General features: G+C 44.8%; 110 protein-coding genes and 3 riboswitches (2 of these 113 cut by a window edge). Of the genes, 23 read left to right on the plus strand and 87 right to left on the minus strand.

What is annotated here, in order from left to right; all coding sequences use genetic code 11:
• The 16 genes from OM416_RS03010 to OM416_RS03085 form a co-directional block, all read right to left on the minus strand.
• Positions 1-641 carry the beginning of a hemolysin family protein gene (locus OM416_RS03010; protein ID WP_264926875.1) on the minus strand. It extends 676 nt beyond the left edge of the window, so 641 of the gene's 1,317 nt are visible here — the first part of the coding sequence; its start codon is at positions 639-641; its stop codon lies beyond the left edge, outside the window.
• 414 nt (positions 642-1,055) lie between these two features.
• Positions 1,056-2,627: a sigma-70 family RNA polymerase sigma factor gene (locus OM416_RS03015; RefSeq protein WP_264926877.1), complete on the minus strand. Its 1,572-nt coding sequence runs from the start codon at positions 2,625-2,627 to the stop codon at positions 1,056-1,058.
• Positions 2,628-2,834: 207 nt separating this feature from the next.
• Positions 2,835-3,350, minus strand: coding sequence for a spore coat protein GerQ (gene gerQ / locus OM416_RS03020; protein WP_169480978.1), 516 nt, complete (start codon positions 3,348-3,350; stop codon positions 2,835-2,837).
• 18 nt (positions 3,351-3,368) lie between these two features.
• The gene (locus OM416_RS03025) at positions 3,369-3,791 is read right to left on the minus strand and encodes a cell wall hydrolase (RefSeq protein ID WP_062836075.1); all 423 of its coding nucleotides are present in this window, start codon (positions 3,789-3,791) and stop codon (positions 3,369-3,371) included.
• Positions 3,792-3,951: 160 nt separating this feature from the next.
• Positions 3,952-5,637, minus strand: coding sequence for a hypothetical protein (locus tag OM416_RS03030; RefSeq protein WP_264926879.1), 1,686 nt, complete (start codon positions 5,635-5,637; stop codon positions 3,952-3,954).
• Between the two features lie 204 nt (positions 5,638-5,841).
• Positions 5,842-6,591 (minus strand): glucose 1-dehydrogenase, encoded by a 750-nt coding sequence (locus tag OM416_RS03035; protein WP_264926881.1) that lies wholly within the window; start codon positions 6,589-6,591, stop codon positions 5,842-5,844.
• A gap of 147 nt (positions 6,592-6,738) precedes the next feature.
• The gene (locus tag OM416_RS03040) at positions 6,739-7,131 is read right to left on the minus strand and encodes a DUF2500 domain-containing protein (protein ID WP_264926883.1); all 393 of its coding nucleotides are present in this window, start codon (positions 7,129-7,131) and stop codon (positions 6,739-6,741) included.
• A 200-nt stretch (positions 7,132-7,331) separates the two neighbouring features.
• Positions 7,332-7,925 (minus strand): C39 family peptidase, encoded by a 594-nt coding sequence (locus tag OM416_RS03045; protein WP_264926885.1) that lies wholly within the window; start codon positions 7,923-7,925, stop codon positions 7,332-7,334.
• Positions 7,926-7,966: 41 nt separating this feature from the next.
• Positions 7,967-8,461, minus strand: a complete 495-nt coding sequence (locus tag OM416_RS03050) for an AAA family ATPase (protein WP_264926887.1) — start codon at positions 8,459-8,461, stop codon at positions 7,967-7,969.
• Between the two features lie 116 nt (positions 8,462-8,577).
• A complete protein-coding gene (locus tag OM416_RS03055; protein ID WP_264926889.1) occupies positions 8,578-9,000 on the minus strand; it encodes an NUDIX hydrolase in 423 nt (140 codons plus the stop codon).
• Between the two features lie 68 nt (positions 9,001-9,068).
• Positions 9,069-9,569: a hypothetical protein gene (locus tag OM416_RS03060; RefSeq protein WP_264926891.1), complete on the minus strand. Its 501-nt coding sequence runs from the start codon at positions 9,567-9,569 to the stop codon at positions 9,069-9,071.
• Between the two features lie 92 nt (positions 9,570-9,661).
• The gene (locus OM416_RS03065; RefSeq protein ID WP_076331603.1) at positions 9,662-10,087 is read right to left on the minus strand and encodes an NUDIX hydrolase; all 426 of its coding nucleotides are present in this window, start codon (positions 10,085-10,087) and stop codon (positions 9,662-9,664) included.
• A gap of 60 nt (positions 10,088-10,147) precedes the next feature.
• Positions 10,148-10,927, minus strand: coding sequence for a phosphotransferase (locus OM416_RS03070; protein WP_264926894.1), 780 nt, complete (start codon positions 10,925-10,927; stop codon positions 10,148-10,150).
• 21 nt (positions 10,928-10,948) lie between these two features.
• On the minus strand, positions 10,949-12,742 hold the full coding sequence (locus tag OM416_RS03075) for a serine hydrolase domain-containing protein (protein WP_264926896.1): 1,794 nt from the start codon (positions 12,740-12,742) through the stop codon (positions 10,949-10,951).
• 23 nt (positions 12,743-12,765) lie between these two features.
• Entirely contained in the window at positions 12,766-13,569 is an 804-nt protein-coding gene (locus tag OM416_RS03080) for a class I SAM-dependent methyltransferase (RefSeq protein WP_264926898.1), read from the minus strand.
• Between the two features lie 384 nt (positions 13,570-13,953).
• On the minus strand, positions 13,954-14,124 hold the full coding sequence (locus OM416_RS03085; RefSeq protein WP_264926900.1) for a hypothetical protein: 171 nt from the start codon (positions 14,122-14,124) through the stop codon (positions 13,954-13,956).
• Between the two features lie 363 nt (positions 14,125-14,487).
• Here OM416_RS03085 and OM416_RS03090 point away from each other — a divergent pair, with 363 nt between their 5' ends.
• The 4 genes from OM416_RS03090 (at position 14,488) to OM416_RS03105 (ending at position 18,099) form a co-directional block, all read left to right on the plus strand.
• On the plus strand, positions 14,488-14,931 hold the full coding sequence (locus OM416_RS03090) for a MarR family winged helix-turn-helix transcriptional regulator (protein WP_264926902.1): 444 nt from the start codon (positions 14,488-14,490) through the stop codon (positions 14,929-14,931).
• Positions 14,932-15,287: 356 nt separating this feature from the next.
• Positions 15,288-16,466, plus strand: a complete 1,179-nt coding sequence (locus tag OM416_RS03095; protein WP_145148322.1) for an MFS transporter — start codon at positions 15,288-15,290, stop codon at positions 16,464-16,466.
• Positions 16,467-16,512: 46 nt separating this feature from the next.
• Positions 16,513-17,640, plus strand: a complete 1,128-nt coding sequence (locus OM416_RS03100; RefSeq protein WP_264926905.1) for an NtaA/DmoA family FMN-dependent monooxygenase — start codon at positions 16,513-16,515, stop codon at positions 17,638-17,640.
• A gap of 120 nt (positions 17,641-17,760) precedes the next feature.
• Positions 17,761-18,099 (plus strand): tyrosine-type recombinase/integrase, encoded by a 339-nt coding sequence (locus OM416_RS03105; RefSeq protein ID WP_264926907.1) that lies wholly within the window; start codon positions 17,761-17,763, stop codon positions 18,097-18,099.
• An 83-nt stretch (positions 18,100-18,182) separates the two neighbouring features.
• Here OM416_RS03105 and OM416_RS03110 read toward each other — a convergent pair whose 3' ends face one another.
• The 4 genes from OM416_RS03110 to OM416_RS03125 all read right to left on the minus strand — a co-directional run bounded on the left by OM416_RS03110 (position 18,183) and on the right by OM416_RS03125 (position 21,090).
• Complete coding sequence (locus OM416_RS03110) at positions 18,183-19,067, minus strand: IS3 family transposase (RefSeq protein WP_264926909.1); 885 nt, start codon at positions 19,065-19,067, stop codon at positions 18,183-18,185.
• The gene (locus tag OM416_RS03115) at positions 19,016-19,333 is read right to left on the minus strand and encodes a transposase (RefSeq protein WP_264926911.1); all 318 of its coding nucleotides are present in this window, start codon (positions 19,331-19,333) and stop codon (positions 19,016-19,018) included. The genes OM416_RS03110 and OM416_RS03115 overlap by 52 nt, the downstream gene beginning before the upstream one ends.
• Positions 19,334-19,455: 122 nt before the next feature.
• On the minus strand, positions 19,456-19,665 hold the full coding sequence (locus OM416_RS03120) for a hypothetical protein (RefSeq protein ID WP_264926913.1): 210 nt from the start codon (positions 19,663-19,665) through the stop codon (positions 19,456-19,458).
• 147 nt (positions 19,666-19,812) lie between these two features.
• Positions 19,813-21,090 (minus strand): WD40/YVTN/BNR-like repeat-containing protein, encoded by a 1,278-nt coding sequence (locus OM416_RS03125; RefSeq protein ID WP_264926915.1) that lies wholly within the window; start codon positions 21,088-21,090, stop codon positions 19,813-19,815.
• Between the two features lie 335 nt (positions 21,091-21,425).
• Between OM416_RS03125 and OM416_RS03130 the strand changes: the two genes are divergently transcribed.
• Positions 21,426-22,355 (plus strand): L-lactate dehydrogenase, encoded by a 930-nt coding sequence (locus OM416_RS03130; RefSeq protein WP_036613729.1) that lies wholly within the window; start codon positions 21,426-21,428, stop codon positions 22,353-22,355.
• 294 nt (positions 22,356-22,649) lie between these two features.
• Here OM416_RS03130 and OM416_RS03135 read toward each other — a convergent pair whose 3' ends face one another.
• The 5 genes from OM416_RS03135 to OM416_RS03155 all read right to left on the minus strand — a co-directional run bounded on the left by OM416_RS03135 (position 22,650) and on the right by OM416_RS03155 (position 28,997).
• A complete protein-coding gene (locus OM416_RS03135; RefSeq protein ID WP_264926920.1) occupies positions 22,650-23,570 on the minus strand; it encodes a tyrosine-type recombinase/integrase in 921 nt (306 codons plus the stop codon).
• An 83-nt stretch (positions 23,571-23,653) separates the two neighbouring features.
• Positions 23,654-24,739: a hypothetical protein gene (locus OM416_RS03140; protein ID WP_264926922.1), complete on the minus strand. Its 1,086-nt coding sequence runs from the start codon at positions 24,737-24,739 to the stop codon at positions 23,654-23,656.
• Between the two features lie 260 nt (positions 24,740-24,999).
• Positions 25,000-26,436, minus strand: a complete 1,437-nt coding sequence (locus OM416_RS03145; RefSeq protein WP_264926924.1) for an amino acid permease — start codon at positions 26,434-26,436, stop codon at positions 25,000-25,002.
• 521 nt (positions 26,437-26,957) lie between these two features.
• Entirely contained in the window at positions 26,958-28,325 is a 1,368-nt protein-coding gene (locus OM416_RS03150; RefSeq protein WP_413775742.1) for an amidohydrolase family protein, read from the minus strand.
• Positions 28,326-28,445: 120 nt separating this feature from the next.
• Complete coding sequence (locus OM416_RS03155; RefSeq protein WP_264926928.1) at positions 28,446-28,997, minus strand: CGNR zinc finger domain-containing protein; 552 nt, start codon at positions 28,995-28,997, stop codon at positions 28,446-28,448.
• Between the two features lie 136 nt (positions 28,998-29,133).
• Between OM416_RS03155 and OM416_RS03160 the strand changes: the two genes are divergently transcribed.
• From OM416_RS03160 to OM416_RS03185, 6 genes are all read left to right on the plus strand, one after another.
• Positions 29,134-29,634: a DinB family protein gene (locus tag OM416_RS03160; RefSeq protein WP_264926930.1), complete on the plus strand. Its 501-nt coding sequence runs from the start codon at positions 29,134-29,136 to the stop codon at positions 29,632-29,634.
• A gap of 84 nt (positions 29,635-29,718) precedes the next feature.
• Positions 29,719-29,872, plus strand: a riboswitch (FMN riboswitch).
• Positions 29,873-30,016: 144 nt separating this feature from the next.
• On the plus strand, positions 30,017-30,997 hold the full coding sequence (locus OM416_RS03165) for a DMT family transporter (RefSeq protein WP_264926932.1): 981 nt from the start codon (positions 30,017-30,019) through the stop codon (positions 30,995-30,997).
• Positions 30,998-31,312: 315 nt separating this feature from the next.
• Entirely contained in the window at positions 31,313-32,809 is a 1,497-nt protein-coding gene (locus OM416_RS03170; RefSeq protein ID WP_264926934.1) for an amidase, read from the plus strand.
• Positions 32,810-32,939: 130 nt separating this feature from the next.
• Entirely contained in the window at positions 32,940-33,548 is a 609-nt protein-coding gene (locus tag OM416_RS03175) for an urea carboxylase-associated family protein (RefSeq protein WP_264926936.1), read from the plus strand.
• Between the two features lie 139 nt (positions 33,549-33,687).
• A complete protein-coding gene (locus tag OM416_RS03180; protein ID WP_062834846.1) occupies positions 33,688-34,314 on the plus strand; it encodes a LysE family translocator in 627 nt (208 codons plus the stop codon).
• 82 nt (positions 34,315-34,396) lie between these two features.
• A complete protein-coding gene (locus OM416_RS03185) occupies positions 34,397-35,158 on the plus strand; it encodes a YqcI/YcgG family protein (protein ID WP_264926939.1) in 762 nt (253 codons plus the stop codon).
• A gap of 56 nt (positions 35,159-35,214) precedes the next feature.
• Here the strand turns inward: OM416_RS03185 and OM416_RS03190 are convergent, their stop codons facing one another.
• The 4 genes from OM416_RS03190 to OM416_RS03205 all read right to left on the minus strand — a co-directional run bounded on the left by OM416_RS03190 (position 35,215) and on the right by OM416_RS03205 (position 39,518).
• Positions 35,215-36,561: an amino acid permease gene (locus tag OM416_RS03190; protein ID WP_264926940.1), complete on the minus strand. Its 1,347-nt coding sequence runs from the start codon at positions 36,559-36,561 to the stop codon at positions 35,215-35,217.
• A gap of 623 nt (positions 36,562-37,184) precedes the next feature.
• Complete coding sequence (locus OM416_RS03195; protein WP_264926942.1) at positions 37,185-38,078, minus strand: aldo/keto reductase; 894 nt, start codon at positions 38,076-38,078, stop codon at positions 37,185-37,187.
• A 125-nt stretch (positions 38,079-38,203) separates the two neighbouring features.
• Positions 38,204-38,977 (minus strand): SDR family NAD(P)-dependent oxidoreductase, encoded by a 774-nt coding sequence (locus OM416_RS03200; protein ID WP_264926944.1) that lies wholly within the window; start codon positions 38,975-38,977, stop codon positions 38,204-38,206.
• Positions 38,978-39,029: 52 nt separating this feature from the next.
• Positions 39,030-39,518, minus strand: a complete 489-nt coding sequence (locus OM416_RS03205) for a GNAT family N-acetyltransferase (protein ID WP_145148348.1) — start codon at positions 39,516-39,518, stop codon at positions 39,030-39,032.
• Between the two features lie 178 nt (positions 39,519-39,696).
• Between OM416_RS03205 and xerS the strand changes: the two genes are divergently transcribed.
• Entirely contained in the window at positions 39,697-40,803 is a 1,107-nt protein-coding gene (xerS, locus tag OM416_RS03210) for a tyrosine recombinase XerS (RefSeq protein WP_076210138.1), read from the plus strand.
• Between the two features lie 248 nt (positions 40,804-41,051).
• On the opposite strand, the gene mobB is transcribed toward xerS, so the two are convergent.
• Positions 41,052-41,576, minus strand: a complete 525-nt coding sequence (gene mobB, locus OM416_RS03215; protein WP_264926950.1) for a molybdopterin-guanine dinucleotide biosynthesis protein B — start codon at positions 41,574-41,576, stop codon at positions 41,052-41,054.
• A 12-nt stretch (positions 41,577-41,588) separates the two neighbouring features.
• On the minus strand, positions 41,589-42,857 hold the full coding sequence (glp, locus tag OM416_RS03220; RefSeq protein ID WP_264928786.1) for a gephyrin-like molybdotransferase Glp: 1,269 nt from the start codon (positions 42,855-42,857) through the stop codon (positions 41,589-41,591).
• Positions 42,858-43,030: 173 nt separating this feature from the next.
• Here glp and OM416_RS03225 point away from each other — a divergent pair, with 173 nt between their 5' ends.
• A complete protein-coding gene (locus tag OM416_RS03225) occupies positions 43,031-43,321 on the plus strand; it encodes an HNH endonuclease (RefSeq protein ID WP_264926951.1) in 291 nt (96 codons plus the stop codon).
• 112 nt (positions 43,322-43,433) lie between these two features.
• On the opposite strand, the gene OM416_RS03230 is transcribed toward OM416_RS03225, so the two are convergent.
• The 5 genes from OM416_RS03230 to OM416_RS03250 all read right to left on the minus strand — a co-directional run bounded on the left by OM416_RS03230 (position 43,434) and on the right by OM416_RS03250 (position 46,344).
• Positions 43,434-44,180 (minus strand): DUF4247 domain-containing protein, encoded by a 747-nt coding sequence (locus tag OM416_RS03230; RefSeq protein WP_264926953.1) that lies wholly within the window; start codon positions 44,178-44,180, stop codon positions 43,434-43,436.
• Positions 44,181-44,191: 11 nt separating this feature from the next.
• Positions 44,192-44,698: a DUF4178 domain-containing protein gene (locus OM416_RS03235; protein ID WP_264926955.1), complete on the minus strand. Its 507-nt coding sequence runs from the start codon at positions 44,696-44,698 to the stop codon at positions 44,192-44,194.
• A 23-nt stretch (positions 44,699-44,721) separates the two neighbouring features.
• The gene (locus OM416_RS03240) at positions 44,722-45,123 is read right to left on the minus strand and encodes a DUF350 domain-containing protein (protein ID WP_017688100.1); all 402 of its coding nucleotides are present in this window, start codon (positions 45,121-45,123) and stop codon (positions 44,722-44,724) included.
• 95 nt (positions 45,124-45,218) lie between these two features.
• Positions 45,219-45,890: a PspA/IM30 family protein gene (locus OM416_RS03245; RefSeq protein ID WP_076331579.1), complete on the minus strand. Its 672-nt coding sequence runs from the start codon at positions 45,888-45,890 to the stop codon at positions 45,219-45,221.
• 112 nt (positions 45,891-46,002) lie between these two features.
• The gene (locus tag OM416_RS03250) at positions 46,003-46,344 is read right to left on the minus strand and encodes a hypothetical protein (RefSeq protein WP_264926959.1); all 342 of its coding nucleotides are present in this window, start codon (positions 46,342-46,344) and stop codon (positions 46,003-46,005) included.
• A 153-nt stretch (positions 46,345-46,497) separates the two neighbouring features.
• On the opposite strand from OM416_RS03250, the gene OM416_RS03255 reads away from it, so the two are divergent.
• Positions 46,498-47,289, plus strand: coding sequence for a polysaccharide deacetylase family protein (locus tag OM416_RS03255; protein ID WP_264926961.1), 792 nt, complete (start codon positions 46,498-46,500; stop codon positions 47,287-47,289).
• Positions 47,290-47,393: 104 nt separating this feature from the next.
• On the opposite strand, the gene OM416_RS03260 is transcribed toward OM416_RS03255, so the two are convergent.
• From OM416_RS03260 to OM416_RS03270, 3 genes are all read right to left on the minus strand, one after another.
• On the minus strand, positions 47,394-48,068 hold the full coding sequence (locus OM416_RS03260; RefSeq protein WP_264926963.1) for a 3D domain-containing protein: 675 nt from the start codon (positions 48,066-48,068) through the stop codon (positions 47,394-47,396).
• 2 nt (positions 48,069-48,070) lie between these two features.
• A riboswitch (cyclic di-AMP (ydaO/yuaA leader) is annotated at positions 48,071-48,266 on the minus strand.
• A gap of 220 nt (positions 48,267-48,486) precedes the next feature.
• Complete coding sequence (locus OM416_RS03265) at positions 48,487-49,209, minus strand: amino acid ABC transporter ATP-binding protein (RefSeq protein WP_017688094.1); 723 nt, start codon at positions 49,207-49,209, stop codon at positions 48,487-48,489.
• Positions 49,196-50,659 (minus strand): ABC transporter permease subunit, encoded by a 1,464-nt coding sequence (locus OM416_RS03270; RefSeq protein WP_264926966.1) that lies wholly within the window; start codon positions 50,657-50,659, stop codon positions 49,196-49,198. The genes OM416_RS03265 and OM416_RS03270 overlap by 14 nt, the downstream gene beginning before the upstream one ends.
• A gap of 183 nt (positions 50,660-50,842) precedes the next feature.
• Between OM416_RS03270 and OM416_RS03275 the strand changes: the two genes are divergently transcribed.
• Both OM416_RS03275 and OM416_RS03280 read left to right on the plus strand, forming a co-directional pair.
• Complete coding sequence (locus tag OM416_RS03275) at positions 50,843-52,018, plus strand: M20 family metallopeptidase (protein ID WP_264926968.1); 1,176 nt, start codon at positions 50,843-50,845, stop codon at positions 52,016-52,018.
• Between the two features lie 239 nt (positions 52,019-52,257).
• Entirely contained in the window at positions 52,258-54,039 is a 1,782-nt protein-coding gene (locus OM416_RS03280) for an alpha-glycosidase (RefSeq protein WP_264926970.1), read from the plus strand.
• Positions 54,040-54,162: 123 nt separating this feature from the next.
• On the opposite strand, the gene glgA is transcribed toward OM416_RS03280, so the two are convergent.
• Positions 54,163-55,605: a glycogen synthase GlgA gene (gene glgA / locus OM416_RS03285; RefSeq protein ID WP_264926972.1), complete on the minus strand. Its 1,443-nt coding sequence runs from the start codon at positions 55,603-55,605 to the stop codon at positions 54,163-54,165.
• On the minus strand, positions 55,602-57,608 hold the full coding sequence (glgB, locus tag OM416_RS03290; RefSeq protein ID WP_264926974.1) for a 1,4-alpha-glucan branching protein GlgB: 2,007 nt from the start codon (positions 57,606-57,608) through the stop codon (positions 55,602-55,604). Before glgB ends, glgA begins: the two co-directional genes overlap by 4 nt.
• A gap of 193 nt (positions 57,609-57,801) precedes the next feature.
• On the opposite strand from glgB, the gene OM416_RS03295 reads away from it, so the two are divergent.
• The gene (locus OM416_RS03295; protein WP_319951886.1) at positions 57,802-59,028 is read left to right on the plus strand and encodes a glucose-1-phosphate adenylyltransferase; all 1,227 of its coding nucleotides are present in this window, start codon (positions 57,802-57,804) and stop codon (positions 59,026-59,028) included.
• Positions 59,029-59,156: 128 nt separating this feature from the next.
• Here the strand turns inward: OM416_RS03295 and OM416_RS03300 are convergent, their stop codons facing one another.
• From OM416_RS03300 to OM416_RS03320, 5 genes are all read right to left on the minus strand, one after another.
• Positions 59,157-60,656 carry a sensor histidine kinase gene (locus tag OM416_RS03300; protein WP_264926976.1) on the minus strand — a complete coding sequence of 500 codons (1,500 nt, stop codon included), beginning with the start codon at positions 60,654-60,656 and terminating at the stop codon, positions 59,157-59,159.
• Positions 60,653-61,351 (minus strand): response regulator transcription factor, encoded by a 699-nt coding sequence (locus tag OM416_RS03305; protein WP_017688086.1) that lies wholly within the window; start codon positions 61,349-61,351, stop codon positions 60,653-60,655. The genes OM416_RS03300 and OM416_RS03305 overlap by 4 nt, the downstream gene beginning before the upstream one ends.
• On the minus strand, positions 61,344-62,663 hold the full coding sequence (locus tag OM416_RS03310; protein ID WP_264926982.1) for a hypothetical protein: 1,320 nt from the start codon (positions 62,661-62,663) through the stop codon (positions 61,344-61,346). The genes OM416_RS03305 and OM416_RS03310 overlap by 8 nt, the downstream gene beginning before the upstream one ends.
• 22 nt (positions 62,664-62,685) lie before the next feature.
• Positions 62,686-63,411, minus strand: a complete 726-nt coding sequence (locus OM416_RS03315) for a phosphonate ABC transporter ATP-binding protein (protein WP_062834868.1) — start codon at positions 63,409-63,411, stop codon at positions 62,686-62,688.
• Between the two features lie 83 nt (positions 63,412-63,494).
• Positions 63,495-64,685, minus strand: coding sequence for an MFS transporter (locus tag OM416_RS03320; RefSeq protein ID WP_264926985.1), 1,191 nt, complete (start codon positions 64,683-64,685; stop codon positions 63,495-63,497).
• A 391-nt stretch (positions 64,686-65,076) separates the two neighbouring features.
• Between OM416_RS03320 and OM416_RS03325 the strand changes: the two genes are divergently transcribed.
• A complete protein-coding gene (locus tag OM416_RS03325; protein ID WP_264926987.1) occupies positions 65,077-65,997 on the plus strand; it encodes an ArsR/SmtB family transcription factor in 921 nt (306 codons plus the stop codon).
• Between the two features lie 49 nt (positions 65,998-66,046).
• The gene (locus tag OM416_RS03330) at positions 66,047-66,811 is read left to right on the plus strand and encodes an HAD family hydrolase (RefSeq protein WP_264926989.1); all 765 of its coding nucleotides are present in this window, start codon (positions 66,047-66,049) and stop codon (positions 66,809-66,811) included.
• Between the two features lie 29 nt (positions 66,812-66,840).
• Here the strand turns inward: OM416_RS03330 and OM416_RS03335 are convergent, their stop codons facing one another.
• The 9 genes from OM416_RS03335 to pdhA all read right to left on the minus strand — a co-directional run bounded on the left by OM416_RS03335 (position 66,841) and on the right by pdhA (position 79,078).
• The gene (locus OM416_RS03335; protein WP_264926991.1) at positions 66,841-69,180 is read right to left on the minus strand and encodes a type IA DNA topoisomerase; all 2,340 of its coding nucleotides are present in this window, start codon (positions 69,178-69,180) and stop codon (positions 66,841-66,843) included.
• A 125-nt stretch (positions 69,181-69,305) separates the two neighbouring features.
• On the minus strand, positions 69,306-69,797 hold the full coding sequence (locus OM416_RS03340; RefSeq protein WP_036613667.1) for a Fur family transcriptional regulator: 492 nt from the start codon (positions 69,795-69,797) through the stop codon (positions 69,306-69,308).
• A gap of 274 nt (positions 69,798-70,071) precedes the next feature.
• A complete protein-coding gene (locus tag OM416_RS03345) occupies positions 70,072-71,559 on the minus strand; it encodes a glutamate synthase subunit beta (protein WP_264926993.1) in 1,488 nt (495 codons plus the stop codon).
• A 615-nt stretch (positions 71,560-72,174) separates the two neighbouring features.
• Entirely contained in the window at positions 72,175-72,663 is a 489-nt protein-coding gene (locus tag OM416_RS03350) for a dihydrofolate reductase (protein WP_264926995.1), read from the minus strand.
• Positions 72,664-72,713: 50 nt separating this feature from the next.
• Positions 72,714-73,508, minus strand: a complete 795-nt coding sequence (thyA, locus tag OM416_RS03355) for a thymidylate synthase (RefSeq protein WP_264926997.1) — start codon at positions 73,506-73,508, stop codon at positions 72,714-72,716.
• A gap of 505 nt (positions 73,509-74,013) precedes the next feature.
• A complete protein-coding gene (gene lpdA, locus OM416_RS03360) occupies positions 74,014-75,429 on the minus strand; it encodes a dihydrolipoyl dehydrogenase (RefSeq protein WP_264926999.1) in 1,416 nt (471 codons plus the stop codon).
• 3 nt (positions 75,430-75,432) lie between these two features.
• Positions 75,433-76,755 (minus strand): dihydrolipoamide acetyltransferase family protein, encoded by a 1,323-nt coding sequence (locus OM416_RS03365; RefSeq protein WP_264927001.1) that lies wholly within the window; start codon positions 76,753-76,755, stop codon positions 75,433-75,435.
• A 176-nt stretch (positions 76,756-76,931) separates the two neighbouring features.
• On the minus strand, positions 76,932-77,909 hold the full coding sequence (locus tag OM416_RS03370; protein WP_017688073.1) for an alpha-ketoacid dehydrogenase subunit beta: 978 nt from the start codon (positions 77,907-77,909) through the stop codon (positions 76,932-76,934).
• Positions 77,910-78,010: 101 nt separating this feature from the next.
• Positions 78,011-79,078, minus strand: a complete 1,068-nt coding sequence (pdhA, locus tag OM416_RS03375) for a pyruvate dehydrogenase (acetyl-transferring) E1 component subunit alpha (RefSeq protein ID WP_264927003.1) — start codon at positions 79,076-79,078, stop codon at positions 78,011-78,013.
• A 256-nt stretch (positions 79,079-79,334) separates the two neighbouring features.
• Here pdhA and OM416_RS03380 point away from each other — a divergent pair, with 256 nt between their 5' ends.
• Positions 79,335-80,069 carry an alpha/beta hydrolase gene (locus tag OM416_RS03380; RefSeq protein WP_264927005.1) on the plus strand — a complete coding sequence of 245 codons (735 nt, stop codon included), beginning with the start codon at positions 79,335-79,337 and terminating at the stop codon, positions 80,067-80,069.
• Between the two features lie 163 nt (positions 80,070-80,232).
• Here OM416_RS03380 and OM416_RS03385 read toward each other — a convergent pair whose 3' ends face one another.
• Together OM416_RS03385 and OM416_RS03390 are read right to left on the minus strand one after the other, a co-directional pair.
• Complete coding sequence (locus OM416_RS03385) at positions 80,233-80,703, minus strand: low molecular weight protein-tyrosine-phosphatase (protein ID WP_264927007.1); 471 nt, start codon at positions 80,701-80,703, stop codon at positions 80,233-80,235.
• A 1-nt stretch (position 80,704) separates the two neighbouring features.
• The gene (locus tag OM416_RS03390; protein WP_264927009.1) at positions 80,705-81,406 is read right to left on the minus strand and encodes a trimeric intracellular cation channel family protein; all 702 of its coding nucleotides are present in this window, start codon (positions 81,404-81,406) and stop codon (positions 80,705-80,707) included.
• Between the two features lie 131 nt (positions 81,407-81,537).
• Between OM416_RS03390 and OM416_RS03395 the strand changes: the two genes are divergently transcribed.
• Positions 81,538-82,179 carry a thiamine diphosphokinase gene (locus tag OM416_RS03395; protein WP_264927011.1) on the plus strand — a complete coding sequence of 214 codons (642 nt, stop codon included), beginning with the start codon at positions 81,538-81,540 and terminating at the stop codon, positions 82,177-82,179.
• A gap of 295 nt (positions 82,180-82,474) precedes the next feature.
• Positions 82,475-82,975 carry a C40 family peptidase gene (locus OM416_RS03400; RefSeq protein WP_264927013.1) on the plus strand — a complete coding sequence of 167 codons (501 nt, stop codon included), beginning with the start codon at positions 82,475-82,477 and terminating at the stop codon, positions 82,973-82,975.
• A gap of 108 nt (positions 82,976-83,083) precedes the next feature.
• On the opposite strand, the gene OM416_RS03405 is transcribed toward OM416_RS03400, so the two are convergent.
• The 26 genes from OM416_RS03405 to metH form a co-directional block, all read right to left on the minus strand.
• Positions 83,084-83,788, minus strand: a complete 705-nt coding sequence (locus tag OM416_RS03405) for a response regulator transcription factor (protein ID WP_264927015.1) — start codon at positions 83,786-83,788, stop codon at positions 83,084-83,086.
• Between the two features lie 119 nt (positions 83,789-83,907).
• Entirely contained in the window at positions 83,908-84,960 is a 1,053-nt protein-coding gene (locus OM416_RS03410) for a ThiF family adenylyltransferase (RefSeq protein WP_264927017.1), read from the minus strand.
• Positions 84,957-85,724, minus strand: coding sequence for a thiazole synthase (locus tag OM416_RS03415; RefSeq protein ID WP_264928791.1), 768 nt, complete (start codon positions 85,722-85,724; stop codon positions 84,957-84,959). The genes OM416_RS03410 and OM416_RS03415 overlap by 4 nt, the downstream gene beginning before the upstream one ends.
• Before the next feature lie 2 nt (positions 85,725-85,726).
• A complete protein-coding gene (thiS, locus tag OM416_RS03420) occupies positions 85,727-85,930 on the minus strand; it encodes a sulfur carrier protein ThiS (RefSeq protein WP_062834883.1) in 204 nt (67 codons plus the stop codon).
• Positions 85,927-87,162 carry a glycine oxidase ThiO gene (gene thiO / locus OM416_RS03425; protein ID WP_264927019.1) on the minus strand — a complete coding sequence of 412 codons (1,236 nt, stop codon included), beginning with the start codon at positions 87,160-87,162 and terminating at the stop codon, positions 85,927-85,929. Before thiO ends, thiS begins: the two co-directional genes overlap by 4 nt.
• 14 nt (positions 87,163-87,176) lie before the next feature.
• Complete coding sequence (locus OM416_RS03430) at positions 87,177-87,839, minus strand: thiamine phosphate synthase (protein ID WP_264927021.1); 663 nt, start codon at positions 87,837-87,839, stop codon at positions 87,177-87,179.
• 228 nt (positions 87,840-88,067) lie between these two features.
• Positions 88,068-88,177, minus strand: a riboswitch (TPP riboswitch).
• Between the two features lie 75 nt (positions 88,178-88,252).
• On the minus strand, positions 88,253-89,803 hold the full coding sequence (locus tag OM416_RS03435; RefSeq protein WP_036613631.1) for an ABC-F family ATP-binding cassette domain-containing protein: 1,551 nt from the start codon (positions 89,801-89,803) through the stop codon (positions 88,253-88,255).
• A gap of 140 nt (positions 89,804-89,943) precedes the next feature.
• Positions 89,944-90,927 carry a hypothetical protein gene (locus OM416_RS03440; RefSeq protein ID WP_264927025.1) on the minus strand — a complete coding sequence of 328 codons (984 nt, stop codon included), beginning with the start codon at positions 90,925-90,927 and terminating at the stop codon, positions 89,944-89,946.
• Positions 90,914-91,465, minus strand: coding sequence for a hypothetical protein (locus OM416_RS03445; protein ID WP_264927027.1), 552 nt, complete (start codon positions 91,463-91,465; stop codon positions 90,914-90,916). Before OM416_RS03445 ends, OM416_RS03440 begins: the two co-directional genes overlap by 14 nt.
• A complete protein-coding gene (locus tag OM416_RS03450; protein WP_264927029.1) occupies positions 91,462-91,860 on the minus strand; it encodes a hypothetical protein in 399 nt (132 codons plus the stop codon). The genes OM416_RS03445 and OM416_RS03450 overlap by 4 nt, the downstream gene beginning before the upstream one ends.
• 16 nt (positions 91,861-91,876) lie before the next feature.
• The gene (locus tag OM416_RS03455; RefSeq protein WP_062834890.1) at positions 91,877-92,362 is read right to left on the minus strand and encodes a hypothetical protein; all 486 of its coding nucleotides are present in this window, start codon (positions 92,360-92,362) and stop codon (positions 91,877-91,879) included.
• Between the two features lie 62 nt (positions 92,363-92,424).
• Positions 92,425-94,491: a hypothetical protein gene (locus OM416_RS03460; protein WP_264927031.1), complete on the minus strand. Its 2,067-nt coding sequence runs from the start codon at positions 94,489-94,491 to the stop codon at positions 92,425-92,427.
• Positions 94,481-96,307, minus strand: coding sequence for an ATPase, T2SS/T4P/T4SS family (locus OM416_RS03465; protein ID WP_264927033.1), 1,827 nt, complete (start codon positions 96,305-96,307; stop codon positions 94,481-94,483). The genes OM416_RS03460 and OM416_RS03465 overlap by 11 nt, the downstream gene beginning before the upstream one ends.
• Before the next feature lie 7 nt (positions 96,308-96,314).
• Complete coding sequence (locus tag OM416_RS03470; RefSeq protein WP_264927035.1) at positions 96,315-97,145, minus strand: hypothetical protein; 831 nt, start codon at positions 97,143-97,145, stop codon at positions 96,315-96,317.
• Positions 97,142-97,855: a hypothetical protein gene (locus OM416_RS03475; RefSeq protein ID WP_169481043.1), complete on the minus strand. Its 714-nt coding sequence runs from the start codon at positions 97,853-97,855 to the stop codon at positions 97,142-97,144. Before OM416_RS03475 ends, OM416_RS03470 begins: the two co-directional genes overlap by 4 nt.
• Positions 97,856-97,932: 77 nt before the next feature.
• On the minus strand, positions 97,933-98,952 hold the full coding sequence (locus tag OM416_RS03480) for an SAF domain-containing protein (protein ID WP_264927038.1): 1,020 nt from the start codon (positions 98,950-98,952) through the stop codon (positions 97,933-97,935).
• A gap of 26 nt (positions 98,953-98,978) precedes the next feature.
• On the minus strand, positions 98,979-100,457 hold the full coding sequence (locus tag OM416_RS03485; protein ID WP_264927040.1) for a serine/threonine protein kinase: 1,479 nt from the start codon (positions 100,455-100,457) through the stop codon (positions 98,979-98,981).
• Positions 100,458-100,684: 227 nt separating this feature from the next.
• Positions 100,685-101,734, minus strand: a complete 1,050-nt coding sequence (locus tag OM416_RS03490) for an SAM-dependent methyltransferase (protein ID WP_264927042.1) — start codon at positions 101,732-101,734, stop codon at positions 100,685-100,687.
• A 6-nt stretch (positions 101,735-101,740) separates the two neighbouring features.
• Complete coding sequence (locus tag OM416_RS03495) at positions 101,741-102,514, minus strand: ABC transporter ATP-binding protein (protein WP_169481161.1); 774 nt, start codon at positions 102,512-102,514, stop codon at positions 101,741-101,743.
• 2 nt (positions 102,515-102,516) lie between these two features.
• Entirely contained in the window at positions 102,517-102,834 is a 318-nt protein-coding gene (locus tag OM416_RS03500) for a thioredoxin family protein (RefSeq protein WP_062834898.1), read from the minus strand.
• Positions 102,834-103,172 carry a cyclic-phosphate processing receiver domain-containing protein gene (locus tag OM416_RS03505; protein WP_017688046.1) on the minus strand — a complete coding sequence of 113 codons (339 nt, stop codon included), beginning with the start codon at positions 103,170-103,172 and terminating at the stop codon, positions 102,834-102,836. Before OM416_RS03505 ends, OM416_RS03500 begins: the two co-directional genes overlap by 1 nt.
• 19 nt (positions 103,173-103,191) lie before the next feature.
• Complete coding sequence (locus OM416_RS03510; protein ID WP_264928794.1) at positions 103,192-104,040, minus strand: deoxyribonuclease IV; 849 nt, start codon at positions 104,038-104,040, stop codon at positions 103,192-103,194.
• Complete coding sequence (locus tag OM416_RS03515; RefSeq protein ID WP_264928796.1) at positions 104,030-104,851, minus strand: Fpg/Nei family DNA glycosylase; 822 nt, start codon at positions 104,849-104,851, stop codon at positions 104,030-104,032. The genes OM416_RS03510 and OM416_RS03515 overlap by 11 nt, the downstream gene beginning before the upstream one ends.
• Positions 104,852-104,857: 6 nt before the next feature.
• Positions 104,858-105,667, minus strand: coding sequence for a TIGR01457 family HAD-type hydrolase (locus OM416_RS03520; protein ID WP_264927046.1), 810 nt, complete (start codon positions 105,665-105,667; stop codon positions 104,858-104,860).
• Between the two features lie 356 nt (positions 105,668-106,023).
• Entirely contained in the window at positions 106,024-106,962 is a 939-nt protein-coding gene (rnz, locus tag OM416_RS03525) for a ribonuclease Z (protein WP_264927048.1), read from the minus strand.
• A 76-nt stretch (positions 106,963-107,038) separates the two neighbouring features.
• Positions 107,039-110,479 (minus strand): methionine synthase, encoded by a 3,441-nt coding sequence (gene metH, locus OM416_RS03530; RefSeq protein WP_264927050.1) that lies wholly within the window; start codon positions 110,477-110,479, stop codon positions 107,039-107,041.
• 179 nt (positions 110,480-110,658) lie between these two features.
• Between metH and OM416_RS03535 the strand changes: the two genes are divergently transcribed.
• Positions 110,659-111,204: a cupin domain-containing protein gene (locus OM416_RS03535; RefSeq protein WP_145148423.1), complete on the plus strand. Its 546-nt coding sequence runs from the start codon at positions 110,659-110,661 to the stop codon at positions 111,202-111,204.
• Between the two features lie 96 nt (positions 111,205-111,300).
• Here OM416_RS03535 and OM416_RS03540 read toward each other — a convergent pair whose 3' ends face one another.
• The 4 genes from OM416_RS03540 to OM416_RS03555 all read right to left on the minus strand — a co-directional run.
• The gene (locus tag OM416_RS03540) at positions 111,301-111,975 is read right to left on the minus strand and encodes a GntR family transcriptional regulator (RefSeq protein ID WP_076331542.1); all 675 of its coding nucleotides are present in this window, start codon (positions 111,973-111,975) and stop codon (positions 111,301-111,303) included.
• 102 nt (positions 111,976-112,077) lie between these two features.
• The gene (locus OM416_RS03545; RefSeq protein ID WP_264927054.1) at positions 112,078-113,712 is read right to left on the minus strand and encodes an extracellular solute-binding protein; all 1,635 of its coding nucleotides are present in this window, start codon (positions 113,710-113,712) and stop codon (positions 112,078-112,080) included.
• A gap of 100 nt (positions 113,713-113,812) precedes the next feature.
• Entirely contained in the window at positions 113,813-114,685 is an 873-nt protein-coding gene (locus OM416_RS03550) for a carbohydrate ABC transporter permease (protein WP_036613592.1), read from the minus strand.
• A gap of 12 nt (positions 114,686-114,697) precedes the next feature.
• Positions 114,698-115,343 carry the 3' portion of an ABC transporter permease gene (locus OM416_RS03555; RefSeq protein WP_413775762.1) on the minus strand. 284 nt of this gene lie beyond the right edge of the window, so 646 of the gene's 930 nt are visible here — the last part of the coding sequence; its start codon lies beyond the right edge, outside the window; it ends in the stop codon at positions 114,698-114,700.

Consider the following 115,343-nt stretch of genomic DNA (forward strand, 5'->3'; position numbering starts at 1 on the left):
AATATATTATCAACAAGTGCTAATTCAGTGTTATCAATTAAACCGCTCTTATTGCTTTCTTTCATCAGAATACGTATTTCATCTTCGCTATGTGCGGAGTCCATCTCCGAAGCTGGTGCCATTCGGAACAGTCTCAACAAGCCGTTAGCCATACCGTTCAGTGCCCATATGAATGGATACATTAACTTATAGAAAAACGTTAGCAAGGCTGCAGACCACAGCGTGATCGTTTCAGATTTTCGGATCGCCATCGTTTTGGGAGCAAGTTCCCCCAGTACAATATGCAGAATCGTTATAATTACAAATGCAATGGCAATAGAGATTCCATGAACGTAGACTGGTCCCAGTCCAAATGCGGTAAACATGGGCTCTAACAGATGTGCAATTGCCGGTTCTCCCAACCATCCTAGTCCCAGTGAAGCCAGCGTTATACCTAATTGGCAAGCTGACAGATATGCATCCATATTACGCACAATATTGGAAGCATATATTGCATTTTTGTTTCCCGTTTCCACCAAAGCCTCAATCCGACTTCCACGAACTTTCACCATCGCAAATTCCGCCGACACAAAGAAACCATTCATCAATACAAGTAAACCAATTAATAATAAATTCAAAATACTCGGTAAGGGGTCACTCAAATTGTCATCCTATTCGCCGTCATTCTTCGGCAAATAGGTCCACCTCCTTCGAAAATGTAGGATATTAGCCATTCTGCCGTTCATATGCAATTTCAACTTCCCAATGCTTCCACCTCCACCCGGTTCTGTCGAATAACAAAGATATGCTTCTTTTATTATATAATTCTACACTACACAGTCAATCCGTGTCCTATGACAACGAAATGGCACAAACGCCTTATTTCTTTAACAAAAGTAGCGATTACGCTGTTTTTTTAACATTTCACAAACAATGATCTAACCAAACCAAAGAAAGTATCCTAGCTCATGCTTCGGCATGGCTGGATACTTTCTTTATTTAATACTTTTATATAGCATAGGAGTATCGGGCCAATGCCCGCTTCTCTGCATCCTCTGCTCTATTTCCTATGTCGACTAAATCTCCACTACGTTCTCAGAAGCGGGATTCCAGCGCCACTGTGCTTGTTCCCCGCTTTCGTTATGCAACCCACCAATCCAGAATTCATCCTGCTTAAGCAACGTCCAATCGACTTCCCCACTCAGCACCTGTATCCCGAGTTCCGTCAGCGACAGGACTGCGTCACCAAATTTTTCATCATGCTGCCTGAAATTAGGGAAAGTTGTTGCACCAGTCAACTGCAGCAGCGCATAAGGTCCTTCTGTCATCCGTTTCAGATGTGCCCAATATTCAAGATCACCCATCCCGACAATATGCAACTTGTCCCCTACCTCGCGAAACAAAGGATACGGACTCTCCACACCAGCTCTAATGGTCTCTAGTGTCGTCTGCTCAATAACTCCCAGACCGTTCGATACAGATGGCAGACGAGACAAGTGAGCTTTGAACGCAGCGTTCGCAAAGGGTAGCGCAGAAGTGTCTGCCTGCAAGTAATCCAGATGATGTCGGATATCAGGTGACGTATAGGCTTCCCAGAACTGTGCACCTGCTTGTAGCTCGTCCGTATCAATCACATGCCAACTGCCGGACAGACGTTCGATCTGCGTGGAGGTCAGTTGACCCAGTCCCCTAAAATGCTCGATCTCTGGATACGAGTCAATACAGAGCAGATTCAGCTTCGTATTCTGGAGTGCTTGTCCTTTGAAATAATGTAACAGGTACGATAACATCGTCTGATCATAGAGATCGTATTCGAACCACAGGACAATCTCCTTATATTGTTGAAACGAATGCAACTTGCGTTCAAGCTCCTTGATCTGCAAGTATTCCGTCTGTGGAATGCCCAACTGCTGCTCTAACACGAAGGCCCGATGTTTCCGCTCCTTCGCCTCTCCCATATCTTTGGCTACCGGTCCGAACGTGTACAATTCTCTCCATACGAGGATATCTCCCTCGATTCCACTTTCTCTTAAACGATTGGCAGCGTGATCTCCATTCATAATGTGTAACAATCCTTTTCCCCCTTCATACAAGTCACTGAACACCGAGACCAGATCCCTCACTGGCATAGAGCGCTTGAGTTTGGATCGGGCATCGAACAGTCTTTTCTTTAATGCAGGTACCTTGACCCCGAGGAAATCCGATATTTCCTTGAGTGAGTATCCTTCCAAATAAAACAGTTCAACAGCAATCCGCATCGATGACGGCAAAATTGCAATCGAATCACGCAGCGTACGATGCATTTCGTTTTGCACCGCTTGTTCTTCTGGATTATGCGACTGAACCTCTTCATGGAATACATGCTCCAGCTCCTGAACGGGAATCAGGGTATGCTGCTTGCGCCTTAGCCAGCGATAACACTGCCTTTCCACGATAACTTTGAACCACCCAGGAAAGGCCTCCGAATCCTCCAGCTTGGACAGATTGCCAAAGGCCTCAGTAAACGCCTCCTGTACGACATCTTCAGCCCAAAATGTATCTCCTAAACGATTGTAGGCAACAGCAAGAGCCATCCCGCGATATTGAGACATCAGTTGTGCGTAAGCTTCGGGTTCGCCCTTCATCGCTCCTTCAATCCATGACTTCAATGCTATGGACTCCCTTCATATAGGTATGTTTCTTGTTCTGTTCATATATAAGTGCCATGTTTTTATCAAAAGGTTACGTCTGACTCGATCATATAGTAATCATTTTGCACAAATTCTTATGTAAAAAGCTGTCCCGTCTGCGGATATCCACACTCAGGACAGCATGTAATTCAGTATGTGTTATTCAAACTGATGAGGCGCCAATGATCATCTGCTTGGAGCTTGTGGGTAGTTGCCTACCACGCCCGGATATTGATACAACAATGGCTCATCAAATGTAGCATAGTCGAAGTTGACCATCAACAGCATGATCCGTCTTCCTGTCTTCGGGTCGCTAATGATAATATGGTCACGGCCCGCTGCTTCAATGATACCTTGGAATATGCGAGCGTTCCATTCTTTGTTACCTTCGTATGTCATGTAGAACGTGCCGAATTTCCCGAGGTTCAGACGCAGAATATTTTCAATGTACGACTGCTCAAACTGTGGAGCCGTTGTCGTGATTACTGCACCCGTTGGTGTCATTGGGCTTCCACTGGATACGAGTGGGGGTACACTTGTGGAGCTTGGTGATACCATACCTGGTGTTACTGACATCGCAGGCATTCCGTTACCGATTTTGTAAGACGTACCTTGAACCTGAGAATTGGCTTGTTGACCTAACACGGAATTCGCTTGCTGACCCAATGTTTGAGTCGTTGGTTGATAAGGCTGATTAATCATGGTGATTCCTCCCAAAATTTAATATACTTCCGGACAGTCTTCGCCCGAAGGACTGAAGAAACAATGCGCTTTGAAACGTCCTGTATTTTGCTGGTTATACCATGTTTCCGGACACTCGCCCACAGGTCGGAAGAACCACAATGAATTGCTCGCTGGCCAGAATCGTTCTCCATTAATCACCCGCTGTGCCAGACGAATCTCGGACTGTCTCGCCCGTTGATAGAAATAACCCTTCTGGGTTGACTCGTAGCCACCAGGGTTCTGGAATACCATACGATTGATGTCGCGAATATCCTTAAAGTCCAGACAATCCACCAGCACCCGGTTCACACTTACATTGCCCACAAGCAACATACCCTGTTCGCCGTCACCTTCAGCCTCCGCCCTCATTAGCCTAGCCAATAGCTTGACGTCCTCTGAGTTGGCTTTAATAACAGCCATAGTCTGTTTCCTCCCTTGTTTCAGCTGTTCATCTCCGTACATCGTATTGTGCAGGAGCCCATTCGGTGACACGATTCCATCTTTTTTCCATAAAAAAAAGCCCGGAACCTCACCTAAGGTGAAGTCCCAAAGCCATTTATTTCTTATATTACTCGCCTGTTCAAGGCTTGGCTTCAATCCAGTAATCATAGGCATGTACAATATTGCCTTGGTATGCCTGATATTCGGCCAGCAGATCCGGAAGCTTGGCAAGTTGAAGCTCCATCTCCGCTGCCCCTTTCTCATAAAATGAAATATGAGGACCTTCGTGGTTCTCCTTCATTTCTACCGAAATCATCAACCTTTTTCCCAAACGATCGGCAATCTCCATCTCCTGACTCACCACAGCAGCAATGCCATTGGAACCTTCGGCCTTGTTACGGAAAGCCATCATCGACACATGATCAAGTGTACGGATCATAAACTCAGCCACAGATGTATCCTTTCCTGGTAACGCGAAGCTATCCAGCCATACAGCAAGATCGGCGCTTGTTTCGAGATCACTGTCCTTCTTCGTCTCTTCCTGGAAAAATGTAATGTTAGCAGCCCATTCGGTCAACAGGGTATCCCGACTATTCTCCCACTCTGGCAAGGTGTAAGGCTCGATATCCAAATGGATGCCTTCAAACTGTTCATCCGGCTCAGATTCAGCATTATAATTTTTCACATAATCAATTAAACGCTGTATCCGTGGACGATTCTCCTTTTTACCCCAGATCGGGTGTCCACCCATCGCATGGATTTCAATGCCCTGGGCCTTGGCCCGTTTCACAAAACTGCGGTAACTGGAATAGGGTTGATCCAGATCCAAACGGACATATAACCAATTAATATTCTGCTCTCTCGCGAATGCTAGAATGTGCTCCCCTCCGTCGTTCGTCACCTGAGAGGCCTCCCAGATATACGTTCCCCGAATCTCTGGCTGATTGGATGGAATCTCCGGTGATGGCAGTTCCGATGGCTCCAGTTGTCCCCAGTATACGATGTCATGTACAGCAGAACCGGCGTAGGAAGGATGTTCGCTGAATGCGGAGGCAACTTCTTCAATAACACTTTCCAGCTGCGCTGCCCCTTTACCGGCAAAGGTCGTGAACTCCTCGCCAGGCATAGGCTTGGTGTTCAACCCAACCGTGACGCTCGCATTGCTGGCATCCGCCCAGTTCAGTTCCTGTTCAATTAAGCGTATGATGCCATTGTTGCCTTGCGCGTTATCACGGTAAGCTAGTAAAGTGACATGATCCACTCGTTCAATAAACCAACGTGACAATGGTTCGTTATCCGCATCCTCAGAAGTTCTATTCCCTGTAACCGTGTACGAATCCAGCCAAAATGGCAGGTCAACATTCACATCAACTGCGCCATCCTGTTTCACTTGCTCAAATAACAGATTCATATTGGCCACCCAGGATTGAACCAATGGCTTGGCATCTTCTTTCCAGGCTGGTAACACGTAGGGCTTGATATCCAGATGTATGGCATCAAATTGCTGGTTGGACTCAGCAACCTTATTGTAGTCACTCACCCAGGATGCTAACCTGAGCATGGGGCCTTCACGGCCACTCACCGCCCAGGATGGATCTCCACCCAGCGCTTCAACCGCAATACCTGCACGGTTTGCTTTGGCTATAAACGTCTGGTATACCTCCTTGGACAGCGCCATGTCTACATTCACGTACAGCCTGTTTATCTTATGTTTAGCTGCGTTGGCCAGCAGCTCATCTCCGTTGCTAACAGACTGTGCCTGCCATACCCAGGCCGCCCGTATATCCGCGCCGTCTGCTTCAGCAGGTGACTCATTCCCTATCATTATCATCCCTCCGATCAGCAGTAACAGCCAAAATACCTTCCGGGATTGTTTCCCGAACATATACTCCCTCCATTCCTCTACTGTTGTAAAATCACATTTATTATAGCAACCGAGTTATTAAAAACAAATAAGCCCAAGTGCTTAACTTGGGCTTATCACTATTAAGTTGGGACACCGCAGAGCTTGCCTGGCTCGATCCCGGTTCTAGTCCTCATATATCATTTTTCGGGTCATGCCTCCATCAATAACGAGGTTGGTCCCTGTGACAAAGGTATTGCTTGGGTCAGATAAATATAGACAAGCACGGGAGATATCCGAAGGTACACCCACACGACCGGATGGATGCTGTTCATGATCCTCCTTTTTTAGTTTCTCCACGTCTCCTGTCTCAATCCATCCCGGACTGATACAATTGACCCGAATTTGGTCTTTGCCCAGTGAGACTGCCAGCGCATGCGTCAGAGCCACAATTGCCCCTTTGGAGGCAGCATAGGCTTCGGTATCCGGCTCAGACATCAGTGCACGGGTAGAAGCCATGTTGACAATGGCACCCCCGTTTTCGTTGTTTTTCATATGTTTGGCTGCTTCCCGACTCGCCAAAAAGCAACTTCTCACATTGGTATTGAGTACATCGTCCCATTCTTCCAGCGTTAACTCATAGGGTGATTTCCATTTTGCAAGTCCTGCATTATTCACTAGAACATCAATTTGCTTGAATTCCTCAACGGTGGTCCGAAAAAGATTCGTAATATCCTGCTCACTCCGAACATCACATTGAACAAAGATGGCTTCTCCGCCTTCATTACGAATGGAAGCTGCAGCTGCCGCACCTTCTGCTTCCTTGTGGTCGGCAAGTACGACTTTAGCCCCGGCGACCGCATAAGCCTCAGCCACACTGCGTCCTATTCCCTGAGCGGCACCGGTTACAACAACGACCTGATCTGTATATGACATATTCATTTCCTCCTCTATGGTAATGATCCTGCGATCATAATCTCATGAAGCCTCTCCTTATATAAAAACACGTTGGGCCTATTAAGAAACGCTTGTCCAGCAAATAATCAAAAAAAGCTCACGCCATCTTGGCGCAAGCTGATCGGTTTAACCACGTAGGCGTTCGGAATATAAGCGATTATATCGCTCGAAGCCTATGTAACGCGTTCCTTTGAACGAGAGCCGTCCTTCATCCCCCTCAGCGCACAAACCATACTCTTCGCCATTGACTTTGAATTCGAGCCGATCTCCACTCTCTACCTCAAAGGTGACGTAATATGAGGTTCGTGCTGTACTGCCTGGTTCGGATTGCGACTGACTCATCTTCATCCGTCTGCTGGTGATTCGTGAAGGTACGGTGAGCAGTGGCTCCGAGTTGTTGCGTCCCCACCTCCATACCTCTTTTCCCATCGACAGAAGAACTATACCTATAAGCAGAACAAATACAACCGGAAAGACGGTTCCAAACAAATCAAACATCCAGGATGATTCAATGCCCATGTCTCTCCCTCCGTTCATACAACTTAGGACAGCCGGAGTCTTGACCCGTCTCCTGTAATGTATATGCGGACGTACACAGAACTTGTTAACCCGATTAAATATTTGAACAAAAAATTAATGGAGATAAAAATTGGGGAGTTCTCTATAATTCCCCGTTCATCAATATAAGCCTCTTCCGCATTCCTGTCATGTCAACGCACTTAAATCTGCGCAGGATGTACGACGATATATGAGTTTTGACAAAAGGGCAACCATGACCTCCATAACGTATTGAGTTCACTTATGCTGATTTTTCGATTGTAATATGCTTCATCACAATTCATCTTGTGATCTAACGATTCGGCCAAGTAAAAATGCGTTTCATCATAGCCAATGACGGGAACAAAATGCAAATAACGTTGTTTTGGATGTACTCTAATAAATAAAATAACGGGCACCCCTTGGCTGATCTGCTTCTTCAACGTATTCACATTCCCACGTAAGTACATTGCCTCATATCCAAGCTTTCTGAAAAAAACAACGACCGCTTTGGGATATACCGTCCCATCCAGTAATTTGCGAGGATAGGTTTCATAGAGCTTTGTCCCGTTGGACTCCACCCCGAAATGTCTCAAGACGAACGCACTGGAAAATGCAGCGCATTCATAGTTTTTCTGAATATCCAATCGATTGGGAGATTGAATATGGCAAGTGCTTGGCACATTGACTTTGTACATGCGATCTTTCTTGGGAAAACTGAAATGAAGGGAGATCACCCAGAGAATAATCAACCAAAGTAATACATTGAGAAACAATTTGTGACCTCCTTCCCTTTATCCTGATGTCTTTTAGGTGTTTATTCCTCACACCAGTTTTTTAGAACCCATTCTTTGATCTGTTCAGCTACTCCCTCTGCTGTAAGTTCTGTCGTCTCAATTGTTTGCAGTGGTGGGTCAAATGCAGTTTTCGAATTTTGGAGTAGCCAATTTGCAAAATTTTTGTGATCTTCGATCGAATTCTCGTCCCACCCCCGTAATTTCAACCTCTTCTCACGTGTGACATCATTACAATGTAAATTCATATATAGAATCCGATCAAATCGATCTATGTAATCAGACGATGCAATGTTTTCCGGCACCATCGTTCCGCATAAAACAGTCCCTCGTCCACTTAGCGATATGTTATACGCAATCCTCAACCAATTCTCTTGGGCAATCTGCCAATCCACGTTATCGATGATATCCATATCAAAGACGTCAAATTCCGGGAGTAACTTGCGAACATGTGATGAGATCGTTGTTTTTCCTGTTCCACTTGCGCCTGTCACTATAAATAAAGGTAATTTGTTCATGTAAGTCCTCCAATAAATAAGTCAGTTTCTAACGTTTTTTCGCTTTGATCACAGTTGACAATCAGCTAAGATTAACTCACCCTGACAAAAGTCTGGAGATACCGCACTCCAGAACATCACTTGTTACCTTCGTTGAAATATGTAATCTCGTTGCCAGTAAGTAAGCTTTTAAAGCCGTTCTTGTAATAAGGCATAAGCTCATCTGCCTGTGCTATATCCAACCATGCTATCTCAGAAATTTCGTCCGGTCTTGATATCTCTTCTCTCCCTCCGACGATTTCGGCTCTGAATGTGATAAAAATGGCATGTTCCTTGATTTCTTCAAATTTACACTCATTGATTGCTACAATGCCATGAACTGTAACATCAAGTCCTGTTTCTTCATGGGCTTCCCGGATTGCTGCTTGTTCCCATGATTCATTGGGTTCAACAGCTCCGCCAGGCAGCGACCAGCTTGAACGCCCTACATTTCTTACTGCAAGCACTTTAGATTTGGATGAATTGGTTAGTAGTGAGTAAACTACATCAACTCGTTTCATTAATTTGAACTTCCTTTCTGGAATTGACCTTCAGATTTTTTTCGTTCATCATGACTACTTAGACCTGCCTAACTTATCAATTTTTTGTTATTTTCTATTGATTGTTCTTCTATATATTTCTTAATAATCATTTCTCCTTCAGTTGAATTCAAAAATTCTCTAATCTCATTCCTCCTTGTTTTTTTCAGTGAAGTAGATTCTTCTCTTTGAGTTTTAAATCCAATTAACATTATTGCTATGCCTAAGCTAATCAAAGTAAAAAAATCACTATAAGTATTCACGTCTTTAACAGAGATAGCGACCTTTATATTTGGCAACACTATGATAGCCATCACTGCACACCCAAGAAACAATGGGCGAAAGCTAAATAAAACCTTGCTTAGTTTCAAACTGTTAATTGCCATTATTCTTTTCATCACAAATTCCGTTAAGTCATATAGGATAAGAAAAAATGCTGCTATCGAAATGTATAACAACCACTTGCCAGTCACATTAATATAAGGAGTTAGTCTTAAGATTGATAAAATAATGAAGCTAACTCCGGCCACCTTAGTAAAGGTTGCATTCAATGTAATTCCCCCTATCGTAGTTTTGGTCCATTAAAAAATACTCACAAAATTTCCCGAAATATTTAGATGACAATACGATTCTAGCGAAGCTTTTAAATATTGTTTTTATCACTAAACTCAATACAAAAAGGTTGCATCTCAGGTTTTAAGCAATACTCTATTCTTTCTCTGAAATTTTTCCATTCGACTTTTAAAATGGCTTCTTCAATTGGAAAGAAACCTGATTCTAAACTCTCCGATGATATCGTTAATTCTCCTCCTATTGGTTTGGCTAGAAATAATGTGTTACATATTGAATTTTCGATATTTTGAAATATTCCACAGAATTTAATGATTTCAATGTCGATTCCGGATTCCTCTTTTGTCTCTCTGATCGCTGCTTGACTTAGGGATTCTCCTTCTTCCACTTGACCACCTGGCATTTCCCATCCTCTTCGGGGTCCTCTAATAAGTAATAATTCATTTTTGTCGTTAATCACGATTGCAGCGGCAGATACGATATGTTTTGGAGGGCTCATTTATTCGACTCCTTCTAAATGGATTGGATGTTCGCTTGAAGAGCATGATTTAAAGCCAAACTAAAAGAAGTTATATATCCCATCTTCAAAATAATTGTATTCTTCATCCGTTATTCTTAACTTTCCATAACCGTTATAAAATATTTCTCTATCTCTTTCATTATCAAAAGCATTATGTTTCGGTCTAATGGCTAATGCTACATCATATCTTGGATCGCCATACGCTGCTCCTGCCCAATCAATAACTCCAACAATATTGCAATCATTAACTAGCACATTATCTATAGTAAAATCTCCATGAATGAAAGTGTTATCTATTGGTTCCGGTCTTCCTTCTTTCAACTGTTGAAGTAGTTCTGCTGATCCGTCTACAGCAAAGTGAGTTAGATTATATTCTGCTTTACTAAGCATTGTATCTAGCCAAGGAGTGTCATTGTTCAATAATTCAACAGGACAAGAGGATTCATGTATTTTCTTTAAACAGAGCCCAAAGTTAAAAATCGCTTTTTCTTTACTTTGAAGATCAGGCATCATAGAGAGGAATTCTCTTAAACTTATTCCATCAATATAATCCATTAAAAGCCATCTCGATCTATCCTCAACATGAAATGAATATACCTTTGGAACAGGGAGTCCCGTATGGTAAAGGTATTGGAGCACCTTATATTCATCGGATAACCATTCATTATAAAGATCGTTTTCTGTCTTCTTGATGATGTACTTTTGATCAAACGTATCCAGTATAGCCACAGTAGAAGTATGACCTTGCTTAGGAAAAGTGATGTTCTGTACTTTCCCTATCTGTTTTATTATCTCAATTGGGAGATCCTGAATATTCATCGTTTCATCCTTTCTACCGCTCTAAAAGTACAAATCCCACCCCACAACAAAAGCAGCAAAGAGGAAAGCAGATATGCCAGACAAGATGTATACCGCCTTTTGCTTTTTACTGTAACTTCTCTTCAGTAGTTTGTAGAACATCAAGACAAGGTACGCCACAGCTAAAATCACATAAATCAGGTTCAAAATGAGATGTATGCGTAACGAAGAATAGGTGGAGAAGCCTAAGGCGCGCATGAACAATAGGATCGTATTCAAAATTAATGCCAGACTGGCAATATTAATGGCAATATGATACTTATCAAATCCTGTACCTGGTCTTTCCCAGTTTTTTAATTTGTATTTGGATAACCGAATAAAATAACCAATTGTAGCTCTCAAACTGAGTAGGATGGCTACTGCAAGAGCAATAAAAGATGCTTTGATCAAGTTTATCGTTAAGTTGGATACGGGCAAAAAGTCATTATAAGACATAGAGACCTTCTCAATAGTGCCATTACGCTCAACAACATTGGCAAAATTACTAAGGTCAAATGTGGTATATTTCTGCAGACTTAACATTGAATACGCCTTCGTAAAACCGGAAACGACCCGTCGCGCAGGCAGATAATATCCTCCACTCTCAGATTCAACTGAATTCGTGCTAAAACTACTTCCAAACACCTTCTGGACAAGACCAATGTTATAAGTCATTTCATTTGACTGGTTTGTCATGACCACGAACCCAAAATTAGACTTCGGGTCAAAAACAAATCTACTTGAAAATCCCGTCGTACTTCCAGCGTGTTCCAAAGCAGGCACCCAGTACTCTACTTCAAAGAAGCCATGCGCAATTCGAGGAGTAGAAGTTCCATCGTAATATAGACTTGTGGACAGCATCTCGTCTAACGTGTCCTTGTTCGCAAATAATAAATTGCTACGATCCACAGGCATCAAGGCTGCAAGGAATTTAGCTGCATCCTCTGCTGTGCCAATGGCGCCCCCAGCAGGGTATAAGCTTATGTATGCTCTGTTCTTAGGGATGAGTTTCAAATGGGTAGTGTACCCCTGAATCTCATTTCTTCTTTTCAAGACATTTAGATTATCATACTGTGACGGGTGAATCGAAGTGTCTTTCATGTTCAGCGGTTTAAATATATGTTCATTGACATATTTGTAAAAGGGTTGTCCGCTTTGCAATTCAACGATGTAAGCAGCCATAGCCGTTCCATAGTTTGAATAAGCAACGACACTCCCAGGTTTATCGATCTGCCTCGGCTCAAATTTTTGTAAAGCCTCACCTAATTCCACAATATCACTCTCGGATGAATACCATAAATCGATCAATCTATCCTCCCACCCTGCGTTATGATGCATAAGGTTCATTAGGGTAATGGGATCATCGTATTCAAGCTTCTTTAGGAATCCTTCCGGCAAATATTTCTGAATATCGGTATGCAAATCAAGCTTCCCCTGCTCGACAAGTTGCATCACACTCGTCCAGACCAATAGTTTAGAGGTTGAACCCCATTCAAAAACAGTAGAGGTATCCGCCTTTCTCTGTTGCTCAAAATCTGCGTATCCATAGGCCTTATTCACAATCGTCTCACCGTTCTTGATAGCTACAACCGAAACGGCAGCGGTGTTCTTCTGATTCGTAGCCACATATGAATCTATCGTTTCCTCTAGCGAAGACAAGGCAATTCTGGAGGGCGTAGTCTCCACATTTTCTACCTCAGCGTACACAGGTACTGAACATGTCACAATGATTAATGCGAGTACCAGAATACCAACGATTATTTTATTAAGAGCATGATATCTTCGATTAATTTGCATTGGCTACTCCCCTTATCTTTCTTCTATAGTTTTCGTGCTTTTATCACAAAGGTTACAGGGAGCATCTTTGCTTTATTGGCAAAATCATCATTTTGCAGTTGCATCAAGTCATCATCAGATTCCTCAATGAATTGCTCAATGACAAATCCTGCTTTTGCCAACGCATTCACATAGGTTGATAGTTTACGATCCGATAAGGCGAGCTTACTTTCGCCAAGAGTTACCGAGAACCAAGATTCATCAAAGTAACATTTTTTAAAAATAAGTCTATTCTCTTCTGCAGCAACACATTTGTGGATCGGGTGAGACCAACTGAAGATAAATACGCCATCCTTCTTAAGATAGGAAGCAATCTGGAGAAAAGTCCCTTCAAGATCCGTTGTCCAGCCGATCGCATAAATCGAATAAACGATGTCAAAATAATCCTTGGGTATGCCACATTCTTCTTCCATAGGTGAACAGATTAAGATCGCTGAAAGACCACACGACGTCAAAAGCTGTTGTGTCTTTTCAATTTGATTTTCTGATAGATCCGTCCCCCATAGTACACTCGCTTGACGTTCTCCCAAATACCGTAAGGATTGACCGCTTCCACAGCCTATTTCCAGTATCTTTTTTTCCGAGATTTCTCCAAAAAGATGGTGCTTTTCTTCGGAGACAAATGCTCCATAGAGCGGAAGTGCTGTCGCTCCTAAAATATCATTTCCTTTCGTATTCCAAAACAAGCCATTGGTTTCATGAATACTTCCTTTATCCATGTCGACCGATATGGCATCAACCTGCCTACCGCCGATCATGTTGGTTCTAACTTTAGAACTCTTCTCCATGTCATCGTCCTCCAAACTAAGAGTCAATTGAATTAATTCCACATTTTGAGCAAATTACCTTAATTATTTCTATAATAACCCACACTGCAATATTTGCGCAGTACATTTAAGAGCGCATACATTGCTCTCCAAATCAAAAAGAACCCTCCCGAAGGAGCGTTCTCCGTGAATGATTAGCCTAAGTTAAACCAAGTACGCTTCCATGTGTTCTGGAAGGATAAGCTGTGATCCCTCGTATACGCCGTTCGCCGTCAATTTGCTTGCCATATTTCAAACCTCCTCAGTATTGAGCCCAGTAGTCCGTATTATTGTTATTGTTGTAAGCTGGCGCAGGTTTAGGATCGATCTTAGTTTTCTCCGCATCGCGTTCCCAGCCTTCCAGTATCAATATGTGGGCAGTGTCAGACCTGTCTTCCCAATGTATGTATTCCGCAGCCACAAGAGCGTCCAGAGCAGCCATAACATCCGGCTTCCCCTTACCCGTTTTAACCTTCTGCGACCACTACTGTAATTAAACAATATCCTTAATACTTTTCGTTCGTAATTCGCCAACATTAGATAGCCCCCTGTGCTGTTGTCATGATCGGACGGCATGCCAGTAAACCGGATTCCTTAAATGTCCGCGGCTGCACCGACAAAAGATCATATTGATCATTCCGGATCGAATGCTGTTGACCTGGATACGTCACTTTGTGATCTATCCGCTTTGATCCTCGTAAATGTTTTCAACTTCAGTTATTATATGCGAATATACGTTCGGTGTTCAAATAAAAAAATACTCAGTCAAAATTAAATTTGATGTGAACTTGGTGCTTACGGAACATATGCACGTCGACATAACTGATTTTCTCATGTTTTAATCAAGGTTGACATTCAGTCAACAAATGTTACAAAATAAAGTTTAGGGAGGTTAAATAAATGGATGATAAAATGAATGATCAAGGTGGTACCTTTTTTTCGATTAAACGGATTTCTCGTGACTTAACACACCTCACCAACCAAATATGCGCTAAATTAGAAGACGGACTCTCTTCTGCCCAGATAGATGTATTACGCTGTTTATGGAAAACAGGAGATGGACTTACTCAAAAAGAGATATTGGAGAAGTTAAATATCCGTCCTGCATCGTTATCAAATCTTATTGACTGCTTGGTTGCAGGGGGTTGGGTGATCCGGAAGGTTGATTCAAAAGATGCACGTGTGAAAAGAATATTTCTTACAGAGACAGGTAAAGCGCAAGAAGAAAAGAATTTGCATACAATTGATGTTATTGAACAGAAAATGCAAGAAGGATTTACGAATGAAGAAATATCTTTAATGCGAGTCTGGCTACAACGAATGGAAAAAAATATTAAAAGATAATTTCTTGACAGAACTCTTTAACACGTCTTATTATTTAGTTTACCTAAATAAATATTATTGTAAGATGAATTGAGGTGAATATGTTAATTATATTGAAAATAATGAGAAGAAACTCTGTTTATATATTTAGTAATACTAAATATTAGTTTAAGCTGTAGCATTGGCTAGCTAAGCTGTTACGAGTATCACTGAAGTAACAAAGCGTCCAATCATCTTGAAAGAAGCATACTACCCTTTTCACTAGAGTATTTAAAGTGTGTTTAATTTTTTTGGAATGAGATGAAGATTCAAGTAATCATATTTCAGCTCAATATTTTCAGAATTACAAATTATCGATTACAAGGTGGATTAATAAAATGAGTAAAACTTGGAAACTACAAATATACTTGCTGACCCTGATCAGCCTTTTAGTCGGCACTTCGCAAAATGTCTTTGTGGGCATTTTGGACAAAGTTGCTGATTATGCTGGTGTAACCGTCTCTGCTGCTGGTCAGCTTGTTACCCTATTTGCATTAGCCAATGCAATAGGCACGCCCATCATTATTTTAGCAACAGCGAAGTTAGATCAGCGTAAACAGTTGATATTGGCTCTCTCTTTAACTGTTCTAGGAAGTGCTATGACGGTCATTTTTTCTGGTTTCGGATTTTTGATGCTGTCACGCATTGTACTCGGAGTTGGAATGGGAGTCTTTATTGTCACTGCCTTCTCCCTCGCAGCAAAATTATCACCACGAGGTCATCAAGCGAGTGCCCTGGCTACTGTGACAATGGGATTTAGTGCTTCTCTTGTCATTGGAGTCCCCATAGGCCGTTTCATTGCTGCATCATTCGATTGGAAGGTAATTTATTGGGGCATCGGTCTCTTATGTCTCCTAGCAATTTTTGCTGTTGCTAGAATGATTCCTGCAACAAAAAACGAAGCGCCAGTTCCTCTTGGCAAACAACTCGCACTTTTGAAGAATTCAAAGGTTACTTTCTCTCTCTGCGTGACATTCTTTTTATTTATTGGTTACGCGGTATTTTATACGTATATTACACCTTTCCTGAATACCGTCTCACCGATGAGTGAACAAGCATTAAGTCTTACTTTACTTGTTCTCGGGATTGCAACATTAATTGGCTCCAAGCTCGGTGGATTTATGACAGACCGTTTAGGCTTCGCCCGTACACTATTTTTCGGTATGTCTGTTAATGCTCTTGCTCTTATAATGCTCTCTACCATAGCAGGGTCGTATATTGTCACTTTTGTTTTGCTTATGGTTTGGGCCATTGCTGCTTGGACATCAGGGCCAACCCTGCAGTACAACCTCGTCTCCATCGCTCCAGAGGCGTCCGGAATTATTCTTAGTTTAAACAGCTCCGTCTTGCAACTAGGTATGGCCACGGGCGCAGCTTTCGGAGGGCTGGTCACTGCCGGATTATCCATTCAATCAGTCAGTTTGGTAGCCGCTGCTTCAGTTGTCGTTGCAATTAGTATTTTTGCAATTTCATTCGCTTTGTTCCGTTCAAATGTCAAGACCAGATTAAACGGATAATACGCATGTTTCAACAAACAAGTTAAAATGAAAGGGGAAGATATACATGCAAGAGAAAAGACAACTTAAAATCGGTGGTACCATAGACGGAGTTGGCTGGAATTACATGGGTTGGCGTCACCCAGATATGCCAGCTAATGCTAGTGAGAGCATAGAGTACTATGTACAAAAGGCTAAAAGATTAGAAGAAGGAAAGTTTGACACCATCTTTTTAACTGACGTCAGCCACATAGGACCGAGTATGATCCCACATTATCTGAGCATGTTCGAAGGTGTAACTATTCTCTCTGCATTAAGCATGGTGACTCATTCAATCGGGCTTACTGCAACCATTGCTACTTCTTATGCAGATCCATTTACCGTTGCCCGACAGATGGCTTCTTTAGATAAAATTAGTAATGGACGTGCAGGCTGGAATGCCATTACTTCAAATCCGGGAGGATTAGCAAATTATAGCCGGACCCATCTTTCAAAAGCAGATTTGTATCCAATGAAAAAAGAGTTCTTAGAGATTGTTGAAGGCCTGTGGGACTCCTATGAGGATGACGCTTTTATTCGGGATAAGCAAAGCGGTATATTCTTTAATCCGAAAAAAATGCACGCTCTAAACTTTAAAGGGGAGTATTTTTCAGTGGATGGCCCGTTAAATATTAGCCGTTCGAGACAAGGAAGACCCGTGATTTTCCAAGCGGGCTCCTCTTCGGATTTCATGAATATTGCCGCAAAGCATGCTGACGGAGTATTTCTTCCTTCTGATGACTTAGAGGATGCTAAAGCATTCAGTAATGAGGTGAAAAGAAGGGTCACATTAGAAGGCCGTTCGCCTGATGATTTCATAATTACACTCTCTCATAATCCGATTGTAGGACGTACAGAAAGAGAAGCTGAAGAAAAATTTCAAGAATTAGAAAGTTTAATGCCTGGGTACAGAATACCCAAACCTAAATTTTTTGGTTCTGCAGAAAAAGTAGCAGATCAAATCCAAAAATGGTATGAGGCAGGTGCGATGGACCTATTGAAGATCAGACAGGAGCATCCTTCAGGATTCGATGACTTCATCAAATTAGTTATTCCTATTTTACAAGAAAAGGGAATTTTCCGCACGGAATACGAATCAAACACTTTACGTGGTAATTTAGGTTTGCCTTATCCAGAAAATAGATATTCAGTATGAAGAACCCGCAACTTAAGTTAACTCTTTTTTATTTTGAATAACATTTCTATCAGTATGTTCGAAAAACTAATGGTCTGATTCGTCACTATGTTAGTCACAGGAAAGATGTTTCCATAAACAATGTATAAGCATTACCACGATGAGAACTTTGTTTTTAGAAAACCCGACGGATATCCTATACATCAGAAGTACATTCTTACAAGAATGCAACAGCTTATGAAGAAAACAACTATAAAGAAACATGCTACACCTCATATTTTAAGACATACTTATATCAGCATGCTTGCTGAGGCAGGTGTTGATTTAATAACGATTATGCAACGAGTTGGGCATCGGGATGAAAAAATAACTCTCGGAATATATAATCATGTCACTCAGAAAATGCAAAATAATGCGGACCAAAAGTTAAAAAAACATTTTGCTGAAGTGTTGAACATGAGTGTGCTGCAGGATATGTGATTTTTTTAGTGATTTTTAAAAATAAGAACAGCCCCCTGTTGGGGGTAGTCAAGCCCCCATCTAGCAGACATTATAAAAAGACCCTAGGCTGCAAACTGGCGTCGGTACTCTACCGGCGTCAGTTTTTTCAGTTTCCGTTGTGGCCGTTTTCGGTTGTAAAAACGGATATACTTTTCGATTTTGCTTTGTGCTTCGGTAAGCGTTCGGATATGATAAGGATAGAGTCCTTCCGTTTTGAGATGCGAGAAGAAACTCTCCATCGAGGCATTGTCATAACAATTTCCTCGGCGAGACATGCTGATTCGGGCGCCAACCTTTGGCAGCATATCGTGGTAAGCATGAGACGTGTACTTACATCCCTGGTCGCTGTGAACGACCAGTCCGGTCACGTCTTTTTGCTTCGCAAACGCCTTGCTGAATGTGCGAAGCACCAGTTCATTGTCGTTGCGTTCGCCTATTTCGTAAGCCACAATTTCGTTATTAAACAGATCCTTTATGGCTGAAAGATATATCCAGCGCTCTCCCACACGATATTGGGTAATATCCGTTACCCATTTATGATTCGGTTTTTCTGCACTGAAATCTCGCTTCAAGAGGTTCTCTGCTACACGCTGCGCAGGTGTATACGAGCTGCTGGAGCGTCGTTTACGACGGATTCGAGATTGAATACCGAGCATTTGCATCAGGCGGAGCACCTTTTTGTGGTTCATCCAAATCCCCTGATCTTGCCAAAGGAACAACTGGAGTTGCCGATAACCATATTTGCCTTCATATCGTTGATACGTTTGAAGCACCTGTTTCTTCGCCTTTGCGTCGCGATCGAATCGTTTACGTTTTACATAGGCATAAAATCCACTCCGTGACACGCCAAACACATCACAAAGTTTCTGGATATCACCGTATCCCGCTACTTTTTCTATGATCTGAAATCTTTCTTGTTTGCTTCCTCCCTCCAGATTACCAAGCACTTTTTTAGCAACTCATTCTCCCGTTTCAGTTTTTGTACATAGCGGTCTTGATCCAAGTATTCTTTACGTCGACCTCGCTGATCCATCAGTCCAAACCCACCTTGTTCCCGATATTTTCGCATCCAGCGCTTCATACGTCCTGGATCATGAATCCCCAGATGTTCATTAATCTTTCGATAAGTCCACCCCTCAACCGTGTGCAGACGAATAGCCTCATTTTTTATCTTCTCCGAATACGTTTTAAACTTTTGTCCCTTAATCGCCATAAAAAATGCACCCCCTAGAATTTCATCGGCTAAACCCAGGGGTTTTTCCAATCTCTATTCTAAGGGGTGCACTTCAGGGGCAAAACGTTGATATGTCAGCTTTTTTTGATCAGTTTTGATAACTAAGCGTACATCATATCCATAAACCCGCGAGTTACATCTCCACCTTCGGCTGGTTCGGGCTGGTCCGCCTGTGCGTGTTCTGCCATGCAAGCCTTCACCGCTTCCTCTGTCGTACAACGATTGGCATCGTCACATGTGTAGCATAATTGAAGCATATATCTGGTTAATTCATCCGCCTGCGTGAATTGAGTTTGACCGTTGGTTCTCATCTTCATCACTCCTTCTCTTGTTGAGTTAAATATATCACCTTCTAATGGATTTATTTGTGATTTATTTCACAAACTAAGCAAAAAAAGAAAAGGAACCCTCAGGCTCCTCTACTTTCACTATCTATTTACAACTATAACACATTGCACTTATAGTACTTTCCACTGTACACCGCCATCTACCGTTTGCAATAACAACGATCTTTTGGCATCTGTATTTTCAACCAATATCCATCCAAGCTTGGAGGTAACCATCTGAATCTTCACAATTTCCGGATAGTCTTCGAGAATTTTCTCCAGTACACTGCTTGCAGGAAGAGCGCTCCACGTTTTGCCCGCATCCTTGGTGTGGTAGGTTATGCCCTTTTGCATCGCCCAACCTTCCGATGCGTTCAGGAATACAGGTGAAAGACTGCGATTCGCACCCGTTTGTTTGTTTAAAGTGAAATTAGACAGCTTCCAGCTCTTTCCGCCATCGGCGGTGAAGAATCCATTGAATGTCGTGCTCTCCCCTTGAGAACAGGACATGGACATCCATGCTGATTGTGCTTCACGTCCAAAAAACTGAGGTGAACTAACACTGAAATTACCACAGCCGTTGAATTTGTTTCGATCAAAGAAAGATGGTCCAGTATCCCAGTTTTCTCCACCGTCTGATGTTACATACAACTTCGGTGTGCCGAACTCAAGCGCTGTTAAGAAACCATGCTTCGGATCCGAGAAAGTCATCCCCGTTGTGTATCCACGTTTGGAAATCTCTTCTGCTTCCTGGTTGCCATCTTCATCACTGGATGACATCCGATTCCAGGTGATTCCACCGTCCTCGGTGAAGTAAAGTTTCTTGTCCTGTTTACCAATAGCGGTATCCACCGTTGTGAGAATCCAGCCTTTTTCAGGAGATACAAAGGAGATCGCGGTCACTTTATCCGTCTTGGACAGCGATGACAGACTCCAACTTACCCCTCCATTGTTCGTACGAAGCACCATGGTGTCTGTACCGCCCATGCCTTCACGAACAATCCAACCATGCGTACGATCTACAAAATAAATGCTTTGTCCATATTTAGGGTTAGCCGGAAATTGTACATTTTCCGAAGGTGAAATATTGGTCCAGGTCTTTCCCTGGTCCTGTGTGTAGTACAGTCGCAGCGCATTCCGCGTCACACCCCATGCCAATCCTCCGTTGTCATTGAGCAACTGAAAATCAGTCAAACGGGTCTGTATTTGGTACTTGGCCATATCCGCAGATTCTGTACTGTTGACAGGGGGAACGACGGTTAATGTCTGCCCTGTATTCCCGGCATCCTCCTGCTGTTGCGGAGGTTCTGCTTCCGGAGGTTGATCTGAGTCGGTGCATGCAGCCAATAAAGCTGCTATACCTATAGACAGCAATGCTGTCTGCGCGATTTTAATCCATTGCGAACGCAAGTGGGTTCCACCTCTCTCATCCAATATACAGGCGCGCATGCCTGTATATTGGCGTTTTATTTACGATTCATCAGAATCCACTGCTCTTATTCTACCACAAACCTTGTGTAAAAGGCTCATTGCCCACTCATGGCCAGCCCGCTCCCTTTTTCCAGCTGATGCTCTGGGCTACATGTCGCATATTTATTACCATTAATTTCATCCTAAACTGTTTTTCGACGGAATAATTGGTAAAAAGACATGAAATGTGAACTATTTTATAGACAATACTCGCTTTATATTCTGTAATCCCTTAATATGGATGGGAGTATAACCCAAAAGGAGTGGATATGAACATGACAAACAGTGCAGCATTGAAACCAAGTCGTGTCGTGATTGTAGGCATGGGTGCGGTGGGAACAACAACGGGATACACGCTAATGTTGAGACAGCGTTCATCCGAGTTGGTATTTGTGGATGTGAATCATGATAAGGCAACCGGCGAAATGCTGGATATGAACCACGGTCTTCCGTTTACCGGTGGCGTGAAAGTATGGGCTGGCGATTACTCCGACTGCAAAGATGCAGATATCATTATTATTACAGCGGGTGCCTCCCAGAAACCGGGCGAAACCCGGATTGATCTGCTGAAGAAAAATGCAAGCATTTTCAAAGATATTATTGAGCGTATTACTGAAGTGAATTCTCATGGTATTTTGCTGATTGCAACCAACCCTGTAGATATTTTGTCCTATACTTCATGGAAACAAAGCGGATGGCCTGCTTCCCGTGTCATCGGTTCGGGTACATTGCTCGATAGCGCACGTTTCCGTTACCTGATTGGTAAGAATAAAGGGATCGACCCGCGTAGTATTCATGCCCACATTATTGGTGAGCATGGCGATTCCGAAGTACCGGTATGGAGCTTGGCTAACGTTGCAGGAACAGACCTGGAATTAGATGAAGAAACACAACAGGATATCTTCGATCGTACCAAAAATGCAGCGTATGAGATTATTAATGCCAAAGGCGCGACTTCCTATGCAATCGCCCTTGCTCTGGACCGCATTGTAGCTGCAATTCTCGGCAACGAAGGCTCCGTTCTGAACGTATCCACGTACCTTGAAGACTACAATGGTGTATCAGATGTTTATCTCGGCGTTCCTTGTGTCGTAGATCGCAACGGTGTGCGCGAAATTCTGCCTCTTCCGTTGAACGAAACCGAGAAAGTGGCTTTCCAGGCTTCTGCTAACAAATTAAAAGAACAGATCGCTGGACTCGAATAATCTAGCCACACAATCCTTCATATCGTGAACGATTCAGCTCGTTAAACGTTATGAATCAAGATATCTGTCCTAGCCCAAAGGACCATTTGTTTCTTCTAGAGAGGAGAGGCGCATGGTTCTTTGGTTTGATTTGGATTATAAGAATGACTATTCAAGATATAAGATTTTATTTTAGTTTACATAATATTAATTATGTTTTTTTTATTTTCACTCTTTCCAAATGAAACACAAAAAAGTCTGTCACTTGGAGAGACTTTTCTTCAGATTATATATCGTTTTATATATCGTTTTTTTCTAATATGTCGGAAGTTTAACGTCCAGCAACGCCATAGCCTCTTCTTTTTCACGGCTGGTTACGTGAGTATAGACGGTAGTCGTTTGAATTGATGCGTGACCAAGTAACTCCTGTACCGTGCGCAGATCAGCTCCCCGCCGCAACATCATCGTCGCGAACGAGTGACGCAGCTTATGACTGGAGTAATTTTGACGTTGATTCGCCGGTGATTCCTGCTGGAAGCGCTCAAAAGTTTCCGTAGATATGAGCTGAATGCTGCGAATCGACAGCCTCTTCCCTTTTTGCGAGACAAATAGTGCTTCCTCTTTCGGTCGCCAAGGATCGAGACGCTCAGCCATAGCTTGAGATAACACGTCTGCGACGGTCTCTGGTACAGGAAGCGAGCGCCATTTCCGGCCTTTACCGAATACATCCAATGTACGCCGCTCCGCGTTATAGTCTTTGCAATCCAGAGCATGCACTTCTCCAACCCGTAATCCCATATATCCCATCAGCAGAAAAACAGCCAGATTACGTGTACGATACTTGCCTTCCACCGACTCCAGAAAACGTGTCAACCCACTTTCATCAAGGAAAACGGGTGCACGGTTTTTTTCGGTTTTGGATTTCTTGATCCCAAACGCCGGATTATTCGTTAACAATTCGAGTTCAATGAGGGACTTGTAAAAACAGTTCACCGCCGCATGTTTGCGATTTCTCGTGGCATCACTAACCCCACGCTCCCGAGCGCGGGACAGAAATGACAACACATGCAGCTTTTTGACCTGCTCCAGTGACTTTCCTTGAATGGAGTCCAGAAATTCCACTACGTCACCTGTGTATGATTTTACCGTATGGCCTGTATATCCGGCGTCCTTCATCCATATGTGAAAAGCTTCTAGCTCGTCCGCATATTGCTCCTGGATCTCCTCAGTCATCATCTGTTTACGTCACCTCGATTCGGTTAAAATTGACTAAGATTATTTACGCTGATACTACGACCTTCCTAAGCTGAATAGAGACCCTATACTTCATCTACAATAACAACGTCAATCAGTGGAATGATCGTTTCGGGTTTCCCCTGACTACGGGTAAGTACAAACGATGGCAATGGATTTTCGTGCAACCCATTCACGGATTCACAGATTTGAGTATATAGATCCATATGCAACGTTTCGCCTTCACCTGCCACATCAATGACAGGCCAATCGTTCTGAACACGAACACAAGCGGGCCAGTATGCCAGTTCATTCGCGGGCACGATACTCAGTTGCTGAATGGATGGATCGATATGGTAGACCCCTTGCCGTTCAGGTTCATCGCCCAGTTTGTCCACGGCAAGCATTCGAGCGGATGGCTCGTCTGGTGCAGAATAGAGCGAATAACACCATGGAGTCACGCCCCAGGCCATCGCCATCAGACCCTCTACCAGCAACGTATCCGACAGATTCCCTTCCGCAAATTGTTCGATCAGATTATGGTTACCCGTTCCAATCAGTTCCTCCACACGCTTAGCGAGACGAGGCAGGTCAGCAAGAATGAATCCCCCTCTGCCATAGGAGTCAAATACATGATGGTTTCTGCTCCACACAGCTTGAGATGGCAAAGCCAACGACGCTGATTCTGCTGGAAAAAGCGATATATATACGGTAATCACCTGCGCATACTTAACCATTGCAAGTTGTTCAGGTTCAAGTGTACCTTCAGCGATACGAGGTGTTTTCATGTGCAGGGAGATTCGAAGTTCATATTCCCCTGATGTAAATTCTGACCAACCAAGATCTACAGGCTGTTCAACACCTTCAATAGAAGCAATGGAGATCGTGCTATCCGGTTTCAGGTTAACAGCATATTGTACATATGCTAGCTCCTGACCATAGATGATATTGGCATCCTGACGATCGACGGGTGAATCCAACTGTTGTGCAATGACAGATACTTTACGTCCATCCTTCAGAAGGCGCTGCGGATCAATATCCAACTGTAAGGCTTGTGAATTCCCCGAATCTGAGACAAGCAACTGAGCCTCGGCAAGTACAGCTGAGTCAGCTAGCGCAAATCCAAAAGCTGCATTTTGATGATCTGAATTCGTATGTAATGGTGTGTTCATGATACATCCCCTCTCTTATGTCTGATGGCATGTCACATCCCCAAATATATTTCATATTTGACTTAGCCGCAACCCCGGCTCCTTGATTAAGTTTGTCACGCCCCTTATTACTTACCCATATATGAAGAAAATTCCAACCTTCCCCTGCTGTTATCTTCCTTTATCTTTCTATATAAAAAAAATCCCCATCCCGCTTCGCCTAAGCGATACGAAATGAGGAAAAATGAAGATGTTCTCGGTTAAAGACGTTCTCGATTAATCTATTTATCCTTCGCTCTGAAAGCACTGGAGATCCGGCGTGCCGGATTCAAATGACTGTAATGCCGTCCATACGCAAAGTAGATAATCAATCCGATGATCAACCAAGCAAAGAACGTAATCCATGTCAGCGCCGCAAGGCGTGTCATCAGGTATACACAACCCAAGGCACTCAAAATCGGAATCAGTGGCACAAGTGGAACACGGAAGCCACGTTTGAGATCCGGGTTATTTTTACGCAACACGATAATGCCCAGACTTACGACTGCAAATGCAAACAACGTTCCGATGTTCGTAAGCTCCGCCAGATGTCCCAGTGAGATGAACCCGGAGAACAGAGCAACGATAATGCCCGCAACCCATGTCCCTACCGCTGGTGTCTGACTCTTGCCACTAACCTTGGAGAAGACCGGTGACAGCAGTCCGTCACGAGACATGGAATAGAGCAAACGTGTCTGACCATACATCATGACCAGCAATACAGTCGTAATACCGGTAATCGCTCCAAGAGATACAATCCAGGACAATCCCTTTAATTGAACAAATTCAAATGCAAACGCAACGGGATCACTTACATTCAACATGTTATACGGCACGATCCCTGTGAGGATCAATGATACAACGATGTAGAGAACGGTACAGATCGCGAGTGAAGCAATAATCCCGATCGGTAAATCTCGTTGTGGCCGCTTAACTTCTTCTGCCGCAGTGGAGACCGCATCAAATCCGATGTAGGCAAAAAATACCGTCGCTGCTCCAGCTGTTACGCCTGAGATACCAAAAGGCAAGAATGGCTGCCAGTTGGTTGGCTCTACATAGAAAACACCTACACCAATGAAGATCAGCACCACGATAATTTTAATCGCTACCATGATGCCATTCGCACAAGCCGCCTCCTTCACCCCTCGGGTAAGCAGAAAAGTGATAATTAACGTAATGACCGCAGCTGTGATGTCAAAATAGGTTCCCTTTTCCGGACTGAACGCACTCGTTAGCGCATGGGGTAACTCCAACCCAAATCCGGACAATAACGTTTGAAAATAGCCCGACCATCCGCTAGCTACCGCCGCACTCGCGAATCCATATTCCAATATCAGATCCCATCCCAGAATCCAGGCAATCACTTCGCCAAAAGCCGTATAGCTATACGTATACGCACTACCCGATGCCGGTATGCTTGATGCAAATTCCGAGTAACATAATGCGGCGAAGGCACATATGATACCTGCCAGCAAAAATGACAGTACAAGTCCTGGGCCAGCATACGTTGCGGCAGCTACACCGGTCAGTACGAAAATGCCTGTACCAATAATGGCACCTACCCCGAGTGTGGTTAGGTCCAGCGGACCGAGCGCCCGTTTCAATGCACTGTTGTTATCGCCCTCCGAGGCAATTGGTTTTTTACGAAATAATGAAGATCGTTGTTCGTTCTCACGCATAGTCATGTTCCTCTCGTCATGAATCTTGAATGTGCTATGGATGTAGCAGAGATTGGATGGCTTCCCATCTGTTCTATGAAAAAGTCATTTGTTCTATCTTATCGATCACCTATAAAAACCTATCGAATTCTACACGTTATCGCGTTGCTTGGTTAAATTTATTTTTGAAGATCACTTATTTTGTTCTTTTTCCGCGAAAATTATCATGATCTGTTGCACGTGGATGAATATGAAAATGGATTTAAAACAAAACTGCGCATAATTTATATTATGCGCAGTTTTTACGAGTCTTATTTTCCAAGAAAAAGAACTTTAACTCTCTGTTATATGAAGTTAAGAAAATGAGAGCTCTTTTCGTCTTTTTCCGCTGTCCTATCCTACCTTATCCTGTCTAATTTGACGATATGCAGGCATGTCAAAGAGCCACATAGCATTATGCGGCCCTTCATTTTCGTAATATAGGTAGAGGTGTATATGAAAATACGAACTGACCTTATTTCAGATTTTTATGAAAAAATGATTCACGAAAAAGCAATTCTCTCCGCGTCCGACATCCGGTATTGGGATAACAAATAATCTTTGCTCTGCATCGCCGCATGACGAATCGCATCCAGATCAACATTCAACAGCTTACCCTCTCGCTTCACGAGTCTGCCTGCCACAAATACCGTATCGACGTTGGACGGATTGGCAAATTGAACGACAGCACCAATCGGATCATGGACAGGGAACAGATTCAGATCGGTGGTACGAATCATGATCAGATCCGCTTCCTTTCCTGGGGTCAGCGTTCCTACCTTCTGCTCCAAACCCAATGCTTGGGCACCAGCTGAAGTTGCAAATCTCAGTACTTGGCTGGACTGCAAGTTCAACTCACCAGGCATCTCACCCTGCTGCAGAAGTTGTTCATTCGCTCTGGATCGTTCAGCCTGAAGTGCAAACTTCATCTGGGAAAACATGTCCCCGCCTGTGGACGTCACAACATCTACGCCAAGTGTAGGGGTCCCTCCGTGTTCAAGAAAATAGCCGGTGGCCGGATATCCATGACCCATCATCATTTCAACCTCAGGTGTAACCGACAAGGACGCGCCGCTATCCGCCAGCATTTTGTATTCATCCATGCCCATGGTGTTACCGTGAACAATATTCACTCGTGGACTTAACAACCCCGCTTCATACAAGTGACTAATAGAACGATCTACAGCTCCCCAACTGCCAAATCCGGCATGCATGGAACAGATGGCATCCAGCTCTTTGGCTAGCTCGATCTCCTTCACGGTTGTATCCCAATGACTGAACTCCGGACCACGAATGGCCAGCCCATAAGTAAGCAATTGATCCTGTGATGAAAAATACTTCTCTTTGACTCTTCTCACATCATTCGAATACGTGAGCACACTATCGCGATTCCAGTAGTTCGTCTCACCAGGCACTCCATGAGCAAATACCGCCCGAATCCCAGCATCCTGAAGTCCACGAATCAGTTCATCCGTGTGCTCAGAAGAATATGGCATGCTCCAATCCAACACAGTCGTCACTCCTGCATTAAGCGCTTCCAAAGAACCGAGCAGGTTGGCAATATAACTATCTTGTGGACGGAGCTTACTCCCCATCGCACCGTAATAGAGATTTTGCAAATAGACTGGCAAGGACCAGTTGGTTCCCGCTGTTTTGACCAGTGATTCCCACACATGCCGATGCGTGTCCACCAGCCCAGGCATAATAATCATAGATGAAGCATCAATGACTTCCACATCCGGAATATCCAGGTCGGGCTGGATCGCCGTGATCAGCGAATCTTGGATCAGAACGTCCGCCCTATTAAACTGTCCAACTCGAGCATCCATCGATAACACACAGCCATTTTTCAACAGATAACTTGTCCGCACAAGAAACATCTCCCATCTAATTTGTTTTGAAAGACGATCACATCCTGCTTACGAATCCGTACTGCTTTTGACTATTTTTTCGCTAGTATATATACATTATATAGTTATTGTTAGTATTTATCAATTTTGGGATTTACGTTTCGCCCGAAATCTTCTGACCTTCATCAGATTGCCACACATTTTATCATCACAGTACTTCTGTGTTCTGCTTCGGGTATCATCATAGAACATCCAGCGACAATCCGAATTATCACAGATCCGAATCCTGCCGCCTTCTCCCTTTACCAAAGTCATGGCAAAGTCAGCAGCTACCTCAGCCATAACCTGATGCCAATGAGCTTCTACGGCAACCAATTGGAGCTTCAGTTCCTGTTCAATGGTAGTCAACTTTCTTCTCACATGCCCTGTTTCCATAATGGAGTTCAACCATTGTTTTTCTATATCCGTTAATGATGCTCCAGAAGACAAGCGGGCTCCCAGAGCTATCAATTCATTCCTGAAATTCCTCATCGACAACTCATCTTCTGGGGACGCAGGGACAGAAGCGTTAAGTTGCCATCGTTCTAGAAAATCTTGCTGCCAGTTCGCCTTCCCAAGTCTGTCCTCCGATCGATCTCCCCCACGCCAGTCGTGATAATCGCTGTTTACAAAATCGGTCCATAACCTGTCCATATATACCTCCGTTCATGTAACCATCTAATTAAATAAAGAAGGTTACAACTCATCTTTGATGTGTTATATTAAGTGTAACCTTATTAAGATGTTTTAGCTAGTTACACCACAATAGCACTCAAGGAGGAATACATGAATGACGAAGACAACAGCACTAGATGTGTTACTTATTCAAAAAGATGATACCTGGGATCAATGCAACTGGATTGTACCTTTGTCGAAATCCTTGGAGGGTCTTACAGCAGAACAAGCAGCTTGGGTTCCATCCTCAGGGGGATTAAGCATCTGGCAGTTGGTTAACCATATGTATTATTACAACCATCGCTTGTTATGTCGCATGCAAGGTAAGGAGCCTACCCTTCCTGCTGTCGACTCCAATGAGTACACGTTTGGGAATTCCGGAGATGCAACGGACGCAGCCGGTTGGAATACACTGCTACAGGGTACAACTCGATTAGCCCAACAATTACGTGACCAATTGGCTGCACTACAGGATTCAGATCTTGAAGCAGCTTATATGGATTCCGAGGAGAAATGGGCACACGAACTAGCTCGCTGGGTACTCCATGATGCGTATCACGCAGGTCAGATCGTGCTTCTTCGCAGACAGCAAGGAAGCTGGAATATCGTTTATTAAAAAAAATGCTTGAACTGCTAGCGCTTACAGGAATAAGATGAACTTATTAATGTTACAGCTTGTTCGACACACTATATAATTGAATAGGATCTTCGGGGTAGGGTGCAATTCCCGACCGGCGGTGATGTTCTTCGGAACCAGCCCGCGACTCGCTATTTGTTCTTAACGAAGGATATTTAGCGACTGACTTGGTGTGAATCCAAGGCCGACGGTACAGTCCGGATGAGAGAAGATCAGCACATTGACATGCCGTTTACGGGAAGGCCTCTTTCCTGACGCATGTCCTTGGATGAGCCCCGGTTTATTTGGTATATACCAAAACGGGGGCTTTTGTCGATTTTGCCAACTGAAGATTCCGTGTTCTGACGAAGGAGTCCTGAATATGGAAAAGACATCATCTGCATCAACCGTTTACCGCAAAGAACGAAGTAATACCGGATTTTGGCTGGTTGTTCTCGGCGCCGCCCTATGGGGTGTCGACCCACTCTTCCGCATCATTTTGTTAAATACGATGACATCCACTCAGATTGTACTGGTGGAACATATCATCGTAAGCCTTATTGCCATTCCCGTGTTGTGGAAATTCCGGGCTGACCTGAAAAATCTGCGTGCACGCCACTGGATTGCCGTGATCTTTATTTCATGGGGAGGATCGGCACTGGCAACGGTATTGTTCACCATGGCACTTACACATAATGATCCCAACACCGTCTTGTTACTACAAAAAATGCAGCCGCTCTTCGCCATCGTACTGGCTAAGCTGTTATTGAAAGAAACGTTGCCACGTCGCTTCGGCGGACTATTCTTCATTGCATTATTAGGTACTTATCTCCTTACATTTGGTTTCACATTGCCACTGGGTAACTGGGACAACTGGATCCATGCTGGCAGCTTGTTATCCCTCGGGGCTGCTGCCTTATGGGGAGGTTCAACCGTTATGGGACGATTGATGCTGGGGCAGGCGCGTTACGAAACTGTCACCTCCCTTCGCTTCGTCGTTGCTCTCCCGCTCCTGATCTTTATGACGTGGAACGAAGGTGCCGCATGGACGTTTCCGTCCGGAACGGGTGAACAGACTGCTGTCATCCTCAACATTCTTGGTCAGGCATTGTTACCAGGTTTGCTCAGTCTTCTGTTGTACTACAAAGGTCTTTCGTCAACCAAAGCATCTGTCGCAACTCTCGCGGAACTTAGCTTCCCGATGGCGGGTGTGTTGGTAAACTGGATTGCTTTCCGTACATTGATTACCTGGGAGCAGTTGCTTGGTTTTATCCTGATCTGGGTGGCCCTCTTCGCCATCTCCAAACAGCAGGAACGCTCATCGACTACGGCCGATGCAGCACCAAAGCTTCGTACAGAGTAAGCGGATATATCCGAGAATCAGATATAAACCAATAATCAAATATAAAATAAAACCATTGCACATCGCATTAGATGAGCAGTGGTTTTATTTTATTTCCCTCGATATTAATCGATCATTTTCTCAATTCGCATTATGAGCTATTCGCCCTGTGCCTTATTTCAATACCTGAAACCCTCCGCTCTTCTCCCTCCTCTCATACCGAATATCCACTTCATCGCACTACATCCCTTCTATGTTTTGTCTTTTATCTAATCCGGTGGTACGATGACATATGGAATAAACAGATGAATTACATTCAGAGAGGAACGATCAATAATGTCTTCATTCTCATATACCTCCTACGATGCCGTAGGTTTGGCTGAACTGATCCGATCCCGGGAAGTATCCCCGGTTGAAATGCTGGAAGCGGCGTTTGCACGCCTGGAAGAAGTAAATCCGCAGCTTAATGCGGTCATTCGTACATATGAAACCCGTTCACGGGAGGAAGCTGGCTTGGTTCGCCCTGGAGAACAACCTTTTGCGGGTGTGCCCCTGCTTCTGAAAGATATTTCTCAATCCTTGGAAGGTGAATTTCTGACCTCAGGCTCACGTTTGTTCAGCGAGCATCGCGCATTACGCAATTCCAATTTTGTCACTCGACTGCGTGATGCAGGTTTTATCATCATAGGACATACCAATACGCCTGAATTTGGTTTGAAAAATATTACTGAGCCCCGTCTTCATGGTGCAACTCGCAATCCATGGAATATCAATCACTCCCCCGGCGGTTCAAGTGGCGGTTCCGCCGCCGCTGTAGCTTCCGGTATTGTTCCTCTGGCCGGAGCCAGTGACGGAGGCGGCTCAATCCGTATCCCGGCTTCTTTTAGCGGATTGTTTGGATTAAAACCAACCCGAGGACGGACACCTGTAGGACCGGGAGTTGGTCGCCAATGGCAAGGCGCGTCGATTGATTTTGCACTATCCCGCTCGGTTCGGGACAGTGCTGCATTGCTCGATACTTTGCAAATCATTCAGCCTGAAGCTGCGTTCCATGCTCCACTCTTTCCAGGTAGTTACTTAGCAGATATGAGCTATCCACATCAACGAAAATTGAAAATCGCGTATACAACAGATTCGCCTGTGGGCACACCTGTCAGCGTAGAAGCCAAAGAATCGGTAATCAAGCTCGTTCGCTGGTTGGAGAAACAAGGTCATCATGTTGAAGAAAAACTTAGTCCTGTGAACGGAGTCCGGTTGATGGAGAACTACTACATGATGAACAGCGGTGAGATGGCCGCGATGATCTCCTCTATGGAACGCTCCATGGGCCGGGCTCTGACCTCCGAGGATATGGAGATTGAATCCTGGGTTCTCGCTGAAGCTGGCAAAAAGGTGTCCGCTGCGGAATTTGTACATAGTCTGGCTGAATGGGATGTAGCTGCTGCTCAGATGTCCAATTTGTTTGAGCGCTACGACTTTTACGTTACACCCGTTAATGCTTTTTCTGCACCCAAGATTGGAGAATTAACACCTCATGATGAACAGATTCGTAATCTCATGCGGATTAGTGAATTGGACAAGACCCAACAGCAGCAACTCATCTATGAGATGTTTGAGCCAAGTCTTACGTATACTCCGTTCACCCAGCTCGCGAATCTGACAGGCCAGCCTGCGATAAGTGTACCTCTGCATATGACACCAGAAGGTTTGCCAATGGGCGTTCAAGTGATGGCAACCAAGGGACGCGAAGATTGGTTATTACATCTGGCGGCACAGCTGGAACAATCAGACCTCTGGGTCGGGATGAAAGGGAACCCACTGTTTCCAGCTTAGAACGTTCAGCGTGTATCTATCCTTACCATTAATCTTTACCCACCTGAGTATAATGTGTTGCCAAAATAGTGCATGAAAGCTTCGTCTGCTCCGCATACTGAAAACAAAAAATAGCGGAGGAATATGACGAATGAATACCAAACAGCCTCATAAGCAGTCTTTTCGTATCCCTGCCAAAACGGGATATGCCCTCAAAGTAAGCAAGGGTTCTTTACTACGCATAACAGATCTGGAGGGACAGCAGGTCATTGATTTTGTGGCATATGATGCTACGGATGCTAACCATCGCTTGGATCCCGGCGTGACAATGGACGTATTGCGTACTTATCGAATTAAACCAGGACAATTTGTATATTCCAATCAGTATCAACCTTTATTCAAGATTGTCCGTGACACCGTTGGGGTACATGATTTCTTCAACTCTGCTTGTCGTCCAGAGATGTATGAGGTGTTATACGACAAAAAGGATCACGCCAGTTGTTATCACAATCTGAACACGGCACTAGAACCCTTTGGAATCTTACCGCCGGATCAACACTATCCATTTAACCTGTTTATGAAGTCCGTTGTAGACAGTGAAGGCAAGATTGATGTTGTAGCTCCCGACTCTCGTGCAGGTGATTATATCGAGATGGAGGCATTAATGGATCTCACAATTGGGCTCTCCGCTTGTCCTTGTGAAGAAAGCTCATGCAACGGATACAACTGCACCCCAATTCAATTGGATGTGGAACTTTAACAGAATAACAAGGCCTTGACGCAGTATGAGATAAAAGTAGTTTGTTCTAATTCACTCCTTGCGGGAATACGATGACTTGTACCCATTTTCTGTGACAACTGGTACAATTCATCGAACCCGTTAAGGAGTGAACGTGTTTATGTCTGTACTGTTCAGTTATATTATTCTGGGAATTTCATTATCCGCTCCAATCGGTCCGATTAACGCCGCTCAACTTGACCGCGGAGCCAGGCACGGATTCATGCACGCCTGGATTCTAGGACTCGGTGCCATGTTTGCAGACTTGGTGTATATGCTGCTGATTTATTTTGGAGTTGCCCATTTTTTGGACACGCCGTTCATGCGCTCTTTTCTCTGGTCCTTTGGCAGTTTTATTCTCATTTACACGGGAGTGGAAACGCTCTCGAAGCTGAAACAAGGCATTCAAGGTACATCTACTGCGGAGGCGACTGTTCGGAAATCGTTTATATCCGGCTTTTTGATGGCCCTGTCCAATCCACTTAATATTTTATTTTGGCTTGGTATCTATGGCTCCATTCTTGCGACAACTGTGAAACATACGGATACCGCTCATTTGCTACTCTACAGTTCAGGCATTTTCATTGGCATCCTGCTGTGGGATGTCATTATGGCTGGCATGGCCAGCCGATTCCACAAACATAGCAGTGAGAACGTATTGCGCTGGATCTCTATCATTTCGGGAATCTGTTTAATCGGATTCGGGCTGTATTTTGGTTACGAAGCCGTGCGTTCCATTTTTTTCTGACAACAAAATCAGGCTGGACAGTCACCCAACTTCCTCCACATTAATACTGTAACGGTATCATGTGGAATGGAGTTGGGAATCAATGGCGGAGCTGTATAGTGCCGACGAAATAAATAGTTTGCTTGAGCGTCTTCCATCTTGGCAGCAGGACGCTTATTCGCAATTTGCCAGTATGATCGCCGATGAAGATAACACGTATCCATGTGTACCTGGACGAATGGGATTTCTATCAGGACATTTGAGGTACGGCTTTACGTGTGACCCGCGATCTGAACATGCTGCTGAAGATATGGCCGATCTGCTCAGACAGTATGGTCCTCTATCCAGAGACACAGGTCATTACGCTTCCATGGTCGTAATCTGTGAGACACCAAGCGATCTGAAAGATCACACAACGGTAGAGCAATATCAGACCTTATTCTGGCAAATGCTTAATCGGGTAAGTTCACATGATACCGAGCCGTGGCCGGAACATATTTCAACCGATCCTCATGATTCATCGTGGGAGTTTTGCTTTGGCGGAGAGCCTTACTTTTGTTTTTGCGCAACTCCCGCACATGAACTCAGAGCTAGTCGGCATTTTCCTTATCTCATGTTTGCTTTTCAACCACGGTGGGTATTCGAATCCATCAATGACAACACCCCGCTTGGCCGCAAAATGAAAACCTTGATCCGCAAACGTCTCGCTGCCTATGATGCCGTTCCTGCTCACCCTTCACTGATGTGGTATGGTCAGCAAGATAATCTGGAGTGGAAACAATATTTCCTACCTGATGATGAGCAGACACCTTCCAAGTGTCCATTCATGCGGATGAAGCAAGCCTTGGGCAAGTTGACGAAATAATCTCAAATCACTTATTACTTACTCTTATTACGTTGGGTAACCTCCACGAAAGTTGCTTAAGATCTGGATGGTGCAGACTTAGGCGGTTTGGAGCCACGTACCTTATGAACAACATACGTGATGATGCCAAGGAACACCACAAGTCCAACACTTGCCAGCAGACCCGTTCTGCTGGCTTTTTCCATTGCTGTCCCAGCCACAGCAGCCACAATTAATACCATGGCAATCCATACTTTGATGCGATTCCACTTCACAGGCTTCATTTTTTTAATATACGTGATGCAGATAAGCAGCCATGTATACATCAATACCAGACTACCTGCTGTCGTCACATATTCAAACAGGCTCTTGGGCATCCATAATGCCATCAACGTAGACAGGAGTAATCCGGCCGCTGTGCAACACAGTGCCTGAAGCGGTATGTCCTTTTTCCCCCAGGTCTTCGTAAACAGCTTCGGTGCATCTCCATCTTCTGCAAGTTTCACTAACATGGACGTAATGGCATATAGCGAAGCAACCATCGTCGAAAATCCGGCAATAATCAGAACTCCATTGAGAATGTGGACCACTACGGTGAATCCAATGGTTGACATGGCTTTGACAAGCGGACTTTCATCTGGAGTCAATTGGCTGGATGGCACAAGCAACAGAATCAAAGCAATTGCAATGACATAGAGTGTACTCACCGATAATAACATCACTCGACCTGATTTCACTGCATCTTTCGGTTCTTTCAATTTGGCTGCCATCAAGCCCATAACCTCGATCCCGGCAAAAGCAAAGAATGCATAGATGAATCCGGTCCACACCCCTTTACCGCCATGCGGAAACCATTCATTTTTTAATTGTTCTGGCGTCACTTTTACAGGTAACCAACCCAGACAAGCCGCTCCTGCTATAGCTATAAATGCAACTGTTGCAGCAAGTTTGATTACGGCAAGAATATTCTCCGTTTTGGTTAATCCCTTCGCTCCCAGTGCAGCAATGAACAGACCGATAGCGGCATAGATCGCAACGAATGCCCACAGCGGAAACTTGGGGAACCAGAATTGAGAGAAGAGCCCAAGTGCCGTCAATGAGCTGCCCATGATGAGCATTTCGGAAAACCAGTACATCCATCCACTACCAAAACCAGCCCAAGGTCCGAATGCTTCACCAGCATAAGTTCGAAAAGCACCTTCTTTTGGATCATCTGCCGTCATCTGCGCCAGCGCACCAAATACAAAGTAAGTCCCCGCCGCAGCAAGCACCAACAATACGAGTACAGATATACCGGCCCAATGAATCGCGAGACTGGTTCCCAGGAAAAATCCCGTCCCAAGCGTGCAACCCGCGCCAAACAAGGATAGGCTGATCCAACTTAGTTTATCGTCTTCCTTTTTACCGTGTAGCTGACTTTTCATGAAGCTCCTCCTTCTGCCTTATCCCCTTACGGTTTACAGGTCATGGAGGTTTTATGTCTGCATTGCCAAAAGAATTATTAGTTTACATAATATTTAATATGTATTAGTGTTGTTGATTTAAATTCCTTGCTTTTTTTCCCCCTTCAAAATGTACTATGTTCACTCCCATGTAAAATCCGCAAAAAAGCTGTTGACTTCTATAGCTTAGAGTGGTTCTCCTTTTGTACATGTGGGAGCGTTAATCAAACTTTATGTGATGTGGTAACTAAGGTGAGAAAATGATCTTTCTATTGTGAATTTTTCATATGTTGAAATAGTAAAATTAAGGTCGTTATTTCTTTCATATCGAACGCAGGCCCTCTCTATTTTCCGTCTCATTCTAACAGCTTTTTTGTGAAAATTTTCATTTGGAAAAATTAGTAGGGCTTCATTCTGGATTTCCCCTCTTCTCTCCGTTCTCATCGGTTTTTCGGGCTAGACTGAAGTATGAATATTCTTCTCTAAAATTTTTCACAGCCTCAGTTGCGATATCTATTATGAATTTTTCATATATTGAAAATATATTATGATAGTCAAAAAAAGAAGCCGCCATCATGGCGACTTCACTAATATTATTTAAAATTTTAAGTCCGGCCAGTCCAGTCAGCGCCGGTGATTTCGTCCCAACGTGCTCTAATCTCATCATATAGTTTCTGCGGAAGTGCTCCTTTAGCCACAAGATCGGCATTTTGCTGCCAGCGATTTGGTTTGGCTGTTCCTACAATAGCCGTGTCTACACCTTCGGTGCTTAGCGTAAAACGCAGTGCTGTTTCCACTGCTGCCTGAGCATCTTCACCCAGAAAACCATAGTTAAGTTCGCTTAAGCGTTTCCAGTATATAAATGGATAAGCCTCTTCCGAAAGTGTTTCATACGTCCAGGCCGCATTGGCAATAGGTCTTTTGGCGATGACACCCATGTTTCTTTTTCTCGCCTCAGGCAGAGTAAGTTCAATTGCTTCCTGATCTGCGATATTTAGTGAGGTCTCTAGGCTGTCAAATACTCCGGTCTGAATCGCATATAGCGCATCCGTTGTATCTCCACTATATCCGATGAATCGGGTTTTCCCTGCTTCCTTGGCACGTTGAAGAACCTCGATAACTGCACCTTGCCGAAGTACTTCTTCAGAGCAGCTATGCAAATGGATCACATCCACATAGTCCGTTTTCAACCGCTTAAGACTACGGTCAATCGTCTGCTCCAGTACTTTGGCATCCCAATCCGGACCTTCGATCCCGGCAGCATGTCCACATTTGGTGAACAAATAGTAATCATCACGCCGATGTGACAACACCTCACCGATTAATTCCTCGCTGTCACCATAACATTCAGCCGTATCGATCACATTTAACCCTGCATCCAGCGCACTGTTGAGCAATGTGGCTACATCCGTTTTCGATACATTTTTACCTATTTCCGCTCCGCCAAATCCAAGTGTGCTTACCTTCATGCCTGTGTTTCCGTAATTACGCAGTTCCATGGTTATCTTCCTCCAAGTTCAGTGAATTGGGTACAGATAAATAGAAATACAGATTAATCCCCTATGTTATTACCCATAAGTTGGTTATGCCACCCACTTTTTCAGACTGCAACAACTCAACTCATCTAGAATCCATAGATGGACATCCCACCGTCAACCAATAACGTCTGACCCGTTATGTATCCCGCTGCATCCGATGCCAGGAATACGACCGGCCCTACCACTTCTTCCAATTCTCCCACTCGCTGAAGCGGTGTACGGCTTACAATTTCCTGTAAATACTCGGGATCGTCCAGTAGCTTTTCGGTCAGAGGTGTGCGGAAATACCATGGCCCTACTGAATTGACACGGATTCCATACTTGCCCCATTCTAGCGCGAGCACTTTGGTCATATGAATTAACGCAGCTTTGGTCGCGCCATATACAACCCCTGTCCGCAAAGCCGTGTGCCCACCTACCGAAGAGATGTTGATGATCTTCCCAGTCCCACGTTCTTTCATATGCTGACCCGCCAACTGTGAAGCGACGAATGCCGACTTCAGATTCGTCTGCATGATGGTCTCCCACTGCTCGTCCGTTACTTCAAGTGCTGGTGTGCGAATGTTCATACCTGCGTTATTCACCAAAATGTCCAGACTGCCCATCTCCGAGATCGCCTCTCGGAACGTCTCTTCCAGTTGCTCTCTTGATGTCACATCTGCAGTTAGCGCGAGCGCTTTACGCCCTGTTTGTTCATAGATATAGGCAGCGGTCTCTTCAATCTCTCTCATCGTTCGGGATACAAGTACAACGTCACTGCCTGACTGGGCAAGTCCAACCGCAATTGCTTTTCCGATCCCTCTCCCTGCACCTGTCACCAGTGCTGTCTGTCCATCGAGATTGAATGTGGGTACGTTCATGTTACTCACTCCTTCATCAGATTCTTTATATGTAAGTGAAGCCCCGATATTATCAGGTTACAAAATATTGGCTTGGATTGCCCAGTTCCGGATGGAACTTTTCTCGAAAGCGGCCTCCCGTATACTCCCCTATAATTTTACGCCAGAACGCCTGTGCAATGACATTGTTACGAACCTGAGTCACTTTCCATCTCCCTGGGAAACGTTTAAACAGCTCATAGGCTGCCCGAGTGCCCACGCCACTGCGCCGATATTTTTGCATCACAAAGAACTCAGTCAAGTAGTAGTCATTATCCTTACTTCCAGGCTCCAGTTTCTCAACCAGAGCAAACCCTGCAGGTGCTCCATCACTTGTAATCAAAAAAGGAAACTTGCGGTCCTCTTCTGTCCAGAATGCTTCCAGACCCGGATATTCCGGAAAAATACCATTACTGTCTACATCAATATTCAGATATTTGGTAAAATCATATAGATAAAATTGCATTAAATGCCGAATCACCTGACTGCGTTCCCGGGGAACCAGTTCTATTTGCATATTCATCCGGTTCACTTCCTCTGCTCTACGTATACTGATTACTTTAAAGGTTTACGCGCCGAAGGGCAAGAAAGCATCCCCTACTTACTGCCTACTTTGGTGAACAAGCTGTGAGCATGTAAATTATGGTACACTAGAGCATAGAATACTATTAAATTGAATATTAATCTTATATGTTTTTCAGATGGAGGTGTCGAACTTGACCAACGTGCAAAAAGAGATTGATCGACGCAAGCTGGATGACAAACTACCTTCCATGCCTTGGTTCGTTCAGCAATTCATGGACTACAAGCTGCCTGATCTCTCCCCTTCTACCCTGCTTGAATATTTAAGAGATTACGAAGCTTTCTTCGGTTGGTTGCGAGCAGAAGGGCTATCCGAGGCAAGCTCTAATAAAGAAGTTACGTTGACTGAACTGGAAGTCCTTCGCATGGATTCAGTTACCGCCTATCGGTTATTTCTCACAACCAAACGAGAAGGAACCAATTCCAGAATTACCGTCTCTCGCAAGCTCTCTTCCCTTCGCTCCCTTTTTCATTACCTGAGCCAGATTGCGGAAGATGAAGATTTCTACCCTTTGCTGAAGCGGAACATTATGGCCAAAATCGAGATCAAGCGTACCCATAAACCCAAGGACACCGCTGCCAAACTCAAAGGTAAAATTCTGGAGGAAGAGGAACTTCTCGAATTTATCGGATACATCCTTGAAGGTTACGCTGTGGATATGGAGAAGAACAAGCAGGCCCTGTATTCCCATGAACTCAACAAAGAACGGGACGCATGCATTGCAAGCCTGATTCTCAATTCAGGTTTACGGGTGTCGGAGGTCGTGAACCTAAACGTCGATGATCTCGATCTGAACAACAAACTCCTGTATGTTTATCGCAAAGGTAACAATGATGAGACGTACAAAACACCCGTTTATTTCAGGGAACAGGCCAAGGACGAACTCGCAACTTATATGAACCTGCGGCAATCACGTTACCGTACGCCCAAGCGAGAGAAGGGCCTGTTCATTGCTCTGCGTAACGGAGACTCGGAAGGAAGTCGAATGACCAAAAGAGCGATTCAGGCCATGATCATGAAATACGCCAAGCGCTTTGGCAAACCCTACTTGACCGTGCACAAATTACGCCATTCATTCGCAACCGACTATTATCTGCAAAATGATATTTACAAAACGAAGGAGCAGCTTGGACACGCTTCTACGGAAACGACCGAGATCTATGCTCACCTTACCGACAAAACGATGTCCGAAGCCATCGAACGTCGTACTGACGACGGGATGTAACATCCCTAACATAATAAAAGCAGCAAGCCGTATCAAGGATTTCGATCCGAGAAAGGTCTGCTGCTTTTTTGTTTTTTTGCATCATTCAAGAAGAAGAGCATAAGTAGAATTAATTATAGTTTACATAATAAATATTACGTTATATTTAAAAAAAGAATCAATCACGCTCTCTGTACATTCAATCATGTCTAGCCACCATAATATCCCACTTCTTGACGTTTCTACGATTCGAATTTACGATTCTGCCTTCACTCGCTCTCAACCATCGCTAACAACGCTTTGGCTATATCCTCCGTTTCATGAACCGAGTACCATGTTATATCTCTGCTTACGGTGCTCCGCTCTATAAACTGCTCTGAAGGTAGCCATGAGATCATACCCACTACCCCTTTAAGCTGATCAACCAAGGTCAGATCTTTCACTTCTCGAACCATCACGAATTTGGGATAAGAAGCATCTTTGAATCCTTCAACAACAATCCAATCATAACCCGACAGATGAATTAACATATCCTCAAGCTTGGTTACCTGTCGCTCCATAATTGCAGTACGTTTCTCTGACATAACAACCACCGCCGAGGCCCCAGCCTCTCCAAATCGATACGAATCCGTTCCTTCTTGATCCATCTCAAAGTGGTCGTGTCCATCATGCTTAATTGCTGCTACTTTAAGTCCCATAGAAGAAAAGTACCCGATCAGTGCGGCTGCCATGGTCGTCTTGCCCGTATTCTTGTATCCAACGATCTGTATGATATGTGGTTTTCTCCCACTCATTGTAGTCATCAACTAGTTCATATGACCTGAGGGTAGTTTGAGAATGCGCACCTGCTCACCCGCAGGAATCCCTTTTTTCTCAGGCGGAACAACAATCAGACAATCACTGTCTTTAATCGTAATCATCACGCTGGATTCATCTACACGGGCAGCAGCCGATATCGCGTACACCATTCCGTTGCGGATCTCTGTGCGTCCACGTACAAACCGTGTAAAATTGTTCACTTTGGTGTACTCTTCTTCCAAGATCGCAGTCCATTCTTCCAAATAAGGATGCGCATCCGCTTGCATGGAACGAATGGTTGGACGAACAAACAAACTAAAGCCCACAAAACAAGCACCAGGGTTACCCGAAAGCGCGAAAAGCAATTTGTCTTTGTATACAGCAGCTGTGGTTACACTGCCTGGTCGCATCGTCACTTTGTTAAACAACATCTCCACATGCTCTTCCAGCACAAGTTCGCCCATAATATCATAATCCCCAACGGAAACACCGCCTGTGGTTACCACGATATCATTATCTTGAACAGCTTCTTCCAGTTTGGCCCTTGCTGTATTCACATCGTCTGCAATGGAACCATATATCACCGGCTCTCCACCTGCTTCAACGACCAGAGAACGCAGCATATAACTGTTGCTGTTCCGAATCCGACCTGGTTGCAGGGGCTCATCTACATCAAGCAATTCCGTACCTGTTGCGAATATCGCCACCTTAGGACGTTGAAATACAGGAACCTCTGCAATGCCAAAAGTCGCCAACACCGACTGCTCTCCTGCTCTGATGATCGTTCCTGCTTCAAGTAGCTGCTGTCCCTCTTGGACTTCCAGTCCAATGGGTGTGATGTTAGCACCCGACAATATGTGCCGTTTCAATGCAATCCACTGTTCCCCGTTCTCTTCCTTGCTCTCGGTCATCTCCATCATAACCACCGCATCCGCACCTTCCGGAACCTGTGCACCCGTCATGATGCGAGCAGTCGTGCCTGAAACAATGGTATGGTCTGAGGTGTAGCCGCAAGGAATTTCATCAATTACTCGAAACCAGATTTGATGATCACTCGATGCATCTATGGTATCTGTACTTAAAATAGCGAATCCATCCATTCCCGATCTCCGGAAGAACGGATACGGATGAGGTGCCTGAATCGTCTCTGCAAGTGTACGTCCATGGGCACACTCAAGGTTAACTTTCTCTATAGAGCCTGAAGTAACTCGTGCTGCTACTTTGGCTTGGGCATCAGGCACCTGTACAGCTGTACGGTTGAACTTGGCAGTTGTCATATCAGGTGAGTGTGAGTTTAGTTTCAATAGTATTCTTACCTCCTAGAGACATATCTTTGTTTAAGAAAGTGTAGCCGGAATACGGTAAGATGACAAGTACATCGCTCAACATCGAACATGAAAGCAAGCATACATGCCCATAATACAAATGATAAAGGGAGGTGATCATCATCATGAGTAAACGATGTGAATTATGCGGAAGAGAACCTGTGGATACGACCATTCATCATCTGACACCCAAAGAAATGGGAGGAACATCTCTGCCTACGGCCGACCTGTGCATTCCCTGCCACAAACAGATTCATTCGTTATATACCAATCGTGATCTTGTAACTCTTGGTCTTACGGACCTGCATTCCTTGAGACAGGATGAACGAATGATCCCATTTATCCGCTGGATTCGCAAACAGCCTGCTTCAACGATTCCACGCGTACGCAAATCTAATCATGTTCGCAAATCATAAACCAAAAAGAACAGCCAGAGGTAATGTGCCAGCAGAAATGAATCTGCCTTACCTTTTCACTGTTCTTTTTGGATTAGACTATTAGATGCACAGCCACGCTTACGATTAGATGTTATCTACGTCTCATAATGCGACCGCCGCCCACTCTGGTTTTCGGTTTTTTGTAGGATTTCTTTGGTGAATCAAACAAGCCGCCCAGGCCACCACTGCTTTTGTTGCGATCAATGGTTCCCTTGCTCTGATCCTTGTTACGGTTGAATAATCCTCCGCCAGATCCCACGCTTGTATCTTTATCGCTTCCACGCCTTGTGATTGTACCTTTTCGATCCACAGTAATGGGTGGAGCAACCTTCTTGTCATTACTTGTTGGTGTGCGATAGGAGCCTGCACTCGGTTTATACGTATCTTTATTGGTATAACCCCGATAATTGCCATAGCCTCGTCCGCCAAAAGAATCGAACAGATTACCTATTAATGTGGCGGTGAGGTATCCTTGTAAAAAAGATGAATCGTAGTTCTGCCGAACATACTCCTTTGAGTCCACCTCAACCAAGGTATCCTCCGGCTTGTTCGGATCTTGTTGCAGATGATAATACTCGTCCTGATACACGAGGAACATACGCTCCGTGTTCTCTGCCGAGATCTGATCCGGTTGTCTTTGGTCAGACAATTCCTGAGCCACTTCCGGAACGGTGCGGTCCGAAGCCCGGTACACATAAGACGTTGAGTTACCACTGCCACTAACCGATTCAAGTGGATATGTGTCCTGAACAGAAGGTGCTCCGCACGCGGACAACAGAGACATCACAAGGCTGAGGACCAGCATTAATTTTAATCCATGTGCCAAGCGTTTTTTCATTGGAACCTCTCCTAGCTCGAACGAATCACTTTGATATCCGCAGGAATAATGGACTCACCCTCATACAGTGTAAACCTTCTGTCTTGCCACTCCACGCGAAGAAGCATATTATCATCCGACTGATACTGCCATACCAATTGTTCTCCAGCCTGGCCATACGGCGTTCTGCCTGCCGTAGTTACCATGCCACCATACTCTTCCTCTAAATGATATGCGCGTCCATCCAGGTCCAGCAATGTAGGCACCTCATCAGGTGCATCTAGTCTGCCATCGATTGGTGTATATAAGGCATAACGGGTGATTTCCCGTTCTTCGATATGCAAATATTGAAATGCGGTACCATCCTGGAGCGTAAGCACAACCGCATTTCGAGCACGATTTTGAACCCGACCAACGACTTCATAAGTGACCAGAGAAACCTCACAGATATCACCAGGTGCAAGCTGAAGCATTGTTTTCTCTGCCTGCGGTGGTTCAGGTTTCGTTAGTATTCCTTTAATTCGTTTCCATACACTCATGAGAATTACTCCTGTTCCTTATCTTATAAACAAGCTGCAATAATCAGTGCGCCCACGATATGTAATGCGCCAGAGAACAACCCGTATCCTGTCTTGCCTTGCTGGATTCCGGTATCCAGATCCAGATTGGCCCATCTGCGAATCATAAAGTGTACGACACTCTCCAGAATCAACAAAATGATAAAGGATACAACGGAGACCAGCAATGCTTCTCCAAGATGACCAGCCGTCGAAATGGACGTAGCGAGTACGTAACCTTGCGCAAATAATTTCATCACCATACGTGTGGTAACGGCCATATTGCCAGCCTTAACTTCAGCAAAATCCTTATATTTCGTGAACAGTGAATCTACATACATCAAGACAAACAGCAAAACCGAACCAGATACTGTCCAGACCAGCATCGCCAAAATGTTCAAATCCATTTACACAGCCCCCACATATCAACATGAACCGCATTTAAAAGCGAAGGAGAAACGCTCTTCTCCTCCGCTGGTTAACCCTGCTGACAACCAAGGTGTTAGTTCTTATTATCGTACTGTTTCATCAATGCTGCGAGTTCGTCTTCAACAGCCTGATCTTTGCCCAACTTCTCGAACTCTTCGTCCAAAGATTTGCCTTTGGAAGACATTTCGTTGCTTGCTTCAGCTTGAGCTTCCATTTGCATCATTTTCTCTTCCATACGCTTCATGCCAGCACTTGCCGTATCGGAGCCAAAACCATTCAACGCTTTGTTGATTTCCGTTTGCGCTTTCGCTGCATTGTAGCGGGCTACCAATGTCTCACGTTTGTTCTTCATTTGAGTCAATTGCTTACGCATCTCGTCAAGCTTGCCACGCAGGTTATCTGCAGAAGCCTTGTTTTGATCATAGCTGGTTTTGTACTCAGCCATCTTCTCTTCAGCAACCTTTTTCTCTTCCAGAGCCCGACGAGCCAGGTCCAGATTCTGAGCACGTGCCGCCGTATGCGCCTGCTCTTCACGTTTCTTCACAAGAGCTTCCTGCTCTTCGAATAGCTGCTTGAATTTCTTCTCAATGGCAATCTGTGCAGCTACTGCTTTCTCTGCATCTTCCAGATCCTCTTGCATATCACGGATATATTGGTCCGTCATCTTAATTGGATCTTCTGCCTTGTCGATAATGGCGTTGATGTTAGACATTGTTAAATCACGCAATCGTTTGAAAATGGACATTATGTTATTCCTCCTAGTCGATATTACATCGTATATAAACATACATACGTAACAATCTACAACTCGTTTCAATTTTAGCAAATAAAATCAAAACTTGCGATTGTTCTTCATGTTAGGAAGATCGTTTATCCTTGTTCAGATGATCATCCATCAGCCTCTCTGCAGTCTGCACGATTTCGTCGATCTGCATCCGTGTAATGGAATCAAAATGGATACCCATGATCACCGTGACTGTTATTTTCAACTGTAGGGCAGCCTTTCGGGCAAGCCGCTCACATAGCTCCTGTTCTTTATGACCCGGAATATGTACCGTCGTCCCGCTTACGCGCTCATGATCCACATAGAACGTGGCTACCGCGCCAATATGCGCCTTTCCTCCCGTAACGAGAAAAACCTTATCCTCTCCTGCTTCAATCACCTGTAAACGTATGGATTTCAAATCATATGTACTCATACTCATCCACCTATCCTTTTCTATATGTTATATATGGAGGAATTATGGCTGTCATGAGCTTTATCGGCAATGAAACTTCTCACACTACGCATATTTTATGAAACCCCCGGGCATACCAAGGAGAACGTCATTTTGGAAAAGGAGGCCGTTATTATGCGCGTACGCCTCATTATGCTAATGGTTATCGTTATTTTTCTGGGAGGATATCATGCTCCAGCTTCATCGCGGAATGCTTCAAACCCGCCAAGTGAATCGGTATCAGGTTCTGATTCTGCGGAAGCAGAACAACTGACATTGGGGCAGTTACGTCAAAAATATGCCGACACGTTCAAAACCAATGGTCCTTCAACGAAGCAGGTCGCCCTGACTTTTGATGATGTGCCCGATCCACGGTTTACTCCCCAGGTGCTGGATGTGTTGAAGAAATACAAAGTTAGAGCTACATTCTTCATTGTCGGTAGTCGTGCTGAGAAACATCCGGATCTGGTGAAACGCATGGTTAAGGAAGGTCATATGGTTGGCAATCACAGCTACAATCATCCCGAGTTCAGCAAGCTATCGATGAATGCCTTTCGCAAACAAATTTTACATACCGGGGATATCATTCATCACCTGGCAGGATATACGCCCAAGATGATCCGGCCGCCTTACGGAGACATTAATGAAGAACAGCTGCAATGGGCAGCCAAACAACACTATAGCATTGTAAACTGGAATGTTGACTCATTGGACTGGAAAGGCCTCTCCAAGGAAAAGGTCAAAGATAACATCCTATCCGCCGTGAAACCAGGCTCCATCGTTCTGCAACATGCAGGAGGCGGTGTGGGATCCAATCTGAACGGCACCATTGAGGCTTTACCCGAGATTATTGAGGAACTGCGTAACCGGGGATATGAACTGGTCACTTTGGACGAGATGCTGGGATTGCCAAAGGCCAAAGATTAGGATATTCATAGGAAATGAAGACAATGTTAAAAGGGTGCCTGTTCAATCGCAAGTTAGCGACTGGCAGACACCCTGTTTGCATTGGTTAGATGAATGATTACTTTTTACTTCAAAATGTACAGCTCGATATCCTGAAAACCAAATGTGCTTACGGACTGCTTGCTACCCGGGATAAAGATATCAATCCGGTGACCCTTGATTGCACCGCCCACATCACGTGCTGTAGCTACAAAAGCCTGTTTTGGCAATCCCGGATGGCTGTGACCGGTTACCAGTACTTTGGTTCCGAGTGGAATCACACTTGGATCAACTGCAATCGTACCCAGTTCAAGATCATTTCCGAAGTAATCTACAGCACCCCATCCTCCATTTTCAGACGGATCTGCAGAGTATGCTGTTGCTTTCACGTTCACTGCTTTACTGTAATCAAACGTTTTGCCCCAGGCTTGAACAACTTTGTTATCTGCGTTAACGTCCAAGCTTGCTGTGGTAACCGTCTTCGCTTGAGTCTTGCTCTCCGTAGCCGCAGCAGCTGCAACATTGTTTGCCTTACCGGGAATCGTAATTTTCAAACCACCATAAATGTTGTAAGCCGAAATGTCGTTGTTTGCTTTAACCAACGTGTTGAGTGCTACTCCATATTGTTTCGATAAGGTGTAGAAGGTATCCCCTTCTTTGGCCACATGAACTGAATCGGCGTGAGCCGGAACCGCTTGAATGAGCATTGCTGTTGTCAATAATGCTACTGCTGTTTTGGCTATACGTTTCTTGTTAATCATGGTCTTCCTCCCTCATTATGCCTGCGAAGTTAGTTGTCGGATTCGGATGAGGAGCCACCCTATAGGTTCTTCGTTACGTTTGAAACGTTATGTACCCCTAATTCACCCCAAGCAGTGTGCCGTAGATCTTCCCCCTGCACGATCTGCATCGTTACATCCCCCACACTCCCTGTCCGGAAGTTTCGGCAGAGTTCAATATATCACAATTTTGTAACCTGAACTTGTAGTAATTCTTACCAAATGGTTTTTAGCCTGTCATCATATGTAAGAATATACTGGATATTTCAGAAAAGTTGGGCGATCCGATCCCTTTATATTTGGTAACAGAAAAGTTACTTTTGCAAATCTATAAATGATTATTACGCACAAAAAATAGCGTTACCGACTCGAAGTCAGTAACGCTATTAAATCATTTCATTTAGAGTACTTTAGCAAGAAAATCACGTGTACGTGAATTTTTCGGTGCTCCAAACACCTCATCAGGTGTTCCCTCTTCCACAATAACTCCGCCATCCATGAACAGGATTCGGTCTCCCACTTCACGTGCAAAACCCATCTCATGCGTTACGATAACCATCGTCATACCGCCTTCTGCAAGACGTTTCATGACATCCAGCACTTCGCCGACCATCTCGGGGTCGAGTGCCGAAGTAGGCTCGTCAAACAGCATTACATGCGGCTGCATGGCCAATGCTCTTGCAATGGCGATCCGCTGCTTCTGTCCACCAGACAGCTGATTCGGGAATGTATCTTTTTTATCATACAGGCCCACCGTATTAAGCAGATCAGCAGCAATTTTCTCCGCTTCCTGAGTCGATTGCTTCTTCACTTTAATCGGAGCAATTGTGATGTTTTGCTGTACCGTTTTGTGTGGGAACAGGTTGAAATGCTGAAACACCATGCCCATTTTTTCACGAGTTGCATTAATGTTGTGCTTGGGGTCTGTGATTGACACGCCTTCAAAATCAATCTCACCCGAGGTAGGCTGTTCCAACAAGTTCAGACAACGCAAGAATGTACTTTTACCCGAACCGGAAGGACCGATAACCACGACAACCTCACCTTTGCCAATCGTCACGTTAATGCCCTTAAGTACATCGTTATTACCATAAGATTTGTGTAATTGTCTAACGTCTATCACTTGCACTCAACTTCCTTTCCAGTCGTCCCAGCAGCTTGGACAAAATGAACGTCATTACAAAGTAGATGGCTGCTGCAATTAGAAACGGACTCAACCCTTGGAACGTAATGTTCTTGACCACGCTAGCCTGATACATAATATCCACCATACCGATAACGGAGATAATGGAGGATTCTTTGATAATAGTCACGAATTCATTACCGATCGCTGGTAATACAGCTTTGAAGGCTTGCGGCAATATAATGTAACGCATTGCTGCCCCTCTGCCCATTCCGAGGGAACGCGCTGCCTCCAACTGACCACGATCCACACCTTGGATACCTGCACGGAAAATCTCCGCCAGATAGGCACCACTATTAATGGAAAGTGTGAGAATACCCGCTTGAAGAGCAGAGAAATTAATTCCAAACGTCAAGGAAATACCATAGTAGATAATCATCAGCTGTACCAGCATCGGTGTACCACGGATAACTTCAACATAAGCCGTACCGATCCAGCGCAAGATTGCAGCGTCATGCAAACGGAACAAACAGATGATCAATCCGATGATAACCCCAAATATTACACCAAGTGCAGATAACAGGAGCGTGTATCCTACACCTGTAGCATAGAAACTTTTGTACTCCCAGAATACTTGGAAAATATTTTGTGATTTGTTCGCTTTATCCGCCATCAAGAGGCTGGCGTCTGTCACCATCTGATTGATTTTATCTTCACTTTTCAATCGCTCCAGTGTTCCATTTACTGCAGCTAGCAGCTCGGTATTACCTTTACGAATCCCGATTGCCGCTTCTGCTTGCTCTTCGTCTGGAACCGCAGCAGCAAGTCCAATGATATCGTCCAGATAACCTGCAGCAACGGTATCTTCAACAATTGCCGCGTCAACGCGTTTCGTTTGCAGTTGAAGCACGATATCTGAGATTTTATCAAGCGCAGTAAGCTTCGCTCCTGGAATACTCTGTCCGATCGTTTCCTGAATGGAGCCTTTCTGAACGCCAATCTTCGCATTTTCAAGTTCTGCCATGGTCGGATATTTGTCTTTATCCGCATTGCGAACCATAATCACTTGTTTTGATTTATAATAGGTGTCGGAAAAATCGATACTTTTCTTCCGCTCATCCGTCGGCGTCATACCTGAAATTACCAGATCAACACGCCCGCTCTGCAATGAAGGCAGAAGACCGTCGAAGCCCATATCCTCAATCACAAGCTCAGCGCCAAGATCTTTGGCAATCTCTTTGGCGATCTCAATATCGAAACCGACGATTTCATCTTTGCCATTAATCACTTTATGGAATTCATATGGTGCAAAATCGGCACTTGTACCGAGCACCAGCTTTTTACTGCTTGAATTATCTGTGGTTCCACTTGCAAGTGCCACAGGAACGGCAGTCGTCAGCAGAATAACAAAGGTCAACAGCATCATGGTATAACGACTAATCAATTTCAACCTTTTTCTCTCCCCTTACAATACTTTGTATGCTTCTCATGTTGATGACTGAGTCATTATAAAGTACAATGCATGATTATGCAATGCATTTTGACAATACAAATCTTGACTTGTTTCTGAAAAAATAAAGCAAACATGATATAATCAATGAATTATTTTCATTTTTGCATAAGGAGTTTACTAATGACATCTAACAAATCACAGATCCTGACGGTTATTGATCAATATGCTTCCCGTTTTAAAGCCATTTCATCATATATTGGTGCCAACCCCGAACTGGGAAATGAAGAGTATCTCGCTTCTGCCCGTTTGAAAGAAGAACTGGTCTTCCACGGTTTCACGGTAGAGGCTCCCATTCTCGGACTGGACACTGCTTTTATCGGAACCTATTCTGCCACCAAACCCGGCCCTACCATCGCATTACTGTGTGAGTATGACGCTTTGCCAGAGATCGGTCACGCCTGTGGTCACCATCTAATCTGCATGATGAGTCTTGGAGCTGCTGTTGGGCTGAAATCCATTCTGGATGAAGTAGGTGGAACCATTAAAGTGTTCGGTACCCCCGCTGAAGAGACGCGCGGTGCTAAAGTTCCGATGGCGGAAGCAGGTTTGTTCGATGACTGCGATGTCGCTCTCATGGCACATCCGTATTATGCCTACGAAAAGTCCGGCAGCTCACTCGCTATTGATGCTGTTCAATTTGAATTCCATGGCCGCTCTTCACATGCTGCTGCAAGTCCGCACGAAGGCATTAATGCACTTGATGCTGTCATTCAAACGTTCAACGGGATCAACGCATTCCGACAACAAGTGAAAAGCACCGTTCGCATTCATGGTGTGATCAACAACGGAGGTCAGGCGGCAAACATCATTCCTGACTACGCTTCAGCCCAATTTTATGTACGTGCAGCAACCCGAAAAGAACTGAATATCCTCACGGAGCATGTGATTCAGATTGCTGAAGGATCTGCTCTACAGACTGGTTGCAAGCTGGTGACGTCCAACTATGAAACGTCCTACGACGAGATGGTCACCAATGAAGCATTTTCAGCTGTGTTTAGTCAAAATCTGATGGAACTCGGCATCCCGCAAGAAGAAATTGTGAGCGGTAACGATCATGGCTCGATGGACATCGGTAACGTTTCCCTAAAATGTCCTGCCATCCATCCCTACATCCGTGTTGTGGATGAGGTGCATACACTGCACTCCATAGCCTTCCGTGATCTTGCACTCCAAGAACGTGCGCTGGACGGCATGATTCTGGGAGCCAAGGCACTCGCTACAACAGCCTACGACGTCCTGAGCCAGCCGGAGCTGCTTCAATCCATCCGCACAGAGTTCGAGCAAGTTATTCGCTAAGATTCGCATCAACATGCTATACAGGGGTGCCCTGAACAAACTTGAAATTTCAAGCTTGTTCAAGGCACCCCTTTTCTTGATTTAGCTGTAAGTATATTCAGTAAGAAGCTGGAGATGCTGTGAAAGAAACCCTTGAAAACAGTGAAAATAATACATTTTATTACAGGAATTGTGGTTCATTTGCTGGCTAACTTGGTTATTTATAGCTATAACTTATCCTATACTCAGGAGGTGCTGTCATGCTAATCGAAGCCATGTATCATGTTCCTCGTGACAAGTGGGCCTATGCCTATGATTCGTCTACCATACATCTACGCGTACGAACCAAGCGAAATGATGTGCAATATGTGACTGCACTGACCGGAGATAAGTACAATTGGAACGGAACCTACAAGGAAATTCAACTGGAAAAGGCTGCTGCCGATAGCATGTTTGATTATTGGGAGGCTGCCGTCAAACCACAATTCAAACGCCTTACCTATATATTTCGGATAACCGCCGGTTCCGAAGATGTTTTCCTCGCGGATAACGGCATTCATTATGAGGCCCCCTATCCAACCGGAGGATATTATGAATTCTCTTATATACATGAGATCGATGTGTTTAAGGTGCCCGAGTGGGCCAAAGAAGCCGTCTTTTATCAGATCATGACTGAGCGTTTTGCCAATGGAGATCCCAAGCTGAATCCTCAAGGAATCCATGACTGGGGTGACAAACCGGAGTTGGACAATTATTTTGGTGGAGACTTGCAAGGTGTGCTGGATCATCTGCATGACTTGACTGAACTTGGCGTGAACGCCATTTACTTTACCCCGTTATTCCAGGCTAATTCCTACCACAAATACGACACCATTGACTATAAAAAAGTCGACCCCCATTTCGGTGATAACGCCATGCTCAAACAAGTGACCGAAGAATGTCATCGCCTGGGTATCCGCGTCATGTTGGACGCGGTGTTTAACCATTGCAGCGAAGACTTCCCTCCTTTTCAAGACGTACTCCAACATGGAAAACACTCAATGTATGCCGATTGGTTCCACATCAACGAATATCCGGTTCAGATCATAGACGGTATCCCAACCTACGATACGTTTGGGTTCTATGGCAACATGCCCAAGTTCAATACAGCTAACCCTGAGGTTAAGGCATATCTACTCGATGTGGCTGAGTACTGGATCAAGGAAATCAAGCTGGATGGGTGGCGTCTGGACGTAGCAAATGAAGTGGACAACCATTTCTGGCGTGATTTTCGTAAGGTTGTTAAGGCCGCGAATCCCGAAGCTTATATTGTTGGTGAAGTATGGAGCGATTCCTTGACCTGGCTTATGGGGGATCAATTTGATTCCGTCATGAATTATCCTTTTGCCGACAAAGTGCTTCAGTTCTTCTGTGGATCAATGGATGGTTATCATTTTGCCAACGAAATGGGTTCATTGATTATGCGATACCCGCAACAAACGAATGAGGTCATCTTCAATATGCTATGCAGCCATGATACCCCTCGCCTGCTCACCCGGTTAGGGGAAGACAAACGCCGATTAAAGTTATCGGTTGTATTTCTTTTCACCTATATCGGTACACCTTGTATCTTCTACGGCGACGAAGTTGGGATTAGCGGTGATGCTGACCCGGATTGTCGAAAATGCATGGAATGGGACCCGGCCAAACAAGACAGAGAACTTTATGATTTTTATCGTCTGATGATTGATTTACGCAAAAGCAATGAAGCCCTGCGCAAAGGACGCTTCCGATTCCTCAAGGCTGATCACAATGACCCCTGTATCGTGTACGAGCGTGTGGATGACAACCTTCACTTTACCGTATGGATGAACAATACACCTCAAGATCGTACGCTCTCACATCCCATGGAAACGAAAGACTGGAAGGATGCATTAACTGAAGAGCCTGTATCCCCAACCGATGGATTAATGAATATTAAGCTCGACCCCTATGGGTACCGTATTTTGTACAGGCAGCTTGATCCGGCGAACATCCATTTTCATCATTCAATCCAAGCATAATCATGGCAAAAGAAAAACACTTCTAACGTCTCAGATGAATGACATTCATTCTGAACATGGAAGTGTTTTTTAATGGGATGAAAAAGCCACAGCATCATATGCTGTGACTCATTCACAGTTGCATTAATTTACAGGTTCGATCGTAATCCGGCGATAGATGTTCATATATTCCTCAGCCGATACGTTCCAGCTATATTCTCCGCCCATTGCATTCTTCACAATTTTCTTCCAGTGTTCCGGCTGTTTGTAAATCTCCTCCGCACGCCGAATGGTATTCATCATGTCATGTGCGTTAAAGCTTGTGAATGAGAAGCCATTCCCTTCTCCGGTAAACTCGTTATATGCCTGTACGGTATCGTTCAGGCCACCTGTTTCCCTTACGAGAGGCACACTGCCGTACCGCAGAGCCAATAGCTGACTAATACCACATGGCTCGAACCTCGATGGCATCAGGAAGATATCACTGCCTGCATAGAAACGGCGGGATAACCCATCGTTAAATTTAATCTGAGCAGACATTTTGAGCGGATAACGATTCGCAGCTTCACGGAACCAGTGTTCATACGCCTGCTCCCCTGTACCCAGTACCGCAAATTGAATGTCATCATAATACAACAATTCATCCAGGATGCGGCAGACCAGATCAAGCCCCTTGGAGTCCACGAGCCTTGTGACCATGACCATGAGAGGTACATCCGGTCGAACAGGAAGTCCGAGTTCCTTTTGCAGCTCAATTTTGTTCTCCGTTTTCTTGGACAGACTTGTTCTGTATTTCACAGGAATCTTCGTGTCCGTTGCCGGGTTGTAGCTCTTGGTATCAATTCCGTTCACAATCCCGCTGAACCGATCTCCAAGTGAACTGAGCAGTCCGTCCAGACCATAACCGTAATAGGAAATCTGTACTTCCTCTGCATACGTAGGACTCACGGTGGTCACATGATCTGCGTACACAATTCCTGCTTTCAGGAAATTGACGTTACCATAATATTCGGCCCCATCCACGGTGAAATATCGATCGTCCAGCTCAAGGATTTCACTGAATAACTCATGCGGGAATACCCCTTGGTACAACAAGTTATGTATGGTGAATACTGTACGTATCTCACTATAGAATGAATCGTGTCGATAATGAGCTTCAAGCAACAAAGGAATCATCCCCGCATGCCAGTCATGACTGTGCAGCACGTCGGGTTTGAACTCAATCTGTGGCAAAACTTCGAGCACTGCACGGTTGAAGAAGGCGAAGCGCTCGCCATCATCCATATATCCATACACCCCGTCACGCCCAAAATAATACTCATTATCCACAAAATATACTGGAATCCCATCATGAACCAGCATTTCTATTCCACAATAGGGTCTTCGCCAGCCAAGAGGCACATCTGTTGTAATTACGGGCTGCAACGCGTCTTTATATTCATCGGGAATTCCCTTGTATTTAGGCATAATCACCCGCACGTCTGCCCCGCCCTTCTTCAATGCGAACGGAAGAGCACCGATGACGTCAGCAAGGCCTCCTGTTTTGATAAATGGATGTACTTCAGCAGCAGCAAATAGAATATTCATGCCTTCGTCCTCCTCTTCGGTTTCAGCGTGTTGCTTTCATTTTTACTTTTTGTTTTTGAACTGACGGAAGTAATACTCGCAGACAAATCATCCGTTTTCCGGCGCGTGTTCTTTTTTAGTATCACGATGCTCAGCGGAGGCAAAACCAATTCGAGACTATGTGGTTGCCCATGAAAAGGAATCTTTTCGGTAGGCAGCTGCATATCATTAATTATGCCTGAACCGCCGTAAACGGAATGGTCACTGTTCAGAACTTCGGTATACATACCGGGACGCATGACACCAATCCGGTAACGCTCCCGCTTGACCGGCTGAAAGTTAATGAGCACAAGGAGTGTATCCGCAGGTTTTTTTCCTTTGCGTACATATGAAATGACACTCTGGTCCTGATCATCCGGAGTGATCCATTCATAACCGTCCAAGGAATGATCAAGCTCCCACAAAGCTTTTTCGCTCAAGTACAGGTTAGACAGCTCACGCTCAAACTTATGCAAATTGCGGTGACTGTCATAATCCAGCAAGAACCAATCCAGTTGATCCTCATCTTTCCATTCGATGAACTGGCCAAAGTCTCCACCCATAAACAACAGCTTTTTCCCTGGGAAAGTCATAAAATAGCCCAGAAAAGCACGCATGCCGGCAAATTTCTGTTCATAGGTTCCTGGCATCTTGTCGAGGAGCGACTTTTTGCCATGAACCACCTCGTCATGAGACAGAGGTAGCACATAATTTTCAGCAAAGGAGTATACGACCGGGAAAGTCAGCAAATGATGTTTGGAAGGACGCTCATGAAAATCAGATTCCATGTAATCCAGCGTATCATTCATCCAGCCCATGTTCCATTTGTAGTTGAAACCCAGACCACCTTCATCTACAGGCAACGTCACCATTGGCCATGCACTGGATTCCTCAGCCATCATCAATGCATAAGGGAAATACTTGAACACTGTCTCATTTAACTGCTGCAAAAAGGCTACAGCTTCCTTGTTCTCAAGACCACCTTCGTCATTGGTACGATATTGCCCTGGCTGCTTCTCAAAATCCAGCCGAAGCATACTCGTAACCGCATCAACACGCAGTCCGTCAAAATGATACATCTCCATCCAATACAATGCATTGGAGATCAGAAAGGAACGAATCTCAGGTTTCGAGTAGTCAAAGCTGAGTGTACCCCAGCCTGGCTTCTCCGCTAACATCGGGTCTGCATACTCATACAAAGGCGTTCCATCAAACATACGTAACCCATGAGCGTCTTTGGCAAAATGCGCAGGCACCCAATCCAGGAGTACGCCTATTCCAGCCTGATGCAGTGTATCCACAAGATACATCAGATCTTTAGGTTGCCCGTAACGGCTCGTTGGGGCGTAGAATCCTGTGTTCTGGTATCCCCACGAAAGGTCATAGGGATGCTCACTGAGAGGCATCATCTCGACATGTGTATATTTCATTTCTAATAAGTAAGGAACGAGCAAGTCAGCCATCTCGCAATAACTATAGAGGCTACCATCTTCTTTGCGCTTCCAGGTTCCCATATGCATTTCGTAAATATGTAGAGGTTTGTTATACATGGCACGTTGTTTACGTCTCCATGCTCCATCATTCCATTTGTAACCTTCGATTGAACTGGTCACAGAGGCTGTCTGAGGTCGAACCTCCGCTTGGAACGCATACGGGTCCGCTTTGAGCAATTCTGTTCCATCTTCCGTTAATATACGGAACTTGTATAAAGTTCCTTCACTGATTTCCGGAAAAAAACGACTCCAAAATCCTGATTCGGGTATCTTATATAAAGGCTCCTGTTCGCCTTTCCAATCATTACGGTCCAGAGCCAGTCCTACTTGTGCGGCATTTGGTGCCCATACGGTAAAGCGATACCCCTGACGGCCATCGCAAGTCTCAGGCTGTGCGCCCATCATTCGATAACTGTGATGAAGGTTACCTTCATGAAATAAATAAATATGCTCCGGCAGTATCTCCGGGTGTGCCAACGGTTGAATGGCCAAGAGATCACCTTCTTTTCAAAAAAATAGATATAACAGTTACCATTACCCCATTCTAGCCAAGTTGAAAAGAAAAATGCGGTGGTTTAGAAAATGTTGTATTTTTTCTGAATTTTTACAGTAACAATAGTTTCATTTGCTCTACTTTGCGTTAATGATGTACTACAATGCACAATATTTTGGGAGGGAAACGATTATGTTTAATAAAGATTGCATCGCTATGCTGTTGGCGGGAGGAGAAGGGAAGCGATTAGCCCCTTTAACCTCAAGTATCGCAAAACCCGCTGTACCGTTTGGCGGGCACTACCGGATCATCGATTTTCCTCTCAGTAACTGCGTTAACTCAGGGATCGACACTGTAGGTGTACTAACGCAGTATCAAGCGGATTCATTACATGATCATATCGGTGGAGGAGAACCATGGGGACATGGTAACTCTAGTGAGGCAGGAATCTCCTTGCTTCCATCTTATCATACAGGAAATGACGAATACTTGGGAACGGCGGATGCTATTTATAAAAATATCGACTATATTGACCAACAAAACCCCGAAAATGTTCTAATTTTGTCGGGTGACCACATTTATCATATGAATTATCGCGAAATGTTGGAGGCTCATCAGGCCAATAATGCCGCAGCAACGATTTCCGTTATGGAAGTTCCATGGGATGAAGCACATCGCTTTGGGATCATGGCTGCAGATGCTGATCTGCGTGTAACCGAGTTTGCCGAGAAACCGGCTGAACCAAAAAGTAATCTGGCTTCAATGGGTATTTACATGTTCAAATGGGAATACCTGAAACGCCATCTCTTGGAAGATGCGGTTAACCCTGAATCCAGTCATGACTTCGGTAAAGATGTTATTCCTCAGATGTTGAACGAGAATAACCCCCTCTTTGTCTATAACTTTAATGGATATTGGAAAGATGTAGGTACGGTTAAAAGTCTTTGGGATGCACATATGGATCTGCTCTATAACGAGGAAGACTGGAGTCTTCAAAAAGAAAACTGGCCGATGTTTACTCGCGACTGGCGCTCCAAGCCAAGTGCTTACAAAGCAAGACATACGAAGATTGAACATGTGACTTCCATGATTCACGACTCTTGTGCCATCGAAGGTCGTGCGGAACGTTCTGTAATCTTCTGCGGTGCTGAAGTGGGTAAAGGCTCTGAGGTTAAAGACAGTGTGGTTATGCCTAACGCACGCATAGGCCGTGGCGTTCACATTGAACGTGCCATCATTGGTGAAGGTGCAATAATCAAAGACGGTGCCATTGTGAAGGGTACGGCAGATGAAATTGTTGTCGTGGGGCCTAACGAGATTATCTCTGCCAAGCCGGCTGTCCGTACACAACCTGTCCGTATATTAAAAGAAGTATATGAAAAAAGTGGGCGTCTGCGCGCTGGTGAGCTTTCTTCATAAATAAATATAAATATACACATATGAGAAAGGCGAGCCTTGGATGGCTCGCCTTTTTTGGTGTTGATATGAATGTTATGGAGCATGCATGTTTGATCATCACGTAGAAAAGTCTCTTATCTTTTGAAATCTTAAGACTTTTCTATATCCAATTTCACATCGCCTGCTGTTTGCTCTTCGTTGACTTCAGGATCACCAGACTCAATTACAGATTCCTCTGTACCCATCTCCTCAGCCACAGCGGGTAATGTAACCGTAACTGTTGTACCTGTTCCAAGTTCACTCTGCATCGTGATGGTTCCCTCATGCAGTTCCACCAGTTCCTGCGTAATCGCAAGCCCCAGTCCGGTTCCCCCGTTTTGATGATTTACCTGGAAGAAGCGGTCCCGCACTTTAATTAGGTGCTCCTCACTGATACCGATACCCGTATCCTGAACAGCTGCTATAATCTGACCATTCTCCTCTTTGACGGACAAGAAGATCCAAGAATTTTCGTGTGAAAATTTGATCGCATTATCCACAACATTCAGGAAGACTTGTTTCAGTCGGTTCCCGTCTCCATGGACATTATAAGCACGAGTCTCATCCGTTTCCAACTTAAGATGAACCTGTTTTTGTTCCGCTTTGGCCCAGACATTCAACATCGTTTCCTGTACAATTTCACGAATGTTGACGGTTCCTTTGACCAGCTTCATCTGATTCTGCTGTAATTTAGAGAAATCCAGCATCTCTTCAACAAGTCCAATCAATCGTTCGGTTTCCTTGGAAATGATGCCCATCCCGATACGGGTTTCTTCCGGATCATAACCGCCTGAGTCCAGTGTCTCACTCCAGCCCTTGATGCTGGTCAGAGGTGTTCTTAATTCATGTGAAATCGAAGAGATAAAATCATCCTTGATCTGATTACTGCGCACAATTTCATGTGCCATGAAGTTAAGCGTCGATGCCAGTTCGCCCAGTTCGTGCTTATAGTTTCCTTTAACCCTGACATCGAGCCGTCCCCTGGCCATTTGAGCAGATACTGCAGTGATGTTATTGATTGGACGCACAATGGAGTTTGCCATACCAATACTGATAATTAAGACAATCGCAAGCACAGCAACACCGACCGCAGCGGCAAGCAATCCCATATTTAGCAGCTTGGAGTTCACATCCTCGAGTGATGTCAGATATCGAATAACATAAGTATTTTCGCCGCCCAGATCAAACTTGTGTGAAACGGCCAAGACGGATTCTCCAGTACCTGGTTGTCTTCCAATCCAGCGTCCCATATCCCCGTTCAAAGCCTGCATAATATCACTTGTTTGCAACACAGCACGGTCAGATTCAAAAGCCGTCGAACTCGCCAATACGCGCCCGTTCAGATCCAAAATTTCCAATTCAGTATTGGACAATGCCAAATTCACAATTAGTCTGGACAGATTATTGCCGTCCTCCGTATTATTCTCACGGGCGATCGGTTCAAAAAAGTCCTTTGAATTGGAAATGTGGGTACTAATCGTATTGTAGATACTTTCATAATAATACCTTTGTACTGCCAACATAAATACGAATTCGACCAACAGCAGAGCAAGAAAAACTACAAAGAAATAATGTAGTACGATCTGCCGTGTAATGCCTTTTTTAATCATTGCTCCCGGCCCTTCCATTTGTACCCGTGACCCCATACAGTCTGCAGGTATTCGGGCTCGGAAGGATTGTTCTCAATTTTCTGACGAAGACGACGAATGTTGACATCCACAATTTTGGGATCACCCATGTACTCTTTGCCCCATACGTGATCTAACAACACATCGCGGCTGAGCGGTGTATTTTCTTTTTCCAGAAAAAACTGAATCAAGGAAAACTCCGTTGGAGTTAACTCAATGGCTTCATTCTGTTTTTTGAACTGTTTGGAGATCAGATCCAGTGAAAATGGCCCGGACTGGAAGGTAACCTTCGCCGCAGTTTCCCGATGCACGTTCACACGACGTAACAAAGACTGAATACGCGCAATCAACTCTGTTGGGCTAAAAGGCTTGCTTACGTGATCATCTGCACCAACGGAGAGTGCGTATACTTTATCCTGTTCCTGAACTTTCGCTGTCAAAAAAATAATACCCAGGCGTTCATTGGTTTCACGAATGCGTCGACAGACCTCAAATCCATCTATACCTGGCACCATGACATCCAGCAGAGCCAGATCAATATCCGGTACGGTTTGCAGTATGCGAAGCGCTTCATGACCGTCACCCGCTTCAAGTACTTCGAATCCGTTTCTCTTTAAATTAATCACTATAAAACTGCGGATGGATTCTTCATCCTCAAGTATAAGTACTTTACTCATTAAGTTCTCCCTTTCTATTCAGCTGAGAAGTATTACTCAGTGCATCTTTACCCGCCTCTGATTGTGCTACTCGTGAAGCAATAACCCGATCTTTGGTGCGCGTAATTTCCTTCCAGCTTTTACCCTTCTCCTGATCCCACTGGGAAAGGGTGAAATATTTGATCTCTGCCACGGTTTCGTCCGTATCAATCATTTTAAATCGAATATATTTTTCCTTTTCCGATTTGGTATCAATAGTGATTTTACCGTACCACTCTGGCTTGAGGTTTAGATGAAATAAATCGGCATCATCCCGGAATTGGAATGAGACAAATTGCTTGCCGTCTTTGCCATCCCATTGATAATAGGTATAGAACCACAACCGAGAGTCAAAAACGTAATGCTCCCAACCCTTCGGAGTCTCTTTGAGTCCAAACTCAATAATACCATCATTATCAACATCACCGCTTAAAATTTTGTCATCTCTATACGTTTGATCCGGTGATTTGAAAGCATTGACTAACTTGTTATCCTTAACATACATAATTTGTGAGAAGGAACTCCGATCATCAAGCTCTGCATCCAGTACAATGCCCATTTGTCCTTCTGCGATCTCTCCGCCCAGAGCATTATAAACTTCTTTAACCGTATAATCCGTCTGTACCCGATCGACTTCCTTGAAACTGCCATCTTCATACTGGTATAGCGCAATGGTTGCAAAGCCGCTGTTGTTCAGCGAAATGATCACAAAATCACTCTTGCCATCCCCACTCAAATCCAGCGTATTTCCCTGCGCATCATCAATGATATATTGATTATACGGGACTCCACCCAGAACCTGTTCCAATGCCCCGCCCTTGTACGAATAGGCAGTCAACGCTTTTTGCTCCTGTAAACTAACCCCAAGTATAATATCGGGATTACCATCATTCGTAATATCCAATACTTTAAAGGATTGCAGCTCATTTCCCGGCACATCAAATGTAAGTTTTTTAACCCATGTGCCCCCCTGCTCTTCCAAAATCATGCCATGGATTCGCACATTCTCATTCGGCGTCTCATAAAAAACAATCGCTTCCCGAGTCCCATCCCCGTTCAGGTCTTCCACTCGAATCATACTGGTATTATTCATGTCCTTGGGACGAATCAACGTGCTTTCTGGCGGCAGTTTAACCTGAACCACGTTGTATAGTTTTTCCTTATCTGTGGACATCATCGGTTTTCTCATCAAACCCTTGGGGTCGCTTATGACTGTACATCCGCTTAGAACAGAACCAAGCACAATCGCCATAGTTCCTGCTGCAATGAAGCGTCCCCACCGTGAATTAAACAATCTCATCACTCTTTTCAATAGTTTAAATCTGGTTTTTTTCTTGCTGTGTCAGTCTGCGTCCACGAATATCAAAAGCAATCTTGCCGTCTGCCAATCCCCAGATCCGTGTGGCATGTTTCTCAGCAAGCTCAATAGGCAATACCGCAATGACTGTTGCACGTTCTTCTTCACATAATTTTCGCAGTGTTTCCAGAACCGAATCTGCTGTGTGAGGATCCAGACCAATCACAGGTTCATCAGCCAGAACCACTTTGGCACCATGAGCAAGCGCTCTTGCAATGGCAACACGTTGCTTTTCACCACCACTCAGCTTCTCTGCGATCTGATGTGCTTTATCAAGTAATCCCAAGTTTTCGAGATAATCCATCGCACCCATATAATCATCAGAACGTACCATACCGGTTACCATTCTCCATACGGGAGTCTGACCCGATCGTCCGATTAGTACATTTTTAAGCGCTGTACGTCTAGGAAATAATTCTGGATTCTGTTCCAAGTATGCCCATTCCCGTTTAATTTTCCGTTTTCCTGACCAGCCTTCTTTCAAAATCTCGGCACCATCTACCGTAAATCGGCCGGAATCCCATTTCTCCATCATGGCCAGACATTTGAGCAACATGCTTTTCCCACTACCGCTTGAGCCAACTACAGCAATCATCTCACCTTGTTGCATATCAAATCGAATATCCCGTAGAACGGGAACGCGGTCCACACCAACGGATTTACTCAAGTTCTCTACTCTGATCATCGCGATGTCTCCTCTTGTCCATGTTTTTCCCTATCACTAGTGTACTCGGAAATGGACATCAATTTCCATGCGAACACCAGCTTCTATTTTAACACAGATTCGAACTCAGGTTTACGACGAAATAATATACCGGCCGCGCCGAAAAGAAGGTACATGATTCCCAGCAACGTGAACATGCTTCCGGGTGAAATCCAGTTGATCATCTGACCGCCCAGATTCGGTCCAATAATGCTTCCAATCGTGAAATGAAAGGACGCTACGACGTTAGCTGCAGGTAGCAACGCTTTAGGCAGAATATCTGCGGCATAGGCAAGACCCAGTGAGAAAAATGAACCGACCAGACCACCTGCGATCGTTAACAATACAAGCGCCCACCAGAAATGCGTACCTGCGATTGGAACCAGCATGAAGATAATTCCTCCGCTGATGCCTGCAAACATTAATATCTTCTTTCGCCCATATCGGTCACTCAACATACCCAGAGGCAATTGAAGGAACAAACCTCCAATTCCGATAAAAGGAAGCAACGAGGAAATCTGATTGGTGTCGAATCCAATACGCAAGCCGTATACGGGGAAGTTACTGTTCATACCGGCCTCCATATATCCGTATAAGAGTGCCGGTAACAGTGCATACCAAGCCCATGCCAGACTACGACGGAAGCGGCGTTCGGGCAGTTGGCCATGTTCTGCTTTTTCCGGCTTCGTATCCGGAAGCTTCATTAGTACCAGTAAAAGCACTGCGGCAATACATACGAATAACACCCAGAAAGGCACAGCATCACCGAATCCAAGCAATTTGATGCCCAGTGGACCAATGCTGAATCCCAGACCGTAGGACATGCCATATAGCGATATGTATCGTCCACGCTTTTCAGGTACAGTAACGAGCAGCACCCAGAGCTGAGCCGCATAATGAAGTGCGCTGTCTCCTATTCCAACGATCAGACGCAAAATGAACCATATTTTAATATCCGGCAAGTACGGAAACAATATTAAAGGGACCATGACCAATATCAGGCCACCCACAATCAGCTTTTTGAACCCGAGTGCTCCCAATAGACGCTCCGCAATTAGAGTCATGGCAAAAGAGCCAATGTACAACGCGGCGGCGTTTAATCCGTTTAACCCTGGTGAAACCCCTTTTTGCTCCAAAAAAATCGAAAGCACAGGCAGCAGAAGCCCCTGGCTAATTCCCGCTACCACAATAACCGTAATCAAAATCAGATAATTGGCTGTCGAGTGTGATAGTTTGGGACGAGTAATCGATGACACGAATTCATTCCTCCTGCGAGCACACAAAGAAAAATCGCCATCGCTGACGACTTTCGTATGGTATACATATGGTTTTAAACTGCTATTCATGGATCGGGGCTTTGCCCCGGACTTGAACATTATAGTGGACAACGCCCTGCAAAACAAGCCATAATAGAGGTTGTTCAAAAAGTTCACTTTTGATTACGAATCATGCCTAGTGGCATCATCAGCTTCGAAGATGAAATTCAGCCGAAATGTCCGTTGCTCACGTAGTTTTCCTACGCTCCGCTACTCCATTTCTATCTTCATTCCATCTTCTTGGTACTGAAAACCAGACTTTTTGAACACGCACTAATCGTACTTAAGTCGCTGCGTACATTTAGATGTGACGGGAGGATTCTGCAACATTATGGCTTATCATGTTAAAATTGATGTTTCACCGATATATGAAATGCTTAACAGCTTTCTGGTTTATGTCACGAAAAAATGGATTCAGCACCTGGATATTGGTCCTGAATGGATTCTGGAAGTGGAAGGCAAACTAAGTTCCAATGTTCGAGCTGCGCTCGCACCTGCTGCCACTTGGCCATTTGATGATTTTGATGTCTTGTTTGCATGGGCAGCATATCAAAATGATACATCGGAGAATCGTGATTTTCTGGACATGCTTGCCGGAATGACAGCGGAAGACCTGTATGCACGGGTCTCTCCCCTTTTGCCCGCTCTTACAATAGAAGAATCTACGCGCATTCGGAACAGTTATGTCCCATTATTGCGACTATGGGATCAACACTACTGTCAGAATATGAGTGAAGATCAGCGTGTATGGTTGGAAGAAGATGCCGAAGAAAAACGCATTTTGCTTGATAAAATGGGATCTGAACTGCTTATTGAATATGCTACAGCCGGCGTTCTTGTTGAACCGATGCCTGGACTGAACGAAGTCATCCTCTTCCCAACGGTGCACAATCGTCCTATTAATATGTACTGCTTCTATGAGGGTATGATGATCATGCAGTATCCCGTAGATGCACCTGAAGAGAATGAAGACCAGCCGCCAACATGTCTTTTACGTTTCACCCATGCACTGGCTGATCCCGAAAGGCTTCGCCTGCTTCGTTACGTATCGGATGAACCCAAATCCCTCGCTGAGATGTGTGAAGAATTGGGTAAAGACGAAGACACGGTCAAAGATCAGGTGATGGCACTGCGCATCGCAGGCTTGCTACGCACCCATCTGCTCGGAAGTAATCGTAAAGAGAAATACAGTATTCGACCGGATGGTGTATCTGAATTGAATATGTTCCTGGAATCCTATATTCGCATATAATTTAGTTGAACCATTGTGGAGTTGCTGGCTACAAGGAGTGAGTTAGAACATGAAAATAATGAAGCAACATATTTTGTTTGACCTTGATGATACACTCGTATATTGCAACAAGTATTTTAACCTGATTTTGGGTGAATTCTTCGAAAATATGCAAGAGTGGTTTGATGGACATTCTCTGACAACGCAAGAGATTCGCGAAAAACAGCTGGAGATCGATGTCACAGGAGTGAACAAGCTTGGATTCGCTAGTCATCACTTCCCGCAATCTCTGATTGATACCTATCGGTACTTCTCTGGCAAGTTCGCCAGATTAACTTCTCCCAGAGAAGAATCCTATCTGAGTAAATTGGGCATGAGTGTGTACGACCAAGCGGTTGAGCCCTACCCTCATATGGTTGAAACGCTTGAGAATCTCAAAGGTGCAGGACATTCCCTCTATTTATATACCGGCGGTGAAACCGTAATCCAGCAGCGGAAGATTGATCAGATGAAGCTCTCAGCTTATTTTGATGATCGGATCTATATCCGACAACACAAAAACATCGAAGCACTGGAAGGTATTCTGTCTAACGGTCCGTTTGATCGTCGTGCAACATGGATGATTGGCAACTCACTACGGACAGACATTATGCCCGCGGTAAAAGCCGGAATTCATAGCATATATATCAAACAGCCAAATGAATGGCAATATAACATCGTAGAACTTCAGCCTAATCCGGAAACTTCGATGTATACCATCACTGCACTGGAAGAGGTCCCAAAAGTCATACACGAAAACATACAACAGCAGCAACAGAAAAGGACCCTTGGATAAGGGTCCTTTTGCTTTATGGTTAACTAAGTTCAAGCATCCTGCTTCTCACCAGATAACTTGCCTGTTACTACGTCCTGCAGAATAATACGCGCCTTCACCGTACTCCCGTCTTTTCGTTTGAAAGACAGCACTTGCGTACTCCCCTTCTCAATCAGCGATTTCAACATCGTACTGGTGATTTTTTTGCCCGCATACTCTTTCCAAACCACAAACGAACAGCCTTCCTTGAAACGTGAACATCCGTAGCCCTTCTTACCCTCTATGATCTGGCCTGTACAGCCGGGAGAAGGACAGGGTGCAAGTAACTCTCTCGCTCCAGATGGGCTCGCAGTTGAGGACGAGGCCTTGGTGGTCGTGCTTTTCCCACTACCAGCTCTGGACGAAGATACCAAAGTCTGACGAGTTGTTTTTACAGCTGAACCGCTACTAGCTGTCTTAGCAGATGTCCTCGTATTTCCGGCTTGGGTTCTGGCTCCATTGCCTTTCCCCCTACCTGCGCGTGAATCTTCTCCAAAAGCATCTGCTGGAGCGGGAGCTTGTACACGCACTTTTTCAATAATAGACAAGGTGAATTTCTTGACGTTCTCCATGAACTTGTCCTGACCTGCCTCACCTTTGGAAATCTGATATAACCTTCTTTCCCATTGCCCGGTCATCTCAGGTGAAGTTAACAGATCTACGCCCGCACGGCGAATCAATTCAATAGCCGTTCTGCCTTTGAGCGTCAACTGCATTTTCTTCCCTTGCAGCGTAATATAACCTACGTTTTTAAGGCGTTCAATCGTAGCCGCTCGTGTAGCCGGAGTACCCAGACCACTATCTTTCATCGCATCTCGCAGCTCTTCATTCTCGATCTGCTTGCCTGCACTTTCCATCGCTTTCAGCAATGTTCCCTCGGTATAACTTTTGGGAGGTTGGGTCGCCTTCTCTTTGAACTCACTCTTCGTACATTGAACAGGCAAGTCAGGTTGTACAGCAAAAGCCTTATCCGTCCACTCCTCGGCTTCCTCTTCTTCATTGCCGTTTTTCTTGGTCTTCTTCTTGCCTGCGCTACCCTGTTCCTGATCTCCGGAACCGAGAACCACTTTCCATCCGAGGGACAACAGTTCTTTGACAGATGTCTTAAACTGATGTTTCTCTACTTCGGTGAGCACCGTATGCTGTTTATACTCTGCCGGAGGATAGAAGTGAGACAAGAATCGTCTTACAATCAAATCATAGATGTTCTGTTCATCCTTGGATAAGGTACCTGGTCGCTTCAATGTAGGCAGGATCGCATGGTGATCCTCAACCCTGCTCGGATTACATACCCCTTTATTATTTTTATGAACAAGCTCTGGCTTTGCCCCTTGCGCAAGCTCACTATAGGTACCATTTTTGAGCAGGTTCAGCGTTTTGTGCATACCTTCGATATTCTGTTCTGTAACATAGTTGGAGTTCGTCCGTGGATACGAAATCACCTTGTGTTTTTCATACAAGGCCTGCGCAATATCCAGTGTTTTTTTGGCACCATATCCGAACTTGGCATTAGCCTCACGCTGTAAAAGGGTCAGGTCATACAAACGATACGGATACTCCTTCGTCTGCTTCGCTTCGTATTTGGTAATCCGCCCAGTCTTGCCCTTCACACTGGCTGCAATAGCCTCTGCTGTCTCGGCATCGGTCAGCTTATCGCCTTGACGTAGCCCCCGGTACTCGACACCTTCCTGCCGAAACCAGGCGGCCACTTCATAAAAGGTCTGCGACTGGAATGCTTCAATCTCGATTTCCCGATCATAAATTAGCGCCAGTACTGGCGTCTGCACACGACCTACAGACAACAATGCATTATGACGGGTTGTAAACGCCCGTGAGGCATTCATACCGATCAGCCAATCGGCTTCACTTCTGGCGCGAGCTGCATGGGTCAGATTTTCAAATTCAGAGGCATCCTTCAGACCATCAAAACCACGTCTAATGCTCTCTGCTGTCAAATCCGATATCCATAGACGCTTTACAGGCTGACGTAGCTTCAGTTGCTGCTGAATGAGGGCGAAGATGTACTGCCCTTCTCTCCCTGCATCGCAAGCATTAACGATCGCTGAAGCACGTTTTGCCAGTTCTCCAATCATTTTGAGCTGATCTTTTGTTCTCGGATTGGGTACAATCTTGAACTGATCGGGTATGATCGGCAGGTCCGCTATGTTCCAGCGCTTGTACTTCGTATCATAGGCATCCGGTTCAGCCAGTCCAAGCAAATGCCCAATCGCCCAAGTGATGATGTAATGCTCACCCTCCAGATACGTGCGATTGTTCTTGGCCCTTGGTTCTATGACGGCGGCAATGGTTCGACCCATGTCGGGTTTTTCCGCTATAACCAGTGTCTTCATCCGTCCATCTCTCCTCCTTCACCGTCCGCATGACGGCAAAAAGGGGCCTTCCGCCGACGGAAGCCCCTTGCTTCTGATACTCATTATATCAGATTTTGAATTCGGGAGCACCCTCCCGAATTGAATTATCCTGCTGCCTGTTCTTTAAGTACATGCTTTTGTCTGCACTCTTTGCATACACCTTGAAAATCCAAACGATGATCTGTGACAGCGAAGCCATACTGACGCTCAATTTGTTGTTCCAAACGAAGTAGACCATCTTCCATAATCTCTTCTACTTTGCCACATTCTGTACAGATCAAGTGATGGTGGTGATGGGAACCATCCGTACTTCGCAGATCGAAACGCGCAGCACCGTCGCCAAAGTTAATCTTTTCAACGACCTGAAGGTCACTCAGCAGTTCGAGAGTTCGGTATACGGTAGCCAATCCAATCTCAGGGAACTGCTCCTTAACCAGAAGAAATACTTCTTCTGCGCTAAAATGATCCTTCTCATGTTCAAGCAATACACGTACAGTAACTTCCCGTTGTTGTGTTAACTTATATCCTTTTTCAACCAATTGATTTTTAATGTGAAATATCTGTTCTGAAATGGACTTGTCCCGGTTACTTGCCATAGCAGGTCGCACCTCCGGTTTATATTCATTAGTTTTTACTTTTATCGTACTCATTGTTGGTTTCAGTGAATCCTTATTTATAATCATTATAATATAATAATAAATCTTTATCACTCAAAAAGCAATGCTATTGGTCACACTTACGTGAAATATGTAGCCTTTTCTATTCAAAAGACAACAAACAACCCCCGCTGAACGCGAGGGTTGTCATTGATATCTAATCTATACTTTTACTTGTTTAGTATTCATGTAAATCCGTTCTTGTTGTAGTACGTTACACCAGAACCGTAGCACCCATCAAGTATTTGTCCACTTCACGAGCAGCCTCACGGCCTTCATTAATCGCCCATACAACCAAGCTTTGACCACGACGCATGTCACCTGCTGCAAATACTTTATCCACATTGGTGTTGTATTTGCCATAACGTGCTTTAACGTTCGTACGACGATCTGTTGCAAGCCCCAGTTGCTCTACCAACGTTTGTTCCGGTCCATCAAAACCAATCGCAATCATGGCCATTTGAGCCGGGAATACACGCTCTGTACCTGGAATTGGCTGATAAATCTTGCGACCTGTCTCATCTACAATACGCTCGATCTGCACCGTATGCAATTCTTTGAGGTTCCCCTCATCGTCTCCAACAAATTTGGTTGTCATGATTGAGAATTCACGCGGATCTTGACCAAACAATGCTTTGGCTTCCTCTTGAGCATAATCAAGTGTATACACATTCGGGAATTGCGGCCAAGGGTTGTTAATGCGATCACGTTCCATCGGTGCTTGTGTATGCGTACCGAATTGTGTAACAGTACGACAACCATGACGCAGCGATGTAGCTACACAGTCAGATCCTGTATCTCCGCCACCAATGACGATAATGTCTTTTTCCTTAGCGGACAGATATTGGCCGTCTTCCAGATTGGAGTCCAGATAGCTCTTAATGCTGCCATTCAGGAAATCCATGGCGTAATGAACGCCTTTCAAGTCGCTGCCTTCAATGTTGAATTCACGTGGTTTGGTTGCACCACCGCACAATACAACAGCGTCGTAATCATCTACCAGTTGTTGTGCTGCAATATCTTTACCGATCTCCGTGTTCGTGATAAATTGGATACCTTCTGCTTCAAGCAGATCAACACGACGTTGAACTACATTTTTATCCAATTTCATCGTCGGGATCCCATACATCAGCAATCCGCCGACACGGTCCGAACGCTCAAACACTGTTACCAAGTGTCCTGCTTTATTCAACTGAGCCGCAGTAGCCAATCCCGCTGGACCAGAGCCTACGACAGCTACACGTTTACCCGTACGTTTTTCAGGAGGTTGGGGAACCACCCATCCTTCTTCGAAACCTTTTTCAATAATAGCTTCTTCAATGGTTTTGATGGTTACAGGCTGACCAATTAAGCCAACTGTACATGATCCTTCACAAGGAGCAGGACAGACGCGACCTGTAAATTCCGGGAAATTATTCGTTTTGTGAAGGCGCTCAAGCGCTTCTCTCCACAGTCCGCGATATACAAGATTATTCCATTCTGGAATCAGGTTATGCACGGGGCAACCTGACGTGCCGCCAATCATATCTATACCTGTATGGCAATACGGGGTACCACAATCCATGCATCGTGCACCTTGTGTTCTGAGTTCTTCTTCTGCCATATGTTTATGAAACTCTTCCCAATCCTTAATCCGCTCCGCTGGCTCTCGATCCGCTGGCAGTTGACGTTTGTATTCCATAAATCCAGTAGGTGTAGACATCTTACGTTTTCCCCCATCCGTTCTTGTCTTAATCCCTTCATTGGCATGGTTCTATATGAAATGGATTACTCATTACTTGAGTTTTTGTCTATTGTATCACAAAATCTTCTCGAAGATATTTCAATTATAGTAGCATTTATAGTGCTGAATATTAAATGGATTATCCGCATAATTATTTGTATTTTATACATCATATCTTTCAAGTCTACCTATGGTCAATACCCTTATTTTGGTGTTAAATGTGGTTTTGAACTGCGAAATCTGGTGTTTGTTAGAGAGATAAAAGCTCGAAACGTTATGTAAATGTCAGATAATTTGTCATCAAATTCAACATATTTTGCTACAAATCGTTCTTATTTCCGAATATTATCCCTATTTTAGGGCTTTACAACGTTAAAACCACAAATCTTTTACACTATTTTACTGTTGTATGCTAGGTTGTATGTATAATATACATAAGCATCATTTATTGATGTTATATTAATGTAATATGTTTCCCACTTTAAACAAGTAACTCATTTTTTTATAAAGAAAAGACGCTGTTCACGAATAATTCGCAATCAGCGCCTCTCATCATACAAGTCCGAACGAAGTCAGGATATTTTTATGCAATATTTACCGTTTACGTTCATAAAATTCGAATGTGTACGCGTGAACATTTTTTTCATCCTGCTCGCCTTCAATCTGTTCAATCAGTTCCCATTCCGACCAGTCCACTTCAGGGAAAAAGGTATCTCCCTCAAAATTCTCATGAATTTTGGTCACCACAAGACGATCTGCAAGTGGCAAGAACTCACGATACACTTGGGAACCCCCGATAACGCACAGTTCCTCACCTTTGGTTACGCTCAGACCCTCTTCGATCGTATGCACAATCTCAGCTTGTTGCACTTTATAGTTCAGATCTCTTGTCACTACGATATTACGGCGCTGAGGAAGCGGCTTACCACCAAAAGACTCCCAGGTGTTACGCCCCATAATAATCGTTTTGTTCAGCGTACGTTGTTTGAAAAAGGTCATATCTTTGGGTAGACGCCATGGAATCGAATTGTTCAATCCGATCACACCGTTTTCCCCCATTGCCCACACAAGTTCAATACTCAAGGGTAATACACTCCTTCAATCCAAGTCTCTTATAGAGGTTGAACACGTTATTAGACTGCAATTGGAGCTTTGATGCCAGGGTGATGCTGGTAGTTCTCGAACTCGAAATCTTCAAACTTATAATCGAAAATAGAATCCGGTTTACGCTTGATTACCAGCTTAGGTAAAGCATAGGGTTCACGCTCCAGCTGCGTTTTGACCTGTTCCACATGGTTAGAGTAGATGTGAACATCCCCTCCAGACCAGATGAAATCACCCACCTCAAGATCACATTGCTGCGCGATCATATGCGTCAAGAGCGCATAACTCGCAATGTTAAACGGCAAGCCGAGGAACGTATCCACGGAACGCATCGTTAGGATACATGATAATTTACCCTCTGCAACGTAAAACTGAAACGCGAAATGACAAGGCGGAAGTTTCATATGATTGATCTCAGCTACATTCCATGCACTGACAAGGTGACGGCGAGAATCCGGATTATTCTTGATCGAATCAATCACTGCGGCGATCTGATCAATTTTTTCTCCGTTTGGTGCTTCCCATGTACGCCACTGCGAGCCATATACCGGTCCCAGATCCCCATTTTCGTCCGCCCAGTCGTCCCAGATCTTCACACCATTTTCTTTCAAATAAGATATATTGGTATCGCCACTCAAAAACCATAACAGTTCATGAATAACCGATTTGAGATGAATTCGTTTCGTTGTTACCAGCGGAAATCCTTCGGAGAGATCATAACGGAGCTGTCTGCCGAATACGGATTGTGTTCCTGTTCCCGTACGGTCTCCTTTATGCACACCGTTATTCAGAATATCCTGTAATAAATCGAGATAGTTTTTCATGTTGATATCTCCTCGCACTTTTATTCGTACTAAACTAAAGATTATTTACACTTACCACTCCGATGACAGAACAACCTTCCGATCAGTGTTATCCCCAGATTTTTTTGATTCACTTTTCAAAGGTAAAATCCGGGGGACAAAGGCGAAGCGTATGCTTCCGATGCAGCTTTCCTTCAGAAAGCTTTTAGCTCCGCTTCTTCAGGTTCTTTCTGTCCTCTACGTTCTCGTGTAAAAGATTAGTTTAACTTCAATACTAATTAACATAGACCATGATTAGCTTGGAGCCACATCATGACTGATCATTACAACAGTGTACCACAATTGAGTTGTTGGATAAAATCAAATCACTGAAACTTATGAGCGTTCAACTTTTTATCATATCACATACACGAGTACCTTAAATTTCTCGGCTCTTACTCAGAAAAAAGAGACGAATAACGCGTTAGCGTCATTCGTCTCTTCTGATTTACGTATAATGCCGGACGGATCCGAAGCTTAGATGATCTTAACGGGAGATGATGTGGATCGGGTGACCCATAACCAATTCCGCAGCTTCCATCACGATTTCGCCCAAAGTTGGGTGAGCGTGAATTGTGAGAGCCAGATCTTCCAAAGTAGCGCCCATCTCAATTGCCAAACCAAGTTCAGCAATCAAGTTGGAAGCTTCCAGACCTACGATTTGGCAACCCAATACGAGGCCGCTTTCTTCGTCAGCTACGATTTTCACGAAGCCTTCAGCGTGGTTCAAAGATACAGCACGGCCGTTACCCGCATAAGGGAATTTGCCTGCTTTAACTTTGTAACCTTTTTCTTTAGCTTCTTTTTCAGTGTAACCTACGCTGGAACACTCTGGATCTGTGAACACAACAGCTGGCATACATTTGTAGTCAACTACAGATGGTTGTCCTGCGATTGCTTCAGCAGCCACTTTACCTTCATAAGAAGCTTTGTGTGCCAGAGCCAGACCAGATACGATATCACCAATTGCGAAGATTTGTGGGATGCTAGTACGGCCTTGGTTATCGACTTTAACGAAACCACGCTCGTCAACGTCTACCCCAATCAGATCCAGACCAAGCTCACCATCTGTATTTGGACGACGCCCAACAGTTACCAACAGATAATCTGCAGTTACTTCTTTGGACTCACCATTTACAGAGTACTTAACAGTTACATCTTTATCCGTTTGCTCAGCACTTTCAGCTTTAGCACCCGTTACGATTTCGATGCCTGTTTTCTTCATGTTTTTAGCCACGAGGCTAGTCATGTCTTTATCGAAACCTGGCAGTACTGTATCCAAACCTTCGATGATTGTTACTTTTGCACCGAATTTGGAGTACATTTGACCAAGCTCAGCACCGATATATCCGCCACCGATAACGATCATGCTTTTTGGTACTTCAGGCAAGTTCAGAGCTTCTGTCGAAGACAGAATGCGTCCGCCAAACGGGAAAGGTTTCAGTTCGATTGGACGGGAACCTGTTGCAATAATTGCATTTTTGAAACGATAACGCGGAGATTCGTGATCGTTGAATACACGCGCTTCGTTTTCGTTGATGAACATGCACTCACCGTTGAAAACTTCTACTTTGTTGCCTTTGAGCAAACCAGCTACGCCGCCAGTCATTTTCTTAACAACGCCGTTTTTGAATTCTTGAGTTTTGCTGAAGTCCACTTTTACGTTTTCAGCAGAGATACCAAAAGCTTCACCGTGAAGTGCAGACTCATATTGGTGTGCAGCCGAGATCAGGGCTTTGGATGGAATACATCCGCGGTTCAAACATACGCCGCCCAGTTCGGATTTGTCTACGATCAATACGCTTTGGCCCAATTGAGCAGCACGGATGGCAGCTACATAGCCACCAGGTCCTGCACCAATTACTAATGTGTCGATATCGAGAGAAGCGTCGCCTACTACCATATCTTACACCTCCATAACAAGCAGCTCAGGGTTAGCGAGCAGCTGTTTAATGTAATTCATAAAGTTTTGTGCTGTTGCGCCATCGATGATACGGTGGTCAAAGCTTAGGGAAAGAGCCATTACAGGTGCTGCAACTACTTCGCCGTTTTTGATCACTGCTTTTTCGCTGATGCGTCCTGTTCCGAGAATAGCAACTTCAGGGAAGTTGATGATTGGAGTGAAGAACATACCGCCAGCAGAACCGATGTTACTGATGGAGATTGTGCTTCCTCTCATTTCGTTCGCGCTCAATTTACCGTCGCGGCCACGAGCTGCCAGATCACGGATAGAATCAGCGATCATCCAGATGGATTTACGATCAGCATCTTTGATAACAGGAACGATCAAGCCGTTGTCTGTATCTGTAGCGATACCGATGTTGTAGTATTTTTTGTAAACAATTTCGTTAGCTTCTTCATCAATCATAGCGTTCAGAGCCGGGAATTGGCGGGAAGCCGCAACCAGTGCTTTAACGATGAATGGCAGATAAGTAACTTTTGTTCCTTTTTTCTCTGCGATTGGTTTCATACGAGTACGGAAAGCAACCAACTCAGTTACGTCAACTTCGTCCATGATTGTAACGTGAGGTGCTGTGTAAGCCGATTTAACCATTGCATTAGAGATCGCTTTACGGATACCTTTGAATGGAACGCGCTCTTCTTCAACGTGTTGATCAGCTGCAACAGCTGCTGGTGCTGCAGATTTTTTCTCTTCTTGAGCCGGAGCTTCGGAAGATGCTGCTGCGGAAGAACCGCCACCGTTTTTGAAGGATTCAACATCTTCTTTGGTTACTTTACCGTTGTTGCCAGTACCGTTAACCTGAGCGATGTCTACACCTTGTTCGCGAGCAAATTTGCGCACGCTTGGTGTTGCCAGAACGTCTTTGGCAGGTACTGCCGGAACGCTGTTGTTGCCGCCTTCTTTAGCTGTATCCGAGCTGGAAGCTGCTGCAGAAGAACCACTTGTGTCAGCTCCGCCTTGAGCTGCATCTTTCTCTTGCTCGCCTTGATCGCCAGCAGGAGCGTCGTCTTGCTCAGGAAGTTCGCCTTCTGCATCGATGATCGCTACAACTTCACCAACGTGGCAGATTTGACCGTCTTTAGCGAATACTTCTGTAACTGTTCCGTTAACCGGACAAGGTACTTCAACAACCGCTTTGTCGTTCTGTACTTCCATGATGATATCGTCGTCAGTTACTTTGTCACCGACTTTGATATGCATTTTGATGATTTCGCCTTCGTGTAGGCCTTCGCCCAATTCAGGGAATTTATATTCAAATTTAGCCAACTGAAAAACCTCCTTGATTATGTGCTCAATCCTGAAAACAACCCTTAACTCCAAGAAACAACTGTTACTGCTAATGCAAATAACTGTTACTCAAGGGGCTAATGGCTGTTTACAGTGCAGCTTGCGCTGCGGTGTGAATCACCATACTGCGCCTTGCGGCATGTCAGATGATTAAATTAGAAATTTACGACTTTGTTAACCGCAGCAACGATACGCGCTGGGTTAGGCAGCCAAGAATCTTCGATTTGTGCAAAAGGATATACAGTATCCGGACCAGCTACACGCAGAACCGGTGCTTCCAAGTGCAGGATTGCTTTTTCATTGATTTGGGCAATGACTTCAGCCGCAACACCTGCGCTCTTTTGAGCTTCCTGTACAACAATTGCACGGTTTGTTTTCTTAATAGAAGCAACGATGGTATCGATGTCGATCGGGCTAACCGTACGAAGGTCGATAACTTCAACTTTGATTCCTTGTTTTTCGAGTTCATCTGCTGCTTTCACAGAAGTGTGAACCATCATACCGTAAGTAATGATCGTTACATCAGAACCTTCACGAACAACGTTCGCTTTGCCCAACTCAACAACGTAATCTTCTTCAGGCACTTCTGCACGGAATGCATGGTACAGGTTCAAGTGCTCCATGAAGAATACAGGGTCGTTATCGCGAATAGAAGCGATCATCAGACCTTTTGCATCGTAAGGGTTAGAAGGAACAACTACTTTGATACCTGGTGTTTGCGTAAGCAGGCCTTCCAGGGAATCTGTATGCAATTCTGCCGCTTTTACACCGCCACCGAATGGAGTACGGAATACGATTGGAGAATTGTATTTTCCACCGGAGCGGAAACGCATACGAGCAGCTTGCACTACCATTTGGTCAAGGGCTTCGAAGATAAAACCAACGAATTGGATCTCAGCAACCGGACGGAAGCCTTGTACACCCAGACCTACAGCCAGACCACCAATAGCGGACTCAGCCAATGGTGTATCAAATACACGCTCTTCGCCAAACTCTTTTTGCAGACCTTCCGTTACACGGAAAACGCCGCCTACATTACCTACGTCTTCACCGAAAAGCAGAACGTTAGGATCACGTTTCAACTCTACGCGAAGCGCATCACGGATTGCTTCTTTCATGTTCATTTGTGCCATTTGCTTCATTTCCTCCTTAAACATTGACAGTTCACATTTGAATTCGTACATGTATACCGGGACATTAAAGTCGCGGATGTTTATGCTTTATCGGAAAAAACTTATTGGAAATCAGCTTTTTGCTCTTCCAAGTGCTTAGGCGTTTGTTCGAACATGCTGTCGATCAAGCCTGAAATCGTCATTTTCTCGGTTTTTTCCGCTTTTTTAATCTCTTCATTTACTTTAGCTTTTGCTTCTTCTTTCACACGTGCTGTATCTTCGTCAGTCCACAGACCTTTTTTCTCCAGATATTTAGCGAAACGTGCGATAGGATCTTTAGCAGACCATTCTGCCTCTTCTTCTTTTGTACGATACTTGGAAGCATCATCCGAAAGGGAGTGAGGACGGAAACGGTATGTTACTGCTTCGATCAATGTTGCGCCTTCTCCGTTACGTCCACGCTCAGCAGCTTCCTGAACAGCTTTGATAACAGCGAAGATGTCCATACCGTCAACTTTAATACCTTTGATACCTGCTGCTACCGCTTTGTGAGCGATGGACAGAGCTGCTGTTTGTTTAGCAAAAGGAGTTGTGATGGCATAACCATTGTTTTGTACGAAGAAGATAACAGGCAGTTTGTATACACCAGCGTAGTTCAGACCTTCATAGAAGTCACCTTCAGAAGAACCGCCATCACCTGTATACGTGATAACAACTTGTTTTTGTTTCTTCAATTTGTAACCCATAGCGATACCCATTGCGTGCAGGATTTGTGCACCAATGATGATTTGTGGCATCAATACATTAACGCCATCTGGAATTTGCCCACCATGTTGGTGTCCACGGGAGTACAAGAATGCTTGATAAAGAGGAAGTCCATGCCATACGAGTTGCGGAATGTCACGATAGCCAGGACATACAAAGTCTTCTTTTTCAATTGCAAATTCACTACCAACCATTGTAGCTTCTTGACCAGATACTGGAGCATAGAAACCAAGACGACCTTGACGGCCCAGGTTTACTGCACGGTCATCCCAAGTACGGGTAAATACCATGCGGTACATAATTTCTTTTAATTGATCATCGGAAAGTGTAGGCATCATGTCTTTGTTAACAATTTCGCCGTCAGGAGACAGCACGGACAGAGCTTCTACATCCTCTGTATACACTTCATAAGGAACCTTGCTCATTTTTTTCTTCACCTCAACAAAAAATTTGAATATCAAGTTCCGCTGTTATAATATTATTATACACCTGTTTCACTCCATACGTCAAAGAAATCCGTAATTTTTTTATGTTTCCTGCCGGATTGTATGTATAACAGGGGTTTAATATTGGTATAACAGCATAATACATGATTGCGTGTTTGACCTAACCCCGCACAAGGGTAATCTTACCGTATTGCGCGGTCGAATGCAAAAAATTAACCGAGAAAGGTGACGTTTTATGACGGATTCCCGCTATTTGAAACGCACGATTGTGAAGGAAGAGATTGAAAGTCGCTATCTCGGAGAGAAACGAACACTCCGTATTTACCTTCCTCCGGGCTATAACGAATTGCTCAGCTACCCTGTCGTTTATTGTCAGGATGGCGAAGAATTTTTCAATTTCGGGCGAATTGCTACAACAGCTAACCGAATTATTCTGGACGAAGGAGCCGAACCTTTCATTATTGTAGGGGTTCAGGTAGATGTGTCTGTGAGAACGCAGGAATATGCTCCATTTGGAGATCGGTTCAAGGCATATACCGCTTGCTTCGCTGAAGAGATTATTCCCTATATAGAAGAGAAATATCCTGTGCGTCGTTCTCCGCAGGAACGTGTTCTTGCCGGAGACTCGCTCGGTGGCAGTGTTTCGCTTCATCTTGCTCTGTTATATCCGGATCTGTTCACACGTGTCATTAGCATGTCTGGTGCCTTCTACTCCGCTTCTCAGGAAATCTATGCCGCAGCCGAGGATCTGTCCTGGCTCTCGATTTGGATGATCGTTGGTTTGCAGGAGACTGCCTTCCAAGCAGACACCGGTACGTATGATTTTGTACAATTGAACCGGGATACCCGTGATTTGCTGGAAAAACGAGGTGCTCTCGTCTCCTACCAGGAGAAAGACGGGAACCACCAATGGGGTTTTTGGCAAAATGAATTGCCGGAAGCATTGCTTTATTTTCTCCAAGAAGGATAAATGGACCACATCAACAGGCGGCTGAAATGCCGCTTTTGTTCCACAACTCTATGATACCGCTTACAATTGTAACCTGAAAAAGAAGCAGGATATCCTGCTTGCTTGAGTACTCGCTCCTGCTTCTTTGTCTGGCTACAAGTTAAGTATGAGTTCGTGTTATTAACTAGGCTAATGAATGTTCCGCTTCAATCTTTCTCAACAAAACATCGCAGCCCGCATTAACCAACTCGTACACCTCTTCGAAATTGCCTGTGTGATACGGGTCAGGTACTTCTCTAAGTTTCTCATCTGGAAGCATGTCCATGAACTTGATGATTTCCGCCTCAGCTCCGCCTGGAACGTTGCGCACATTATCTGCATTCGAATTATCCATACACACAATATAATCAAACTGAGTAAAGTCTTCGCTGGCGAATTGTCTCGCTGCCATGTTGGCATAAGAAATCTCGTATGAATCCAACAATTTCCGAGTCCCTTCATGCGGAGGTTTACCAACGTGCCAGTCCCCTGTACCCGCTGAGTCCACACGAATCTGATGTTCAAGCCCCTTCTCCAGGACTTTGTGACGCAAGACTGCTTCAGCCATTGGTGATCTACATATGTTACCCAGACATACAAACAAAACGTGAATCATATTAATCCCCCTTACTTAGCGTACCTTGAAGTACCGATGATGTTGACTGTGTCACGATGCTCTCCGGCTGAGGATTGACGTTCCCCGTCCCCGATGGCACCAACGAACGACGTGGCAGCTTCCATTTATAATGTACAGAACACATCCGGAAGAACACGACGGCCGCAAAACAAAGTAATAGCCCAACATTCGTCGTTAACCAACCCATACCTATGACAAAACCGGCTGTCATTGCCCATACAGCATAAATTTCATCACGCAATACAAGCGGTTTACGTCCAGCGAGCACATCACGAATAACGCCTCCACCAATACCGGTCATTACTGCTGCAACGATAACTGCACTAATGGGATGTCCCATATTTGCCGCATATAATGCGCCTTGAATTGCAAATGCTGCGAGTCCGATTGCATCGAATAGCGCCTCTGTTCGCTTCCAGTGACCAATCCACTTGAGTGGCAGCACAAACGCAATTGCTACAGATACCAAGGCCAACATGATAAGCGATCCCTGACTCCATAGTGTCGTTACAGGTATACCTATAAGTACATTTCGGATAATTCCGCCTCCGAATGCAGTCACAAGTCCAAGTACAAGCACACCCAAAATGTCATATTCCTCTTCCATTGCTACGAAGGCACCGGACATTGCAAATGCGATGGTACCTATAATGCTGAATACTTCAAAAATGTGTAAGTCCAACCTGTTCAAACCTCACTTTTCAAGTCATCTCCGTGTCGCTCTACCCATTGTATCCGCGAGCACTGAAATTGTGCAACCACATTTTGTGGATTATACTGGTTTGGTGAAAGAATTAGGAAGGATGAAATAAAATGACGGTGAAACGGATTGTTATTTTTACAGGCGGAAATCTATCTGCGGAGTTACTTCAGGAAATACGAGAGGATGACATGATCATCGCAGCCGATCGCGGTGCATTATTTTTGATCGAACACGGCATTCAGCCTCATATTGCAGTCGGAGATTTTGATTCTATTACTGAAGAGGAACTTACGATTGTTAGCAACAATAGCATTAAGTTCATTACATGCGACCCTGTTCATAAGGATCTTACCGATACGGAAATGGCTTTTGAGACAGCGCTGGATCACGAACCTTCTCACATCCTGATGTTGGGTGCTACAGGTACTCGGATGGATCACACACTCGCCAATGTACATATTATGGTTCGCGCGATGCAGCATCATATTTCCTGTGTAATTCAGGACAAGCACAACTACATGACACTGACAACATCCAAAGCTGTGGTTGAACACCGGGACTATAAATATGTTTCTTTACTCCCTTTGACTCACGAAGTTACAGGAATAACTTTGGAAGGTTTCATGTATCCACTGGATCAAGCCACCATTCGCATGGGACAATCTTTGGGTGTAAGCAACCAGCTCTTAGGTACTTCCGGTACAGTTACCATTGATAGTGGCTTATTACTGATTATTCAGAGTAAAGATTGAATCTACCGGCTTGTTTAATTGAAATTTATTACGTTTTTGTAACCAGTGATTTCGTTGAGAAATAGGTTCATACACAACAAAGACCCTTGATCATCAAGGGTCTTTTCTATTTCATCTTTGTTTATCATTCGTCAATGATTAATTTTTTGACATTTTTAATTGTATTTTAATAAACATACCCAAACCACTGTGGCGCAAGGGATCACACATCCCTATCCAATTTCTAGGCTGTTACAAAGCTGTTATACTCGCTCTAGCAACTTAACGAAAACGAATTTTGGAGGTACTAACTAATATGAAAACAAACATCTTTGTCCAAAAGGCCGTAACCGTCGGGTTGTGCGCTACACTAGGTTTTGGAGCTGTACTAATGACTAACGCACCTGTTGCACAGGCAGCAACTGCTTCTGTATCCACAGGTCAACAGATTGTTAACTATGGTAAACAATTTACTGGAACTCCATATGAATTTGGTGCATCAACTACAACAACCAAAGTTTTTGACTGCTCTTCTTTTATGAAATATATTTTCAAAAAGTATGGTGTAGACTTGCCGCGCACTTCCGTGAAACAATCCAAAGAAGGCACAGCTGTGTCCAAAGCTAATCTGCGTGTAGGCGACCTGGTATTCTTCTCCAGCGGTAGCCGTTCTACTGGTTCCAACATCACCCATGTAGCCGTGTACGCAGGGGACGGAAAGATTCTGCATACGTATGGATCTCCAGGCGTAACCATCTCGGATCTGAATTCCGGTACTTGGGAAAGAACGTATATTAAAGCTCGTCGTGTACTTTAGAATTATATATTGCTAATAAGTAAAGGCCGGACGATATGTTCCGGTCTTTTTATTTACCCTTTTTTCGCCATACGCTAAACTGGAGTTTCATGGAATTCGGTAATTAATCTAATTTTTATCATGAAGCATGTAACCAATCCCACGCACGGTATGAATCAGTTTCACACCTCTTCCCTTGTCCACCTTAACCCTCAGATGTTTGATATACACGTCCACGACGTTGGTATCCATGGCATACTCATATCCCCATACTTCCCGCAAAATATCACTCCGTGTACATGCTTCATTCACATGCAGGGCCATGAATTCCAGCAATTCGTACTCTTTCGGCGTTAATGTCAGGTATTCACCCGCACGATTTACCCGCCTTGAACGCAAATTCACTTTAAGATCATGAACTACAATAATTTCTTCACCCTCTGGTGTTGCATTTGCGAAAACACGCAATAAATTTCGTATTCTAGCCAGCATCACGTTCAAGTGAACGGGTTCCTCCATCACATCATTAGCTCCATAATCCAGCCATTCCACGATGAACTGAGGGGATGCGTTTGAAGTGATAACCAGTAGAGGTGTAACCTGACCTTTATCTATCCATTGTTTGAGCTCTATTTTCTGATCTTGACTCCAATGTGCCTCTCCCTCTTCTCGGTCTACCAGAATGATCAGGTTGAAGCGTGATAACCAATTCTCGACGGATTGGTTTAGCTCAGACCACTCTTTTCGTTGAACCTCATATCCTTCCGCACATAATACGTCCTGAATAAGGCTGACCTGCTCTCCTGCTCCAATCAGCAAAATGGCTGTTTTCACTGTTTTTCACCCGGCCTGTCTCTATCCCCGCTGCTCGCAGCAATGGTTGGTACAGTTAGCATGCCGTAAAATGAAAAAGTCCATTCCCTCAAGGGAACAGACTTTGCTTCTTTCTTACTTTAACCAAAGTAGCGGTGAACGAGCGTACGTGCTTCAGCTGTATCTTTGGTTCCGTGTACGAGGACACGTCCATCCTGGAAAATGACCATTCTATGGACTCCTGTTGTAAAAGAAACCAGAAAAGGATTGGATTCCACTTTACCTTCCTGAAGTCTATCCAGGCGATCCGCCGTATGTTGAAGATCCAGATTCATGTGCCGTGCAGGTCGGATCTGAACCGTATCCCTGCCACATAGTACATCGGTTTTCTCCAGATTGGACGCAGAAAGATATGGATACGTTGCCGAATCTCCGCAGGAAGTACAGTCTTGCTTTTTCGCACCATCCACATTGATGGATATGTATTCGTTCCTCCACACGTCAAATGACAACAACTTGCGTCTCAATGCACCCGCATTGCCGCTAAGCAACTTCATCGCCTCTGCTGTCTGATTCGCCGTTACCATCTGTACCGCTTGAGGAATAATACCAGATGTATCACAGGTATCTCCCCCCAGAGGGACTTCACCCAGCAAACAATTTAAACAGGGCGTATCTCCAGGCATAAACGTATAGGTAATACCGTAGCTGCCCACGCATCCACCATAAATCCAGGGAATACGGTGCTTCTGTGCCATATCATTAATGAGTAGCCGGGTATCAAAGTTATCCGTTGCATCCATAATCAAGTCTGCATGCTGAACGAGTTCTTCCAACTCATCTACTCTGACATCCAACACTTTCCCTTCCACATGAACCGTGGAATTAATGGCAGATAGACGTTTCTCCGCCGCCATCGCCTTCGGCATCCGTTCAATCGCGTCCTGCTCTACATATAATTGCTGTCGCTGCAGGTTGCTCCACTCCACATAATCACGATCCACAATCGTTATGTGCCCGACTCCTGAACGAACTAACGTTTCTGCAATTCCTGTTCCGAGCGCGCCAGCTCCCACGATTAATACTGTGCTTTCACTTAATCTGGCCTGGCCTTCTTTGCCCAGCGGTGCATACCGTTCCTGTCTGGAATACCGATCGGCCTGCTCGGAAGATGTTGATTGTTGATCTATCATGTATGAACCATTCCTTCCACCGGACTGCTGGCTGCTGCATAACGCTTCACAGGAATCATGCCTGCCTCATATGCCAGTCTGCCTGCCTCTACCCCCATTCGCATCGCTTTAGCCATGCTCACCGGATCTCTTGATCCAGATACGGCGGTGTTCAACAATATGCCATCTGCACCAAGTTCCATTGCATAAGCAGCATCTTTGGGGGAGCGTAACCCTGCATCCACAATTACAGGTACAACGGCCTGCTCAATGATGATCTCAAGGTTATAGGGATTAATGATGCCTCTGCCAGCTCCGATGGGAGAAGCGCCAGGCATTACAGCATGAACGCCAAGCAGTTGCAGCCTTTTGGCCAGAATGACATCATCCGAAATATAAGGCAATACAGTAAAGCCCTTTTCAAGCAAAATTTCGCAAGCCTTGTACGTTTCAATCGGATCTGGGAGCAACGTAATTCCATCTCCGATGACTTCGACTTTTATCATATCACAAAGTCCTGAAGCCCGCGCAAGCTCGGCAATTCGCACCGCTTCTTCCGCAGTGGATGCCCCAGCCGTATTCGGAAGAAGCGTGTATTTGTCCAGGTCCAACGTATCCAGGAAATGCTTCTGGTTGCGTTCCTCCAGATTCAGACGACGAACAGCAAAGGTTAAAACTTCCGTTTCAGAGGCTTCCACAGCCTGACTTTGTACTTCCAGATCCGAAAACTTGCCTGTTCCGAGCAACAATCTGGACTCAAACGTATATTTCCCAATGTTCAACATCATCAACCGCCTCCTACAAAATGTACAATCTCGATTCGATCGCCTTCTCTTAATGCTGTGGTCTCATGATACTCACGCGTTAAAATATGCCTGTTCAGCTCGACAACTACAGTTTTGACTTGCAGGTCAAAAGATTGAAGCAGTTTGTCCACACGGTTCAATCTGTCTTCTATCTCCATACGTTGACCATTAACGATGATATTCACTGCGCCACTCCCTTTCTGTTCAATCGCTCAGGGCTCAGCGCCTCAATTCCGAGTTCTTCTGAGTTTTTGCCGGCGAGCAATTCCGCGATAAGCCTGCCTGTTATCGCACTAAGCAAGATGCCGTTGCGGTAATGCCCAAAGGCAGCGAACAGCCCGGGAATACTCTTGCATGCACCTATGTAAGGCAGCCCATCTGGAGTTGCCGGTCTTACGCCTGCCCACGCTCGAATAAATTGCGCTTCTTTCATACCAGGTACCCAGTGGGTAGCCGCTGTTAACAGCTTCTGAACACCCTGTACAGAAACGTTCAGATCCGTTCTGCCTGGCAGACTGGTTGCCCCGAGCCAAACTTCGCCATTGGCTTTGGGAACAATATAGATATCCTCCGCATACACCGTTCTGTCAGGTCTGTACCCTGCATGTTCATCTGAGAACTGAACAGAAGCTATTTCTCCTTTTACCGACCACACAGGTAAGCTCAAATCCACATGTCTCATCAGTTCTTCACTCTGTAATCCAGCCGCTATAATGACATGTTTGCATGTTATTTCACCGATCGATGTGATGATCCCCTGCACGCCGTGTTCGTTTGCTCGCACACGTATATCCTGTATGTCCTCCATAACCCGTGCTCCCAATGCTTGAGCGGATTCGGCGTATGCCTTCGTTAGATGGACTGGAAGAATCTCACTCTCGTAAGGCCTGTAGTAGGCTCCATACGTATCTCTGTTAAGCCATGATGCCTCCTGTTGCACAGTGGAACGATCCCACCATACCTCATCAGCAGACAAACCAGAATTTCGATTGTTCTTATAACTGCTTAATTCACTGTATGATCGAAAAGGGGTTAGGAATCCATGGCGTTGCAGGCCAACCTCAACCCCGCTGAGGGTAGCCATTAACACTTGATGCTCAATAAGCAACTGTTTACTCTGTCTGGCAAGCTTAGCCATCAAAGGATGGGCAAAATCCTCACTGTCTGCCGCCAACATTCCAGCTGCTGCACAAGAAGTGCCTCCTGCAATCACCGAACGCTCCAGCAACAATACATCCTGTCCACGGGAAGCAAGCTCATATGCAATGGCACAGCCAATAACGCCTCCGCCTACAATAATCGTTTCTGCATGAATGTTATCCGAATTATCAGTAACCGTTTTGCTTCTTGATTCCGTTTCAGATTTCAGTTGATGACTGAAATGATTCCTGTTCTGACCCGTTACGATCTCTTTCATCCTCTCATCTCCTTTCAGCGGCACGGACTTCCGGTAGCAACGATAGCCTGCCTTAATGATGCAGCGGCCTGATCCGGTGAATCGCTCGCCCATATATTCGAGATCACGGCGACTCCCTGTGCTCCAGCAGAGCGAATCGCGTGAATGTTTCCCGGTTTGATTCCCCCGATCGCCATAACAGGAATGGAGACACCTCTGCACACTTCATCAAGAGCATATAACCCTCTTGGTTCAAGATCAGGCTTACTGTTAGTTGAGTAGACATGCCCGAAGAATAGGTAATCGGCTCCCTGTTCTTCAGCGATTTTTGCCTCATCGATTGAATGAACAGATACACCGAGACGAACTCGATGCACATTGCTTATGACATCATTGTTGTAGTTACGTATCGCCTCTTGTCCCCAGTGAACACCACCATAGATATCATTTTGTGGGGACAGCTCTGATCCACTGATAACGATGCGGCAAGACGGAACTCCAGCACCACACAGACTTTCAGCCCAACCGATCTTTTCTTGCCATGTGAGTTGTTTCTCTCGTATATGAATATAGTCCACCCGTGGCCAGACCTCCTCTGCTGCTTTCACAAAAGATGCTTGATCTCCATTTCCCGTAGATACAACATGCAGTTCAAATGATCCGTGAACATATTCATGAGAAATTGCCGTACCGTTCATCCCCTTCCATCCATGAATGCTACAAAAAAACACAAAAAAGCCACTCCCGTAGGGGAGTGGCTGCGTATTAATTATTGGACCAGATGACTGACTGATGCATACAGTTCGTTTCGTGCAAAACAGCTATGGAACTTATATCCATAACGTTATACACGCAACTGCATGTTTCAATTTACTAAGCAAGACGGTTGAATTCTTTCGAATTCTCGTTTGCTCACGTCATTCACTGAAACGCGCTCGCCACTTCCCTACGCTGGTATGATCCAGATCAGGTGCAAAGGGTCCGGAATCGCATTCTTCCATCTCAGCCACATCGTGCGGCCCCCCTAGTGTTCATATGAAGTTGTAGCCTATATTACCATAGACGGATTTTTTTGTCACCGTCATTTCTGTTAAACATTGTCTTGAATCGTCTAGTTTTTCTCAGACCATTCTTCGACATTCCATGTTTTGGTAACCCATCCCTCGTAGAAATCAGGTTCATGAGATACCAGTAACACCGTTCCCTTGAATTCTTGCAAAGCACGCTGCAACTCCGCTTTCGCTGTGACATCCAGATGGTTCGTCGGCTCATCGAATAGAATCCAGTTGCTTTCACGCATCAAGAGTTTGCATAGACGAACCTTGGCTTGCTCTCCACCACTTAGCATGTTAAGCGGACGGGTAATGTGCTCATTTTTCAACCCGCAGCGAGCGAGATGACCCCGGACTTCATTTTGGGTCAAATGTGAAAACTCATTCCACACATCCTCAATTGGCGTAATATTCCCAGCACGAACTTCCTGCTCAAAATAGGCCGTTTCGAGATAATCTCCCAAGAAAGTCTTTCCACTGAGTGGAGATATTTTTCCGAGGATGGTTTTCAGCAGTGTTGATTTACCAACACCATTACAACCTACGATGGCAATTTTCTCACCACGTTCAATTGTCATTGTCATCTTAGGCAGCAAAGGATACGTATATCCAATTTCAAAATCAATACCCTCAAAGACCGTTTTGCTGCTCGCGCGGGCATCCTTGAATTTGAACGTTGGTTTAGCCGCTTCATCTGGACGATCAATACGTTCAATCCTGTCCAGCTGCTTCTCCCGGCTCTTCGCTCGACCTGAAGTTGAAGCACGTGCCTTGTTACGCTGAATGAAATCTTCCTGCTTCTTGATGTACTCTTGCTGCTTCTCGTATGCATCAATATGCTGGGCTTTATTCATATCAGCCATCTCGAGGAACTTGTTATAGTTCGCTGCATATCGCGTTAATTTGGCAAATTCCAAATGATAAATAACATTTACGACTTCATTCATGAATTCCGTATCATGGGAGATTAGAAGAAACGCATGCGGGTAGTCCTTCAGGTAACGTGACAGCCATTCAATGTGCTCTACATCCAGATAGTTGGTAGGCTCATCCAGCAAAAGGGCTGTAGGCTTCTCTAGTAGAAGCTTGGCAAGAAGCACCTTGGTACGTTGTCCACCACTTAGAGCTGCGACATCTCGATCAAGACCAATCGCAGACAAACCAAGACCATTAGCCATCTCTTCCACTTTTACGTCAATCAGATAAAAATCGCCCTGTTCCAGTTGTTCCTGAATATCGCCCATCTCTTCCAGCAACTGCTCCAGCTTATCTGGATCTGCATCTGCCATCTGGTCCGTAATATTCATCATTTCTTTTTCCAATTCAAGCAACGGAAGGAATGCATCCTTAAGCACGTCACGTATAGTTTTGCCTGGCGTAAGCTTCGTGTGCTGATCCAGATATCCATAACGGACCTTAGGTGTCCATTCCACTTTTCCACTGTCTTTAAGCAATTTACCGGTAAGGATGTTCATTAGTGTGGATTTACCTACACCATTGGCACCCACAAGTCCTACGCGCTCTCCGGCAAGTAAGCGAAACGATACATTTTTAAATAACGTGCGATCTCCAAAATTGTGACTCACGTTCTCTACTGACAATAAACTCATAAGATGAGGTTGCTCCTATCTATTAGACATTACTTTTATTATTGTTCCGAAACCCTATTCTAGCACAGGTCCCGTCTTTTCTGAAAGTAATGTAAACATATCAGGAATCTCTTCCATGATTTTGTTATACAAGCCCCCCCCTAACGATTAGAGCAGTTATATTCGAAATAGCCTTGTGCAGCTGCTTCTCTTGCGTCTGTGAACACTTCTTCGGCACGGTATCCATTACCACATGTGGAGGGATAGTAGTACTTGATACCCGTTAAAGGATCTACCCCACCTACGATGGCCGTTTTCTTCACAAGTCTGCCTCCACCAATTGCGTAGTTGTTGATCTTCTGGTCACCCACACCTATACCCTGGATAAAAGCCATAATCCCTGTATCGTTGATGGAGTTGTACCAATCTTCCTGTGCAATCAGGGGCATCGTAAACGTATAGGATATACCGTTCTTTCTGGCAAACTCATTATGACGGTTAATCACATCAGCCAGATCATCCTGCACAGTGCTTACAATTCGGCTTCGTCTAACTTGTTCAAATACGTCTGCATCCTGAAGTAAAGGAATTTGAGTGCTAGCAGCGAGTTCTTTTTGAAATCCCTCAACCCATTTCCCTGCATTTGCGTCGTAGGCATATACGTAGTCGTCCAGTGTAAAGTTAATACTGCTACCATTTGAATCTGAGTATGTATAAGGTTTCTTGGGGCTCCACACTTGCCTGAAAGACTCTTCATGGTTACCTGTCAACTCTGTTTCTGTGTACAACATATAAAAGCCGTCGTAATCCAGAATAACTACAGCAGGAATGTAATTAAACATGTTTCGAATAGCTGCAGGATCATCCTGAATCCCCATATTCAAAGCCAGCGTCTGAGTAAATGTCATCAAGGCAAGCTCCTTGTCCGCTTTAACAAACTTGGTTGAATCATAACCTGCTTCATCATTTTGTTTCTCATTCTGATGCATCACTGCACCTGCATCCATGACTGCAGTTTGAAGTGCAGATCTGTATTGATGTGCAAGATATTGAGCCTCTTCGGCATCTTGGGTATGGAGTGAGATGATCCAGAAGAGAGGGAAGAAGATCAGTACGAATACAATGGATAGCTCAGTAATCTTCATTAAGGACCATACCTCCGTATGTGACAAATACCGCTGAAGCCTGAGTTGTACCACTCAACCATTCACGAATGAGCATGGAAGGTGTACGATTTGTATTTTGGAGCGTCACCGTGAAAAAATCCCCTGTCGTCAACGTATATCTTCGGCCAGGATCATCAGCCGGTATCACACCTGAGGATGGGAATAGCCTATCTTGAATCTGAGCTGAATAATATCCATCCTGTACAACCTCGTAAGTACCGGTAAAACTGTTATTGTCCATCGGGTCTGTATAGTGAGGTACATATTTCTTATGTAAATGTTCCATCGACACCTCATACACATTGCCCGTCTGGGCCAATTGCTCCTCAAACTCAGCCAACATTCGAGGTGAAATATATCCTTTCGTTCGGACAGCATCGACAAAACGTGTTACATTTTGATTAGCCGTCATACGTGCTATATCGTCCTGCCGATCAGCTGTTTCAGCAGCTGGATACACATAGAGCAGAAGGACTGCGAGCAATACGGCAAGCAGCTTGGATGCGGCATTAATCAATTCCTGCTGGCCTCCTTCCAAAAAACAATCTTGAGCAGTTCTCCAGTTTCATTTCGTATAAACTCAGGTCTGTAGGTCGCATCGAGCTGGACAGGAATTATCGCTGTTTTGCTGACAAGAGGATCGATCATATACGAAGTCCCATCTACCTCCACAGGAATGCCTGTACCTGTCATCTGCTTCACGGTATGCAACACTTCTGCACCACTATACTGATAGGGATTAGTGGTATGCAGTGTTGTTGTCAGCCGACCTTCCATACCTGCTGTTGTCTGTACTCTGTCGTTCAGAGCTACTGATAAAATCTTAACATTCTGTTGCCCGTACAGGCAGGCTGTCACAAAAAGGACAACCGCCGTACAAAACAACATAAGATGCTGGGTATTCTGGGACATGTGAAGCCAACTCCTGTCAGGATTGCTGGAAGATCAGCCCTCTTACCACATTGGAACGGTCTTTTACGATAATGGCTTTGAATTTACCACTTGGATTGACATATTGATTGTCTTTTTCACTCATGGTCTGGTTAATAATCCCCACTTTATCGTCAGGTGCAATAACCGAGCCGTAGTCCGCATTATTGAGATCCTGTGAAATGTTCAATTGGTTCCCATACCATTGACCTGCTTTATTTTTACCCGTAATAACTTGAATACCGAACTGATCCTTGTCCGCGTATTTACGCAGCGCATTGGTTACCTGTGATCCACTAATGGTTGTTCCGTCATACACTGTAAATGCAGCCTGAGACAACTCGGTCTGGATATCAGCAAAATTGTTCTGGGCTGTCTTGGTTGCTTCCTGAGCCGATATAAATAACAGAACTACAATTGTGATCAGAGCGATCGTCAAGAATATCCCTGCTGCCACTTTTAAAGCGCTTGATGCATTGTTCATAATAAATCCTCCCAAGTTATAAGTGATTAAACTATTTCAGACTGTTACACAGATGAACTGTGCTACAGTTTCAGAATCTGCTCATAATAAATGTTCATCTGCAAGAAGCTCATGCCGACCAATGGAATGACCAGATACAAAAAGATAAGAGCATACATCGGTGTAAATCCGATGGTTCTCCCCCATGATGCTTTTACATCAATCATTTTGCTGTATTCCTGTTTGCGTTGTTCAAAATAGAATGCCATCATGCTCTCAAGATCATCGAAGGCTTCACGTATTGAGATTTTGCCAAGGGCAAGCTGCAATTTATCCACCAGTCGCTGGAACTCGGGCAATCCCGCCTCTTCCTTTAGTTGTTCAAGTGCAAGCTCTGGCCCATGTTCAAAATGCAACAAACATTTTTGCAGCGGACGCTTGAAAATGACGGCAAATCGATTAAGCCATTCCAATATCTCCTCGACTGACATCCGGTCCATCTCACGCAGAATGGATATTACTGTCTGGAATTGATAGATTTCATGTCGCATATCCAACCTTCGCATTTTCCGCTGAAATAACATGAGCCATATGGGCATGTAGTACCCTGCTACACCCATGACAATCGCTATAATCATTTCCCACCAGCGTAGATATTGCTTGTTATACACCTCAAGTTTTTGCATAATACGCGCGATCGTCTCAGCCTGGGTGTCATGGTCCAGCTGAACGGGAGATAGCTGTTGTAACGCTTTGGAGATGTCTTCGTATGTAGCTCCTCGGTTCATTTCTACACTTTCAAGCACGGATTGATCCAACGCTGTTTTTTCCTCAGCCTTCCTGAGATCCGCTTCAGCCATGGCGCCAAACATTCGGTCATCCCGGATCGGATCATGCAAGATGTGATTACGTTCAACCTGATGCAACAGCAAGATACAGCCCATTGTAAGGACCAAACAACCTGCGAATAACATCACTCGACGAATGGCAAGCCATTCGTATTTCAGCTCCGAGCTGCTCTCCCTCATCAGTCGTATCGTTTGGCTGTACTGTGTACTGCCAGGTTTCGCCGCAAACAACATCGCCAATTTCCGTATGAAAGTTTGCTTGTACAGAAACTGATCCAACCATGAATGCTTATGTCCTGACCGATAACGGGTCTCATCGTATTGCTGGAGCCTTTGCAGAAGCAAATAAGCAAGGATAATGATGACATAAATCGATATTTTGGTAACAAAACCGATTTTGCTGCGATAAAATTCATCCATCGTTGGAAAACTGACTCTGGCCCAACGTTCGATTGGAGCGGTGAATAATACCGGAGCGAGTGCGATGATATTAAGCCCTTTAAGTAGGTAATCCAATTTATCACGCCGCAAAATCTCCAAATGAATCTCCTGAGTTAGATTACCAAGTCCCTTGAGATAGATAGACCCTTGTGCTCTGTCTTTATCCCCGAACTCCATGACCATATAGGAAACGCCTGCGAATCCTTTTAGAAAACGGTTAGGAGCCACTTCATAATAACGCTCAAGTGCTTCATTCGGATCTGGAGAAGTTAGAGCTTCGTAGATCAGTCTTACCTGTTCCGCAGCTTCTCCTGTTCCTGCTTCAGCCGCTTCATAGAGCGCTTCCTCAACCATGCCATGCTGATGATACCGATGCCTTACATCCGCAAATAGATCCAGCATCTGCACCAGCAACCTTTTCTCCATACGACTGAGGCACATATCCAGCACCAGGCTGTTTAGCACCACAGCACAGAGCACGGACAATATTACAAAAGCAATACCCGGCTGCAGAAGAAACAGAATGACACTTATGCTTCCATATCCTCCCAGGATAATGAGAACCACTGTCATCGTCAGTCTGCGAAGTGAAGGCTCATCTCCAACGTGGCGGAATGAAATCCGCTTCTGCACTTGTAGAATATAGGCTGATAGCAGTGGGACTTTCATTCCGAAGCGGTAGGACTGTAACAAAAGTGATCCCAGTCCCTTGAATCCCTTCCCGCCGGGAGTTAGAATAACGCCAGATTGACTTGCTGGACCACCTCCTCTGCGACGTAACACACCCAAAACCAGAAGCGTGATCAGCAACCCTCCTGCACAAATACTTAATACGAGGAGCAGAATCCATTTAATTGTCATGCTGATCACCCCAGTGTTGCTTCATAAACTGTTCAAATCTCTCAGCATCCTGTAATGTCATCTGTTCTCGCATATCCAACATGCATCCCGAAGAGATTGGAGCTGTCGCAACGTACTCTCCATCTCTGTACTCCACAACATTACGAAACGTAAAACCTGCTCTCTCTTCCACGCTGTCACCTTGATTCGCACGAGGAAGACACTCCGTAATACGTTCGATATATCTTCGTCCCTCAGCATCTTTCTTCATATGAACATCGAAATTAATGACACTGACAACCTGCTCCTCAGCAATATGTTCATGTTGGAACATGCCTGTCTTAAGTAGGGAATTACGCAGGGAGAAGACCAGGTCACGAAAGGTTTTGGCATGGTGGGTAAACAAGGTGAACAGACTGGCAACCTGGGACATTTGAATCATCCATGCAGCCACTTCATCACTCGCAACCTCACCGAGAATATTGACGGTACCATCCGTCTTTTTCTGCAAATCAAGCCCTTGTTGACCTGAAATGTGTTCGGTCTCTCGGAAACTCAAAATATTACGTCGGCTATAGATCCGTCTTAAATGAAGTTCGAACGCCATCTCCTGCACCCGAAGGGTATACGATGCATAGATGTGTTTGACCATAGCCATAAGCAACGTTGTTTTACCAGATCCCTGTGCCCCGGTTACAGCTGTAATCCGGCTTCCTTTCATCAGGTATTGAAGCAATGTAATCGGCAGATTTGCGTTGTTACCCGTAACCAATTGTTCAAGTGAAGCATTCGGAATATCGAACTTCCGGACGAAGAACGCCCATGATTCTGCAAAAGGAGGACGAACCACAACGACACGGGAACCGTCTTTCATCTCATTCACTTTGTATCCACTTGCTTCCGACAACTGTCCCGGATAATTGTATTTGTATATATTCTGGCATACCCGTTTCAGTTCACGGATGCTGCCGAATGACAGAAAGGACAGATGAATGGACTTACCTTTATAGAAAACCCATACACTTTCCATCCCGCTAAGCGGATCTTCATGTGCGTCATCCTCAAATCCCTGCTCCAGCAAATCATTCCATGATGCGGGTTTTCGAAACCCCATATTATGAACAGCATCCAGCATACCGCTGACACCACCACTAACACCGTCAATACGTTGGTCTCTTATCTCATCAACAACCGAGAACCCTTTGTAATGCTGATAGATACGTTGCACGATGATATCGGTCTTTTCTCCGAATCCAAGCTCCCGATATTCACACTCGAACACATACTGAATATCCTCCTCAGAGATATAATAACTTCCTCCATCGTCCGAACCTTCCTCCATTCTCAACCTACCAAGATCGTAGGTATCAATCATTCGGGAAAGAGCATCCACACCGAATTGCTGTCGGTACAGATAGAACACAATTTCGAATCGGTCCTGGATCATCAACAAATCTGGTTCTGCAAACAAAATTACTTCATCTACATTTGATTTGTTCAGGCCTATGCTTCGGGTCAGCAGATCCCCTATCAAGTTTTTGACATATGTTTTGTCGCTGACACTGCCTGAGACACAGCCTTTCAGTGCTTTTCTCATCTCGGCACGTTGATTGATTCTTCGACGATATTCTTCTTCGTGCAGACCCGCATCCGCGAGTTGACTATGACTAAGCTCGTGGAGCGAGTTCTTCACCTTCTCAATCAACATATCAATCGTGAACGATTCCTGTTCAGGAACACGAGCATTTTTTTCACGAAGAAATGTTCTATACTTGAACCAGATATATGTCAGGCACAGAATCAAAATTAAACTTATCCATATGGTATTCCAGAGCATCGGAGGTTCAGGCTCCCCTTTCCAGCCTCTTCAGAACCGTGCGCATACCTGCGCCGTCCATAATCAGGCGAGCGAGTTCGCTCATGCTTGCAGCAAAGCTTCCTTTACGAATATCCTTATTCTCGCTCAAACTTTCCAACTGCAAGTACTTAGCGACATCTCGCCGATTCATTGCATCGAGGTATCCGGTTGTGTATGGTATAGCAGATATCGTGCCTTTGTATCTGAACCGGCGCCGAATATTGGAAAGCGTTGTTCGGGATTGCGGATCGTATTTGTTAATGACAACATGCATATTATATTTGTCCATTCGTTCTGGCAGGATTTCTTCAAAAAACAACTCCAGATTTCGCATATTTTGATCAAGATTAATTACAACATAGTCCGCTTGTTGCAGCTTGAGCTGCGAATCCACACCAGCATGATCCGCATCCAGAAGAACCAGATCATAATACTCGTTAGCTATATTCAGCAGCTTTTTCACAGTCTCACCATGTTCTTGCGGAGAACGTTCCATCTCGTTCATTCTTCCGGTCAGGAAATCAAGTCTTTCCTTTAGCAGTGGTTTGGTATAATCCCTGAGATTGTGCTTGTTCAGACTTCCGCTCGAATGCAGCCGTTCAACCGCATCCCAGCCACCCTCTTCGAAAGAGAATACGGAATCTGTGTAATCCGCCTCATTGGATGGCAGAGCAGCTTCTGTGCCAGTTCCGACAAGACCTGTATTAACAAGTAACACTCTTGTCCTATAGTGAAGTGCCATTGCATAAGCACTAATCAATGTGCTTGAGGTACAACCTGTCCCTGCAAAAGGGCTCCAAAAGGTAATGGTGCTCATGCTCTCATCCTCTCCGCTTCTTTCATCGCACGACGACTGCGAACACTTTCCCAACCCGTTAACTGCTCGACCACGCGACACAACGATTTTTTGTAATTTCGGGACAAAGGTCCAAGATGAACTCGGCGATGATGCTCATTCTCAAGCTTAACCGCAGCTGTTAACTCATCCCAAGGAAGCACTAAAGATTCTCCGGTCCACACAAAAGGACTGCCCTCCAGATACGCCCACAGATAACGAGCTTCAAGCTTACAGTCAACACCGTTAATGAAGAGCCGCTGAAATGACAGCTCGCCAGGTAATGACTGTTCTTCAAGCAACCGCTTCAACCAGCCCTTGCCACGTTCCAGATTGTAACGCTCGTAATCACTCACCCAGACTCTTACATCGGCATTCAGCCAGAGATTACGCGAAGCAAAGTGTGAGGTCTCCATGTCATATAACACATAGTCATAACTATCCAATCGTTCTCCATTGACTTCAAGATGATTCTCTACTGCTGCTGAAGTAACAAAATGACAAGCGATATCAAATCCTTCAAATTCCGTAATTCGCAAAGACTGCTGACTGTCCCCTACTCCGTACCCATACTTCTGTTGTAAGGTTCCATCTACGAGTAAGACCTTATTGCCTGTCGAAGCCAATATCTTGCAAAGATATAGCATCAGATCATTCTTCTCACATAAACCTGCAAAGATCCATGTATGCATAGATGTCATAACTCCCTTCTATTTCTTTAAACCTTTGTTATCTGAATTATCTTAATGTAATAACCTCAGATTAATCTCTACTCTCCACCCGTTAGCAGGCTCTGTTGCTCTGTTTGAGAAGCATCAGCAGCATCATTCACGCTTCCAGAATTAGCTCCAGCTCCGTTTCCTGAACCATCATTCCACATCACACCATCCGATGTTGCCGAATTATTCGCTGATGGGCGACTGTTATAGGTAACTGAGGATTGTGCCACATCCTGTTCAACCCCTTTTGACGGTGCTGTCATCGAAGCGGCCAGTGAACTTTCAAGCGAACTTCGCACCTGTCTGGATAACTCCTGTTCGGCTCGTCGAACAATATTCGGATCACTCTCCAGCAGTTTTAACACTTCTGAATTGGCAGGATACGTTGCGATTGCAGGTGTCTGAAACTGTGGTTCTACATAGGTTAAGGCATAGATTGAAGCTTTATGTAAATAGGCATCTACAATTGCACTTGAGAGTGACAGAATCTCTTCCTCTGTCATCGTAATCCATAAGGTAGCTGCATTGAGTCGTTCCACTTTCTTCTTCGATAAGAGAACATAATCCTGTCCTGTGGGGAACTGGATACGAACATCAATAATGTCTCCCTTTACGAGTGAGGATGGCAGTAGTACAACTTGCAGCTCTCGATTTCTTAAGTCGGGTGGAGCCGGTGTATCCTCGTACACCATTTCGGTGGTAATCGCTGTTCCCTTTTTCAACTCTATTTTAGCCACTTGGCCTTCCATCTGCTTGGTACTGGACCAGAGATTTCGGGGCGCCTGTGCATCCGGGACTGCAATGAGCTTCAGATCCTCAGGCAATATCGGTTCACCTGCTTCTACATCCCGAATGGTAACCCAGCCTTGTGCCCCCGAATTCCATTGTTGCTTTAATTCAGCTTCCTTTTCCTCATATACCGATAAATAACGGGCTTCTACAGCTGACCTGACATCACCCATCGTTTTGACATTGTAAATAACATATCCTCCGAACACCAACCCTACGGCTCCTGCTCCGATAAGCCCAGCATAGATCAGTTGACGGCTTTGTTTTCTTAATTTAGACAAAAGAGGCTCTCCTTTCGTAATCTCCTCTAATCATGTACTTTCCTTCGTGAAAAGAACGAACGTTTCTTGGGTTGCTGTGCCATCATATGCGTTAAAATATGAGAAAACACTTTATCCATCTGTGTATCCTTGTCAAACGGGTCAATATGTAACGGCAGACCATATACACTCGATGTATCCAGTGCTTTACGAATGCGCTGAACTGCTTCAGTTGCTGCCAGGGGCAGACAATATATCCATTTCTCTCGTGGATACCGATGATGTGATCGAACAAAAGCGCCAATCTCCGCCTGTCTCCATTCGGCACCTGAGCCTATAACAATGGGCAGATCTGCACGCAGGAATTCTTCCAGTCGGTTCTGGTCCTGACCACTGCCGAGGTCCATCACGATGAATTGATAGCTCCCCCCAAGCAAAGACAAAATATCCGCTCGCCCGGATTGTTTCCAATAATGCACCCCATCCACTGCAAACTGTCTGCCTGCCGGCACCGGTTTACCCGCTTGAGCGATTTGTTGAATTCTTGCAAAGGATTGAGAGCGAGGTGACATTTCAATCACAGCTACTTTGAAGTTTTGCCTTTCGAGATAGTGACTGATAGCTATAGCGGTGTGGGTAACCCCTACACCAGAAGAAGCACCAGTCAAGGCAATCACTCTTGTTCCGCCATTCAGGGTCATGGTCGCATCTCCACCAGACGTTATTCCACCGGGTATGCGGAGCAGTTCCTTCCGTACCTCATCGGCAGATTGGAATCGCTCTTCGGCGTTATACCTCAACAGTCTTCTCGCCACTGGGATGTATGTCCGCGGAACATCACTTCGGATTGAGCTTTCCACACCCTGAATCCATTCCGTATACGCCCCACTTGTCATAAGATAGAGCAGCAATGCTCCGAGTCCATATAGATCCGAACGGGCATCGGTCTGACCTGAGCCATATTGTTCAGGTGCAGCGAAACCAGCTGTTCCCAACTTGACCGTATCTTCGGCACTTTGCGGTTTGTAACTTCTCGCGATGCCAAAATCAATTAATCTTACTTCATGTTCCGGGGTGATCATGATGTTTGATGGTTTCAGATCCCTATAGATGACAGGTGGATTTAGATTATGCAGATAACTCAACACATCCAGCAATTGAAGCACCAGCTCCGTCAACTGCTCTATCGGGATCTTCCTGCGGCACTGCTTGAAATACTCACTGAGCGTTAACCCTTCGATGTATTCCATCACCAAGTATGTGTAGCCATCTTCATCTGGGACAAAAAAATCAACGATTTGCGGCAATCTTGGATGGCGAAGGGAGGTCAGCAGAGCAGCCTCTGTCTCCATGCTGCCTTCATATGGCATAGCCGTTACGCTTTCTTTAATTGCCCATATCTTGCCCGGCAATTTCAGATCCTCCGCCTCGTATACATGGCTCATTCCGCCTGTACCCAGAATGGATACGATACGATATCTACCTCCCAGCAGGCTTCCGCGTTCCAGCCTGGCCGGATGTCTCATATCAATTCCTCCTTTAATACACAACAAAAAAGGTAAAGCCTCACCGAAGAAGAACAGACCGGATATCCGGTTTCGTTCACTTCAGGATGCTTTCCCTCAGGTTTGTTATGGTTAATATTGGTATCATTATAGTACAGGCAGGAACAGATTGTAAAGCACAATATTTAATGAGCTTAATCGAATCAATTTCAAAATACCTTTAGCAGCTTTAGTCAAGGCTAGATCTCTTAATATTTAACCATATAGAGTGTGATCTCTTCCCGGTTATGGAACAACTGCTTGGAACGTTGAATCTGCATCCGTGAACGCTCAAACGTATCAATCACATCTTTAATGAGCGCGAGCGGTTTTTTATGCAATAACTTCACGGTAACGATCGCTGTCCCCCCCGGCTGAAGGCTATATAGAAGATCCGATACAAGTCGGCTCATCAGCTTCGGACTCCAACTCATGTCACATACGAGCAGATCGAATTCTCCTTCGCGGAAACGAACATCCCCTGCATTTTTTTTCAAGAAAGTCAGTTTTGGTGATGCCAGCAGCGTCGGATCCATCTTCGCCGGATCTACCGCTGTTACTTCAAGCCCACGTTCAAGCAGGAATGAGGTCCATCCACCTGGTGCTGCACCGATATCTAGCGCTTTATGAAATGAAGTAAAGTCAATGCCAAACGTTTGCTCGGCTTCAAGCAATTTGAATTTGGCCCGCGAGATTTGTCCGTCTTCTTTTTGAAAACGTACGGCTCCCCCGCTCCAGTCTGACAGATTCTGTTCAGGTCTGGACACGCCAGCATACAACATATCATTCGCAGCAAATACGGAAATGACAAATTCAGCATCACGTACAACCCATTCACAACCTAACTCATCCAGCTTTTCTGTTAGCAATTGCTTCAATGAGGCCGCATTTTCTTGCCAAAAGGACCCTTCTGTCTTCCGTACCTGCAGCACGACAGGGGTACCGGTCAATTCCTTATGATTCAGCACGAATGCAATCAATCTCTCGATAGACTGTTCCGAATCTTCTGTATTCTCCTGAAACTGAACAGGTTGAATATGACGTAAAAACGTTGGATACTCTTCCCACAGCTTACCTGCAACTTCTTCCTCCGCTACGGGCAGACCCGCAAGCAAAATTTCTCCTGGTACGAGTACCGTGCTCTTCACCGCACCAAACGTACGGCGCAATTCTTCCTGAGCATAAGGGGCAAAGCCGTGATTGGCTGTGCAGATAAAACGGGAGAAGTTGCCTTCTTCCCAAGACGATTGTGTACTCAAATTGTGTTACCCTCCAGAACGTACGCGTATCCACGGACGACCGTCATCCCACTGGATATCGACCGGGACATCGTACGTATGCTTAATTGTATCTTGTGTTAAAACTTCATGCTTGGGGCCTGCCGCAGCAATACGTCCATCGCGGATCAAGGCCACATGCGTAAATAAAGGTACGATCTCTTCAACATGATGTGTTACATACACAACTGTAATGTTACGTTGGCGCAGGCGATCAATCTCAGCCAGCATTTTCTCACGTTCATATAAGTCTAGCCCAGCACAAGGCTCGTCCATAATCAGCAATTTAGGCTCTGCCATTAGTGAACGAGCGAGCATGACTTTTTTGCGCTCTCCTTGGGATAACGTTCCCAGCGAGTTGTTGGCAAGGTTGGCAAAACCCATATCATCCAGCAAGCTCATTGCCTTTGCTTTTACCTCATCAGGAATCGTCTGATAAAAACGCAAAAAAGCATAAGCTCCTGTAGCGACGACTTCCCATACCGGATCTCTGGGTGTTAGTTTCTCAATCAACGTTTGGCTGATATAACCGATTTCCTTACGTACTTCCCTGACGTCACATTGTCCATACAGATTACCCAGTACTTCAATGCGTCCCTGGCTTGGAAACATATATCCGTTCATCATTTCCAGCAGTGTTGTTTTGCCAGAACCATTTCGACCCAGAATAACCCAATGTTCGCCTTGTTCGATGCGCAAATGCACGTTATCCAAAATCTGATTCTCTTCTCGTCGAAGTGAGACATGTTCCATCGAAATTATACTCATTTCAGCACCGCCTTCCGGATCTCAGAGAGCAAATGCTCTACAGAGCTCATCCGATAAACCATTTTTGGAACATCTTGCTGGCCGTCAAACAGCATCACTGCTGGTACGCTTGAAATTTGAAATTGTTGTACAAGTTCAGGAATGTCATGGATATTCATTTCGGATAAAATACCTTCTGGCAGCATGTGCTCTACTACCTCCAACATACGCCGTGCTGCCGCACATGTCCCACATAAAGGGGTATATATAAATACAGCCTGTGGCATGCCTTCCCATACGCCGCGCATTAACATTTTGGATGTAATTGGCTTCATTAACTTTCTTCTCCCGCAGCAACACGCAGCATGACCTCACCCGTCATTGGACCATTATGAATGGTTACCGAATCCGGTTTATTGCTATATAACATCTCGTACATTTGGCGTTTCCCAAACATACTGGACGTATGCAAATAGATTTCGCGCGGAAATAAACCTTCTCGTACAATGGATGCCGCAACCTCACCGCCATTGGGTGAATCCGGACCAAGCTCATAATCCAAAGACAAAATGTCCACGTCACCTTCTCTTAGCAGCATCAGGCACTCTTCTGCATTCGTTGCCAGAACAAATCCTTTCGGACACGCCCGATAGTCATCCAAAAAAACATGCATACAATCGCTCCTCTCCCCATTATAACCAGGAACGCATGAGCGCTATATCATCATGGTGCGTTCCATCTTCGCCCGTTTCTGTCTCGAGCACAACAACTGCTTTTTGGAACTCAGGCGTATTTAACAATGCTTTCATTGATTCATATCCAATATAACCCTGTCCGATCCTCGCATGTCTATCCTTACACGAACCAGACGAATACTTGGAATCATTAAAATGTACAGCAGCAACGTCATCCCAGTATCCGAGCACCCTGCCCTTGTTGAGCATCGCCGCTTCGTTGCCTGACGACCACATACCTGAAGCAAAAGCATGGCATGTGTCAAAGCAAAAAGCAATATGCTCAGGATATCGGCTTAATTTGCGAATCTGTATCAGTTCTTCCATTGTCGTGCCCATGGGACCATGATCACCTGCCTGATTTTCAAGCAAAACTTTCGAATGACCATCCCAATCCTCCAAGGCGGTATCCAAACAATGAATGAGGTTCTGATAACCCTCCAGCGGATTGCTCGTTTTGATATGTCCAAAATGGACCACCGTCCCGACAGAACCACAAGCATTCGAAATTTCAAGATCATTGCGAATAGAAGCTATTGTAGCATGAAAGCCCGCCTCTCCACGGGTCATGCCCAACGCCGGATTCGTGGGATAGGGTGAATGTGCAATCGAAGCAAGACCCTGCTGTTCACACCAATCCCTGCACTGCTCAGCATCCTTGAGGTCCAGACTTTTTAGGCTGAGACTACGCGGGTTTTTCGGAAAATACTGAAACGCCGTTGCACCCATCTCGTACGCTCTCTTGGCTGCCTGAAGAAATCCACCTCTGGTGCTGACATGTGCCCCGATTCCGTTTTTAAGCCTCATGCTGGCATTTCGGACAGAAGAACGCCTTCTTGCCCGTAATTTCCACTCGTTCAATCGTTCCCCCACAGCGTGGACAAGTCTCGCCTTCCCGGTCGTATACGCGACATTGCTCGTCAAAGCTTCCTGTCTTCGTATCCCCTTGCATCAGTGGCATTTCCATATAACCGCCCTCAGAAGCTGCTTCGCGCAACACGGACTGCATCGAATGGAACAAGCGTTCCGTCAGCTCTGGTGAAGTTGCGATGTTCTGCGTTTTGGAGCTTGGTCTCAGACCGGCAGCAAAGGCAATTTCATCCGAATAACAGTTGCCGATTCCCGCAATAATATGTTGGTTTACCAACGTTGTCTTGAGCGTACCCCTACGACCTTTCAACAGAGAAGCAAAACGTTCCACGTTCATCCGTCGATCCAAAGGTTCAGGTCCAAGATCAGACATCGCCTCTTCGGTTTCTTTCGAATTGAGCAGATGTAAATAACCCAAGCGCAGTCCGATAAAGAATAAAATGTGCTCCCCAAACTGGATTTCCACCTGTGTGGAACGATTAGGGCGCTCCTCTTCCGTGCCCCAGAAAATCATACCGCCCAACATGAGGTGCAGCACCAGACGTTTGCCATTAGCCAAATGGAAAATCAGATGCTTGGCTCGGCGTTCAACAAATATGATGCGATTTCCTGTAAGTTCACTGATGAACAGATCAGGCTCCGTATTTATCGTTTTATCGCGATTAATCACAACACCTGTGATCGGTAGATCAAGTATTTTCTCGGACAGCAAGGTCCGGTAATTTTCCATTTCCGGCAGTTCCGGCATCATACATTACCCCTTTTTGGAAGCTTGGTCTGTCTCTTGCGACAGCCACTCCATCAATTTATGCAAATCTTCAAACACATGATCAGGTCGAGCCTTGGCTGCTTGAATGTGTCCATCCATATTATCTCGTGTTGTCACACCAGTAAGAACCAGCAACGTCTCACATCCTGCTGCCACTCCAGCTGCAATATCGGTACGCATATTGTCTCCGATCACGGCCACTTCATGAGACGCCAGGTTCAGCCGGCTAATGGCTGACTTCATTATAACACTCGATGGCTTGCCAATAACGGTAGGATGAATTCCGGTTGCGGCTTCAATTGCTGCTCCAATCGTTCCGGCTCCAGGCGTCAATCCATCATCCGAAGGGAGCTGCAGATCGGGGTTGGTCATGATGAATTTTGATCCCCCATTTATCCACCTTAGCGCCTTCGTTAGTTTTTGATAGGAAAATTCACGATCAATCCCCTGTATCACGTAATCCGGTGCATCGTCAGTCAGTTGTAATCCAGCTTCTTCTATGGCTTGCAACAGTCCTGCTTCTCCAATACATGCCACTTTTGCACCCGGGGACTCTTCAGCGACGTATTCAGCTGCCGCCACAGCAGAAGTACATACCTGAGACGCGTCAGCAGGTATACCCATCCCATTCAGATGATCTGCCACGCCTTGTGGTGTACGGGAAGAATTATTCGTTACGAATAAATACGGCTTTCCTAGCTCTTGCAGTGTTCGAATAAGCTGATCGGCTCCTTCGATACGATGTCTGCCATGATAGAGCGTACCATCCAAGTCAATCAGATAGGCCTTAATCACACACAGCACTTCCTTTCTTTATTCCATTAACGTTTCATGTCCTTAATCATTTACCTCGAACTTTAACGCAAACCTATGTATTTAGGCAAAAAATAATGGCTTGTTGACATATACACGCAACAAGTCGAACCAAATCGAACACCGACGGTTTAGCTCGCGCGTCTTCTGTACAAGCTTGTCATTTCCTGCGCTTTCCCGGAAAATAATTTGAATCATTTCCCTCTTCATATTGCCCATCCTACACGCTTTCTGACCAGATTGCAAAAGGGACCGCGGGAGTTCTTCTCCCTCAGTCCCGTGCAATTACCCGGTTCTTCATGTGACGTGTTTAGCCGTGCATTGGTTCGCATTCATGATTAAGATTCTTGCTTGCGATGCACGACAGGAATAAGCTGGTGTTCGTTTGCAAGTCTGGTATTCGGAAATACGGACTGTGCCTCTTCCAAAAGTGGCTGCAGTTGATCCTCATCCTTATAACGTGAGCTGAAGTGAGTCATAATCAATTGCCCAACATTCGCTGCTCTAGCCGCTTCTGCCGCTTGTTTTGAAGTACTATGATAATACTCATGCGCTGTATCGGCCAGATCATGCATGAATGTGGCTTCATGCACAAGTACATCTGCATCGATGGAAAGAGGCTGTACATTATCACATGGACGTGTATCACCCAATATGGTGATCACCATGCCGCGTTTCGGTGCTCCCAATACATCTTCTGGACGAAGCGAATGACCATTATCCAGCGTAATGGTTTCTCCACGTTTCAGTCGGCCAAACAATGGGCCTGGTTTCAAACCATATTCCGCCATTTTGGCTGGGTCCAGGCTGCCTGGACGATCTTTTTCCGTAATCCGGTATCCATAGCTGTCAATCCGATGCTCAAGCAAAGCAGCTTCCACGATAAAACTGTCATCTTCGAATAGGACTCCGCCCGTATGTTCCACGATATTCAAATCATAGTTCACCCGGGATTGGCTAAGCTCCATCGTTGTACTAATCATTCGATCCGTACCTGGAGGACCATATACCGTTAATGGTGTGGTGCCACCTTGATAGGCTCTGCTCGAAAGCAGTCCTGGAAGACCAAATACATGATCACCATGCAGGTGAGTAATGAATATTTTCTCCAATTTGCTTAGTTTAAGCGGAGAACTTAAAATCTGATGCTGCGTTCCTTCCCCGCAGTCAAACAACCACAAAGCTCTGCGCTCATCCAACATGCGTAGCCCAATGGAAGTTACATTCCGTTGAAGCGTAGGTACACCAGCATTAGTTCCCAGGAAATATAGTTCCATTCTGGATCGCACCTCTTTCTGTTGCCAGCAAAAAACCTCCGACAATGCGGAGGGCTTTGCCTGACACTCTACTAATTTATGCCTTTTCTACGTTAAAATACTTGGCTTGCGGATGGCTGAACACCATCGCTGATACAGATGCTTCAGGTTCCATCATGAAACCTTCTGTCAATTCCACACCGATATCCTCAGGCTGTAGCAACTTGAACAACGGCCCTTGATCTTCCAGATCCGGACAAGCCGGATATCCAAAGGATACCCTGATTCCCTGATAACGTGCACCATGACGTTGCTTCATGGTCATCTGAGCAGAATCAGGGAATCCCCAGATATCTCTCATCATATGATGCACACGCTCAGCTAATCCCTCTGCTACCTCGAGTGCTACGGATTGCAGAGCATGCGAGCGAAGGTAATCCCCTTGATCTTTCCACGCCGTGGATAGTTCACGCACACCATGTCCGGCAGTAACAACCATGAAACCAACGTAATCCATCTGACCGGATTCAACAGGCTTCAGGAAGTCGGACAGGCATAGGAACGGCTCGACTTTTTGACGTGGGAACGTAAAGGTATGCAAAATATTACTTGTATCCTTTGGATCATAGATAATGACGCTGTTACCACTGGACTGCGCCGGGAAGAAACGATACATGGCATGCGCCTGAATAATCCCGTCACGAACAGCCTCTTGCATGATATCATCAACGACTGCTTTCAGATCGGTAGCCTTCTTATCACCTGAAGCAAGCAGTTGTTCTACTGAACCGCGCAACCCCAGATGGTGTCCAAGCAACATCTGCATGTTCACGTATGGCAGGATATGTGATAACGGATAGTTACGCATCGTATGCCGCTCCAGATCAGGTGGTACAAGAACCGGATGATCTACAGCAATATCCGAACGCTCCACTCGCGTAAGCTCAGGAAGAGCCTGAACAGCTACAGCACCTGAAGCATCAGCTTCTTTTTCAGCTTCCATCTCCAGTTGCATCACTTCACGTGTAACGGGATTCATCAATTTGTTCGCCAGATCCAGACCATCCATCGCATCTTTGGCATATACAACCATTCCGTTATATTCAGGACGGATACGATTTTTGGTGAATTTACGTGTCAACGCCGCTCCGCCAACCATAATAGGTACATCAATACCTGCTGTTCGCAAATCCTGAGCGGTAAGAATCATCTGTTGTGCTGATTTTACCAATAGACCCGAGAGGCCGATCGCATCGACTTTTTCTTCTCGATACGCCTCAATAATACGTTCTGGTGGTACTTTTATACCCAAATTAATGATACGGTAACCGTTATTGGACAGGATGATCTCTACCAGGTTCTTACCAATGTCATGCACATCACCCTTGACCGTGGCCAGAATGATCTTACCTTTAACCGAAGTTTCGTTCTTCTCCATGAACTGCTCCAGATATGCTACAGAAGCCTTCATCACTTCCGCACTCTGCAACACTTCAGCTACAATCAACTCATTGTTGTTGAAGAGACGACCTACTTCCTCCATACCCCGCATCAGTGGACCGTTAATCACTTGAAGTGCTGTATATTTGGCAAGTGCCTGTTCGAGATCCGGCAGCAATCCTTCTTTGCTTCCTTCCACAACATATGAAGCGAGACGCTCTTCTAATGAAAGGTTCGAGATTTTTTCCTTCTTCTCAACCTTCTTGTTACGGAACGCCGCTACGAACGCTGCCAGAGTTTCATCATTCGTGTTATATAAAAGCTCTTCCGAGAGTCTGCGTTCTTCTTCCGGAATGGACGCATAACGCTCCAGCTTCTCTGTGTTTACGATGGCATAGTCGAGGCCTGCTTTGGTACATTCATACAAAAATACAGAGTTCAGCACTTCACGGCCTGCTTCAGGCAGTCCGAATGAAATGTTACTGATCCCGAGTATCGTATGACATTCTGGCATCGCTTCCTTAATCACTCTTATACCTTCAATGGTTTCTTTGGCTGAACCGATGTACTGTTCATCTCCCGTACCTACCGGGAACACCAACGTATCGAAAATGAGGTCCTCTGGTTTGAGTCCATACTTGTTCACCAGCAGATCGTAAGAGCGCTTGGCTACGTCCAGCTTGTCCTCCCGACTAATCGCCTGGCCCCGTTCATCAATCGTTCCGACGACAACCGCACCACCGTACTTATGAAGTAACGGCGTGATCAGCTCAAATTTCTCTTCGCCATCCTCAAGGTTAATGGAGTTAATTATCGCTTTACCTTGAGAGTACTGGAGGGCCAGATCAATTACGGAAGCATCTGTTGTATCGATCATGAGTGGTACTTTTACTTTTTTCACAACCAGTTCAAGAAACTTCACCATGTCTTCAGACTCTTCACGGTCCGGGTCTTGTACACACACATCGACAATGTGCGCTCCATTTTTCACTTGAGCACGTGCAATTTCCGAAGCTTCTTCGTATTTGCCTTCTACAATAAGCCGCTTGAATTTTCGTGATCCCAGCACATTCGTACGCTCGCCAACCATGTATGGACGATTGTCCTGTTCGATATAGATTGGTTCTATACCGGACAATGCAGGTGGATGTGTTCCGTTCATTTCTCTTGGGGGGTACTGGGCAAGTGTGTCGCGCATAGCCCTAATATGTGCAGGGGTTGTCCCGCAACATCCACCAGCAATATTCAACCAGCCCTGTTCGGCAAAAGCACCAATCTTCTGAGCCAGAGAGTCTGGTGACTCATGGTAATTACCGTTCTCATCCGGTAGACCCGCGTTCGGGTAACAACTAACGGCAACCGATGCCATTCCGGAAAGCGAGCGAATGTGATCACGCATGAACTCCGGTCCTGTAGCACAGTTTAGTCCTACCGAAATTGGGTTAAGGTGTTCTAAGGATATATAAAAGGATTCGATGTTCTGACCCGCAAGGGTCGTTCCCATCGGTTCTATCGTTCCTGATATCATCAGGGGCAGTGTAACACCACTCTGTTCGAAGGCCTGCTGAATTCCAATGCTGCCTGCTTTCACATTGAGGGTATCCTGTGAGGTTTCAAGCAGTAGCGCATCAACGCCTCCCTCTATTAAAGCAAGCGCTTGCTCCAAATAACTGTCGATAAGTTCCTGGAACGTTACGCCTCCAGTTACAGACAGTGTTTTGGTTGTTGGTCCCATCGCACCTACCACATAACGTGGAGATTCCGGTGTAGAAAAACGATCAACCGCAGCTTTCGCAATTCTGGCTGCTTCCAGGTTAATCTCGCGTGCCCGATCCTGAATATCGTATTCAGCAAGCACGACAGATGTCGCACCAAATGTATTGGTTTCAATTAAATCGGCGCCAGCCTCCAGATATTCTTCATGAATGCGCTGGATTATCTCTGGACGAGTAAGTACTAACATTTCATTACATCCATCCAAATCTTCGCCGCCAAAATCTTCGCCAGTCAGATCAACTTGTTGAATCATGGTCCCCATTGCACCGTCGAGGATTAATATTCGTTGTTTTAATGCTTCGTGTAGACTAATCTTATCCAATATCTTCACCCCCGCAAAACGTTAAATCTTAGTTTAACAGAAACTAACTTAATGTGAAAGATCGGGTTTTCTCCCGAAAGATGGCGGGTTTGCTCGAATATGAACGGAATTTGAGAATCGACAAAAACAGAGCAATCCGATATAATTCAATTAAACCAAGTGGAAAAGAGGGAAAGAACATGGCTGAAATTGTTATCCGAAATACGAACGAACGCATCACTGGTGACGAAAACGTTCGAAATTTCTTGAACAAATACGAAGTATTATATGAGAAGTGGGACGCATTCAAACTGAACACGGATCTGCAAAATAACTTTGGATTGACTGATGATCAAAAAGCCGAAGTTTTGGAAACTTACGATTATGAAATCAGAGATTTGGCTGCACGTCGCGGATACCAAATATGGGATGTCATCACGCTGTCTGAACAAACACCAGATATCGAAGAGAAGCTGGCCAAGTTCGAAGAGATCCACACCCACGCTGAAGATGAAATCCGGGCGATTGTCGCTGGTAAAGGAATCTTTGTTATCAAAGCTACAGATGATGTGGGCTACTTTAATGTAGAACTGTCTCCTGGAGACGTCATCTCTGTACCTGAGAATACACCGCACTTCTTCACTTTAATGGAGAACAAACAAATTATTGCTGTACGACTGTTCATCGAAAAAGATGGCTGGATTGCAGATCCATACCCTGATCCTACATTTATCAAACAAGCCTAACACTCTCGTGTGACGACTTGCTTAACCAAAACCCCTGTTCAATTGAACAGGGGTTTTGGCATATGCATATGGAGAGTATTATACAACATCGGTGCATTATATAAAATAATGCGGGTATTTCGCTTTTATCGATTCCTGTTCAATCACAACTAGTCTGAGATGAGCTTCCATCACCTGAACCGCTTGCTCCGTCTTACGCTCTGTGATAAGTCGATAAATCTCTTTGTGTTGTGAGATAATGACCTCCAGGTTGGAGTCCTCCGCTAGACGTAATAAACGCAACCGATTAAACGGGATGTTCAGCTGTTGCAACATTTTCCACGTTCTCAGCTTACCTGTACCCTGAAACAAAATCTGATGAAACTCTTCATCCAGTTCGAACAGTCGATAGAAATTGTTTTTCCCTATACATACTTCCTGCATAGCAATGTTGGTTTCGAGTCTAAATCTAAACTCTTCAGGAAAAGAAGCGCAAGCCAATGTCACGATCTCCTTCTCCATCTTTTCCCGCATAAACCTGCCTTCTTCCACATGCTCCAGATTGATATGAGAGACGATCGTTCCACTCTGTGGAATAATGTCCAACAGTTCTTCTTCAGCAAGTTTCATGAATGCTTCACGCACAGGAGTTCTGCTCACCTGCAGTTCATCTGCAATCTCTTTCTCTGAAATCTTGGTACCAGGCTTAAGTTCCAGATGAAGAATTCGTTCTTTTAACAGGTTATATGAATATGCCCGGGTCGAGCCTCTAATTTTTTGATTAAGTGACATGCCTAGACCTCTTTCTCTCAGCCGTATTCATTTATCTTAGCACAAATTACCGTTCCACTTAAATATCGGCGTGAAACGGTAATCCGGCCAGCATCAACTATATTATTGCTTGTTTTCTTTATAGGCTTTGTACGTGTCATTGGCCAGCTTAAGATAATTGGTTAGCCCCTGACTGTCCAGCTCTTTGGCAAACGTATCGAATTCAGACAAGTTCCGTTCACCCAATATAAATTTAAGTGTATTCTGGTCAGAGTAGTCTTTCAGTGGTGTACTCAGAAGTGTCACCCGTTCACGGTCCTCGGAGGAGTATGGAATTGGTGGTTCTGCCGGGATAACTTCCTTGGTATCCTTCATATCTTGCTGGAATTTCAACTCTTCTTCACTAAACATCGATTGCAGCAGATCTGTGGTACCCCCATAGGCAAATACACCACCAGAGAAGCCATAGTCAATACGCAGATCCTTCGTACCTTTTGGATTCAAGCCATTGTAATTCACGTCTTCTACCAATTTACGTGTTCCGCCCTCTTTAGTGAATGTTTCGCCTTCTACGCCCCACTTGGCAAACTCTTGACCTTCATCACTGTAATATAACCAATCAACAAATTGCATAATGGCTTTGAAATTTTCACTCTTTTGAATTTTCCCAGATATCATAACACCGTTTTCAAGTCTGGACCCTGACATCAGTTGGCCTTTTGGCCCACCTGGTACTGTAATCTTCGCAACCGAGAATTTACCCTCTCCGAGCGTTTTGTTCATATCATTTCGGTGCAATACAACGGTCTGGGAATTACCATTAATCATGAATGATTTGCCGGATACAAATTTCTGTACAGCCTGATCATCATCCTGTGTAAAACTTTCCTTATCGAGCAGCCCTTCGGATACCAACTTGTTAAAATACGTTAGCATCTCTTTGTATTCTGGTGTTGTAGCCGTGTACACAAATTGATCTTGATCTTCCTTATACGTCAATCCGTTACCAAAACCCCATCCACCCTTGGTACCAAAGCCAGTAGCAGCGATGTTCAACGTACTATTGAATTGGAATCGGTCCGAAAATGGAATGGAATCGGGATAGATCTCTTTCAGTTTTTTGGCTGCATCATACAATTCGTCCCATGTGGTCGGGATAGCGATGTTATTTTCCTCAAAGACATCCGTTCTTACAAGCAGCGTATAATCCGGCCATACTTCTTCATGCAGACCTGGAAGTACATAGTACTTTCCATCTTCCTGTCGAAGTCCTTCGAGTTCATCTTCCAAACCCCATTTCTCCACTTTATCCTTGAAGTTCGGCATCAAATCAATATAATCGCTAATCGGCAAGATCGCACCGGAAGATACAAATGCAGACTCTTCACCTGGATAGGTTTTAGGAATAACCAGTGGTGCATCACCAGAGCTAATCAACAGAGATCTCTTCTGAGAATAATCGCTCATCGGTACAATCGTTGGCTCAAGCGTAACACCCGTCAGTTCGGTAATTTTATCAAAAAGCAACCAGTCTTTTTTATATGGATAACTAGGTTGATCACTATAAAGTATGGAGAGATTAAACGGCTCAGTCGCCTTGAATGTATCTCCTACATTGTACGTCTCCATTGCAGCGTTGGTCTGAACCTCTGTAACGTCACCTCCAGCACCAGTACCGCTACTACATGCAGCCAGAACGACGGTCATCATTGTTGCCAAAACCATTTTACCGACAAACTTACGTGGCTTTTGATTCATTTAGGTTATCCCCCTGAATTTGGTTTAGGTTGACCTTGCCTTAGAACTTTCTAAGCTACCTTTAAAAGTTAATCATGTGAATCATTCTGTCTGCTAAGCATTACTGTTTAACAGACCCCAACATGATACCGGTTACAAAGTATCTTTGCACAAATGGATAGATGGTGAGTATCGGCAAGATGGTTAATACCATCGTTACTGACTTAATATTGGCAGCAATCTGTGTCAGGTTATCAGCTGAGGTTGCACCGGCAGACGCCCCGCTGGTCGCTCCAGCAATCATATTGCGCAAATAAATGGTGACCGGGAACAGTTCTTTTTTATCCAAATACAGAAAGGCTGGGAACCAGGAGTTCCAATGACCTACTGCGTAGAACAGTACCATGGTTGCCATAACGGCTTTACTCAGCGGCAAGATAATGCGTAACAAGATTCCGTAGGTATTCAACCCATCAATGGAGGCGGCTTCCTCCAGTTCCTCAGGCATATTTTCAAAAAATGACTTCATGATCAGCATGTTGTATATGCTAATTGCGCCAGGAACAACAAGCGCCCACATGGTGTTATTGAATCCAAGGGAATTAATCAACACATAGTTTGGGATCAATCCACCACTGAAGAACATCGTGAACACGGCGAACATTGTCAAAAACTTACGACCCATCAACCTCTTTTTGGATAAGGCATAGGCGAAAATAGTCGTCATAAACATCGAAATCAACGTACCTACCACGGTGTAAATAATCGTATTTTTATAATTGGTCCAGAACATACTGTCACGTGAGATGGTCTTGTATGTCTCCACATTAAATCCTCTTGGGAACAAACTTACCTTGCCCGAGTTGATATAGGATTCACTGCTAAAGGATTGTGCCACGACATTTAAGAATGGATAGAGCGTTATAAATACAACAAACAGCAGAAAGATGACATTGAATACTTTAAATACCTTGTAAGATCTGGATTCCTGCATGGTGCTCCTCCTTTACCATAAGCTTCTTTGTGTCAGTCTGCGTGAAATGGCATTTACGGAGAACACCAGAATCAGACCGATCAGCGATTCGAACAAGCCAATTGCGGTAGCATAACTGAAGTTACTGGATTCCAGTCCGACCCGATACAGGTAAGTGGAGATCACATCCGATGTCTCGTAGATAAGCGGATTGTACAAGAGCAAGATTTTTTCAAATCCAACAGCCAGGAAATTACCCATGTTCAAAATCAACAACGTCACAATCGTTGGCAAGATTCCTGGAATCGTTACGTGAATCGTTTGCTTCCAGCGGTTGGCACCATCAATACGTGCAGCTTCATACAAAGAATCATCAATGGTTGTCAGTGCGGCGAGATACAGTATCGCTCCCCAACCCATACCCTGCCATACCTCTGACGTGATGTAGATTGTTCTGAACCACTCAGCCCGCTGCATAAAAGGTATATTGTCTCCGGTGAAAAAAGCCACCAGTCCATTAATGGAACCATTCACTGCTGTCAACTGCAGGATCATACCCGCAACGATAACGATGGACAGAAAGTGAGGCAGATAAGACGCGGTTTGTACAAACTTTTTGAATCGTTTACTCTTCACTTCGTTAAGCATCAAGGCAAAAATGATGGGAACCGGGAATGTA

Source organism: Paenibacillus sp. LS1 (assembly GCF_026013365.1).
Lineage (GTDB): Bacteria > Bacillota > Bacilli > Paenibacillales > Paenibacillaceae > Paenibacillus.

What these genes read in the sequence shown, in the direction of transcription:
- lpdA (WP_264926999.1), bottom strand. Translation starts at nt 75,429, where the DNA reads ATGGTAGTAGGCGACGCTTCTCTCGATATCGACACATTAGTAATTGGT.
- OM416_RS03510 (WP_264928794.1), bottom strand. Translation starts at nt 104,040, where the DNA reads ATGAGGCTTAAAAACGGAATCGGGGCACATGTCAGCACCAGAGGTGGA.
- OM416_RS03030 (WP_264926879.1), bottom strand. Translation starts at nt 5,637, where the DNA reads ATGATAGGGAATGAGTCACCTGCTGAAGCAGACGGCGCGGATATACGG.
- OM416_RS03185 (WP_264926939.1), top strand. Translation starts at nt 34,397, where the DNA reads ATGGCGGAGCTGTATAGTGCCGACGAAATAAATAGTTTGCTTGAGCGT.
- glgA (WP_264926972.1), bottom strand. Translation starts at nt 55,605, where the DNA reads ATGAATATTCTATTTGCTGCTGCTGAAGTACATCCATTTATCAAAACA.
- OM416_RS03225 (WP_264926951.1), top strand. Translation starts at nt 43,031, where the DNA reads ATGAGTAAACGATGTGAATTATGCGGAAGAGAACCTGTGGATACGACC.
- OM416_RS03230 (WP_264926953.1), bottom strand. Translation starts at nt 44,180, where the DNA reads ATGAAAAAACGCTTGGCACATGGATTAAAATTAATGCTGGTCCTCAGC.
- OM416_RS03205 (WP_145148348.1), bottom strand. Translation starts at nt 39,518, where the DNA reads ATGAATATGCAAATAGAACTGGTTCCCCGGGAACGCAGTCAGGTGATT.
- OM416_RS03475 (WP_169481043.1), bottom strand. Translation starts at nt 97,855, where the DNA reads ATGCATACATGGATCTTTGCAGGTTTATGTGAGAAGAATGATCTGATG.
- OM416_RS03395 (WP_264927011.1), top strand. Translation starts at nt 81,538, where the DNA reads ATGACGGTGAAACGGATTGTTATTTTTACAGGCGGAAATCTATCTGCG.
- OM416_RS03040 (WP_264926883.1), bottom strand. Translation starts at nt 7,131, where the DNA reads ATGGGCATTGAATCATCCTGGATGTTTGATTTGTTTGGAACCGTCTTT.
- OM416_RS03500 (WP_062834898.1), bottom strand. Translation starts at nt 102,834, where the DNA reads ATGAAGCCAATTACATCCAAAATGTTAATGCGCGGCGTATGGGAAGGC.
- OM416_RS03485 (WP_264927040.1), bottom strand. Translation starts at nt 100,457, where the DNA reads ATGAGACATCCGGCCAGGCTGGAACGCGGAAGCCTGCTGGGAGGTAGA.
- OM416_RS03450 (WP_264927029.1), bottom strand. Translation starts at nt 91,860, where the DNA reads ATGTCCCAGAATACCCAGCATCTTATGTTGTTTTGTACGGCGGTTGTC.
- OM416_RS03325 (WP_264926987.1), top strand. Translation starts at nt 65,077, where the DNA reads ATGGCTTATCATGTTAAAATTGATGTTTCACCGATATATGAAATGCTT.
- OM416_RS03200 (WP_264926944.1), bottom strand. Translation starts at nt 38,977, where the DNA reads ATGAACGTACCCACATTCAATCTCGATGGACAGACAGCACTGGTGACA.
- OM416_RS03400 (WP_264927013.1), top strand. Translation starts at nt 82,475, where the DNA reads ATGAAAACAAACATCTTTGTCCAAAAGGCCGTAACCGTCGGGTTGTGC.
- OM416_RS03300 (WP_264926976.1), bottom strand. Translation starts at nt 60,656, where the DNA reads ATGATTAAAAAAGGCATTACACGGCAGATCGTACTACATTATTTCTTT.
- OM416_RS03180 (WP_062834846.1), top strand. Translation starts at nt 33,688, where the DNA reads ATGTCTGTACTGTTCAGTTATATTATTCTGGGAATTTCATTATCCGCT.
- OM416_RS03140 (WP_264926922.1), bottom strand. Translation starts at nt 24,739, where the DNA reads ATGAACACACCATTACATACGAATTCAGATCATCAAAATGCAGCTTTT.
- OM416_RS03155 (WP_264926928.1), bottom strand. Translation starts at nt 28,997, where the DNA reads ATGGACAGGTTATGGACCGATTTTGTAAACAGCGATTATCACGACTGG.
- OM416_RS03095 (WP_145148322.1), top strand. Translation starts at nt 15,288, where the DNA reads ATGAGTAAAACTTGGAAACTACAAATATACTTGCTGACCCTGATCAGC.
- OM416_RS03370 (WP_017688073.1), bottom strand. Translation starts at nt 77,909, where the DNA reads ATGGCACAAATGAACATGAAAGAAGCAATCCGTGATGCGCTTCGCGTA.
- OM416_RS03245 (WP_076331579.1), bottom strand. Translation starts at nt 45,890, where the DNA reads ATGTCCATTTTCAAACGATTGCGTGATTTAACAATGTCTAACATCAAC.
- OM416_RS03260 (WP_264926963.1), bottom strand. Translation starts at nt 48,068, where the DNA reads ATGATTAACAAGAAACGTATAGCCAAAACAGCAGTAGCATTATTGACA.
- OM416_RS03255 (WP_264926961.1), top strand. Translation starts at nt 46,498, where the DNA reads ATGCGCGTACGCCTCATTATGCTAATGGTTATCGTTATTTTTCTGGGA.
- glp (WP_264928786.1), bottom strand. Translation starts at nt 42,857, where the DNA reads ATGACAACTGCCAAGTTCAACCGTACAGCTGTACAGGTGCCTGATGCC.
- OM416_RS03165 (WP_264926932.1), top strand. Translation starts at nt 30,017, where the DNA reads ATGGAAAAGACATCATCTGCATCAACCGTTTACCGCAAAGAACGAAGT.
- OM416_RS03055 (WP_264926889.1), bottom strand. Translation starts at nt 9,000, where the DNA reads ATGAAACGAGTTGATGTAGTTTACTCACTACTAACCAATTCATCCAAA.
- OM416_RS03440 (WP_264927025.1), bottom strand. Translation starts at nt 90,927, where the DNA reads ATGAAGATTACTGAGCTATCCATTGTATTCGTACTGATCTTCTTCCCT.
- OM416_RS03235 (WP_264926955.1), bottom strand. Translation starts at nt 44,698, where the DNA reads ATGAGTGTATGGAAACGAATTAAAGGAATACTAACGAAACCTGAACCA.
- OM416_RS03035 (WP_264926881.1), bottom strand. Translation starts at nt 6,591, where the DNA reads ATGTCATATACAGATCAGGTCGTTGTTGTAACCGGTGCCGCTCAGGGA.
- OM416_RS03430 (WP_264927021.1), bottom strand. Translation starts at nt 87,839, where the DNA reads ATGAACGGTACGGCAATTTCTCATGAATATGTTCACGGATCATTTGAA.
- mobB (WP_264926950.1), bottom strand. Translation starts at nt 41,576, where the DNA reads ATGAGTGGGAGAAAACCACATATCATACAGATCGTTGGATACAAGAAT.
- OM416_RS03135 (WP_264926920.1), bottom strand. Translation starts at nt 23,570, where the DNA reads ATGATGACTGAGGAGATCCAGGAGCAATATGCGGACGAGCTAGAAGCT.
- OM416_RS03280 (WP_264926970.1), top strand. Translation starts at nt 52,258, where the DNA reads ATGCTAATCGAAGCCATGTATCATGTTCCTCGTGACAAGTGGGCCTAT.
- OM416_RS03410 (WP_264927017.1), bottom strand. Translation starts at nt 84,960, where the DNA reads ATGATAGATCAACAATCAACATCTTCCGAGCAGGCCGATCGGTATTCC.
- OM416_RS03115 (WP_264926911.1), bottom strand. Translation starts at nt 19,333, where the DNA reads ATGGCGATTAAGGGACAAAAGTTTAAAACGTATTCGGAGAAGATAAAA.
- OM416_RS03240 (WP_017688100.1), bottom strand. Translation starts at nt 45,123, where the DNA reads ATGGATTTGAACATTTTGGCGATGCTGGTCTGGACAGTATCTGGTTCG.
- OM416_RS03190 (WP_264926940.1), bottom strand. Translation starts at nt 36,561, where the DNA reads ATGAAAAGTCAGCTACACGGTAAAAAGGAAGACGATAAACTAAGTTGG.
- gerQ (WP_169480978.1), bottom strand. Translation starts at nt 3,350, where the DNA reads ATGATTAATCAGCCTTATCAACCAACGACTCAAACATTGGGTCAGCAA.
- OM416_RS03540 (WP_076331542.1), bottom strand. Translation starts at nt 111,975, where the DNA reads ATGTCACTTAATCAAAAAATTAGAGGCTCGACCCGGGCATATTCATAT.
- OM416_RS03145 (WP_264926924.1), bottom strand. Translation starts at nt 26,436, where the DNA reads ATGCGTGAGAACGAACAACGATCTTCATTATTTCGTAAAAAACCAATT.
- xerS (WP_076210138.1), top strand. Translation starts at nt 39,697, where the DNA reads ATGGAGGTGTCGAACTTGACCAACGTGCAAAAAGAGATTGATCGACGC.
- OM416_RS03175 (WP_264926936.1), top strand. Translation starts at nt 32,940, where the DNA reads ATGAATACCAAACAGCCTCATAAGCAGTCTTTTCGTATCCCTGCCAAA.
- OM416_RS03465 (WP_264927033.1), bottom strand. Translation starts at nt 96,307, where the DNA reads ATGCTCTGGAATACCATATGGATAAGTTTAATTTTGATTCTGTGCCTG.
- OM416_RS03385 (WP_264927007.1), bottom strand. Translation starts at nt 80,703, where the DNA reads ATGATTCACGTTTTGTTTGTATGTCTGGGTAACATATGTAGATCACCA.
- pdhA (WP_264927003.1), bottom strand. Translation starts at nt 79,078, where the DNA reads ATGAGCAAGGTTCCTTATGAAGTGTATACAGAGGATGTAGAAGCTCTG.
- OM416_RS03105 (WP_264926907.1), top strand. Translation starts at nt 17,761, where the DNA reads ATGTATAAGCATTACCACGATGAGAACTTTGTTTTTAGAAAACCCGAC.
- OM416_RS03100 (WP_264926905.1), top strand. Translation starts at nt 16,513, where the DNA reads ATGCAAGAGAAAAGACAACTTAAAATCGGTGGTACCATAGACGGAGTT.
- OM416_RS03090 (WP_264926902.1), top strand. Translation starts at nt 14,488, where the DNA reads ATGGATGATAAAATGAATGATCAAGGTGGTACCTTTTTTTCGATTAAA.
- thyA (WP_264926997.1), bottom strand. Translation starts at nt 73,508, where the DNA reads ATGAAAAACTATCTCGATTTATTACAGGATATTCTGAATAACGGTGTG.
- OM416_RS03275 (WP_264926968.1), top strand. Translation starts at nt 50,843, where the DNA reads ATGACATCTAACAAATCACAGATCCTGACGGTTATTGATCAATATGCT.
- OM416_RS03460 (WP_264927031.1), bottom strand. Translation starts at nt 94,491, where the DNA reads ATGACAATTAAATGGATTCTGCTCCTCGTATTAAGTATTTGTGCAGGA.
- OM416_RS03435 (WP_036613631.1), bottom strand. Translation starts at nt 89,803, where the DNA reads ATGAGTTTATTGTCAGTAGAGAACGTGAGTCACAATTTTGGAGATCGC.
- OM416_RS03470 (WP_264927035.1), bottom strand. Translation starts at nt 97,145, where the DNA reads ATGAGCACCATTACCTTTTGGAGCCCTTTTGCAGGGACAGGTTGTACC.
- OM416_RS03305 (WP_017688086.1), bottom strand. Translation starts at nt 61,351, where the DNA reads ATGAGTAAAGTACTTATACTTGAGGATGAAGAATCCATCCGCAGTTTT.
- OM416_RS03025 (WP_062836075.1), bottom strand. Translation starts at nt 3,791, where the DNA reads ATGGCTGTTATTAAAGCCAACTCAGAGGACGTCAAGCTATTGGCTAGG.
- OM416_RS03160 (WP_264926930.1), top strand. Translation starts at nt 29,134, where the DNA reads ATGACGAAGACAACAGCACTAGATGTGTTACTTATTCAAAAAGATGAT.
- OM416_RS03330 (WP_264926989.1), top strand. Translation starts at nt 66,047, where the DNA reads ATGAAAATAATGAAGCAACATATTTTGTTTGACCTTGATGATACACTC.
- OM416_RS03340 (WP_036613667.1), bottom strand. Translation starts at nt 69,797, where the DNA reads ATGGCAAGTAACCGGGACAAGTCCATTTCAGAACAGATATTTCACATT.
- OM416_RS03075 (WP_264926896.1), bottom strand. Translation starts at nt 12,742, where the DNA reads ATGCAAATTAATCGAAGATATCATGCTCTTAATAAAATAATCGTTGGT.
- OM416_RS03080 (WP_264926898.1), bottom strand. Translation starts at nt 13,569, where the DNA reads ATGGAGAAGAGTTCTAAAGTTAGAACCAACATGATCGGCGGTAGGCAG.
- OM416_RS03515 (WP_264928796.1), bottom strand. Translation starts at nt 104,851, where the DNA reads ATGCCGGAACTGCCGGAAATGGAAAATTACCGGACCTTGCTGTCCGAG.
- OM416_RS03335 (WP_264926991.1), bottom strand. Translation starts at nt 69,180, where the DNA reads ATGAAGACACTGGTTATAGCGGAAAAACCCGACATGGGTCGAACCATT.
- OM416_RS03455 (WP_062834890.1), bottom strand. Translation starts at nt 92,362, where the DNA reads ATGAACAATGCATCAAGCGCTTTAAAAGTGGCAGCAGGGATATTCTTG.
- OM416_RS03545 (WP_264927054.1), bottom strand. Translation starts at nt 113,712, where the DNA reads ATGAATCAAAAGCCACGTAAGTTTGTCGGTAAAATGGTTTTGGCAACA.
- OM416_RS03170 (WP_264926934.1), top strand. Translation starts at nt 31,313, where the DNA reads ATGTCTTCATTCTCATATACCTCCTACGATGCCGTAGGTTTGGCTGAA.
- OM416_RS03250 (WP_264926959.1), bottom strand. Translation starts at nt 46,344, where the DNA reads ATGAGTACATATGATTTGAAATCCATACGTTTACAGGTGATTGAAGCA.
- OM416_RS03345 (WP_264926993.1), bottom strand. Translation starts at nt 71,559, where the DNA reads ATGTCTACACCTACTGGATTTATGGAATACAAACGTCAACTGCCAGCG.
- OM416_RS03085 (WP_264926900.1), bottom strand. Translation starts at nt 14,124, where the DNA reads ATGTTGGCGAATTACGAACGAAAAGTATTAAGGATATTGTTTAATTAC.
- OM416_RS03380 (WP_264927005.1), top strand. Translation starts at nt 79,335, where the DNA reads ATGACGGATTCCCGCTATTTGAAACGCACGATTGTGAAGGAAGAGATT.
- OM416_RS03050 (WP_264926887.1), bottom strand. Translation starts at nt 8,461, where the DNA reads ATGAACAAATTACCTTTATTTATAGTGACAGGCGCAAGTGGAACAGGA.
- OM416_RS03195 (WP_264926942.1), bottom strand. Translation starts at nt 38,078, where the DNA reads ATGGAACTGCGTAATTACGGAAACACAGGCATGAAGGTAAGCACACTT.
- OM416_RS03415 (WP_264928791.1), bottom strand. Translation starts at nt 85,724, where the DNA reads ATGTTGAACATTGGGAAATATACGTTTGAGTCCAGATTGTTGCTCGGA.
- OM416_RS03070 (WP_264926894.1), bottom strand. Translation starts at nt 10,927, where the DNA reads ATGAATATTCAGGATCTCCCAATTGAGATAATAAAACAGATAGGGAAA.
- OM416_RS03535 (WP_145148423.1), top strand. Translation starts at nt 110,659, where the DNA reads ATGGCTGAAATTGTTATCCGAAATACGAACGAACGCATCACTGGTGAC.
- OM416_RS03505 (WP_017688046.1), bottom strand. Translation starts at nt 103,172, where the DNA reads ATGCATGTTTTTTTGGATGACTATCGGGCGTGTCCGAAAGGATTTGTT.
- OM416_RS03130 (WP_036613729.1), top strand. Translation starts at nt 21,426, where the DNA reads ATGACAAACAGTGCAGCATTGAAACCAAGTCGTGTCGTGATTGTAGGC.
- OM416_RS03315 (WP_062834868.1), bottom strand. Translation starts at nt 63,411, where the DNA reads ATGATCAGAGTAGAGAACTTGAGTAAATCCGTTGGTGTGGACCGCGTT.
- OM416_RS03120 (WP_264926913.1), bottom strand. Translation starts at nt 19,665, where the DNA reads ATGAGAACCAACGGTCAAACTCAATTCACGCAGGCGGATGAATTAACC.
- OM416_RS03550 (WP_036613592.1), bottom strand. Translation starts at nt 114,685, where the DNA reads ATGCAGGAATCCAGATCTTACAAGGTATTTAAAGTATTCAATGTCATC.
- OM416_RS03065 (WP_076331603.1), bottom strand. Translation starts at nt 10,087, where the DNA reads ATGAGCCCTCCAAAACATATCGTATCTGCCGCTGCAATCGTGATTAAC.
- thiO (WP_264927019.1), bottom strand. Translation starts at nt 87,162, where the DNA reads ATGAAAGAGATCGTAACGGGTCAGAACAGGAATCATTTCAGTCATCAA.
- rnz (WP_264927048.1), bottom strand. Translation starts at nt 106,962, where the DNA reads ATGGAACTATATTTCCTGGGAACTAATGCTGGTGTACCTACGCTTCAA.
- OM416_RS03295 (WP_319951886.1), top strand. Translation starts at nt 57,802, where the DNA reads ATGTTTAATAAAGATTGCATCGCTATGCTGTTGGCGGGAGGAGAAGGG.